Origin of the sequence: Micromonospora sp. DT4 (assembly GCF_049841675.1) — a bacterium.
Lineage (GTDB): Bacteria > Actinomycetota > Actinomycetes > Mycobacteriales > Micromonosporaceae > Micromonospora.
Genome location: NZ_JBNCKT010000007.1, coordinates 1 through 101104, shown reverse-complemented (window position 1 = coordinate 101104; position 101104 = coordinate 1). Strand labels below are relative to the sequence as shown.

General features: G+C 72.4%; 94 protein-coding genes and 1 pseudogene. 56 read left to right on the top strand and 39 right to left on the bottom strand.

The annotated features are described in order from the left end of the window. The 3 genes from ACLQ24_RS04840 to ACLQ24_RS04830 all read left to right on the top strand — a co-directional run. Nucleotides 1-221 (top strand): transposase (locus ACLQ24_RS04840; protein ID WP_425889178.1); only part of this gene is annotated, 221 nt, incomplete at its 5' end. 190 nt (nucleotides 222-411) lie between these two features. Then, nucleotides 412-1233, top strand: a complete 822-nt coding sequence (locus tag ACLQ24_RS04835; protein WP_425889177.1) for a helix-turn-helix domain-containing protein — start codon at nucleotides 412-414, stop codon at nucleotides 1231-1233. Between the two features lie 9 nt (nucleotides 1234-1242). Then, the gene (locus ACLQ24_RS04830) at nucleotides 1243-1440 is read left to right on the top strand and encodes a DUF397 domain-containing protein (protein WP_393221417.1); all 198 of its coding nucleotides are present in this window, start codon (nucleotides 1243-1245) and stop codon (nucleotides 1438-1440) included. A gap of 220 nt (nucleotides 1441-1660) precedes the next feature. Here the strand turns inward: ACLQ24_RS04830 and ACLQ24_RS04825 are convergent, their stop codons facing one another. From ACLQ24_RS04825 to ACLQ24_RS04785, 9 genes and pseudogenes are all read right to left on the bottom strand, one after another. Beyond that, complete coding sequence (locus ACLQ24_RS04825; RefSeq protein WP_425889176.1) at nucleotides 1661-2851, bottom strand: acyl-CoA dehydrogenase family protein; 1191 nt, start codon at nucleotides 2849-2851, stop codon at nucleotides 1661-1663. Further along, a complete protein-coding gene (locus tag ACLQ24_RS04820) occupies nucleotides 2848-4845 on the bottom strand; it encodes a biotin carboxylase N-terminal domain-containing protein (protein ID WP_425889175.1) in 1998 nt (665 codons plus the stop codon). The genes ACLQ24_RS04825 and ACLQ24_RS04820 overlap by 4 nt, the downstream gene beginning before the upstream one ends. Before the next feature lie 186 nt (nucleotides 4846-5031). Then, complete coding sequence (locus tag ACLQ24_RS04815) at nucleotides 5032-6633, bottom strand: acyl-CoA carboxylase subunit beta (protein ID WP_425889174.1); 1602 nt, start codon at nucleotides 6631-6633, stop codon at nucleotides 5032-5034. A 156-nt stretch (nucleotides 6634-6789) separates the two neighbouring features. Beyond that, nucleotides 6790-7326 (bottom strand): annotated as a pseudogene (locus tag ACLQ24_RS04810) (acyl-CoA dehydrogenase family protein); the annotation flags it as partial. Beyond that, nucleotides 7323-9065 (bottom strand): acyclic terpene utilization AtuA family protein, encoded by a 1743-nt coding sequence (locus ACLQ24_RS04805; protein WP_425889173.1) that lies wholly within the window; start codon nucleotides 9063-9065, stop codon nucleotides 7323-7325. The gene ACLQ24_RS04805 and the pseudogene ACLQ24_RS04810, both read right to left, overlap by 4 nt. Continuing rightward, nucleotides 8984-9781 (bottom strand): TIGR03084 family metal-binding protein, encoded by a 798-nt coding sequence (locus ACLQ24_RS04800; protein WP_425889172.1) that lies wholly within the window; start codon nucleotides 9779-9781, stop codon nucleotides 8984-8986. The genes ACLQ24_RS04805 and ACLQ24_RS04800 overlap by 82 nt, the downstream gene beginning before the upstream one ends. Before the next feature lie 37 nt (nucleotides 9782-9818). Beyond that, a complete protein-coding gene (locus ACLQ24_RS04795) occupies nucleotides 9819-10364 on the bottom strand; it encodes a TetR/AcrR family transcriptional regulator (RefSeq protein ID WP_425889182.1) in 546 nt (181 codons plus the stop codon). Between the two features lie 807 nt (nucleotides 10365-11171). Beyond that, on the bottom strand, nucleotides 11172-11915 hold the full coding sequence (locus ACLQ24_RS04790) for a metallophosphoesterase family protein (protein ID WP_425889171.1): 744 nt from the start codon (nucleotides 11913-11915) through the stop codon (nucleotides 11172-11174). A 108-nt stretch (nucleotides 11916-12023) separates the two neighbouring features. Next, on the bottom strand, nucleotides 12024-12701 hold the full coding sequence (locus ACLQ24_RS04785; protein WP_007466162.1) for a Crp/Fnr family transcriptional regulator: 678 nt from the start codon (nucleotides 12699-12701) through the stop codon (nucleotides 12024-12026). A gap of 143 nt (nucleotides 12702-12844) precedes the next feature. On the opposite strand from ACLQ24_RS04785, the gene ACLQ24_RS04780 reads away from it, so the two are divergent. From ACLQ24_RS04780 to ACLQ24_RS04755, 6 genes are all read left to right on the top strand, one after another. Next, nucleotides 12845-13507, top strand: coding sequence for an adenosylcobinamide amidohydrolase (locus ACLQ24_RS04780; RefSeq protein WP_425889170.1), 663 nt, complete (start codon nucleotides 12845-12847; stop codon nucleotides 13505-13507). 64 nt (nucleotides 13508-13571) lie between these two features. Beyond that, nucleotides 13572-14741, top strand: a complete 1170-nt coding sequence (locus ACLQ24_RS04775; protein ID WP_425889169.1) for a CapA family protein — start codon at nucleotides 13572-13574, stop codon at nucleotides 14739-14741. 41 nt (nucleotides 14742-14782) lie between these two features. Continuing rightward, the gene (gene nth / locus ACLQ24_RS04770) at nucleotides 14783-15571 is read left to right on the top strand and encodes an endonuclease III (protein WP_425889168.1); all 789 of its coding nucleotides are present in this window, start codon (nucleotides 14783-14785) and stop codon (nucleotides 15569-15571) included. Continuing rightward, nucleotides 15568-16233, top strand: a complete 666-nt coding sequence (locus ACLQ24_RS04765) for a TlpA family protein disulfide reductase (protein WP_425889167.1) — start codon at nucleotides 15568-15570, stop codon at nucleotides 16231-16233. Before nth ends, ACLQ24_RS04765 begins: the two co-directional genes overlap by 4 nt. Next, nucleotides 16230-16922 carry an NUDIX hydrolase gene (locus ACLQ24_RS04760; protein ID WP_425889166.1) on the top strand — a complete coding sequence of 231 codons (693 nt, stop codon included), beginning with the start codon at nucleotides 16230-16232 and terminating at the stop codon, nucleotides 16920-16922. Before ACLQ24_RS04765 ends, ACLQ24_RS04760 begins: the two co-directional genes overlap by 4 nt. A 63-nt stretch (nucleotides 16923-16985) precedes the next feature. Beyond that, nucleotides 16986-18164, top strand: coding sequence for a MarP family serine protease (locus ACLQ24_RS04755; RefSeq protein WP_425889165.1), 1179 nt, complete (start codon nucleotides 16986-16988; stop codon nucleotides 18162-18164). A 14-nt stretch (nucleotides 18165-18178) separates the two neighbouring features. Here the strand turns inward: ACLQ24_RS04755 and ACLQ24_RS04750 are convergent, their stop codons facing one another. The 4 genes from ACLQ24_RS04750 to eccCa form a co-directional block, all read right to left on the bottom strand. Then, nucleotides 18179-18874, bottom strand: a complete 696-nt coding sequence (locus ACLQ24_RS04750) for a phosphatase PAP2 family protein (protein ID WP_425889164.1) — start codon at nucleotides 18872-18874, stop codon at nucleotides 18179-18181. Nucleotides 18875-18911: 37 nt separating this feature from the next. Continuing rightward, nucleotides 18912-19703 carry a phosphatase PAP2 family protein gene (locus tag ACLQ24_RS04745; protein ID WP_425889163.1) on the bottom strand — a complete coding sequence of 264 codons (792 nt, stop codon included), beginning with the start codon at nucleotides 19701-19703 and terminating at the stop codon, nucleotides 18912-18914. 51 nt (nucleotides 19704-19754) lie between these two features. Then, entirely contained in the window at nucleotides 19755-21086 is a 1332-nt protein-coding gene (gene mycP, locus ACLQ24_RS04740) for a type VII secretion-associated serine protease mycosin (protein WP_425889162.1), read from the bottom strand. A 74-nt stretch (nucleotides 21087-21160) separates the two neighbouring features. Further along, a complete protein-coding gene (gene eccCa, locus ACLQ24_RS04735; protein WP_425889161.1) occupies nucleotides 21161-25135 on the bottom strand; it encodes a type VII secretion protein EccCa in 3975 nt (1324 codons plus the stop codon). 101 nt (nucleotides 25136-25236) lie between these two features. Between eccCa and eccD the strand changes: the two genes are divergently transcribed. Then, nucleotides 25237-26652: a type VII secretion integral membrane protein EccD gene (eccD, locus tag ACLQ24_RS04730; RefSeq protein WP_425889160.1), complete on the top strand. Its 1416-nt coding sequence runs from the start codon at nucleotides 25237-25239 to the stop codon at nucleotides 26650-26652. A 31-nt stretch (nucleotides 26653-26683) separates the two neighbouring features. Here eccD and ACLQ24_RS04725 read toward each other — a convergent pair whose 3' ends face one another. After that, nucleotides 26684-27190, bottom strand: a complete 507-nt coding sequence (locus ACLQ24_RS04725) for an inorganic diphosphatase (RefSeq protein ID WP_355052506.1) — start codon at nucleotides 27188-27190, stop codon at nucleotides 26684-26686. 490 nt (nucleotides 27191-27680) lie between these two features. Here ACLQ24_RS04725 and dacB point away from each other — a divergent pair, with 490 nt between their 5' ends. From dacB to tilS, 3 genes are all read left to right on the top strand, one after another. Further along, a complete protein-coding gene (gene dacB, locus ACLQ24_RS04720; protein ID WP_425889159.1) occupies nucleotides 27681-29192 on the top strand; it encodes a D-alanyl-D-alanine carboxypeptidase/D-alanyl-D-alanine endopeptidase in 1512 nt (503 codons plus the stop codon). A 103-nt stretch (nucleotides 29193-29295) separates the two neighbouring features. Further along, nucleotides 29296-30366, top strand: coding sequence for a zinc-dependent metalloprotease (locus ACLQ24_RS04715; protein WP_425889158.1), 1071 nt, complete (start codon nucleotides 29296-29298; stop codon nucleotides 30364-30366). A gap of 10 nt (nucleotides 30367-30376) precedes the next feature. After that, nucleotides 30377-31369, top strand: coding sequence for a tRNA lysidine(34) synthetase TilS (tilS, locus tag ACLQ24_RS04710; protein WP_425889157.1), 993 nt, complete (start codon nucleotides 30377-30379; stop codon nucleotides 31367-31369). Here the strand turns inward: tilS and ACLQ24_RS04705 are convergent. Then, on the bottom strand, nucleotides 31356-32336 hold the full coding sequence (locus ACLQ24_RS04705; protein WP_425889156.1) for a GlxA family transcriptional regulator: 981 nt from the start codon (nucleotides 32334-32336) through the stop codon (nucleotides 31356-31358). The two genes, tilS and ACLQ24_RS04705, sit on opposite strands and share 14 nt — an antisense overlap. A 138-nt stretch (nucleotides 32337-32474) precedes the next feature. Here ACLQ24_RS04705 and ACLQ24_RS04700 point away from each other — a divergent pair, with 138 nt between their 5' ends. From ACLQ24_RS04700 to folE, 4 genes are all read left to right on the top strand, one after another. Continuing rightward, complete coding sequence (locus ACLQ24_RS04700; protein ID WP_425889183.1) at nucleotides 32475-32624, top strand: hypothetical protein; 150 nt, start codon at nucleotides 32475-32477, stop codon at nucleotides 32622-32624. Nucleotides 32625-32724: 100 nt separating this feature from the next. Further along, complete coding sequence (hpt, locus tag ACLQ24_RS04695) at nucleotides 32725-33300, top strand: hypoxanthine phosphoribosyltransferase (RefSeq protein ID WP_421473568.1); 576 nt, start codon at nucleotides 32725-32727, stop codon at nucleotides 33298-33300. Nucleotides 33301-33890: 590 nt separating this feature from the next. Further along, nucleotides 33891-35912: an ATP-dependent zinc metalloprotease FtsH gene (ftsH, locus tag ACLQ24_RS04690; protein ID WP_425889155.1), complete on the top strand. Its 2022-nt coding sequence runs from the start codon at nucleotides 33891-33893 to the stop codon at nucleotides 35910-35912. A gap of 35 nt (nucleotides 35913-35947) precedes the next feature. After that, entirely contained in the window at nucleotides 35948-36613 is a 666-nt protein-coding gene (gene folE, locus ACLQ24_RS04685) for a GTP cyclohydrolase I FolE (RefSeq protein WP_425889181.1), read from the top strand. Between the two features lie 45 nt (nucleotides 36614-36658). Here folE and ACLQ24_RS04680 read toward each other — a convergent pair whose 3' ends face one another. Beyond that, on the bottom strand, nucleotides 36659-37378 hold the full coding sequence (locus ACLQ24_RS04680) for a hypothetical protein (RefSeq protein WP_425889180.1): 720 nt from the start codon (nucleotides 37376-37378) through the stop codon (nucleotides 36659-36661). Between the two features lie 217 nt (nucleotides 37379-37595). Then, nucleotides 37596-40211, bottom strand: coding sequence for an FtsK/SpoIIIE domain-containing protein (locus ACLQ24_RS04675; protein WP_425889154.1), 2616 nt, complete (start codon nucleotides 40209-40211; stop codon nucleotides 37596-37598). Between the two features lie 194 nt (nucleotides 40212-40405). Here ACLQ24_RS04675 and ACLQ24_RS04670 point away from each other — a divergent pair, with 194 nt between their 5' ends. Further along, a complete protein-coding gene (locus ACLQ24_RS04670) occupies nucleotides 40406-40963 on the top strand; it encodes a hypothetical protein (protein WP_425889153.1) in 558 nt (185 codons plus the stop codon). Nucleotides 40964-40966: 3 nt separating this feature from the next. On the opposite strand, the gene ACLQ24_RS04665 is transcribed toward ACLQ24_RS04670, so the two are convergent. From ACLQ24_RS04665 to ACLQ24_RS04635, 7 genes are read right to left on the bottom strand one after another with little or no spacing between them, the layout of a single operon-like run. Further along, the gene (locus ACLQ24_RS04665) at nucleotides 40967-41566 is read right to left on the bottom strand and encodes a hypothetical protein (protein ID WP_425889152.1); all 600 of its coding nucleotides are present in this window, start codon (nucleotides 41564-41566) and stop codon (nucleotides 40967-40969) included. Between the two features lie 13 nt (nucleotides 41567-41579). Further along, entirely contained in the window at nucleotides 41580-42755 is a 1176-nt protein-coding gene (locus tag ACLQ24_RS04660) for a M23 family metallopeptidase (protein ID WP_425889151.1), read from the bottom strand. Continuing rightward, nucleotides 42752-43309 (bottom strand): hypothetical protein, encoded by a 558-nt coding sequence (locus ACLQ24_RS04655; RefSeq protein ID WP_425889150.1) that lies wholly within the window; start codon nucleotides 43307-43309, stop codon nucleotides 42752-42754. Before ACLQ24_RS04655 ends, ACLQ24_RS04660 begins: the two co-directional genes overlap by 4 nt. Further along, entirely contained in the window at nucleotides 43306-45258 is a 1953-nt protein-coding gene (locus tag ACLQ24_RS04650; protein ID WP_425889149.1) for an MFS transporter, read from the bottom strand. Before ACLQ24_RS04650 ends, ACLQ24_RS04655 begins: the two co-directional genes overlap by 4 nt. A gap of 1 nt (nucleotide 45259) precedes the next feature. Continuing rightward, nucleotides 45260-48658, bottom strand: a complete 3399-nt coding sequence (locus ACLQ24_RS04645) for an ATP-binding protein (protein ID WP_425889148.1) — start codon at nucleotides 48656-48658, stop codon at nucleotides 45260-45262. 49 nt (nucleotides 48659-48707) lie between these two features. Then, nucleotides 48708-49070, bottom strand: coding sequence for a hypothetical protein (locus tag ACLQ24_RS04640; RefSeq protein WP_355238541.1), 363 nt, complete (start codon nucleotides 49068-49070; stop codon nucleotides 48708-48710). 13 nt (nucleotides 49071-49083) lie between these two features. Then, entirely contained in the window at nucleotides 49084-49398 is a 315-nt protein-coding gene (locus ACLQ24_RS04635) for a hypothetical protein (protein ID WP_030327982.1), read from the bottom strand. Between the two features lie 345 nt (nucleotides 49399-49743). Between ACLQ24_RS04635 and folP the strand changes: the two genes are divergently transcribed. The 7 genes from folP to ACLQ24_RS04600 all read left to right on the top strand — a co-directional run bounded on the left by folP (nucleotide 49744) and on the right by ACLQ24_RS04600 (nucleotide 54331). Continuing rightward, nucleotides 49744-50643, top strand: a complete 900-nt coding sequence (folP, locus tag ACLQ24_RS04630; protein WP_425889147.1) for a dihydropteroate synthase — start codon at nucleotides 49744-49746, stop codon at nucleotides 50641-50643. After that, nucleotides 50640-51005, top strand: a complete 366-nt coding sequence (gene folB, locus ACLQ24_RS04625) for a dihydroneopterin aldolase (protein WP_425889146.1) — start codon at nucleotides 50640-50642, stop codon at nucleotides 51003-51005. The genes folP and folB overlap by 4 nt, the downstream gene beginning before the upstream one ends. Then, entirely contained in the window at nucleotides 51002-51529 is a 528-nt protein-coding gene (gene folK / locus ACLQ24_RS04620; protein ID WP_425889145.1) for a 2-amino-4-hydroxy-6-hydroxymethyldihydropteridine diphosphokinase, read from the top strand. The genes folB and folK overlap by 4 nt, the downstream gene beginning before the upstream one ends. Nucleotides 51530-51548: 19 nt before the next feature. Beyond that, nucleotides 51549-52079, top strand: coding sequence for a DUF3180 domain-containing protein (locus ACLQ24_RS04615; RefSeq protein WP_425889144.1), 531 nt, complete (start codon nucleotides 51549-51551; stop codon nucleotides 52077-52079). 119 nt (nucleotides 52080-52198) lie between these two features. Further along, nucleotides 52199-53413, top strand: a complete 1215-nt coding sequence (locus ACLQ24_RS04610) for an ABC transporter permease (protein WP_425889143.1) — start codon at nucleotides 52199-52201, stop codon at nucleotides 53411-53413. A 52-nt stretch (nucleotides 53414-53465) separates the two neighbouring features. Next, the gene (locus ACLQ24_RS04605; protein WP_425889142.1) at nucleotides 53466-53774 is read left to right on the top strand and encodes a hypothetical protein; all 309 of its coding nucleotides are present in this window, start codon (nucleotides 53466-53468) and stop codon (nucleotides 53772-53774) included. A gap of 56 nt (nucleotides 53775-53830) precedes the next feature. Beyond that, entirely contained in the window at nucleotides 53831-54331 is a 501-nt protein-coding gene (locus ACLQ24_RS04600) for a hypothetical protein (protein WP_425889141.1), read from the top strand. A gap of 124 nt (nucleotides 54332-54455) precedes the next feature. Here the strand turns inward: ACLQ24_RS04600 and ACLQ24_RS04595 are convergent, their stop codons facing one another. Continuing rightward, nucleotides 54456-55451 (bottom strand): ABC transporter ATP-binding protein, encoded by a 996-nt coding sequence (locus tag ACLQ24_RS04595; RefSeq protein ID WP_425889140.1) that lies wholly within the window; start codon nucleotides 55449-55451, stop codon nucleotides 54456-54458. Between the two features lie 2 nt (nucleotides 55452-55453). On the opposite strand from ACLQ24_RS04595, the gene ACLQ24_RS04590 reads away from it, so the two are divergent. The 4 genes from ACLQ24_RS04590 to ACLQ24_RS04575 all read left to right on the top strand — a co-directional run bounded on the left by ACLQ24_RS04590 (nucleotide 55454) and on the right by ACLQ24_RS04575 (nucleotide 60089). Further along, nucleotides 55454-56140 (top strand): ABC transporter permease, encoded by a 687-nt coding sequence (locus ACLQ24_RS04590; protein ID WP_425889139.1) that lies wholly within the window; start codon nucleotides 55454-55456, stop codon nucleotides 56138-56140. Then, a complete protein-coding gene (locus ACLQ24_RS04585; protein WP_425889138.1) occupies nucleotides 56137-56874 on the top strand; it encodes an ABC transporter permease in 738 nt (245 codons plus the stop codon). Before ACLQ24_RS04590 ends, ACLQ24_RS04585 begins: the two co-directional genes overlap by 4 nt. Nucleotides 56875-57095: 221 nt before the next feature. After that, nucleotides 57096-58100: a glycine betaine ABC transporter substrate-binding protein gene (locus tag ACLQ24_RS04580; RefSeq protein ID WP_425889137.1), complete on the top strand. Its 1005-nt coding sequence runs from the start codon at nucleotides 57096-57098 to the stop codon at nucleotides 58098-58100. 111 nt (nucleotides 58101-58211) lie between these two features. Next, complete coding sequence (locus ACLQ24_RS04575; protein WP_425889136.1) at nucleotides 58212-60089, top strand: hypothetical protein; 1878 nt, start codon at nucleotides 58212-58214, stop codon at nucleotides 60087-60089. Between the two features lie 18 nt (nucleotides 60090-60107). Here the strand turns inward: ACLQ24_RS04575 and ACLQ24_RS04570 are convergent, their stop codons facing one another. Further along, complete coding sequence (locus ACLQ24_RS04570) at nucleotides 60108-61295, bottom strand: NADH-quinone oxidoreductase subunit D (RefSeq protein WP_355238502.1); 1188 nt, start codon at nucleotides 61293-61295, stop codon at nucleotides 60108-60110. Continuing rightward, nucleotides 61292-62479, bottom strand: a complete 1188-nt coding sequence (locus ACLQ24_RS04565) for an SAM-dependent methyltransferase (protein WP_425889135.1) — start codon at nucleotides 62477-62479, stop codon at nucleotides 61292-61294. Before ACLQ24_RS04565 ends, ACLQ24_RS04570 begins: the two co-directional genes overlap by 4 nt. Before the next feature lie 157 nt (nucleotides 62480-62636). Between ACLQ24_RS04565 and ACLQ24_RS04560 the strand changes: the two genes are divergently transcribed. From ACLQ24_RS04560 to ACLQ24_RS04530, 7 genes are all read left to right on the top strand, one after another. Next, nucleotides 62637-63611: a Rossmann-like and DUF2520 domain-containing protein gene (locus tag ACLQ24_RS04560; RefSeq protein ID WP_425889134.1), complete on the top strand. Its 975-nt coding sequence runs from the start codon at nucleotides 62637-62639 to the stop codon at nucleotides 63609-63611. Beyond that, on the top strand, nucleotides 63608-64456 hold the full coding sequence (panC, locus tag ACLQ24_RS04555; protein ID WP_425889133.1) for a pantoate--beta-alanine ligase: 849 nt from the start codon (nucleotides 63608-63610) through the stop codon (nucleotides 64454-64456). Before ACLQ24_RS04560 ends, panC begins: the two co-directional genes overlap by 4 nt. Nucleotides 64457-64499: 43 nt before the next feature. Then, nucleotides 64500-64928, top strand: coding sequence for an aspartate 1-decarboxylase (gene panD, locus ACLQ24_RS04550; RefSeq protein ID WP_425889132.1), 429 nt, complete (start codon nucleotides 64500-64502; stop codon nucleotides 64926-64928). A 96-nt stretch (nucleotides 64929-65024) separates the two neighbouring features. Further along, nucleotides 65025-65921, top strand: coding sequence for a septum formation family protein (locus tag ACLQ24_RS04545; RefSeq protein ID WP_425889131.1), 897 nt, complete (start codon nucleotides 65025-65027; stop codon nucleotides 65919-65921). 85 nt (nucleotides 65922-66006) lie between these two features. Further along, complete coding sequence (locus ACLQ24_RS04540) at nucleotides 66007-67701, top strand: L-aspartate oxidase (protein ID WP_425889130.1); 1695 nt, start codon at nucleotides 66007-66009, stop codon at nucleotides 67699-67701. Next, on the top strand, nucleotides 67701-68597 hold the full coding sequence (gene nadC / locus ACLQ24_RS04535) for a carboxylating nicotinate-nucleotide diphosphorylase (protein WP_425889129.1): 897 nt from the start codon (nucleotides 67701-67703) through the stop codon (nucleotides 68595-68597). Before ACLQ24_RS04540 ends, nadC begins: the two co-directional genes overlap by 1 nt. Nucleotides 68598-68614: 17 nt before the next feature. Further along, the gene (locus tag ACLQ24_RS04530; protein ID WP_421473539.1) at nucleotides 68615-69373 is read left to right on the top strand and encodes a type III pantothenate kinase; all 759 of its coding nucleotides are present in this window, start codon (nucleotides 68615-68617) and stop codon (nucleotides 69371-69373) included. A 35-nt stretch (nucleotides 69374-69408) separates the two neighbouring features. On the opposite strand, the gene ACLQ24_RS04525 is transcribed toward ACLQ24_RS04530, so the two are convergent. Next, the gene (locus tag ACLQ24_RS04525) at nucleotides 69409-69552 is read right to left on the bottom strand and encodes a hypothetical protein (RefSeq protein WP_425889128.1); all 144 of its coding nucleotides are present in this window, start codon (nucleotides 69550-69552) and stop codon (nucleotides 69409-69411) included. An 89-nt stretch (nucleotides 69553-69641) separates the two neighbouring features. Between ACLQ24_RS04525 and lysS the strand changes: the two genes are divergently transcribed. The 3 genes from lysS (at nucleotide 69642) to ACLQ24_RS04510 (ending at nucleotide 74633) form a co-directional block, all read left to right on the top strand. Beyond that, nucleotides 69642-71150, top strand: a complete 1509-nt coding sequence (gene lysS / locus ACLQ24_RS04520) for a lysine--tRNA ligase (protein WP_425889127.1) — start codon at nucleotides 69642-69644, stop codon at nucleotides 71148-71150. Between the two features lie 112 nt (nucleotides 71151-71262). Next, a complete protein-coding gene (locus ACLQ24_RS04515) occupies nucleotides 71263-71607 on the top strand; it encodes a histone-like nucleoid-structuring protein Lsr2 (protein WP_425889126.1) in 345 nt (114 codons plus the stop codon). A 482-nt stretch (nucleotides 71608-72089) separates the two neighbouring features. Next, nucleotides 72090-74633, top strand: coding sequence for an ATP-dependent Clp protease ATP-binding subunit (locus tag ACLQ24_RS04510; protein ID WP_425889125.1), 2544 nt, complete (start codon nucleotides 72090-72092; stop codon nucleotides 74631-74633). A gap of 335 nt (nucleotides 74634-74968) precedes the next feature. Here ACLQ24_RS04510 and ACLQ24_RS04505 read toward each other — a convergent pair whose 3' ends face one another. After that, nucleotides 74969-75880, bottom strand: a complete 912-nt coding sequence (locus tag ACLQ24_RS04505) for an A/G-specific adenine glycosylase (protein WP_425889124.1) — start codon at nucleotides 75878-75880, stop codon at nucleotides 74969-74971. Between the two features lie 96 nt (nucleotides 75881-75976). Between ACLQ24_RS04505 and ACLQ24_RS04500 the strand changes: the two genes are divergently transcribed. From ACLQ24_RS04500 to ACLQ24_RS04490, 3 genes are all read left to right on the top strand, one after another. Next, a complete protein-coding gene (locus ACLQ24_RS04500) occupies nucleotides 75977-76489 on the top strand; it encodes a glycine cleavage system protein R (protein WP_355238458.1) in 513 nt (170 codons plus the stop codon). After that, nucleotides 76486-77058, top strand: coding sequence for a peptide deformylase (locus ACLQ24_RS04495; RefSeq protein WP_425889123.1), 573 nt, complete (start codon nucleotides 76486-76488; stop codon nucleotides 77056-77058). Before ACLQ24_RS04500 ends, ACLQ24_RS04495 begins: the two co-directional genes overlap by 4 nt. A gap of 117 nt (nucleotides 77059-77175) precedes the next feature. Then, complete coding sequence (locus ACLQ24_RS04490; protein WP_425889122.1) at nucleotides 77176-77928, top strand: hypothetical protein; 753 nt, start codon at nucleotides 77176-77178, stop codon at nucleotides 77926-77928. A gap of 6 nt (nucleotides 77929-77934) precedes the next feature. Here the strand turns inward: ACLQ24_RS04490 and disA are convergent, their stop codons facing one another. The 4 genes from disA to ACLQ24_RS04470 form a co-directional block, all read right to left on the bottom strand. Next, nucleotides 77935-79116, bottom strand: coding sequence for a DNA integrity scanning diadenylate cyclase DisA (gene disA / locus ACLQ24_RS04485; protein WP_425889121.1), 1182 nt, complete (start codon nucleotides 79114-79116; stop codon nucleotides 77935-77937). A gap of 131 nt (nucleotides 79117-79247) precedes the next feature. Beyond that, on the bottom strand, nucleotides 79248-80705 hold the full coding sequence (gene radA, locus ACLQ24_RS04480) for a DNA repair protein RadA (protein WP_425889120.1): 1458 nt from the start codon (nucleotides 80703-80705) through the stop codon (nucleotides 79248-79250). 86 nt (nucleotides 80706-80791) lie between these two features. Next, the gene (locus ACLQ24_RS04475; RefSeq protein WP_425889119.1) at nucleotides 80792-81568 is read right to left on the bottom strand and encodes a hypothetical protein; all 777 of its coding nucleotides are present in this window, start codon (nucleotides 81566-81568) and stop codon (nucleotides 80792-80794) included. A gap of 139 nt (nucleotides 81569-81707) precedes the next feature. After that, nucleotides 81708-82547 carry a UbiA family prenyltransferase gene (locus ACLQ24_RS04470; protein ID WP_425889118.1) on the bottom strand — a complete coding sequence of 280 codons (840 nt, stop codon included), beginning with the start codon at nucleotides 82545-82547 and terminating at the stop codon, nucleotides 81708-81710. 46 nt (nucleotides 82548-82593) lie between these two features. Between ACLQ24_RS04470 and ACLQ24_RS04465 the strand changes: the two genes are divergently transcribed. The 4 genes from ACLQ24_RS04465 (at nucleotide 82594) to ACLQ24_RS04450 (ending at nucleotide 86392) form a co-directional block, all read left to right on the top strand. Further along, on the top strand, nucleotides 82594-83367 hold the full coding sequence (locus ACLQ24_RS04465) for a methyltransferase domain-containing protein (RefSeq protein ID WP_425889117.1): 774 nt from the start codon (nucleotides 82594-82596) through the stop codon (nucleotides 83365-83367). 42 nt (nucleotides 83368-83409) lie between these two features. Next, entirely contained in the window at nucleotides 83410-84576 is a 1167-nt protein-coding gene (locus ACLQ24_RS04460; RefSeq protein WP_425889116.1) for an acyl-CoA dehydrogenase family protein, read from the top strand. An 85-nt stretch (nucleotides 84577-84661) separates the two neighbouring features. Beyond that, entirely contained in the window at nucleotides 84662-85720 is a 1059-nt protein-coding gene (locus tag ACLQ24_RS04455; RefSeq protein WP_425889115.1) for a type III polyketide synthase, read from the top strand. 33 nt (nucleotides 85721-85753) lie between these two features. Beyond that, entirely contained in the window at nucleotides 85754-86392 is a 639-nt protein-coding gene (locus ACLQ24_RS04450) for a hypothetical protein (RefSeq protein ID WP_425889114.1), read from the top strand. A gap of 4 nt (nucleotides 86393-86396) precedes the next feature. Here ACLQ24_RS04450 and ACLQ24_RS04445 read toward each other — a convergent pair whose 3' ends face one another. Continuing rightward, nucleotides 86397-87074: a hypothetical protein gene (locus tag ACLQ24_RS04445; RefSeq protein WP_425889113.1), complete on the bottom strand. Its 678-nt coding sequence runs from the start codon at nucleotides 87072-87074 to the stop codon at nucleotides 86397-86399. A 329-nt stretch (nucleotides 87075-87403) separates the two neighbouring features. On the opposite strand from ACLQ24_RS04445, the gene ACLQ24_RS04440 reads away from it, so the two are divergent. The 4 genes from ACLQ24_RS04440 to ACLQ24_RS04425 all read left to right on the top strand — a co-directional run bounded on the left by ACLQ24_RS04440 (nucleotide 87404) and on the right by ACLQ24_RS04425 (nucleotide 90944). After that, a complete protein-coding gene (locus ACLQ24_RS04440; RefSeq protein ID WP_007073334.1) occupies nucleotides 87404-87889 on the top strand; it encodes a CarD family transcriptional regulator in 486 nt (161 codons plus the stop codon). 56 nt (nucleotides 87890-87945) lie between these two features. Next, entirely contained in the window at nucleotides 87946-88641 is a 696-nt protein-coding gene (gene ispD, locus ACLQ24_RS04435; protein WP_425889112.1) for a 2-C-methyl-D-erythritol 4-phosphate cytidylyltransferase, read from the top strand. 778 nt (nucleotides 88642-89419) lie between these two features. Then, nucleotides 89420-89905, top strand: coding sequence for a 2-C-methyl-D-erythritol 2,4-cyclodiphosphate synthase (gene ispF / locus ACLQ24_RS04430; RefSeq protein WP_425889179.1), 486 nt, complete (start codon nucleotides 89420-89422; stop codon nucleotides 89903-89905). A 10-nt stretch (nucleotides 89906-89915) separates the two neighbouring features. Next, on the top strand, nucleotides 89916-90944 hold the full coding sequence (locus ACLQ24_RS04425; RefSeq protein WP_425889111.1) for a tetratricopeptide repeat protein: 1029 nt from the start codon (nucleotides 89916-89918) through the stop codon (nucleotides 90942-90944). Here the strand turns inward: ACLQ24_RS04425 and ACLQ24_RS04420 are convergent. Further along, nucleotides 90941-92107 carry a homogentisate 1,2-dioxygenase gene (locus ACLQ24_RS04420; protein ID WP_425889110.1) on the bottom strand — a complete coding sequence of 389 codons (1167 nt, stop codon included), beginning with the start codon at nucleotides 92105-92107 and terminating at the stop codon, nucleotides 90941-90943. The two genes, ACLQ24_RS04425 and ACLQ24_RS04420, sit on opposite strands and share 4 nt — an antisense overlap. Nucleotides 92108-92201: 94 nt before the next feature. Here ACLQ24_RS04420 and ACLQ24_RS04415 point away from each other — a divergent pair, with 94 nt between their 5' ends. From ACLQ24_RS04415 to ACLQ24_RS04390, 6 genes are all read left to right on the top strand, one after another. Next, complete coding sequence (locus tag ACLQ24_RS04415) at nucleotides 92202-93071, top strand: hypothetical protein (protein WP_425889109.1); 870 nt, start codon at nucleotides 92202-92204, stop codon at nucleotides 93069-93071. Then, a complete protein-coding gene (gene fahA, locus ACLQ24_RS04410; RefSeq protein WP_425889108.1) occupies nucleotides 93068-94264 on the top strand; it encodes a fumarylacetoacetase in 1197 nt (398 codons plus the stop codon). Before ACLQ24_RS04415 ends, fahA begins: the two co-directional genes overlap by 4 nt. A 232-nt stretch (nucleotides 94265-94496) precedes the next feature. Next, the gene (locus tag ACLQ24_RS04405) at nucleotides 94497-94706 is read left to right on the top strand and encodes a DUF397 domain-containing protein (protein WP_425889107.1); all 210 of its coding nucleotides are present in this window, start codon (nucleotides 94497-94499) and stop codon (nucleotides 94704-94706) included. A gap of 134 nt (nucleotides 94707-94840) precedes the next feature. After that, on the top strand, nucleotides 94841-95323 hold the full coding sequence (locus ACLQ24_RS04400) for an SRPBCC family protein (protein WP_425889106.1): 483 nt from the start codon (nucleotides 94841-94843) through the stop codon (nucleotides 95321-95323). An 87-nt stretch (nucleotides 95324-95410) separates the two neighbouring features. Next, a complete protein-coding gene (locus ACLQ24_RS04395; protein WP_425889105.1) occupies nucleotides 95411-96667 on the top strand; it encodes a PQQ-binding-like beta-propeller repeat protein in 1257 nt (418 codons plus the stop codon). A 90-nt stretch (nucleotides 96668-96757) separates the two neighbouring features. Beyond that, nucleotides 96758-97111 carry an LPXTG cell wall anchor domain-containing protein gene (locus ACLQ24_RS04390; RefSeq protein WP_425889104.1) on the top strand — a complete coding sequence of 118 codons (354 nt, stop codon included), beginning with the start codon at nucleotides 96758-96760 and terminating at the stop codon, nucleotides 97109-97111. 67 nt (nucleotides 97112-97178) lie between these two features. Here ACLQ24_RS04390 and ACLQ24_RS04385 read toward each other — a convergent pair whose 3' ends face one another. From ACLQ24_RS04385 to ACLQ24_RS04370, 4 genes are all read right to left on the bottom strand, one after another. Continuing rightward, nucleotides 97179-98102, bottom strand: coding sequence for a hypothetical protein (locus ACLQ24_RS04385; RefSeq protein ID WP_425889103.1), 924 nt, complete (start codon nucleotides 98100-98102; stop codon nucleotides 97179-97181). Nucleotides 98103-98229: 127 nt separating this feature from the next. After that, on the bottom strand, nucleotides 98230-98784 hold the full coding sequence (locus ACLQ24_RS04380) for a hypothetical protein (protein ID WP_425889102.1): 555 nt from the start codon (nucleotides 98782-98784) through the stop codon (nucleotides 98230-98232). Nucleotides 98785-98918: 134 nt separating this feature from the next. Beyond that, nucleotides 98919-100022, bottom strand: a complete 1104-nt coding sequence (gene hisC, locus ACLQ24_RS04375; protein ID WP_425889101.1) for a histidinol-phosphate transaminase — start codon at nucleotides 100020-100022, stop codon at nucleotides 98919-98921. Further along, complete coding sequence (locus tag ACLQ24_RS04370) at nucleotides 100019-100993, bottom strand: RDD family protein (RefSeq protein WP_425889100.1); 975 nt, start codon at nucleotides 100991-100993, stop codon at nucleotides 100019-100021. The genes hisC and ACLQ24_RS04370 overlap by 4 nt, the downstream gene beginning before the upstream one ends. Nucleotides 100994-101104 lie beyond the last annotated feature (111 nt).

Below are 101104 nucleotides of genomic sequence, written 5' to 3'. Positions count from 1 at the left end.
TTGACAGCATTGAGATGCACCTACTGCCCGGCTACGCACCCGAGCTGAACCCGGTCGAACTGCTCAATGGCGACGTAAAACGCCATGTGGCACAGGCGAACCCGGGCAACGTCGCCGAGCTGACCGCCGCCGCCACCGCACATCTCCGACGTCGACAGAACCAGCCACACCTCGTGAAATCCTTGTTCCGCAAGCCCGAAGTCCGCTACGCCGCCTCCTGACCATCAACTATTTGCCTTACGGGTCAATAAGTACTCCCTGTACGTCACATGCCGACCCATCCGCACTCCCACAAGATCAGAATGGTTCTCTAATTTGCAAGTCCAAATTAATCGTACGGATGGAGTCACGTTTTGAGAACACACCGTGAGGGTCTACGTCACGCGACGTCAGGTCGGCCATACTCGGGCGATGGTCAATCCGACGATTCAGCGGCGGCGGCTCGGCAACGAGCTGCGCAGGGCGCGCGAGGCAGCGGGCAAGACGCAAGATGAAGCCGCCGAGGTGATCGACTCTTCATCGAGCAAGATCAGCCGGTTGGAACTGGGTCAGTCCGGCATCCGCCTTACCGACCTCAAGCTGTTGCTCGACTTCTACGGGGTGGCCGGCGACGAAGCCGAGCCCTTGCGTGACCTCGCGCGAGGAGGTCGGCAGCGTGGGCGGTGGAGCGGCTACCGCAACGTCGTCCCGGACTGGTTCCGGCAGTACCTCGACCTTGAAGCCGATGCGGCAGAGATCCGGTGGTACCAGCCCGAAGTCATCCCCGGCATTCTTCAGGTCGAGTCCTACATCCGAGCGATGATCGACGGTGACGACGTAGATCGACAGATCGCAGTGCGGCTTGAACGACAGACGGTCATCGATCGCGAGGATGGGCCGGAGTTGAGCCTGATCCTGAGCGAGTCGGCGCTACGGCGAAACCTCGGTGACCGGGCGACCATGCGAGAGCAGTTGCTGCACATCGCAGAGGTCAGCCGCCGCAAGAACGTGACGGTGCAGGTGTTCCCACTCAACGCTGCGACCTACGTAGCCTCGTCATACAACTTCATCGTTCTGCGGTTCGGGGAGGCGTCGGACGTTATCTACGTCGAAACCTTCACCGACGCCGACTATCTTGACAGTCCCGAAGCCGTCCGGGCATACACTCGGTTATGGGATCGCCTCCAGGCGGCAGCCCTCGGGCCGGTAGAGTCCCGCAAGCTCATCCTGCGGATCGCAGACGAGATCAAATAGAGGTTGACCATGATGACCCCGGACCTCACTAACGCGGCGTGGCGGAAGTCCACACGGAGCGACAGCAATGGTGGCGCGTGCGTCGAGGTGGCAGGCAACCTGCCCGGCGTGGTCGGGGTCCGTGACAGCAAAGACCAGCGGGGACCGGTGCTGTCGTTCAACCCGTCCGCCTGGTCGTCGTTCGTCCAGGGGCTCAAGCGTCGGTGACTGGCCGAACGCCCCCCGTCCGCGTGGATGGGAGGCGCTGGCTAAGGGGCGCTTCTTGGGCCGTAGCCACCCATGGGCACGCAAATGCCTGCGACGGCACAACACCATTGCGGAGTTCGTGCGGGGATGTTCGCAGTTTGAGTGATCGATCTGAGGCATTTCCACCTCCGACGCCCGTTGTCGTGCCACACGACACCTCGGCCGCGCTCAGCCGTCGCCCTCAATAGGACTTCTCCTGGCCGAGGACGTGCTGGGCGACGAAGTTGAGGATCATCTCCCGGCTGACCGGGGCGATCCGGCCGGCCCGTACCGCGCCGAGCAGCGTCGCCACCCCGTACTCGGTGGTCATGCCGGCCCCGCCGAGGGCCTGCACGGCAGTGTCCACGGCGAGCGCGGCGGCCTCCCCGGCCGCGTACTTGGCCATGTTGCCGGCCACTCCGGCCTCCAGGTCACGGCCGGCGTCGTACAGCGTGGCCGCCTTCTGGATCATCAGTCGGGCCAGCTCCACCTGCACGGCCGCGTGCGCCAGCGGATGCGACACCCCCTGGTGGGAGCCGATGCTCCGGCCACCCCAGACCTTGCGGGTGGCGGCGTACTCGCTGGCACGCTCGATGGCGTACCGGCCGGTGCCGGCGCCCATCGCGGCCACCGTGATCCGCTCGGGGTTGAGCCCGCTGAAGAGCGCCGGCAGACCGGCGTCCAGCGACTCGCCGAGCAGCGCGTCGGCGGGCACCCGCACGTCGTCCAGGTAGAGAAGGAACTGGTTCTCCGGGGAGACGATCTCCATGTCCAGTTTGGAACGGGTCAGTCCGGCAGCGTCGGTCGGTACGACGAACAGGGCGGGCTTGAGCTTCTGCGGAGCGGCGTCCGCTGAGCCGGCCGGGCCGTCCGCGACGGCGACGCGGGCCACCACGAGCACGTGACCGGCCTCGTCGACTCCAGAGATGTAGCACTTGCGGCCGTTGAGCACCCAGTCGTCGCCGTCGCGGCGAGCAACCGTGCCGAGGCGGTGGAAGTTGGAGCCGGCCTCCGGCTCGGTGATCGCGAAGACGATCTTCTGGGAGCCGTCGGCGAGACCGGGCAGGTGCCGTTTGCGCTGCTCCTCGGTGCCGTGCCGGGCGATCACCGTGGCCGCGATGGCGGGGGAGACCACCAGCAGCAGCAGCGGACACCCGGCCGCGGCCAGCTCCTCGCAGACGATGGCCAGCTCGGTGATGCCGCCGCCCCCGCCGCCGTACTCGGTGGGGATGTTGACCCCCAGATAGCCGAGCCGGCCCGCCTCGGTCCACAGCTCAATGGTGTGCTCACCGGCCTTCGCCTTCTCGACGAAGTAGCCGTGGCCGTACCGGCGGCCGAGCGCCCGCACGGCGTCGCGCAACTGGTCCTGCTCGGGGGTGAGGTCGAAGGTCATCGGTGGTCCTCCTCGATAACGGCCAGCACGATGCCCGTCTGCACCTGACCGCCGGCCGGCACCGGCAGTTCGGCGACCACGCCGTCGACGGGGGCGAGCACGGGATGTTCCAGCTTCATCGCTTCCAGCGTGAGCAGTGGATCGCCGGCTGCGACCCGCTGGCCGACCTGGACGTGCACCCGGGTCACCGCGCCGGGTAGCGGCGCGAGCAGTGACCCGGCCGCCAGCTCCGCCGTCGGGAGCGGGAAACGCGGCAGCTCGGTCAGGCTCGCCGCCCCGTCCGGGCCGTCCACGAAGACCTGCGACCCCACCCGGTGTACGCGCAGAACCCGTCGAACCCCACCGACGTCGAGCACCACCCGGCTACCGGTGGCCTCGACCAGCTCCACGGTGGACGCCCCGGTGTCGCGGTCGTCGGTGTCGCGTTCCACCGACCACTCGGCGAGCCGGCCGGCGCGGTCCAGGCGGTAGCGGACCTCGATCTCGCCGTCCGGGCCGCTGAAGCGGGTGACCTGCCCGACGGCCGGCACGTTACGCCAGCCGGAGGGGAGCCCGGCGAGGACCGGAGCGTCCGCCCGCCGCCGCGCGGCAGCGGCCAGCGCGGCGGCGAGCGCGGTGACCGGGAATTGATCGGCGGGGAGCAGCGGGGCGAAGACCTCCGGGTGCCGGTCCAGGAACCCGGTGTCGATCTCGCCGGCCGCGAACTCGGGGCTGCGCAGCACCCGGACCAGTAGATCGCGGTTGGTCGCCACCCCGTGCAGCTCGGCCCGCGCCAGCGCGCCCGCCAAGGCGCGGACCGCCTCGCCGCGGGTGGGCGCCCAGGCGATCACCTTCGCCAACATGGAGTCGTAGTGGACGCCGACCGTCGAACCGTCCACGACCCCCGAATCGAGTCGCAGGCCCGCCCGCTGGATCCAGCGGAACTCGCCGTCAACCCCGGGCACATGGAAGCGATGCAGCGTGCCGGTGGCGGGACGCCAACCCTGCGCCGGCTCCTCGGCACAGAGCCGCACCTCGATCGCGTAGCCGCGGGTGGTGGGGTCGTGGTGCTGCGCGGGCAGTGGCTCGCCCTCGGCCACCAGCAACTGCATGCCGACCAGGTCCAGCCCACCCGGCGTGACCAGCTCGGTGACGGGGTGCTCCACCTGGAGCCGGGTGTTCATCTCCAGGAAGTAGATCGCCCCGTCGGGCGTCAGCAGGAACTCGACAGTGCCCGCGCCCACGTAGTCGACAGCTCGCCCGGCGGCCAGGGCCGCCTCGTGCAGGCGTTCCCGCACCTCGGCCGTCACGAGACCGGGCGCCTCCTCGATGATCTTCTGGTGGCGGCGCTGGATCGAACACTCCCGGACGCCGAGGACGTGCACGGTCCCGTGGGTGTCGCCGAATATCTGCACCTCGACGTGCCGGCCGCGCTCGACGTACCGCTCGATGAAGACCGTGCCGTCGCCGAACGCCGCGGCCGCCTCGTGGCGTGCGGAGGCGACCGCCTCGGCAAGCGCGGCAGCGTCCCGGACTATCCGCATGCCCCGGCCACCGCCACCGGCGGACGCCTTCACCAACACCGGGAAGTCGACGACCTCGTCGGCGTCGGTCCAGCTCGGCAGCATCGGCACGCCCGCCTCGGCGAGCAGTGCCTTCGCCGCCAGCTTGTCACCCATCGCGGCGATGACCTTGGCCGGTGGCCCGACCCAGGTCAGGCCCGCGTCGGTCACCGCCGCCGCGAACTCGGCGTTCTCGGCGAGGAACCCGTAGCCCGGGTGGACGGCATCCGCGCCGCTGCGCCGGGCCGCGTCCAGGATCAGATCCACCCGCAGGTACGTCTCGGCGGGGGTGTCCCCCGGTAGCCGCACCGCCTGGTCGGCCTCGGCGACGAAGGGCGCGTCGGCGTCCGTGTCCGAGTGCACGGCGACGGTCTGTACGCCCATCGCCCGGCAGGTGGCGAAGACCCGACGGGCGATCTCGCCCCGGTTGGCCACGAGCAATCTGTTGATCATCGGCGCTGAGCCTGCCTTTCGTTCGCGACTGCGGGACTCCGCTTCGCTGCGTTCCTCGCGCTCGCGGTGCCTGCCTTTCGTTCGCGACTGCGGGACTCCGCTTCGCTGCGTTCCTCGCGCTCGCGGTGCCTGCCTTTCGTTCGCGACTGCGGGACTCCGCTTCGCTGCGTTCCTCGCGCTCGCGGGTCAATGCCGGAAGACGCCGAAACCGTCGGCGCCCCGCACCGGTCCGTTGTGGATCGCCGAGAGGCAGAGCCCGAGAACGGTACGCGTGTCCCGGGGGTCGATCACCCCGTCGTCGTAGAGCCGACCGGAGAGGAACAGCGCCCCGGACTGCGACTCGATCTGCTGCTCGACCATCATCCGCATCGCCGCGTCGGAGTCCTCGTCGTAGTCCCGGCCCCGGGCCGCGGCGGCCTGCCGGGCAACGATCGACAGCACACCCGCGAGCTGCGCCGGGCCCATCACCGCCGACTTCGCGTTCGGCCAGGTGAACAGGAACCTCGGCTCGTACGCCCGGCCGCACATGCCGTAGTTGCCGGCCCCGTACGAGGCCCCCAGGTTCACCGTCAGATGCGGCACCGTCGAGTTCGACACCGCATTGATCATCAGGGCGCCGTGCTTGATGATGCCGCGCTGTTCGTACTCGGTGCCGACCATGTAGCCGGTGGTGTTCTGCAGGAAGATCAGCGGGGTGTCGGAGGCGTTCGCGAGCTGGATGAACTGGGCCGCCTTCCGCGCCTCCGCGCTGAACAGCACCCCCTGGGCGTTCGCCAGCACCCCCACCGGATATCCGTGCAGCTCGCCCCAGCCGGTGACCAGCGAGCCCCCGTACGCCGGCTTGAACTCGTCGAAATCGCTGCCGTCGAGGATCCGGGCCAGCACCTCGCGCGGGTCGAACGGCACCTTCAGATCGGAGCTGACGATGCCGAGCAGCTCCTCCGGGTCGTACTTCGGCGGCGACGGCACCACCGTGCGGGGCGGCGGGCCGTGCTTGCGCCAGTTCAGGCGGCGTACGCACTGTCGGGCCAGCCGGATGCCGTCCCGCTCGTCGACGGCCAGGTAGTCGGCCAGCCCCGACGTGCCGGCGTGCATCGCCGCGCCGCCCAGCGACTCGTCGTCGGTGACCTCGCCGGTCGCCATCCTCACCAGCGGCGGCCCGGCTAGGTAGACCTGCGACCGGTCCCGAATCATGATCACGTGGTCGGACATCCCCGGCACGTACGCGCCACCGGCCGTCGCGTTGCCGAACACCACGCTGACGGTGGGGATGCCCGCCGCCGAGAGACGGGTCAGGTCACGGAACACCCGACCGCCGGGAATGAAGATCTCCGCCTGGCTCGGCAGGTCAGCCCCGGCCGACTCGACCAGGTTGACCATCGGCAGCCGGTTGGCCAGGGCGATTTCCCCGGCCCGCCGGGTCTTGGCGAGCGACCACGGGTTGACCGCGCCGCCGCGTACCGTCGGGTCGTTGGCGACGATCAGGCACTCCACGCCCTCGACCACCCCGATCCCGGTGACCACGCTGGCCCCGACCGGGAAGTCCGTGCCGTAGGCGGCGACCGGCGACAGTTCGAGGAACGGGCTGTCCGCGTCCACCAGTAGCTCGATCCGTTCCCGGGGGAGCAGCTTGCCGCGCGCGTGGTGCCGGGACACGTACTTCTCGCCGCCGCCCGCCCGGGCCTGGTCCAACGCGGCGTCCAACTCGGCCAGCCGCTCCAGCAACGCCGCCCGGTTCGCCGCGTACGCCGGTGCGAACGGGTCGATCGCGCTGTCCAGAATCGTCACGGTGCCTCCTTCGTTCGCGACTGCGGGGCTCGCAAACCCGGCTCACTCCTCGCGCTCACGGTGCCTCCTTCGTTCGCGACTGCGGGGCTCGCAAACCCGGCTCACTCCTCGCGCTCACAGGCCCATGCCTTTCGCGATGATCTCGTTCATGATCTCGGTGGTGATGTACGTCTTCGACCCGTTCACCACGTAGTGGTCGCCGTCGCGACGGGCGGTCGTGCGGATGCCTGCGACGTCCGAACCCCCGTCCGGCTCGGTGATCGCCAGCGCGCCGATCATGGTGCCGGCCAGGGTGGGCCGGACGTACCGCTCGATGAGGCTGTCGCCGGCGGGCAGCGGTGTGCCGCCGAGCCGGCCGCCCAGCGACCCGCCGGTGCGGGCACCGGCCGCAGCGACCATGTGCGGCAGCGCGATGCCGTGCGTGAATAGGGCCGCGACCAGGCCGGACGACCCGCCGGCGCGGATCGGCTCCTCCGTCACGATGATCGAGTCGAGCAGGTCACCACCGCTGCCGCCGACCGACTCGGGAAAGTCGATGCCGAGCAGGCCGAGCCTCGCGGCGGTGGCGTGCAGCGCGCGGGGGACCTCTCCGGCATGTTCCCAGTCGTCCAGGTGCGGTAGCACCTCGCGGGTCACGAACGCCCGGGTCAACTCGCGCAACTGTCGCCGTCCGGGACTGTCCACGATGCTCATGGCGAGACTCCTGCCGGCAGGTCGACGATCCGGGCGCGTAGCAGCTCGCCCAGCGCCTTGGCCTGCGGATCGAACCGGGTGGACGCGGCGACCCCCGCCCCGAGCAGGGCCTCGATCACGAAGTTCACCGCGCGCAGGTTCGGCAGCTCGTAGCGCCGGACCGCCAGCGCCGCCGTCTCCGGCAGCAGCTCGGCCAGCCGCTCGACGGTCAACCAGGCGCGCAGCCACGCGTACCCGGCATCGGAGCGCGCCCAGACGCCGAGGTTGGCGTCCCCGCCCTTGTCGCCGGAGCGCGCGCCGACCAGCTCACCGAGCGCTCCGCGTCGGGTCGGCCCGACGGCCGCCGCGTCGCCACCCGGGTCCGTCGCGTCCGTCGCGACGGGGGCCGTCCTGCCCGGCGGCGCGATCGGCACCCGCTCGCCGCCGGGCAGGACGGCGACGTGCTCTACCTCGCCCTGCGGCACTGTGTCGGCCGTGAAGACGCCGTAGGGTGTCGCGTCGCCGGGCAGGGTGGTCAGCGTGCAACCCGGGTACGAGGCCAGCGCCAGCTCCACCGCAGCGGCCGAGAAGGCCCGCCCGGCCCGCGTCTTGTCACTGTCGCGCAGGTGTACGTGCAGCAGGGCGCCGGCCGCCTCGGTGTCGGCGGCGTCCGGGTGATCGGTGCGGGCGAGCGTGAACTCCAGCCCGTCGGTGCCCACCGCCTCCGCGATCTGCCCGCGCGCCAGGGTCGCCTTCGCCTCGATGTCCAGGCCGCAGAGGACGAACGTCATCGCGTTCCGGAAGCCTCCGAGGTTGTTGACGCCCACCTTGAGCGTGGGCGGCGGCGGGGTGCCCCGCACACCGGTGACCCGCACCCGGTCCGGCCCGTCGTGGTGCAGCGTCACCGTGTCCAGCCGGGTGACCACGTCCGGCCCCAGGTACGCCGGCCCGCCGATCTCGTAGAGCAGCTGGGCGGTGACGGTCTCCACGGTGACCGCGCCGCCGGTGCCCGGATGCTTGGTGACCACCGACGAGCCGTCGGAGTGCACCTCGGCGATCGGGAAGCCGGGGCGGTGACCGCCGTCGGGCAGTTCGGTGAAGAAGCTGAAGTTGCCGCCGGTGACCTGCGCGCCGCACTCCAGGAGGTGCCCGGCGACTGTCGCCCCGGCCAGCTCGTCGAGGTCGTCGCGACCCCACCCGTACCGGGCGATCGCCGGGCCGACCACCAACGACGCGTCGGTGACGCGGCCGGTGACCACCACGTTCGCACCGGCGTCGAGGCAGGCCGCGATCCCGAACGCGCCCAGATACGCGTTCGCGGTGAGCGCGTCGGGCCGCTGGAGCGCGTCACCCTCGACGTACCCCACCTGGGCCGACAGGCCCAGACGACCGGCGAGCGCCTCGATGGCGGCGGCCAGGCCGGCGGGGTTCAACCCGCCGGCGTTGGTCACGATCCGCACCCCCCGGTCGAGGGCCGTGCCCAGGCACGTCTCCAGTTGACGCAGGAACGTCTTCGCGTAGCCCAGGTCGGGGTCGCGCAGCCGGTCCCGACCGAGGATCAGCATGGTCAGCTCGGCCAGGTAGTCGCCGGTCAGCACGTCCAGCTCGCCGCCGTCGAGCATCTCCCGCCAGGCGGTGAACCGGTCGCCGTAGAAGCCGGAGGCGTTGCCGACGCGGATCACGCCGCGCCCCCGCCGCGGCCGGCCGGCTCGCGGCCGTCGCCCGGCGGCCCGGCGAAGGCCTGTGCCACGTCGAGCCATTCGTCGGCGACCGGGCCGGTGGCCAGCAGGGCGAGGTCCGCCCGATGTCGACGTTGGGTGACCAGGAGACAGAAGTCCCGGGCCGGGCCGCTCAGCCGGTCGGCGGCGTCCGCCGGACCCCAGGTCCAGGTGTCGCCGCCGGGCGCGGCCAACTCGACCCGGACCGGCGTCGTCGGTGCCTCCCGGCCGTGGGCGGCGAAACCGTGCCCGAGGGTACGCACACCGAGGTGCGCCACGTGCCGGAGGCGGGCACTGGCGGGGCGGGCCACTCCGAGGGTGTCGGCCACGTCCTCGCCGTGCGCCCAGGTCTCCATGATCCGGGCGGTCGCCATCGAGGCGGCCGACATCCGGGTGCCGTACCAGGGCAGCTTCTCGCCGGTCGGGACCGCGACGAGCGCGTCGGTGAACGCGGTCCGGCCGGCCCGCCAGCGGGCGAGCAGGTCGACGGGCGGGGCGAGGAACGCCTCGGCACCGGCGTCGACCATGCGGGTCGGGTCCGGCGCGGACGTCACCGTGGCGTAGAACGCCTCCGGATCGGTCGCGGCCAGCAGCGCCACGTGGTCGGTCCAGGCGAGGTGGGCGATCTGGTGCGCGATGGTCCAGCCCGCGGCCGGGGTGGGGCGGGCCCAGTCGGCCACGGACAGCGGCGCCACCAGCGCGTCCAGGTCCGCGGATTCGTCGGCCAGATCCGTGAGCAGGTCACTGAGGTCGACCATGGTGCCTCCGGTCGGTGCGGGTCGGTGCGGCCGGGGGTCAGGGCGCGAGCAGGGTGGCGAGCTGACGTTTCCAGGTGACGAGCAGGGCGGTACGGCGGGTCGAGTCGTCGCTGAGCAGGTTGGCCACCCCGAGGCCGCGCATCAGGTCGAGGGTGGCCTGCACCGCCTCGCGGACGCCGGGGCGGCGCTCGTCGACACCGAGCAGGGCGACGGTGAGCCGGTGCATCTCCCGGCCGACGGTCGCCTCCAACGGCACCAGGGCGTCGCGAAGCTCCCGGTCGGTGCGAGCGGCCACCCACAGCTCGAGCGCGGCCACGAAGAGCGGCCCGGTGAACGCCGCCCCGAGCAGGTCGATCACCCGATCCAGCCGCTGCGGGCCGGCCGGCAACGCCTCGGCCTCAATGCGCAGCTCGTCCGCCCGACGTTCCGCCAGGTGCTCGACGGCGGCCGTGACCAGCGCGGCCTTCGTGGGGTAGTGATGTAGCTGGGCCCCCCGCGAGACGCCGGCCCGGGCGGCCACGACGGTGGTCGTGGTGCCGGACCAGCCGTGCTCGATCAGGCAGTCGATGGTCGCCTCCAGCAGGCGGGCCTGGGTGGCGCGGCTGCGCTCCTGCTGGGGAACACGCGTCGCGCCAGCCGACGTTGATGCGGCCGACGTTGATGCGGCGGACGTTGATGCGGCGGACGTTGATGCGGCGGACACGGCAACAGCCTGCGGCCTCCGAAACAAACAGTCAAGACTGACTTTTTATGGCTGAGTCGGCGACCGTGCTCCGGTCGAGCTGACCTCGACTGCCCTCCCCGGGCCCTGTCGAGCTGCCCCATGAATGGGGCGGCGGCGATGCGTCATCTACACCTCCCGGGCCCAGTCGAGCTGCCCCACAGGTGGGGCGGCAGCGATGTGCCATCTGCCCCTTCCGGGCCCTGTCGAGCTGCCCCATGAATGGGGCGGCGGCGATGCGTCATCTACACCTCCCGGGCCCAGTCGAGCTGCCCCACAGGTGGGGCGGCAGCGATGTGCCATCTGCCCCTTCCGGGCCCTGTCGAGTTGCCCCACGAATGGGGCGGCAGCGACACCTGGTCTGCCCCAAATCTGGGGCAGCTCGACAGGCAGCGGGGGAGGTCCACCGGCCTCAGCTGATTCGCCCGGATCCGCGGCTACGTGCGGCGTCGCCCGGATCATGGCCGAATCGTCAACGGCCTGGCCGGCGGCGGAAGCTACACGCGGCGTCGCCCGGATCATGGGCTAAGTTCTGGGCCCCGGAGCCGCGGCTAAGTTCGGGTCCCTCGGATCCGCGGTTATGTGCGGGGTCGAGGGGATGTGCGGGGTCGAGGGGACGTGCGGCTACCTGCGGGATCGAGGGGATGTGCGGCGTCGGGTCGCTGTGGGTCAGCGGCCGTCGCGCGGGCCGAAGACGGCGAGGGCGTCGGCGTCGCTGTGCTGGGAGCGCAGGTACTCGTCGACCCAGGCGGCAGCGTCGGGGAAGGTCGACTCCGCCGCCACCCGTGCGCAGGCCGCGTCCACGTCGAAGGCGGTGCGGCGCAGCTGGACGCCCGGACCGAGCAGCGCCCACCACGCGCCCGCACCCCCGTACGGCATGCCGACGCTGCCCGGGTTGACCACCAGGCGTCGATCGACCAGCCGGGTGAACGGCATGTGGGTGTGGCCGCAGACCACCGTCCCGACCTCGGCGGGCAGGCCCGCGAACACCTCCGCCCAGCGGGACATCCGGGAGTCGACGAGCACGACCTCCTCGTCGTCGCGGGGCGTCGCGTGGCAGAACAGTGTCGGGCCGAGGCCGTCGATCTCCAACGTCACGGTCACCGGCAACGCGGCGAGCCGGGCCACCTGATCGTCGCGGAGCTGCCCGGCCGCCCAGTTGGACACCTCGAAGGCAGCGGGCCGGCCGGCCCGTGCGTCGACCAGCTCACGTTCGCAGTTGCCGCCCACCCAGCGGACCCGGTCACCCAGGTCGGCGAGCACGTCCAGCACCTCGACCGGCTGCGGACCGGACGCGATGTCGCCGGTCAACACGATGAGGTCGGCGGCGGCGACGTCCGGATCGGCCAGCACGGCCTCCAGCGCGGGGAGTACGCCGTGGATGTCGGAGAGCACCGCGACTCTGTTCACCATGGTCCCACCCTCACCGCTTCGGCAGCCCCGAGCCAGCATTTCTGCGCCAGGCAGACGAAACGTCCCCGCCTGCCGTCGGTGACGGCAGGCGGGGACGGGACGTACTGCTCAGACGCGGGCGCGACGGGCGAGGCGCTCCGGGTCCAGGATGATGATGCTCTTGCCGTCCAGCCGCAGCCAGCCGCGCGAGGCGAAGTCGGCCAGCGCCTTGTTGACCGTCTCCCTGGAGGCGCCGACGAGCTGGGCGATCTCCTCCTGGGTGAGGTCGTGGGTCACGCGCAGCACGCCGCCGTCGCGGGTGCCGAAACGGCCGGCCATCTGGAGCAGGTTCTTCGCGACCCGGCCCGGCACGTCCGTGAAGATCAGGTCGGCGAGCGAGTCGTTGGTCCGACGCAGCCGCCGGGCCAGCACCCGGAGTAGCTGCTCGGCGATCTCCGGGCGGTTGTTGAGCCACGGCCGCAGCGCCTGCTTGCGCAGCCGCACCAGCCGGGTGTCGGTCACCGCGGTGGCGGTCGCCGTACGCGGACCCGGGTCGAAGAGCGACAGCTCACCGACCATGTCCGACGGCCCCATCACCGCGATCAGGTTCTGCCGCCCGTCCGCCGCCCGGCGGCCGACCTTGATCTTCCCGGACAGCAGGATATAGAGGCTGTCACCGGGCTCGCCCTCATTGAAGACGATTTCGCCCTTGCGGACCTCGATCGTCTCCATCTCCTTGGCGAGCGCCTCGGCAGCTTCCGGGTCCACACCCTGGAAGATCCCGCTGCGGGCCAGTACCTCATCCATCGCGCACCTCCGGTTGCGCGTGCCGTCCGTCGGCCGGGGCCGCCGTCCGCTGATCCCCTCGCGCGCCGCCAAGTCTAGGCGCACGTGAGCACGAATCAGAGGTCGCCCCTGGAATCTTGATGGGTGGGCGTAACCTGCCCGACGTGCTGAGGGACCCGATTCTGACCAGCCGCATCGAGGGCGGCCGGCCCGTGCCGCTGCTCGTCTGGCGTGCCGACGGCCCTCTGCGGGCGGTCAGCAGCGGCCCGCTCGGTGGCGGCGTCGGCGTCCGGCAGTGGGTGCTGAACGCGACAGTGCCCATGTCGTACGACCGGGACGACCCCGCCGCCCACCTGGCCGCGCTCGCCGCGGACCTGGCCCTGGACGGGCCCGGGGTGGGTCTGCTGACCGGCGTCGACGTGACCGAGGTGGTGGCCCGGACGGACACCGGGGTGCGGGCCTGGGCGACCGTCGGGCTCGGCACGCCGATGCCCGCCGCCGCACCGGCCGCAGGCGCGCTCACGCAGCGGGTGGGCACGGTCAACATCGTGGTGTACGTGCCGGCCCGGCTCGCCGACTCGGCGCTCGTCAACGCCGTCGCCACCGCCACCGAGGCGAAGACCCAGGCGATCGGCGAACTGGGGTTGCCGGGCACGGGCACCCCCACCGACGCGGTCACCGTGCTCTGCCCGGTGGACGGGCCGGACGCCGCGTACGGCGGGCCGCGCTCGACGTGGGGCGCCCCGCTGGCCCGAGCCGTCCACGCCGCCGTGCGGTCGGGCGGCGAGCGGCCGGTCGTGCCCTGGTCAGACCGGCTGACCGGCTGACCGGCTGAACTTCCGACCGATCGGCCCTCGTCGGCGCGTTTCGAGGTCGGTATGGTCGCGGGCGATGTACGCTACCGCCCCCCTCGCGCCCCGCCGCGTCGCCATCGGCCTCGCGGCGCTGCTGGCCGCCCTTCTTGCCGCAGGCTGTGCCGACAGTGGGCAGGCACCGGTGTGGCAGCCCGGCGCCGGTGGTGGTGGCACGGGCGCGCCGCTGAGCACGGCCGGTCCGAAGGCCAGCGGCGATGCGTCGACCTCCGGCGGGGGCGGCGCCATCTCGCTCTCCGCGACCGGCGACATCATCATGGGCAACGCGCCGAGCCGGCTGCCCGCCGCCGGGGGCAAGGGCTTCTTCGACTCCGTCACCGGGGCACTCAAGGCCGACCTGGTCATGGGCAACCTGGAGGAGCCGCTGACGGTGGACACCGGCACCGGCAAGTGCGGGGCAAACTCCACCCGCTGCTTCCAGTTCCGGGCCCCGCCGGAGTACGCCGCGCACCTGCGCGACGCCGGCTTCCGGGTGCTCAACCAGGCCAACAACCACGGCTACGACTACGGGCCGAAGGGCTACGAGAACACGCATAAGGCGCTGGAGAAGTACGACCTGGAGCACACCGGCGCACCGGATGAGATCACCGTGGTCGACGTCAAGGGCGTCAAGGTCGCCGTGGCCGGCTTCTCGTCGTACTTCTGGTCCAACAGCCTGGTCGACATCGCCGAGGCGAAGACGGTCGTCGCCAAGGCCGCCACCATGGCGGACCTGGTCGTGGTGCAGGTGCACATGGGCGGCGAGGGAGCGGACAAGACCCGGGTGAAGCCGGGCACCGAGCTGTTCCTCGGCGAGAACCGGGGCGATCCAGTCAGGTTCTCGCACGCGATGATCGACGCGGGCGCGGACCTGATCGTCGGGCACGGGCCGCACGTGCTGCGGGGCATGGAGTTCTACCGGGGGCGGCTGATCGCGTACAGCCTCGGCAACTTCGCCGGCGGCGGCAACTCGTTGAGCAACGCCGGTCGGCTGGGCTGGGGCGGTGTGCTGAAGGTGTCGCTCAAGCCCGACGGCAGCTGGGGTGGCGGTTCGTTCACCTCGACGTACATGAACTCGGCCGGCGAGCCGACGATGGACCCGGACGACCGGGGCCTGGGTCTGGTCACCGAGCTGAGCCGTATCGACTTCCCCCAGGGCGGGGCCCGGTTCGACGGGCAGGGCAGGATCACTGCGCCGACCGGCGGTTGACCCGAGAAGGGACGTCCGGGGTGCGACGTAGGCTGACCGTCGTGACCAGTAGCCCTCCCGGTGCCAGCGAGACCGACCTCGGGCGCAAACGCCGCGCCCGCAAGATCGGCCGGGTACTGGCCGAGACGCACCCCGACGCGCACTGTGAGCTGGACCACTCCAACGCGTTGGAGCTGTCCGTCGCCACCATCCTGTCCGCCCAGTGCACCGACAAGAAGGTCAACGAGGTCACCCCGAAGCTCTTCGCCCGCTACCCGAGCGCCACCGCGTACGCCAGCGCCGACCGGGGCGAGATGGAGGAGCTGATCCGGCCCACCGGTTTCTACCGGAACAAGACCGACTCACTGCTCAAGCTCGGGCAGGCCCTCGTCGACCGGTACGACGGCCAGGTCCCCGGCCGGCTCGCCGACCTGGTGACGCTTCCCGGGATCGGTCGCAAGACCGCCAACGTCATCCTCGGCAACGCCTTCGACGTCCCCGGCATCACCGTCGACACGCACTTCCAACGGCTGGTCCACCGGTGGCGGCTGACCGCCGAGACCGATCCGGTCAAGATCGAGCACGCGATCGGCGCGCTGTACCCCAAGCGCGACTGGACCATGCTGTCGCACCGGATCATCTTCCACGGGCGGCGGGTCTGCCACGCCCGTAAACCGGCCTGCGGTGCGTGCACGCTCGCGAAGCTCTGCCCCTCGTACGGCACCGGCCCCACCGAGCCGCCCGCCGCTGCCAAGCTGCTCAAGGGCCCCCGGGCGCGTGACCTGGCCGTGGCGGCCGGGATCGATGCGGAGCTGGTGCCGGCCCAGGCGGTCGCCGCGGAGGTGCCGTGAACCGCCTGCTCGCGGATGCCGTCAACCGGCTGCTCGCCCTGCTCGCCCTGCCGTTGGCGCTGTTCGTCGGCGGCTGCACCGACGGCCCGGCCGACGATCCCGCGCCGAGGCCGGCCGCCGCCGAGCGACCGGCGCCCTTCCGGGACTGCGCCGCGTTGGGCGCGCCCCCCACGTCGCCCAGCCCCGGCGCTGCGTCCGCTTCGCCCGGCGCCGGCGTGACCGGGGCGGCTGCGGGTGGCCAGGAGCTGCCGGCGCTGACCCTGGCCTGCTTCACCGGCGGTGCGCCGGTCGCGCTGCGTGACGTGGCCGGGCCGGCCGTCATCAACGTGTGGGCCTCCTGGTGCGGGCCGTGCCGCAAGGAGCTGCCCGCGTTCCAACGGCTGAGCGAGCGGACCGCCGGCCAGCTCCAGGTGGTCGGGGTGAACACCCGCGACAGTCGGAGCGGCGCCCAGTCCATCGGCGAGGACTTCGGCGTACGGTTCCCGGTCCTGGTCGACCAGGGGGACGCGCTGCAACGGGAACTGAGGCGCAACGCCTTCCCGCTGACCCTCTTCGTCGACGCGCGGGGCCGCATCCGGCACATCGACTCCACCGGCGCTCTCGACGACGTTCAGCTCGCCACGCTGGTCCGCCAGCACCTGGGCGTGGCGGTGCCGGCGTGACCCGTCGACCTCCGGACTGGATCGACCCCCTGCTGAGCCGGCTGGGCACTGCCCGCGTCGAGGACTTCACCCGCCTGACCACCCCGGCCGAGGGCGGGCGGGAGAGCGCCGTGCTGGTGCTGCTCGGTGAGCAGCCCGACACCGGGCCCGACGTACTGATCCTGCAACGGGCCGCCACCCTGCGAAACCACGCCGGTCAGCCGGCCTTCCCCGGTGGCGCGGCCGACCCGGAGGACGCCGACGCCCGCGCCACCGCGCTCCGCGAGGCGAACGAGGAGGTCGACCTCGACCCGGCCAGCGTGACCGTGCTGGCCGAGCTGCCGAAACTGTGGATTCCGGTCAGCGACTTCGTGGTCACCCCGGTGCTGGCCTGGTGGCACGACCCGCATCCGGTGCACGCCCGGGAGCCCGCCGAGGTGGCGCACGTGGCACGACTGCCGATCCGCGAGCTGGTGGACCCGGCGAACCGGCTCCGGGTCCGCCACCCCAGCGGTTGGGTGGGTCCGGCGTTCTCGTCGCGCGGCATGCTCGTCTGGGGCTTCACCGCCGGAGTGTTGGCGGCCCTGCTCGAGATGGGCGGCTGGGCCCGCCCGTGGTCGCCCGGCCGGCTGGTCGACCTGCCGCCCACGGGCGCCACTCCCGCGCCCTCGGCGGGCACCGACGAGGTCGACGAGACCGCTCTGCGCTGACCACGCGGTCACCTTCCGCAAGCGGCGGTCATCCGGTGGGCGCGGTGCCCGTACGCTGGACCCGTGTCCGTCGTGGATCTCGTTCTCCTGCTGCTCATGCTCGTGTTCGCGATCAGCGGATACCGCCAGGGTTTCGTCATCGGCATCACATCGCTGTCCGGCTTCTTCCTGGGTCTCCTGCTCGGCCTGCAACTCGGGCCGCTGTTCGCCCGGCAGTTCGTCGATGCCGGCACCCGGGTGCTCATCTCACTGGTGGCCATCTTCGGGTTGGGGGTGATCGGGCAGGCGCTCGCCGGCTGGCTCGGCTCGCACCTGCGCAAGACGATCACCAGCGATGTGGGCCGGCGGGTCGACGACATCGGTGGCGCGTTCGTCTCACTGTTCGCGGTGCTCCTGCTGGCCTGGCTGGTCGCCGTACCGCTCGGGTCGTCGTCGGTGCCGTGGCTCGCCGCCTCGGTGCGCAACAGCGCGCTGATCAGCGTGGTGAACGGGGTCCTGCCGGAGGAGGCGCACCGGCTCTCCACAGCCTTGGAGGACACCGTCGACACCGACGGTTTCCCGGACGTCTTCGGCGGCCTCGCGCCCACCCGGGCCCGGCAGGTCGAGCCGCCCGACCCGGCGCTGGCGGGTTCCCAGGTGGTGGTCAACGGTCAGCGTTCGGTGGTCAAGGTGCTCGGCTCCGCGCCCAGTTGTTCGCGCCGCATCGAGGGCTCCGGCTTCGTGTACGCCGACGACCGGGTCATGACCAACGCCCACGTGGTCGCCGGTACGCGCTCGGTTGCGGTGGAGCTGGCAGGGGAGCGGTACGACGGTCAGGTGGTGGTGTACGACCCCAACCGGGACCTGGCAGTGCTGCTGGTCCCGGGGCTCCCCGGCCCGTCGCTGCGGTTCGCCGCCGGCAACGCGGGCAGCGGCTCGGACGCCATCGTGCTCGGCTTCCCGCTCGACGGCCCGTACAACGCGCAGTCCGCCCGGGTTCGTGACGTCGACCGGATCAAGGGGCCGGACATCTACTCCTCCGGTGATGTCACCCGGGAGATCTACACGATCCGGGCGCTGGTACGCAGCGGCAACTCCGGTGGCCCGCTGCTCTCCGCCAACGGCCTCGTGCTCGGCGTCATCTTCGCGGCGGCGGCCGACGATCCCAACACCGGCTTCGCGGTGACCGCGGCCGAGGCCCGTCCGGTGGCGTTGGCCGGCGCGGAGCGCAACCGGGCCGTCGCCACCGGCGAGTGCACCTGACCGTCGGCGGTGGATCAGGTCCGGGCCGGAGCGGCGACCGGCAGCTTCGCGCGTCCCCAGCGCAGTCCCCGGTCCAGGACCGCCCGGGCCATGATCGCGACGCAGGTGCCACCGTTGAGGAAGGATGCCGCCACGTCGCTCGGGTGGTGCATCCCCCGGTACATGCGGGTCAGCGCCACACCCACCGGCACCATCACCAGCAGCGTCCACCAGGCGACCTTCGCGCCGGTGCTGCGCGCCCGCAGGGCCATCAGCACCGCGATACCGACGTAGAGGGCGACCGCCGCCGAGGTGTGCCCGGACGGGAAGCTCGACGTGGGCGGTGAGACATCCATGTGCTCCACCGCCGGCCGCTGCCGGTCGATCACCATCGTGGTCAGCAGGAACACCAGCGCCTGGGCGGTCACGGCCGCGCACAGGAACAGGGGCTCCCGCCAGCGCTTCAGCCAGAGTCGCAGCGCCAGCGCCACCAGTACGGTGACCACGACGATCATCTGAGTACTGGCGAGCGTGCTGAACACCAGCGAGACGTCGTTCCAGCCGCCGGTGCGGTCACCGGCGAACTCCCGGTTGACCGCGTCCTCGACGGTGAACGGCCAGGTCCGGGCGAACACCCGGGTGACCAGGACCCCGAGCAGCACCATGACGCCGAACAGGAGGGACACCGGCAGCAGCACCCGCCGGACGATCTGGACCACGGTGTCGGACATGAGCCGGCCAATACCCGGTCGGCGTCGTCGTCACGCCTCAGGTCGCGTCGGGCTGCCGCTCGACCTCGGGCGCGACACCGTCACGGGTCGGTCGGACCGGCCGGAGGCCCGTGTGCGCCCGCCAACTGGTGAACGCGGCTGTGGTCGCCGCGACCACCGCCACGCCGAGCAGCCAACCGCCGAGTACGTCGCTGGCGAAGTGCACGCCGAGCGCGACCCTGCTCAGCCCGGTCACCAGGGCGATCAGCAGCGCGGCGACCCAGAGCGTGACCCGCGCGGCCCAGCGCCGGACGTACGGCAGGAACACCAGCAGCAGCACGCCGGCGGCCAGGGTGGCGTTCAGCGCATGCCCGGACGGGAACGAGTAGCCGGCGGCCCGCGCCACCGGGTCGAGCAGTTCCGGCCGGTGCCGGCCCACGAGCAACTTGAGCAGCGGACCCATCAACCCGCCGACCACCATCGTGGTGGTCGTCCAGAGAGCCAGTCGGCGGGCCCGTCGGCGCAGCAGCCAGATCACCACCAGCAGCACGGCGACACGCAGCGGCATCGGCGCGAACACCTCGCTCCACACCCGCATCAGTGTGACCCAGGCCGGGTGGTCCACGGCGTGGCCGTGCAGGGCGTCGGTAATCGCCGTGTCCAGCCGGTACAGCGGCGCCCACGCCCCGAGCACCAGCAGCGCGAGCAGGGCGAACGGCACCAGCACCAGGAACGCCGCCGTCGCCGCCAGGGTCAGCCGTAGGCCCAACGAGTGGTCCGGGTCGAGGCGACGCCGACGCCAGGACGGGTGCCGGCTGGTGTCGAGGATACGTTCGGCGGGCGTGCTCATGCGGTCGGTTCTACCCCACCCGCGGGGCAATCAGGCCTGTCGTCTGGGCGTTCAGCGAGCCCGCTGACGGAACCGGCGCACCATCAGCGCCGCGCCGGTGACCAGAGCGGCGAAGAGCACAGCGCCTGCCCACAGTCGCTCAGGGGCGGAATCGGCCGGTACGCCCGCCGCTCGGGCCGTCCACCCCGTCTGCTGTCGGGGATCGGTGAAGCCGAGCGGGTCACTGCCGGCGCCGCTCACCGGGTCGTCGTCGCCCGAGCCGGGGGCCGTCCCGAAGCCGACCACGCCCGGCGAGGTCAGATCGTCCAGCGGGTTGGCGGTGACGGGGGCCACATCCGCCGTCAGCGCGGCCACCGGGTCGACCACCCCGTACCCGAAGCGGTCGTCCCGGCCGGTCGGGCCGATGTCCCGGGCGGTGGCCAGGAGCCGGTTGACCACTTGGCCCGCGGGCATGTCCGGGTAGCGGGACCGGACCAGCGCGGCCGTGGCGGCCACCAGCGGCGCGGCGAAGCTGGTGCCCTGCACCCGCCAGTACGCGTCGCTCGGACGGGCGCCGACCAGGCCGGTGGCGGGGGCGGTGAGCACCGTCGCCTGACCGGTGATCGACCCGGACCACAGGTTGTCGCTGCTGCGCTCCAACCCGGCCACCGCGATCACGCCCGGCTCGCGAGCCGGGTACCAGACCCTGGAGTCGGGCGACGTGGCCAGGTTGCCGGTGCAGGCGACCACCACCACGTCGCGGGCGAACGCGTAGTCCAGAGCCGCGGCCAGGGCCGGGCTGTCGCCGCTGCCGCCCAACGACAGGTTGATCACCCGGGCGCCGTGGTCGACCGCCCACCGGACACCCTTCGCGACGATCAGCGCGTCGTCGTACTTGTTGCGCTCGTCCAGCACGCGCACCGGAAGGATCCGGGAGTCCGGCGCCAGGCCGACCACGCCCCGCTTGTCGTCGTTGCGCCCGGCGATCAGGCCGGCGACCGTGGTGCCGTGGCCCACCGGATCTGGACCGGCGCCGCCGGCCGGCCCGACCAGGTCGAGGCCGGGAAGCACCTGACCGGCCAGGTCGGGATGGTTGGCGTCCACACCGGAGTCGACGACGGCGACGGTCACGCCACGGCCGGTCGAGGTGCGCCAGGCCGAGTCGGCACGCAACTCGTCGAGCTGCCACTGCTCGTCACGGACCTGGTCGGTGTGGGAGACGCTGTCACCGGGTGCGAACGCGGCCGACGCGCCGGCGAGCTGGCCGCCGCTGCTCGGCGCGGTGACGGGTGCGGCGCTCGGAACCGCGACAGCGACCAGCGCCGCCGCACCGAGCAGCGCCCGGCCGGCCCGTCGGGCCACTGCCGGACCGCTGTGCCGAACCCCAGTCACATCCTCTGCCATTCATCCCGACGGAACCATGACGATCGGAGATTACCGGTTTCCCCACCCGTCACGGGAGGAACCGCGAAGACAGGTCACGGTGGCGGCAGATGTGCGAGCTGCACGAGGCGTACGCCCTCCCGTCGGGTGACCAGCCGACCACGACCCGGCGGCAGCGGTCCGGGCCGCACCGGCCCGACGAGCGCGCCCTCCTCGGGGCTGCCCGCCATCATCAGTCCGGCCGTGGAGAGTTCCCGTAGCCGCTGCACGATGGGCTCGTACTGGGCTCGGCCCGCGCCCCCGGAACGGCGGGCCAGCACCAGGTGCAGGCCGACGTCGCGGGCGTGCGGCAGATGCTCCTCCAGCGCCCGCAACGGGTTCGCCGGCCCGGCGGCCACCAGGTCGTAGTCGTCGACCAGCACGAACAGCTCCGGCCCCGACCACCACGAACGGTCGCGCAACTGCTGCGGAGTGACCTCCGGCCCGGGAGCCCGACGCTCCAGGTACCCGGCGGCCGACTCGACCAGGTCGGCGGCGTGCGCGGCGGCGGTGCCGTAACCGATGAGGTGCGGCGTCTCGATGGCGCCGAGCAGGCTGCGCCGGTAGTCGACGAGGATCACCCGGGCCTCCTCCGGCGTGAACCGGGTGGTGATCGAGGCGGCCAGTGCCCGCAGGAACGACGACTTGCCGCACTCGGCGTCCCCGAAGACCACGAAGTGCGGCTCGCCGGCGAAATCGAGCTGCACCGGACGCAGGTCGGCCTCCGCGACTCCGATCGGCAGCCGCAGCCCGTCCGTCGCGGTGAGATCCAGATCGGCGTACGGCAGCACCGGTGGGAGGAGTCGGACCCGGGGCGCCACCGGGCCGGCCCAGCCGTCGGCGACCCGCCCGACCAGCTCGGCGGTGCCACCGCTCGGGCCGGCGAGCCGTGGGAGCGCGGTGAGGAAGTGCAGGCTCTGGGCCGTCACGCCCCGGCCGGGGTGCTCCGGCACGTTCGCCGCGGCCCGCCGGGCCACCAGGGAGTCGGACGGGTCGCCGAGGCGCAGCTCCAGCCGGGAGCCGAACAGGTCCCGGATCGCCGGGCGGAAATCGAGCCAACGCAGCGCCGTGGCGACCACGTGCAACCCGTACGACAGGCCGCGGGTGGCCAGGTCGGTGACCAGGGGTTCCAGGTCGTCGTACTCGTTGCGCAGGGTGCTCCACCCGTCGACCACCAGGAAGACGTCGCCGAACGGGTCGGCGTCCGGCTGGTCGGTCGTCGCCGTCGCGGCCCGCCGCTGCCGGTACGTGGCCATCGACTCCACGCCCAGCTCGGCGAAGCGGCGCTCCCGCTCGGCCAGCAGGGTCGTGATCTCGCCGACGGTGCGGCGTACGGCGGTCGGGTCGGCCCGGCCGGTCACCCCGCCCACGTGCGGCAGGTCGCGCAGCGCCGCGAGACCGCCACCGCCGAAGTCGAGACAGTAGACCTGCGCCTCGGCCGGGGTGTGGGTGAGCGCCAACGCGCAGATCAGCGTCCGCAGCGCGGTGGACTTGCCGCTCTGCGGCGCGCCGACCACCGCCACGTGCCCGGCCGCGCCATCCAGGGCCAGCCAGAGCAGGTCCCGGCGCTGTTCCAACGGCCGGTCCACCACGGCCACCGGTACACCCAGCGCTCCGTGCAGCTCGGGGTTGCCCACGGTGAGCCCGCGCGCCGGGTCCACCTCGACCGGGCCGACCAACTCGTCCAGGGCCGGCGGGTCACCGAGCGGCGCGAGCCACACCTGGTGCGCGGGCGGCCCCTGCCCGACGAGCCGGTCGACCAACAGGTCCAGCAGGGTCTCCCGGCTGCTCTCGTCCTCGGCCACCATGGGCAGGGCCGGGGTCGCCGGCTCGGGCAGCGGCACGGCATGGGTGGTGAACGTGAGCAGGCGGGCACCCTCGTCGGCCGTGGCGCCGGACGTGGCGGCCCGGCGGCGTACGGCGCCGGAGACGTACGCCGCCCTGAACCGGGCCAGCGGGTCGGTGCCGGCGCGTAGGTAGCCGTGGCCCGGCGAGCGGGGCAGCTCGTGCGCGTCCGGCACACCGAGCACCGTGCGGGATTCCAGCGCGGAGAAGGTGCGCAACCCGATCCGGTACGACAGGTGTGTGTCCAGCCCGCGCAACCGGCCCTCCTCCAGGCGCTGACTGGCGAGCAGCAGGTGCACGCCGAGCGACCGACCCAGCCGGCCGATCTGCACGAACAGGTCGATGAAGTCGGGCTTGGCGGAGAGCAGTTCGGAGAACTCGTCGCAGATCAGCAGCAGCGACGGCAGTGGGGCGAGCGGGCTGCCGGCCGTGCGGGTCCGCTCGTAGTCGCGCACGCTGGCGAAGTTGCCGGCGCGGCGCAGCAGCTCCTGCCGTCGGATCAGCTCCCCGTTGATCGCGTCCACCATCCGGTCGACCAGGGGCAGCGCGTCGGCCAGGTTGGTGATCACGGCCGCGGTATGTGGCAGTCGGTCGAACGGTGCGAAGGTGGCACCGCCCTTGAAGTCGACCAGGACGAAGTTGAGCTGCTCGGAGCTGTGCGTCGCGGCCAGCCCCAGCACCAGCGTACGGAGCAGTTCGGACTTGCCCGAGCCGGTGGCCCCGATGAGCAGACCGTGCGGGCCCATCCCGTCCTGGGCGGACTCCTTCAGGTCCAGCTCGATGGCGCCGCCGTCGACGCCCACCCCGATCGGCACCCGCAGCCGGTCCCGGGCCGAGCGCGGCGCCCAGCCCTGCTCGGCGGTGAAGCTCTCCGGGTCGCCGAGGCCGAGCAGCTCCGGCAGGCCCAGCTCGACGTCGAGCGGGGCGTCCGGACCGCGGGCGGTGCCGGCCAGCCGCAGCGGCGCCAACCGCCGGGCGACCGCCTCCGCGTCGGCGAGGTCGAGGTGGTCGGCTCGGCCCACCTCCGCGTGCCCCTCGACCGACCACGAGTGCAGCCGCTCGCCGCGCAGCTCCAGCAGCAGCACGTACCGGTCGAGCAGGCGGGGTGGCGGTGTGTCCAGATCCAGCACGGTGACCGCGTCGATGCCGCCGTCGCCGGTCAGGTCGGTCGCGCCGGTCAGGTCGCCGCCGTCGAGGACCACCACCACGTGCGGACCGTCGGTGGCCGGCCCGGCCGGGCTGAACCGGGAGCGGCTGCCCAACACGTCCCCGAGCAGCCGTTCCAGCTCCGGGGCCGACGAGGTCACCAGCCGCACCGGCCCGAGCGCGTCAGTGCGAGAGGGATGGTGCGCGTGTGGGAGCCACTTCACCCACTCCCAGGCGGCCCGACGCTCGGGGGCGGCGCAGACCGCGATCAGCAGCTCGTCGGGGGCGTGGAACACGGCCAGCTGGGTCAGCGCGGCCCGGACCAGGGCCTGCGCCGCCGGGTCACCGGTGGACGGTCCGCCGGTGGACGGCCCGCCGGTGGCGGTCCGCACGTGCACGCGGGCGAAGCTGCGCAGGGACAGGGCCACCGGCAGTTCCGGCACCACGGAGTACGCGTCCAGGAAGCGGCGCAGCGCGCCGGCGGTCATCGGCTCCAGCTCCTCCAGCGGGCGGGTGACCGGCGGCACGAGCGGGGTGGCCAGCGTCTGCGGCCCGACGGCGACGCGTACCACCGCGAAGTCCGGGTCGGTGGGGCGGCGTTCCCAGACCCGGCGGCTGTCCACCGTGGACCACAGGCGGGTGGGGTCGGGGTGCCGGTAGTAGAGCCCGGCCCGCTGCTGTCCGGCGGTCTGGCGGACCCGGCGGCGCAGTGTCGCCAGGTGGCGCAGGTACTCCCGGCGGGCCGCCATCATCTCGGACTTCTTCGGGGTGCCCGAGGCGCTGCCCCACGTGGTGACCAGCATCGCGAGCGACGAGAGCCCGAACATCCCGCCCACCACGTACGAGTACGCGCCGCCGCCCCGGCCGAACATCATCGCCATCGCCACCGTGCCGCCGAGCATGGGCAGGACCATCAGCATCTGCTGCCACCGCCCACCGGCCACCGCCGGGATCTCCGGCGGCGCCTCGACGGGCAGCTCGCCGACGGGGACCTCCGGCGCTGGCCGACGCGGTGGGCGCTTGATGACGACGGTGGACACTCGGCCTCCTGACTGCGCTCGGTAACCCGAGTCTGGCTCATGGTAGGTAAAGTCCTGTCGTCCCCGCAGCCTCCGATACCATTCGATATGGAGACCAGTCGATGACAACCGGGCTGGCCCGCGTCACCATCAGCGCGCCCCAACGGCGGGTGGACGTCGCCCTGCCGGAGCAGGTGCCCCTGGCCGAGCTGCTGCCCGACGTGCTGCGGCACGCCGGTGAGGGGCTGGCCGACGACGGCGAGCGGCACGGCGGCTGGGTGTTGCGCCGCACCGACGGGGCACCGCTGGCGACCGCGCAGGCGCTGCTGCCGCAGGGGGTCCGCGACGGTGAGGTGCTGCACCTGGTGCCGGCCCGCGCCCACTGGCCCGAGTTGGAGTACGACGACGTCGTGGAGGCCATCGCCGACGGGGCCCGTCGACGCGGAGGTGCCTGGTCGCCCGACGCCACCCGGCTCGCCGGTCTGGCCGGTGCCGGCGTGCCCCTCGCCGTCGGGCTGCTCGCCCTGCTCGCCAGTGGCCCGACCTCGGGTAGCGGCTGGGTCGCCGCGGCCGCCGTGGCGCTGCTGCTCACCGTGGGCGGCACGGTCGCCTCCCGCGCCAACGGCGACGGCGCGGCCGGAGCGACGCTCGGCGGGTACGCCCTGCCGTACGCCTTCGTGGCCGGCGCTGTCGCGGTCGGCTCGGGTGACCCGGTCGGCCCGCTCGGGCCGGTGCGCTGGGTCGGCGCGCCCGAACTGCTGGCCGGCTCGGTGGCGCTGCTACTCGTGGCGCTGACCGGTCTGCTCGGAGTGGCGAGCCGACTGCGGGTCTTCGTGGCCGGTGTCACGGTCGGCCTGCTCGGTGCCGGCGCGGCGCTCGGAGCACTGCTGCTGACCCCCGCAGGCACGGCGGCGGTGGTGCTCAGCGCGCTGGTCTTCGCCATCGGGGCGGTCCCGCTGCTGGCCATCCGGCTGGGCAAGCTGCCGCTGCCGCCGATCACCCTGCCCGCCACCGCCACCGCCACCGCGTCCGCCGCCGAGCCGGAACGGCCCGGGGACCTACCGGACCGGGGCCGGGTGCACGCGGCCGTCACCCGCACCGAGGAGATGCTCACCGGGATGCTGCTCGGGCACGCCGTGCTGACGGTCGGCGCCGCGGTCGTACTCGGGGTTGCCGGTGGGACGGCCGGGCCGGCGCTGGTGGCGGTGGTCTCGTCCGTGCTGCTGCTGCGGTCGCGGCTGTTCGTGGCGCTGCGGCACCGGGTGCCGACGGTGCTGGCCGGGCTGGCCGGCTACGCGGTGCTCGGCGCGGTGCTGGTCGAGCGGGCCGACGACATCGGCCGCCTGGCGCTGGTCCTCGGTGGGGCGGCGCTGGGCCTGGTGACGGTGGCCGCCGGCACCGGGTACGCCCGGCGACCGGTCTCGCCGTACCTCGGACGGGTCGCGGACCTCACCGACACGGCCCTGGTGGTCGCCGTGGTGCCGGTCGCCTGCGCAGTGCTCGACCTCTACGACAGAGCCCGGGGGCTGCTCGGGTGAGCGGCTCCCGGGCCCGGCCGGTGGTCGTACGTCAGTGGGTGGACTCGCCGCGCGCCTCGGCGTCCCGCGCACGCTGGTAGGAGGCGCGGATCTCGGCCTCGGCCTCGGTGCGGCCGACCCAGGTCGCGCCCTCGACCGACTTGCCGGGCTCCAGGTCCTTGTACACCTCGAAGAAGTGCTGGATCTCCAGGCGGTCGAACTCGCCCAGGTGGTGGATGTCGCGCAGGTGCTCCTGGCGGGGGTCCTCGTAAGGCACGCAGAGGACCTTGTCGTCGCCGCCCTTCTCGTCGGTCATGCGGAACATGCCGATGGTCCGGCAGCGGATGAGGCAGCCCGGGAAGGTGGGTTCGGGGACCAGGACCAGCGCGTCCAGCGGGTCGCCGTCCTCGCCCAGCGTGTCCTCGATGAACCCGTAGTCGGCCGGGTACTGGGTGGACGTGAACAGGGTGCGGTCCAGCCGGATGCGGCCGGTCTTGTGGTCCACCTCGTACTTGTTTCGGTGACCCTTGGGGATCTCAACCGTCACGTCGAAATCCATCTGCACGCTCCCTCGTCTGCCCACGCTGGCTAACGGAACCACTGGCGCCCTCCGGACAGGTGAATGCCCACCCGCCGACTCCGGCCGCCGCATAGTCTTCGGACCGAAGTAGTGTCACCCAAGCCGATTTTCGCTGGGGGAGGAGGGGGTCGTGGGGAGGGAAGATTCACACTACCGCCCGGACGGGGGCGCCGCGCGTGGTACCGGACGATCCGGTGCCGGTGGGGCGAGCGGGCGGGTCCCGGTGCCCGACGCGCACTTTCCGCGGCCGCCGGAGGAGTCGGTTCCCGAGCGGCCCCCGCCGCTGCCGTGGCGTCCGTCCGGGTCGACGCCGGCCGGACCGAACAACGGTCGGTTCCCGGTCCTCGGCGCGGATCACCCCACGAGCGGCGCGCGCCCGACGAGGCCCGCACCTGTCCGGCCGGCCCCGACCAACCCGGCCCGGGGCCGGGTGTCCGGTGACGGGCCGACTGTCCGCATCCCGACCGGCGTGCCACCGCTGGGTCCGCCGATCTCCGCGCTGCCGGCGCCGGCCGGCGCCGAACCGCCGGCCGGCGCCGAACCGCCGGTAGCGCCGCGCCGTCGAGGGCGGCTGGTGACCGTGCTGGCCGTGGTGGTGCTGCTGGCGCTGGCCGGCGTGGGTGTCGTGGTGACCCGGCCCGGCCCTGTCGCGGGCTGGCTGGGCGAGGACGCCGCCTCCGGCCCGGCCGGCGCCGCCTCCGCCCCCGAACCCGACCCGTCGGACGTGTTGGGCGGACCCGACCCGAACGCTCCGCTGCCCGCTCCCGACGAGGTACGGGCCGCGCTCGACCCGCTGGTCGGCGTGCCCGCCCTGGGCGACCGGGTGAACGTCTCGGTGGCCGACGTGACCACCGGTCAGACGCTGTACGCCAAGGGGGCGGACGACGGCACGGTGCCCGCCTCGGTGACCAAGCTGGCGACCGCGGTGACCGTGCTGGCCGCCCGCGGCCCCGGATTCCGCATCCCGACCCGGGCGGTGGCCGGCGCCAAGCCCGGCGAGGTGGTGATCGTCGGCGGCGGTGACCCCACGCTCGCAGTGGACAAGAAGGGCTACTACCCCGGCGCGGCACGCCTGGACGACCTGGCCGCGCAGGTGCGTACCGCCCTCGGCGGCACCGCCCCGACCAGCGTCACCGTCGACGGCACCCTGTACTCCGGTCCGCGGTACGGCCCCGGCTGGGACGACGACATCCCCACCGGCGGGTACGGCGGCGCGGTGACCGCGCTGATGACCGACGGCGCACGCACGGACCCGGGCGCCGAGCCTGGAGGCGCCGAGCGGGTCGCCGAGCCCGACCTGGCCGCCGGCAAGTCGTTCGCCCGGCTGCTCGGCGTACCGACCAGCGCCGTCAAGCGGGGTACGGCCCCGGCCCTGGCCACCGCCGCCGCTGGCACCCCGCCGGCCGGTACGGAGTTGGGCGTGGTGCAGTCGCCGCCGCTGATCCGGCTGGTCGACATCATGATCAGCGAGAGCGACAACCTGCTGGCCGAGGCGCTGGCCCGCCAGGTGGCGCTGGCACGCAGCCAGAAGGCGTCGTTCGACGGCGCCGCCGCCGCGATGGACGCCGAGGTGGCGGCGCTGGGTCTGCCCGCCGAGGAGATCACCCTCTCCGACGGCAGCGGGCTGTCGCGCCGCAACCGGATCAGCCCGTCCCTGCTCACCGACCTGATCCGGCTGGCCGCGAGCTCGGACCATCCGGAGCTGGCCGGCGTCTTCGGCGGCCTGCCGGTGGGCGGCTGGTCCGGCACGTTGGGCGAGCGGTACCGGGGCGCCCCCGGGACCGCCGCCGGCGCCGGCGCCGTACGCGCGAAGACCGGCACACTGAGCGGGGTGCACGCCATCGCCGGCCTGGTCACCACGGCCGACGGTCGACTGCTCACCTTCGCGGTGCTCACCGACAAGGTGCCCGGTGGGACGGACACCACCCAGCCGGCGCTGGACCGCATCGCCGCCGCGCTCGCCGGCTGCGGCTGCCGCTGACCACCGTCGAGGCGGGGTCTGGGGTCGACGCGCGGGCGGCGATCGGCGTCGATCGCCGACGCGAGCCCGGGCCGGGGTGTCGCGACGCGGGTACGGTGGGCTCATGGCGCAGTTCGTGGACTGGGATCTGGCCGCCGCCACCGCAGGGGCGTTGAGCAAGTCGGGCCCCCGGGTGTCGTACGCCGAGGCCACCGACGTGGTCGGCGACCTGCGTCGGCTGACCGACGAGGCGGCCGGGCACGTGGCCGACTACACCGGGCTGCGGGCGCAGGTGGCGCACCCGCCGGTGCGGGTCGTCGACCGTCGCGACTGGGCGGCCGCCAACATCGCCGGGCTGCGTGAGGTGATCACTCCGCTGGTCAGCCGGCTGTCCGGCGACAAGCAGCCCGGCGCGCTCACCGAGGCGATCGGGTCGCGGCTGACCGGGGTGCAGGCCGGCACGGTCCTGGCCTACCTGTCCGGCCGGGTGCTCGGCCAGTACGAGGTCTTCTCCGCCGACCCGGGGCAACTGCTGCTGGTGGCGCCGAACATCGTCGAGGTGGAGCGCAAGCTCAACGCCGACTCCCGGGACTTCCGGCTGTGGGTCTGCCTGCACGAGGTCACCCACCGCACCCAGTTCACCGCCGTGCCCTGGATGCGGGCCTACTTCCTCGGTGAGGTGCAGGCGTTCGTCGACGCGTCCTCCAACGGCGGCGAACATCTCGTCGAGCGGCTGCGGCGCGGTGTCGCGACGCTGTCCGAGGCGGTCCGCGACCCGGAGAGCCGCACGAGCGTCCTGGACATCGTGCAGACCCCGGCGCAGCGGGCCGTCCTCGACCGGCTGACCGCGCTGATGACCTTGCTGGAGGGGCACGCCGAGTTCGTGATGGACGGCATCGGCCCGCAGGTGATTCCGAGCGTGGAGCGCATCCGGGCGTCGTTCAACCGCCGGCGCGAGGCGGGCAACCCGTTGGAGAAGGCGATCCGCCGGCTGCTCGGGGTGGACGTCAAGATGCGCCAGTACGCCGAGGGCCGCAAGTTCGTCCACGGCGTGGTCGAGCGGGTCGGCATGGAGGGCTTCAACTCGATCTTCAACTCTCCGCTCTCCCTGCCCCGGCTGTCGGAGTTGGGCGACCCGGACGCCTGGGTGGCACGCGTGCACGGCCCGGCCGGCACCGTTCCGTCCGCCGGCTGACCGTCCGCCGGTGGCCGTGCTCGCCCCGCCGGTGGCCGCGATCCGCGTGGCGGTCCGTCGCGCGCTGACGCACCTGCCGTCCGGCGGTCCGGTGCTGGTGGCCTGCTCCGGAGGGGCCGATTCGCTGGCCCTGGCGGCGGCGACCGTGTTCGTGGCTCCTCGGCTGGGTCGACCCGCCGGGCTGGTGACCGTGGACCACGGCCTGCAGGACGGTTCGGCGCGGCGCGCGGAGGCGGTGGCCGTCTGGGCCCGGGAGGCCGGATTCGCCCCCGTGCTGGCGGTACGGGTGGAGGTGGCCGGGCGTCCGGGTGGGCCGGAGGCGGCGGCCAGGGAGGCCCGCTACGAGGCGTTGGCCGAGGCGGCCCGGCGGCACGAGGCGGTCGCGGTGCTCACCGGGCACACGCGCGATGACCAGGCGGAGACGGTGCTGCTCGCGCTCGCCCGGGGGGCCGGCCCACGTGGGCTGGCCGGGATGCCGAGCCGGCGGGAGCTGGCCGGGGTGCCGCTGCTGCGGCCGTTGCTGGGGATCGGTCGGGAGCAGACCCGCGCCGCCTGTGCCGTCCTCGGGCTCAGCCCGTGGCAGGACCCGCACAACACCGACCCGTCGTACGCCCGCTCCCGGGTGCGGGCCGACGTGCTGCCGGCGTTGGTGCGTGCGCTCGGGCCGGGTGTGGTGGACAACCTGGCGCGTACCGCCCGGCTGGTGGCGGCGGACAACGCCGCCCTCGACGAGATCGCGGCGACGGCGCTCGTGGCGGCGCGGCACCCCGCCGGTGGCCTCGCGGTGGCGGAGCTGGCCGGCCTGGCCGTCGCCGTTCGCGGCCGGGTGCTGCACGCCTGGGCGCGGGAGTTGGGCGCGGTGGCGGGAGCCCTGTCGCACCGGCACGTCGCCGCGCTGGATGCCCTGGTCACCGACTGGCACGGTCAGGGTCCGACCGACTTGCCCGGCGGTGTCCGCGTCCTGCGTCGGGGTGACCGACTGGCGGCCCTCAGCCCGGGCTGAGAGCCGCCGCGCCGTCCGCCCGGTCCCGGAAGGTGGTCCGGTAGCTGTGCGGGGTGGCGCCGACCCGGCGGCTGAAGTGGTGGCGCAGGGCTGCGGCGTCACCGAAGCCGGCCTGGTCGGCGACGGCCTCCACACTCAACGGGGTCTCCTCCAGCAGGCGTCGGGCGAGCAGCACCCGCTGGTTGGTGAGCCAGTCGTGCGGCGTGGTGCCGGTCTCGGCCCGGAACCGCCGGGCGAACGTCCGTGGGGCCATGCCGGCGCGGGCGGCCAACTCCTCCACCGTGATCGTCCGGTCCAGGTGCCCCATCAGCCACTCCAGCACCGGTTCGAGGGTGGGTGCCTCGGGCGCCTTCGGGATCGGCGCCTCGATGTACTGGGACTGGCCGCCGTCGCGGTGCGGCGGGACCACCATCCGCCGGGCCAGCCGGGTCGCGGTGGCCGAGCCGTGCTCCTGGCGTACCAGGTGCAGGCAGGCGTCGATGCCGGCCGCCGTGCCGGCGCTGGTGAGCAGCCGACCGTCCTGGACGTACAGCGAGTTGCAGCGCACCCGGGCGCGGGGGTGCCGGCGTTGCAGCTCGTCCGTGTACCGCCAGTGGGTGGTGCACTCCCGGTCGTCGAGCAGCCCGGCCTCACCGAGCAGGAAGGCCCCCGAGCAGACGCTGATCAGGTGTGCCCCGCGCGCGTCGGCGCGGCGCAGCGCGTCGAGCGCCGGCTCGGGAATGACGGTGCCCCGACCGTGTGCGGGGACGGCCACCAGGTCGGCCTCCTCGAGCGGGGCGAGGTCGGCGTTCGGGGTGAGGTGGAAGCCGGCGGAGGTGCGTACGGCAGCGCCGTCGGGGCTGCACACGTCGAAGCGGTACGCGGGAAAGCCGTCGTCCGTCCGGTCGGTGCCGAAGACCTCCGCGAGCACACCGAGCTCGAAGGGAGCGACCTGGTCCAGGGCGAGGACGGCGACGGATCGGAGCATGTGACGAGGGTAACCCGAAAGGTGGCAGTAAATCGATGCCCAGTGGCATCTCTGCCACTGTCCGGGCGGTGCGAGGCGGCGCAGACTGGTCTCAGTCCGGTGCGCACCGGCGGCGAAAACGACAGCAACCATGCGAAAGTGAGCGCCGCCATGGAGTTCCTGCTCTTCCTCCTGTTCCTCGTCCTGCTCGTCGCCACCTCGGCGGCCGGCCTCACCGTGGACAGCCACGACTCGGCCGACTGGAAGCCCAGCGAGGACGGCCGCCGCTGGCGGTCCCGTACCAGCTGATGCCTTTGATGCCCTTTGCGCCGAAAATCCCGGGCGGGACCGCGCCAAAAGGTGCGGCCCCGCCGACGGAGGCCATCGGACGTACGGCAGGCTAGGAGTCATGGCTGACGGCTCCTGGTACGACGCCGACATCGACCACGTGATCATCTCCGAGGCGCAGATCCGCGAGAAGACGGCGGAACTGGCCAAGCAGGTCTCCGCCGACTACGCCCACGTGGGCGACGGACTGCTGCTGGTCTGCGTGCTCAAGGGCGCGGTGATGTTCATGGCGGACTTCGCCCGGGCGTTGGGCCGCAACGGGCCCCCTGCCGAACTCGACTTCATGGCCATCTCCTCGTACGGCCAGGGCACCACCTCCTCCGGGGTGGTGCGCATCCTCAAGGACCTCGACCGGGACATCGCCGGTCGGCACGTCGTGGTCGTCGAGGACATCGTCGACTCCGGGCTGACGCTCTCCTGGCTGCTGCGCTACCTCGAGTCGCGCTCGGCGGCGAGCGTCGAGGTGGTCGCGCTCTTCCGTAAGCCCGAGGCGGTCAAGGTCCCGGTGCCGGTGAAGTATGTCGGCTTCGACATCCCCACCGAGTTCGTGGTCGGGTACGGCCTCGACTTCGGCGAGCGCTACCGGGAACTGCCCTACGTCGGGGTGCTCAAGCCCGAGGTCTACGCCCGCTCCTGAGCCCGCCCGCCGGCCCGCCACCGAGGCCGAGCCGGAGGATCGTCATCCCGGGAGGTCGCGCCGCGCGCCGGCGGGTTGCCGCGGCCGTCCGGCGCCGGGCCTGAGGGCGACTCGCATCGGTACTCGTCAAGCCGACGTTCAGCGGGCTCTCAGCTGTTGCGGCTAACGTGGAGCCCGGTGGCGTGGAGATACCTCCGCGCTCGACCCCTCGACCGCGTGACCGGGCGTTCGGGTGGCCGGGCCGGACTCCCCGCCACGCCGGTTCCTCCCCGGACCCGCCGTACGCTCGGTGAAGGGCTGGTGGGCCTACCCAACGTGCGTGCCGCCGCTACTCACGGCGCGCCGACTGCGGGGCTCGCGAGCTCGCTCCTCGCGTACACGCGGATTTGATGGTGCACGACTGCGGGGCTCGCAAGCTCACTCCTCGCGTACACGGTGTACCGTCGAATGACCGCGGCGCGGCAGTTTCGGCGCCTCGGGGTCGAGGCCGGCCCGCACGGCGGCTCCGGCCGCCGCACAACGCGGCGACACCATCAGACGGTCAGGACGTCGATCAGGAGGATGCGGGCGCTCCGGCGCTCGACAACAGTATGGAACGTACGCGTTTCTTCCGCCGACCGGTGGTCTGGATCATCCTGGTCATCCTCGGCGCCGTTGTGCTCAGTCAGCTGTTCACCGCTGGTCCCAGCTACCACCGCGTGGACACTTCCGTTGCGCTCGACCAGCTCCACACCGCGCAGATCAACAAGGTCGTCTTCCAGGACAAGGAGCAGACGCTCCAGCTGGACCTGAAGAACAAGACCAAGTTCGGTGAGACCACCACCGACCGGATCGAGGCCCAGTTCCCGTACCAGGTGGGCGACGAGGTCTGGAACGAGGTGCTGGCGGCGAAGGCGGCCAACCGGGTCACCGGCCCGGCCGACGCCAAGGTCTCCTCGGACAGCATCTGGGTGAGCCTGCTGGTCAACCTGCTGCCGATCGGGCTGCTCGTGCTCCTGCTGCTGTTCTTCATGTCGCAGATGCAGGGCGGCGGCTCCCGGGTGCTCAACTTCGGCAAGTCCAAGGCGAAGATGATCACCAAGGACACCCCGAAGACGACCTTCGCGGACGTCGCGGGTGCCGACGAGGCCGTCGAGGAGCTGCACGAGATCAAGGACTTCCTGCAGAACCCCGCGAAGTACCAGGCGCTCGGCGCCAAGATCCCGAAGGGCGTGCTGCTGTTCGGTCCGCCCGGAACGGGTAAGACGCTGCTGGCCCGCGCGGTCGCCGGCGAGGCCGGGGTGCCCTTCTACTCCATCTCCGGCTCCGACTTCGTGGAGATGTTCGTCGGTGTCGGCGCGAGCCGGGTCCGCGACCTGTTCGAGCAGGCCAAGGCGAACGCCCCGGCGATCGTCTTCGTCGACGAGATCGACGCCGTCGGTCGCCACCGCGGCGCCGGCATGGGTGGCGGTCACGACGAGCGCGAGCAGACCCTCAACCAGCTGCTCGTCGAGATGGACGGCTTCGACACCAAGGGCGGTGTCATCCTGATCGCCGCCACCAACCGGCCGGACATTCTCGACCCGGCGCTGCTGCGCCCGGGCCGGTTCGACCGGCAGATCCCGGTGGACGCCCCCGACATGGAGGGCCGCAAGGCGATCCTGCGGGTGCACGCCAAGGGCAAGCCGTTCACCCCCGACGTCGACCTCGACTCGGTGGCACGGCGTACGCCGGGCTTCAGCGGCGCCGACCTGGCCAACGTGATCAACGAGTCGGCCCTGCTCACCGCCCGCAAGTCCCAGCGCGCCATCTCCAACGATTCACTCGAAGAGTCGATCGACCGGGTGATCGCCGGTCCGCAGCGACGGACCCGCGTCATGAGCGACCAGGAGAAGAAGATCACCGCGTACCACGAGGGTGGGCACGCGCTGGTCGCCTGGGCGCTGCCGCACGCCGCGCCGGTGCACAAGGTGACGATCCTGTCCCGTGGCCGCTCGCTGGGCCACACCCTGGTGCTCCCGACCGAGGACAAGTACACCCAGACCCGCGCCGAAATGATCGACACCCTGGCGTACGCGCTGGGCGGCCGGGCCGCCGAGGAGCTGGTCTTCCACGAGCCGACCACCGGCGCCGGCAACGACATCGAGAAGGCCACCCAGTTGGCCCGCGCGATGATCACCCAGTACGGCATGAGCTCCAAGCTCGGCGCGATCAAGTACGGCACCAGCGGGGACGAGCCGTTCCTCGGCCGCAACATGGGCCACGAGCGGGACTACTCGGACTCGGTGGCCGCCGAGATCGACGGCGAGATGCGGGCTCTGGTCGAGCTGGCGCACGACGAGGCCTGGGAGATCCTGGTGGAGTACCGGGACGTCCTGGACAACATCGTGCTCGAGCTGATGGAGAAGGAGACCCTCTCCACGGCCGACATGGCGCGGATCTGCTCCCGGGTGGTCAAGCGCCCGCCGCTCGCCCCGTACAACGGTTTCGGCAAGCGCCAGCCGTCCACTCAGCCGCCCGTGCTCACCCCTGCGGAGAAGGACAAGCTCAAGGCGCAGGCCCAGGCCGACGGCGCGCAGGCGTCCGTCGGCGGCGGGTCGCCGTCCAGCAACAACTCGGACGGTACGCACTGAGCAACGACCCGACGGCCAGCTCCCCTCACCGGGAGCTGGCCGTTTCCGCGACCGAACCCGACGGCGACGACGAGCTGGACTACGTCGCGGCGAGGCTGATCAGCGGTAAGCTGACCGGCCGTCCCGTCGAGGACGCGGTCGACCTCGGCCGGATCGAGAAGGCCGTCCGCGAGATCCTGATCGCGGTCGGCGAGGACCCGGACCGGGACGGCCTCCAGCAGACGCCGGCCCGGGTCGCCCGCGCGTACGCCGAACTCTTCGCCGGTCTGCGCGTCGACCCGGCGCAGGTGCTCAGCACCACCTTCGAGGCCAACCACGAAGAGCTGGTGATCGTCCGCGACATCGACGTGATGAGCCTCTGCGAGCACCACCTGCTGCCGTTCCGGGGCAGCGCGCACATCGGCTACATCCCCGGCCCGGACGGGCGGATCACCGGCCTGTCCAAGCTGGCCCGCCTCGTCGAGGTCTTCGCCCGCCGACCTCAGGTGCAGGAGCGGCTCACCTCCCAGGTCGCCGACCTGCTGATGAGCAAGCTGGCTCCGCGCGGCGTCGTGGTCGTGCTGGAATGCGAGCACATGTGCATGGCGATGCGGGGCATCCAGAAGTCCGGCGCCAAGACCATCACCTCGGCGGTGCGTGGCGTCCTGCAGACGGACTCGAAGTCGCGGGCCGAGGCGATGGCCCTGATCCTTCCCCGTTGACTCTTCCGGCCGCCCCTCGGGACGGCCGGGCCCGTCACCGGCGGGTCAGGCCAGCAGGGCCAGCAGCAGACCGGCCGTGACCAGCACCGCCGGCACCAGGCAGACCAGCACACCGAAGCGCACCGTGCGGTCCACCGGTGTCTCGACGTCGGCACGGAACACCCGGCCGACACCCACCCAGCCGACGACGAACGCGACCGCCGGCATCGGCAGCCCGCCGACCAGGGCCGTCACGCTGGCCGGTCCGGTCCCTGTCGTCGCGTACACGATGACCTGGATCAGCGGCACCAGCAGTGCCAACGGCCCGTACACCAGGAGGTTGCGCGCCCGCGCGGGCCAGGAGGCAGGCCGGAGGCCGCGACGCGCGGTCAACGCCGCGTCCGCCGCCTCGGCCCGACCCCGCGCGGTCCGCAGCGCCGCCAGCACGGCGGCCGGGCCGCCGGCCATCGACCGGGCAGCCTCCGTCAGCTCCGGCGGCGACGGCACCAGCGAGATCGCCGGTACGCCCCGCTCCCGCAACCGCTCCTGCTGAGTCGCCAGCCCGGCGCGCACCACCGTCAGCTCCTCCCGGGCGGCTTCCGCCGAGCGGGCCTGCTCACCGGCGGCGGTGGCCGCGCCGCGACGGACCGCGTCGAGTTGGCGTGCCGCCGCCAGGTACTCGGCCCAGGCGTCCGCAGGCGCCGCGACATCGCCGTCCGGACCAGCGGTCCGCTGCGGCCCTGGGCCGGTCACCGTCGCGTTCACCTCGCCACCTCCCGTACGCATCGTCACCCCACCCCGCATGGCCGGCTCACCCCGCATGGCCGGCTCACCGCGCATGCCGGCTCACCGCGCATGCCGGCTCACCGCGCATGCCGGCTCACCGCGCATGGCCGGCTCACCGCGCATGGCCGGCTCACCGCGCATGGCCGGCTCACCGCGCATGGCCGGCTCACCGCGCATGCCAGCTCACCCCGCGTGGCCGGCTCACCGCGCATGCCGCTCACCCCGCCTCGTCCGCGAACGGCACCAGGACCGTGCCCTGCTCGTCCGGACCGTCCCACAGCGCAGCGCGGTCCGGGTGGGCCCGCCACTGGATCGGCCGGCCGAACACGGCGGCGAGCTGCGCCGCCGGCACGTCCAGCACCACGACGGCGGCCAGCTTGTCGACGTCGCCGTCCGGCTCCAGCAGCGCCGCGAACGGCGGCACCGCCCGCCACCAGCCCAGCAGGTGCCGGCCCGCCGGCGGACCGTCCCGCAGCAGCGCGCGCAGCCGATCCGCCGGCAGCTCCCGGGGCCCGGGCCGATCCAAACCGAAGATCACCAGGTACGTCGGCAGTTCCCCGTCGGCGTCGGCGGTGCTGCCGGCGTTCGTGTCGATGTCGGTTTCGCTGTGGGTGTCGGCGTCCGCGAACAGCGTCGGCAGGTCCACCAGGCACGCCGGATGGCGGGCGGCCAGCTCGGCCGTCAACGCCTCCGCCAGCGGGCGTGCCCCCTGGTCCGGCGCAGCCACGAGGAAGCGGGCGGTGCCCGGCGCGTGATGGGCGGCGGTGCTGCGGGCGGCCGTCGCCAGCAGACCACCCGCCGCCGCGCCCGAGCCCAGCACCGCGAGGTTACGTCCGGGTGCCGGCCCCATCGGAACGGCTACCGTCGTACGGGCCACGTCCACCGCACGGCCGAGCAGAGCCGCCGGCCCGCCTGTCTGCCCCGCCAGGGCCGCCCGGTGACGCGGGTCGTTGGCCAGCAGCGGGCGGGCGTACCCGGCGAACACCACCGGCGGCGTCGCATCGGACGGCCGAGCGGCCCACAGCTCGTGCCGTAGCCGCTCGACCACCTCCGGGTCGTCCAACGGGTCCGGGTAGCGGATCAACCGCTCGTGACCACGGATCGCGCCCCGCGGGCCGCCGAGCCCTCCGGCGGTGTTCACCACCGCGCTGCCCACCGGCAGTCCGGCGGCGGAGTCGTTGGTCGGTTCCAACACCGGGCCGCCGCCCGGCAACGCCACCCGCACCGGGAACTTCCCGAGCACCGAATCCCGGTGTCGGCCGTCCGCGCGCGCACTCAGCCCCAGCTCACCCGCGCCGGCCAGCACCAGGTGCACGCCGTACGCCCGACCGGACCGGGCCAGCGCGTCGACCTGCGCGGCCAGCTCGGCGGCCAGCCGATCCCGCTCGGCGAAGAGCAGCGGCACATTGTCGACCACGCAGACGATGCGCGGCAGCGGACGGTGCTGGCGCAGCTCGGCGAATCGCTGCCCACCGGCCCGCCCCGCCGCCTCCGCGCGGCGCTGCACCTCGGCTGTCAACTGGTCGAACAGGTCCCGGACGTACTCCCGGTCGGCGGCCATGGCAGCGGCCCGCACCTGCGGAACCCAGGAGCGGTCACGCTCGGTCTGCAGAAACTCCACGAACGACTCACCGTCGCCCAGGTCCACCAGGTAGAGCGCCAGATCGTCCGGGCCGTACCGGGCGGCGAGGCCCAGCAGGGCGGTGGTCAGGAACGCCGTACGGCCCGCCCCGGACCGGCCACTCACCAGCCAGTGCGGGGTCAGCTCGGTGAAGCCCAGCGGCACCGGCCGACCGCCCGCGTCACCCACCGTGGTGGTGAGGCTGTCCGCGGAATCCGCCATCCAGAGGCCGTCGCCCGTCTCCGGCAGCAGATCCGCCAACGCCAACCGGGAGCCCGCCTCCACCTGGGCGGCGAGCCGCCGACAAACCGCTTCGACGAGATCTGCCGGAGGGTCCGTCTCCACGAAGATCGGCGAGTTCAACCCACCCGGCGGCTCAGCCCCAGGGGTCGCGAACGATGCCCCCGGCGGGTCGCCGAGCAGCGCGTACGCGTTGCGCAGCACCAACGAGGTGGCCAGCGGCAAGGGTGCCCGGGATGCGTACGGGCCGGGCGGCGGCCAGCCGGCCACCACCAGGTGCAGCCCCGCCGCCGGCCCCTGCTCGGCCAGCGCCTCGATCCGCGCCAGGTCGGTCGGACCGGTCGACTCCGGCAACGCGGCCACCACCAGCAGGAGCGTTCGGTCATGACGACGTCGTCTGCTCGCACCCGGAGTCACCCACTGCTCCGCCTCGGTCAACACCGCGCGCAGACCCGCCACGTCCACCGCCGGTGGGGGCAGCAGCCCGGCATCGGCCAGCGCGCCGAACGGCGTGAGCACGGCACCCGTGGCGTCCACCGCCCGTACCAGCAGCGCACCAGCGGGCGTCGCGCCCAGCAGGCGCAACAGCACGGCACGCAACAGCCCCGCCACCCGTGGCTCCCGCCCATCGGCGTCAACGCTCAGATGGCCGGCACCGACCAGCGGCACCAGAGCGGGGAAACGGGCGTCATCCAACGGTGCCGCCGTACCGACCCGTACGAAGGGTGGCGGGCCGTCACCCGCGGGAGAGTTCACGCTGAGCGAGTCCAGAGTGGCACCCGACCAGCTCGGGGCCAGCCGCGCGGCAACCACCCGCAGCCGGTCGGCCAACTCATACTGGCGGCGCTGATCCGCAGGGGCCGGCCGGATCTCGTCGAGGATCCCGGCGGCCGCGGTCACGGCAGCGGCAGCCCGGCGGTGCAGCGCCGCGGCGCGGTTCGTGCGTGCCTTCGGACCGGCCACCGTGTCCACCCCCTCACCCGAGGTCGGCAACCCCTCCCCGAGCAGTGACGGTATCCCAGCCAGAGTCCCTCCTCCGGGAGGTAGCACGGCGGTGCGCCGGTGTTGTCGCGGATCTCACCGGTGGGGAGGGGTCCGTCACGATCCGCTGGATCTGGGGCATTGGCTCCGGGCGGTTCAGCCGTTAACGTCAGGAGGTGGAATCAGTGCAGCCCCCCGCCGGTTCCCAGGTCTCCCGCGTACCGGCCCAACGGACTCCATCCGAGCAGCTGCCGCCGGCCCCGCCAGCGCCGGCACCACAGCCACGACGCCGCCGGCTGCGAACTGTGCTCACCGTGGTCGGCGGGGTTCTCGCCCTGCTCCTGCTCGGCGGGGTGGCGACGGGTTTCGTGCTGTACAACCGCGCTGCCGCACCGGACCGCAGCACCCCCGACGTGGTCGTCGACAACTACCTACGTGCGTTCCTCGTAGACCGCAACGACGCCCGAGCCAACCTGTACACCTGCGAAGGTGCAACGCAACTGGACTCAGTTCGCTCGCTGCGCAGCGACCTCGTCGCACGTGAGCAGGAACTAAACGTCACCATCTTGGTCAGTTGGGGCAGCCTCGACGTTGAGGGCCACGGTAAAGCCGCCTCCGTCGTAACGACAATTCGACGCAGCGCCACGGTGGACGGAACTCAACAGAGCTTGACAGACACCTGGCAATTCGACGTCAAAGACCAGGAAGGTTGGCGGGTATGCGGCGGGGTAAAGGTTGGCTGACGGTTACTCAATCCAGAGCAAGTGGACGGGTACCTCCAGAGTGGTGGGTGACTGGCCGCGCCAGGCCCAGCGGTACCACTCCACCTCGGGCGTGATCCGTACGCAGATGTCGCCCTCTGCTCCGGAGTAGGTCTCGGTCACCGCTCGCATGTCCCGGTGTTCGCGTCCGTCCTCGACGTGCACCACGCGGCGTCCGGTGACCGCGTCCGCTTCGAACACGGGTGTGGGGGAACGGTGGGACGGGCCGTCCAGCGAGACCAACCGGATACCGGTGTCCCGGGTGCCCTCCGATGCGGGCCGTTCACCGACCGTCTCCACCCAGACCCGCTCGACCGGCACCAGCGGTGCGAACACCTCGACCTGGTCGGCCTCGGCCCGGTACCACTCGTGCTCGGGGATGACCGGCACGTAGGTCCGGGCACCCTGCACGACCCGGTCGTCCGCCCGCAGGTCTCCCCGCCAGCCCAGCCCTGGCAGACCCACGAGCACCCGCTGCCCACGCAACTCCACGCGATCGGTGGCGGGCACGATGGTCAGGGGACGGGGTGGCCGCGGTGCCCAGTCGGGCTGGTCGGCGAACGGGTCCGGCAGCGGTCCGGTCATGCCAGTGACGGCCTCACTCCGCGGCGCGCAGCGGGGCGCCCCGCTCGCGCATGAAGGGGATCGGGTCGGTCGCACCCCGGCTGGACCGGTCGCTGCGCAGGTGCACCTCGAAGTGCAGGTGCGGACCTGACGAATTGCCGCTGCTGCCGACCTGCCCGATCACCTGTCCGGCCGAGACGATCTGGTCCGGCGACACCCGGGGCTGGACCACCATGTGGCAGTACCGCGTGATGTAACCGCCGGCGTGCAGGATGTCGACGAACCAGCCGCACCCGCCCTTGCCCGGATAACCGTCCACGTCGCAGCTCCGGCGTCCTTTGTTGTCCGGGTCGCAGCGGGCGACCAGCACTCGGCCAGCAGCCGCAGCACGGATCTCGGTGCCCTTTGCCGCCCCGATGTCGACGCCGTTGTGGCTGGGCCGATCGGCGGTCCGGAAGCCGGAGCCGACGTCGCCGGAGATCGGCGCCGTCCAGCCGGAGGCGGCGATCTGGCCGCGCTCGGCGGCGTCGCACACCGCCTTGCCGTTGATCTGGACGGTGCGTGCCGCACCACCGGCCAATGCGTCCACGATCTTGCTGGCCAGCTCCTCGTGCTTGGCGTAGGCGTCTGGATAGGCGCTGACCTGGACCTGCTGCGCCACGACCGTCAGCGGCCGGTGCTGCCAGCTGTGTACCTTCACGAGCTTCTCGTAGAACTTCCGGGCTGTGTACGCGGGCGTCATCCGTTCGGCGATCGAGCCCCACCCCGGACGCTGTTGGAACAGGCCCAGCGAGTCGTGGTCGGCGCCGACGCCCTCGTGCGGCAGAGACAGCGACTCGGGCACGTCGCTGTTCGCCAGGTTGCGCAGTGCGGACTCCTGCATCGCGGTGGCCAGAGCGATCACCCAGCCGCGTGAGGGCACTCCCAGGTCCTGACCGACCTTGATGATGATCGCGGCGTTGCGAACCTGCGCGTCGCCGTACTCGGTGAACCGGGGCAGTTCGCCGGTGATGTCGACGGGACGTACTGGTCCACAGCCCCAGCCGGCGAGGGTGTCCCCATTCTCCGCGTCGCCGCCGAGGCCACTGAGAAAGAACGCAGCGGTCCCGCCGGTGCAACAGAGCAGAAGCAGTACGCTGGTGAGCACCGAAGCGATTACGCCGGCTCGGATCGGCCGACGAAGTGCGCGGCCCGCTCGGCCGGCGGTCACTGTCGTTCCCAGTCGACCACGTCGACCAGCCAACTCGTGTCCGCCATCACCAGCTCCAACCGGAGCCGCCCCGTGTCGAGCGGTAGCAGCACCTCGACGAAGGTCTCGGTGCGCGACCGCACCGTCGGTGGGCCGGTCACCTCCTCGGCCGGCACCCCGCCGGGCTCGGCGCCGGCCAACTTCTCGATCAGGGCCGGCGTCGACATCGGCCGCAAACCGGCCTGCCACTGCTCGGCTGTCATGCCGGGCCGGCCGAGCCAGGCCGAGGCGAATCGGTCCGCGATCTGCTCTGGCGTGCGGGCACCGGACGGAGTGACCGGCGACGGTGGGGTCTCGATGGCCGTCAGACCGTCGTCACCGGCCGTTGGGTCGACGGTGGTGATCGGCTGGTTGGGGCGGTTGCTCAACCCGTCCGCCGAGTCGGTCGGGCCGGACGCCAGGCGGGCCGCCCCGATCACCCCGAGGACGAGTACCGCGATCACCGCGGCCACCCCCAGCCGGGATCGCAGCGCCCGGGTGAAGAGGAACTCCAGGGCACGTCGCATCGCTGTCACCGAGCCTCGGAGCGCACCCGCGGTCCGGTGTGGTCCGGCGCACGTTCGGTGGAGCCCGGCCGGTAGACCACGAACGACGGATTCTCCGCCGGCACGTCCGGTTCGGTCCACGTCGCCGCCTGGCGGCGACGAGGCCGCGGCGGCACGGGACGATCTCGGCCGCCGGTCTCCCCGATCGGTGCATCGTCCGCGCGTTCCTGACCATCTGGTCGACCGTCGTCGGTGCGTCGGCTCCCCGCCGGGGTGTGCGTCGGCGTCGGGGCCGGGTCTTCCCGGCGTGCCTCCGGGCGTAGTCGGGTCTGCTCGGCGTCCGGCGACCGGCGGCGTCCGCCCACCGGTTCTATCGTGCCTCCGGGCTCGACGACGTCGAGTCGCGCCGCGACCCGCATGTCACGGAAGAACCGGCGGTGCCAGGAGCCGGCCGAGCTGACCGCCTCGCTGCTGTCCTTACCGCCGAGCTGGGTGATTCGCCGGTACGGCCGCAGCAGCAGCCAACCGACCACTCCGCACAACCACACCAGCACCACCTGGAGCCATCCGGGGAGCGTGGGCGTATTCATGATCAGATCGACCGCGAACAGGTAGATGGCGGCTCCGGTGCCGAAGATGGCGATGTTGAAGATCGCGGCGACGACGGCGTTCGCCAGCCGTCGCAGGCCGGCACTGGCCGGTCGGAGCAGTCCGACCGTGCCCAGGATGGGTGCCGCGATCACCGCCCATCTGAAGATGAGGAAGCCCAGCAGGACCAGGAGTGACGCCGTCAGGTCGAACATGGCGAACAGCACCGAGGCCAGCACGGCGATGAACCCCGCCCCGACCCGGTCCATGTCCCGGACACCCTGGAGGTACTCGTACGCCTCCGGGTCCTCGGTCTGGATCTGCTGGGCCACCCGCGCCCACTGCTGCTGCTTCGCCTTGATCGTCGCCTCCCGGGTAGCCGGGTTGGCGCGCAGCTTCTCAACCTCGTCCCACGACAGCGCCTTGGCGTCGTACAGCGCCGGCCCGTACTTGCGAGCCGTCTCGCTGTCAGCCGAACCGAGGACGCCTCGGACCCAGTTCCGGTAGAGCATGGTCTCGGTGGCGGTGTCGCTCGCGCGAACGGCCGGCGTTCGCAGGTCCTTGCAGCGGTCCGGATCAAGGCATCGCCCTGGTGCGGGTTCCTTCGCTTGCGGGCCCACCGCGTCGTGGACCACACCGAGGCTGGTGACCAGCGCGCCATCCGCGATGTTCGCCGACTTTACCGGCCATGCGGCCAGCGCCGTGACCGCGACCATCACGAGGAGAGCCCAGCCCGCAGTGGTCATCGCGTTGCTCATGTCCGACTGGCGGGACCGCCAGAGCAGGTAGAGCCCTACCACGCACAGCGTGACGATCCCGAAGACGCTGAACACCTTCTCGTAGACAGCCTTGGTCGCCTTCTCGACCAGCGGGTCGGCCCAGCCCCACATCGAGCCAGGGTCCCAGGCGCGCTCTCTGAGCGCGTTCGAGGCACCGATGATCGCCGTGGCCGCCATGAACTCACCGTTCGCCACGGTGGTGGTGAACTTGTAGTCCGGGTGCAGCACACTCGATGCGCAGCCGCCGCCGATGTCGTAGGTGTTGTAGCTGTAACCCGCGTATCCATAGAGGCTGTATCGGCCGGCTATCCCGTTCGTCGCCTCAGCCGGTGGCGCCGCAGCGAACCAGCCGGCGAGGCCCGAGTCGGGCGTGCCAGGGGTCGGCGCGTTGCGACACTTGACCTCGTCCTCGCTGACCTCCTGGAGCTTGCCTACACAGGCCCGGAAATCGGCCTGCCACTCCGCGGTGGTGCAGAGGTCGGCTCGCGCCTGGGTGACCGGCGGGGCGGCTGCGGCCGCTTCCGCGCCGAGCAGCGGCCAGCTGAGGGTGGCCCCGGCCAGTACGCCGAGCGCGAGCAGGAACGACGCGATCCGAACCCGGGCCCCAGCCATGTCACGCCTCCAGATCGGGCAGGGAAATGCTCGGTAGGACTCCGGCCGCCGCGGCGATCGCGGCGGGCGTCGTGTCGAGGTGGTCCAGCAGGCCGTCGACGTACGAGACGTCGATCCGGACCTTCTGCACCCGGCCGTCGACGTCACGCATCACGAACTCCCGGAAGCCGAGGCGGGAGGCCGAGTTGCTGTCTGCGGCGGAGAGCGAGGCAAGGGTGGCCTCGTACCCGTCGTTGACCGGCACCCGCAGCAGGCGTAGCGCCTCGGAGGCGATCTCGGCGTCTTCGGCGATCCGGCCGACGAAGACGGTGGAGACCAGGTTCTGCACGTCGAGGCCGAGGATGTCGCGGGGGTTCTGCGAGGCGACCAGCGCGGCGAGGTTCCACTTCCGGGAGTCCCGGGCGAGCCGGACCAGGAACGACCGCCCGGACCGCCAGCCCTCCATGAAGTGCGCCTCGTCGAGGCCGACGAGCTTGCGGGACGACATCGACCCGCCGTAGCAGCGGCGGACGGCGAGCCGGTGCGCGGTGTGCAGCATCGGCAGGGCGAGGGCCTCCTCGGCCGACCAGTACTCGCGTTCGATCTTGAGGTCGGGCAGCCGGAGCCCCGCCATGGTGATCACGGTGAGCGCCGCGTCGGCGCCGAGCAGCCCCTCGGGTGGCCGACCGAAGAACAGCATGGCCAGCGGCATCTCGGCGGTGTCCAGGAGAAGGTTCGCCAACTCTTTGCCGGCGTCGTCGTCGAGCCGCCCGAGGCAGCTCACCACGTCGTCCAGGGTGGACGTCTCCTCGGCGGGGACCTGCCGAACGGCGTGCCGGAACAGGGTGGCGGTCGACGCCTCCCGGGCCACCTGCGGCGGCACGAGCATCATGCAGATGTCCTGGACCAGCATCCGCCGCTCGGCTCGCGCGTTGGAGACCGCGATCTCGAACTCGCGGTCGCCGGCGGCGCCGGTGGCGAACTCGCTGCGCAGGGGCGTGGGGATGAGCGAGTAGGGCGCCAGGGTGCCGTGCTCGGACCCGGTCAGGTTCAACACCCGGGAGTACGGCCGCAGTTCGGGCATGGCGCAGAGCCGGGCCAGCGGCCCGGACGGGTCGAGGAGGGTCACCTGCACACCCCGCCGTGCGGCGAGGTAGCCCAGCGCGCCGAGCAGGGTCGACTTGCCACCACCCGGCTCGGCCACGAACACCGCGAGCCCGGAGCGTTCGCGTACCTCCATGGGGAAGTGCAGGTCGAGGAAGACCGGGCGGCGGCAGGTGCCGGCGGTACGTCCGATCAGGTCGCCTCGTCGGTCACCGACGGTGGACGCGGCCTGGGGGAGCGCGGCGGCGAGTAGCGGTACCGGCATCCGGCGGACGTAGCCGGTGTTGGCGATGGGCTCGCCGGGGATGAACTCGCGGGCCAGCCAGTCCTGGTTCTTCGGGTGCTGCAGGGAGATGCGCAGCTCCCGGGAGTAGAGCTGGATGAGCCGGCGGGCCCGCTCCAGGCACTCCTCCCTGGTCCGGCCGCCGACCGCGATGCGGTGCCAGCCGTGGGCGCGGGCCGAGTCGACGGGCAGTCCGGTGGTCATCTCGTCGCCGATCACCAGCGCTCGCTTGGCGAGGCGTTCGAGCTCCGGGGGTGCGTCGATGCCGTGCTCGGCGTAGTCGAGCTGCTGGGAGCGGATCATCCGCAGTCGATGTTCGAGATTGCGGAACGAGTCGCCGGAACCGAGGATGTCGACCCGGGTGGAGATCTCCATTGGCCAGGGCAGTCGCTCGTGGAAGTGCAGCCATGGTTCGTGCCGCTCCGGAATCTCCAGCGGCTCCATCCGGCCGACGGCGAGCACGGCCACGTGCCGTTCCTCGCCGGTCATCCGGTTGACCAGCTTGACCGTCGAGCCGTACGGGGTGCGGTAGCGCTCGACCTGTTCGGTCAGGGCGAGCAGGTCACCGCGTTCCCATTGCCCGTCGGTCACCGGCGAGAGTCGGCCCGGGGGTGCCATGCACAGCGCCACCGAGCGGTAGAGCAGCCACTCCAGCTCCTGGGCAGTCACCCGTCGGCCGCGCATGCCGAACGCGCCGAGCACCTCGTCGAACTGCTCCACGGTGCGACCCAGCTTGCGACGCTCGCCCTCGGCGGTGCCCCGGCCGAAGGTGCGGAGCAACCGTTCGGTCATGGAGTCGCCGAGGGAACGTCGGGCGAAGGTGACGCCCAGGTAGGTCTGCCCCTCGGCGTGATTGACGGCCATCAGGTGGCGCTGGGCCGCGACCAGGTGGTCCGCCCAGCCGGTGGTGCCGGGGACGTCGGGCAGCGGCGCGGAGGTGTGCGCGTCGATGGTGCGCGCCCACTCGTCGGCGGGGAACGGCCGGGTGGTCCGGCGCAGGTGCAGTCGGAAGCCGGCGAGGCCCGCGTACTGCTCGGAGATCGCCGACAGCAGCGCCTCGCGTTCGGCGTCCGGGCGGAAGGCCCAGCGCACCTCGGGTAGCCAGTACCAGGCGGTGACCGTGTTCGGGGTGAAGGTCAGGTGACCGGCGATCTCGGTGATGGCCAGCTCGACCGACGGGTCCCGGTCACCGAACTTGATCTTCGGGGCACGGACCCGGACCGGCTTGATCGGCCGGTCCTGCTGGTTCGCGGCCCGTTGGCGAGGTGGGGCGACTTCCTTCCCGCCCCCCTTGAATCGCTCCGACCCGTTGCGGCGCGGCGCGCGCTCCAGCGCCGGCCGGTCGCTCGGGGCGGCGGCGGGCCGTTCCGCCGGTGCGGTCGGCCAATCTGTCGGTGCGGTAGGACGCTGCGCCGATGCCGTCGGTGGGACGACGGGTGCGCTGCGGGACGTCCGGGGTGCAGAGCCGTTGGCCGTCGACGCTGACGCGCCTGCGGCGGTCGGCTCGGGGTCGTCCGAGGGGTGCAGCATCGGGCGTCGGTCGCCTGCCTGATGCGGCACCCGGGATTCGCTGGCCGGGTAGGCGTCCGCCCGTCGTGGCTCGACTGCCTGTCGGTCGCTGGCGGATTGGTCGTCGGGCGTCCACGGTGGCTCCAACTCGGGAGCCGGCCGGGCCGGTGTCGGGGCGCCCGCAGGCGGCTGCTGCGGGATCGCCGGCTGGTGCCGGCTGGCGGGAGCCGCCGTCACGGCCCGGGGGCCACCGGGCCGCGCACCACCGAACAGGTCCAGAAAGGGCGAGTCGATGTCGGCGTTCTCGCCGGCCGAGACCGCGTTGGGCTCGGCGGGAGGCGTCCGGCGGGTGACCGGTCGGGGTGCCTGGAAGACGCCGACGGCGCCGTGGCCGGGCGAGGTCACCAGCGCGGGGTCGAGCGCGACCTCATTCTCGGAGTCGGGGTAGTCAAACGACTGCGCACGGTGACCGGCCGGCACGGCCGGGCGGCCGGCCGGGGAACCCGGCGTGGAAGAGCGACTCATGCGACCGCCTCACCCGCGTGGTGCAAGAGACCGATCGGCGTACGCCCGGTCATGCCAGCTCCTCCCGAATCCTGATCCGGCTGCCGACCAGACGCGGGTCGCGCTGCTCGACCGCCGGCTCCCGGGTACGTCGCCAGTCGGTCAGCGCGGTGCGGATGACCACCCGCGCCGGCCGGTCGGGGTCGACGTGCCGGAAGATGAACGACGTGGTCACGATGGCGAGCGCGATCTCCCAGGCTGGGAAGAGGTCGACCGTCAACGTGAACAGCCAGTGGATGAACATGTAGAGGGGGACGAGCAGCATGAAGAGCCCGTACTGGGCGTAGGGCAGGTGGACCGGAAGGGTGTAGCCGGGCGGCCCGAGGTAGACCAGGCGGGCCCGGTAGATGTCGTCGTCGGTGCGCAGCCGCATTTGGTGACCGCGCCTATTCGAAGATCAGGTCGATCAGGTAATCGCCGACGAAGAAGAGTGTTGCCGCGCCGGCGATGAAGGCCAGCCCGACGATGGCGATCGCGGAGCTCGTCAGGACCTTGGAAATCTCGCCCCGGCTGGCGCGACCGATGAAGATGACGCCGAGGACCGCGAGCAGGATCGGCGCGATCTTGCTGGCGAAGAAGGTGACGACGCTGTTGGTGTCGATCCCCTTCGGGGCCGGCTCGGCGAGCGGAGCCGACGCCAGGGTGGAGAGCGCGTGGGCGACGCCGGACGACGCCGTCTCCATGAGCTCGAAGGCGATCACTGGAACCTCCCCATAGCGCGGCCGGCGGTGCCGCGGCGGTGCAGTAGGCAAGCCTGGCGGGAAATCTGCTGACAGGGCGCAGCGATCTCGACCCTGCGTTCGTTACTCACCACGGAGGGTGGCGAGCTTTGGGCGGTTTTTCCCCGCTTCGGCCCTCCCTCCAAGCTTCGCCATCTCAATGCTGGCCAATTCCAAAGCGTACGGGCCGCCCCGGATTGCGACAAGCCGCGAAGGGGCTGCTCGTTGCTGCCCGGATGACCGATCGTACACCTGTTCTAACTGGCACGTCAGGGGTGGTCGACCCGGGTCGCCGAAGGCCGTCGTCACGACCGGTACCGTCTAGTCGTGACCGATCTGGTACGGGCCCCGGGCCCGGTGGTGATGGGCGTCCTCAACGTCACGCCGGACTCCTTCTCCGACGGCGGACGGTACGCCGACCTCGACGCGGCCGTCGGACACGGCGTCCGTCTGCGTGAGGCCGGTGCGCACCTGGTCGACATCGGCGGCGAGTCGACCCGTCCGGGCGCCGACCGGGTCGATGCGGCGACCGAGGCCGAGCGCGTGCTGCCGGTCATCCGCGAGCTGAGCGCCGCCGGGGTGCCGGTCAGCATCGACACCAGCCGCGCGCGGGTGGCCGAGGCGGCTCTGGGCGCCGGCGCGGCAGTGGTCAACGACGTCTCCGGCGGACTGGCCGACCCCGACATGGCCCGCGTCGTACGGGACGCCGGCTGTCCCTGGGTCCTGATGCACTGGCGTGGACACTCCCGGCAGATGCGCGACCTGGCCAGCTACACCGACGTGGTGACCGACGTACGCGAGGAGCTCGGGCAACGGGTCGACGCGGCGCTGGCCGCCGGGGTGGCCGCGGACCGCATCGTCATCGACCCCGGCCTCGGTTTCGCCAAGACGGCCGCCCACAACTGGGAACTCAGCGCTCGCCTACCGGACCTGCTGGACCTCGGATACCCGCTGCTCTTCGGGGCCAGCCGCAAGTCCTACCTCGGCCGCCTGCTCGCCGCCGCGGACGGCACACCGCGACCCACCGCCGAGCGGGAGGCCGCCACCGTGGCCACGAGCGTGCTGGCCGTCGCCGCGGGCGCCTGGGGCGTACGCGTACACGACGTGCGGGCCACCGTGGACGCGCTCGCCGTCTGGGTCGCCACCGGCAGCCCACGGCTCGCGCCCGCGCACTCCAAGGACGCGCACTCCAAGGAGTGGACCGACCGGCGAGAGGGAGACCGATGAGCGACCGCATCCAGCTGACCGGCCTGCGGGCGCGCGGCCGGCACGGGGTGTACGACTTCGAGCGGGCGCAGGGGCAGGACTTCGTGGTCGACGCCGTCCTGGAGTTGGACCTCGGCCCGGCCGCCGCCAGCGACGACGTCACCGCCACGGTCCACTACGGCGAGCTGGCCGAACGGCTGGTGGCGGTGGTGACGGGCGAGCCGGTCAACTTGATCGAGACCCTGGCCGACCGGCTGCTCGCGGTCTGCCTGGCCGACGAGCGGGTCGTCAGGGCGACGGTCACCGTGCACAAGCCGGAGGCCCCGGTGCCGCACACGTTCACCGACGTGGCCGTCACGATGACCCGGACGCGTACCCGATGACCCGGGCCGTGCTGTCGCTCGGCAGCAACCTCGGCGACCGCTTGGAGCATCTCCGCACGGCCGTCGCGACGCTCGGCGACGCCGTGCTGGTGGTCTCCGGGGTGTACGAGACTCCACCGTGGGGAGATGCCGACCAGCCCGCGTACCTCAACGCGGTGGTGCTCGCCCAGGACGGGAGCGCGACTCCGCGCGACTGGCTGGAGCGGGCCCGCGACGCGGAGCGCGCGGCCGGTCGGGTCCGTGACCCGCAGCGGCGGTTCGGGCCGCGCACCCTCGACGTGGACGTGATCGCGGTCTGGGGCGACGACGACGAGCCGGTGCTCAGCGACGAGGAGGAGCTGACCCTGCCGCATCCGCGGGCGCACCTGCGCGCGTTCGTGCTGCGACCGTGGATCGACATCCAACCGTACGGGCGGTTGCCCGGGCACGGTTGGCTGACCGACCTGCTCACCACCGGTCCGGCTGCCGACGACGCGCTGGAACTGCGTCCCCGGCCGGAACTGGCGTTAGAGTCGACGGCATGACCCAGTGGAGCCGGCCGGCATGACCCAGGCGAAGTCCCCACCGCCGGGCCCGGACGGGCCGCGGATGGGTGCCACCCGGATCTCGACGCTGGTCGTGGCCGCTCTGGGTGCGGCGGCGGTGGCCTGGCTGCTGATCAGCACGTTCTACTACAGCGGCATTCCCCATCTGCCGTGGTTGCCGGTGGTGACGCTGGCCGCGCTCGCGGTGCTGGAGGCGTACGCGGCCGTCAACACGCGCGGCCGCATCGGCCGTAAGCCCGGTCGGGATCCGGTCAACCCGTTGCTGGTTGCCCGGTTCGTGGTGCTGGCCAAGGCGTCCGCGCTGGCAGGGTCCATCTTCGCCGGTTTCTACGCCGGGCTCAGCGGGTGGCTCTTCGTGGAGACCACCCGTGCCGCCACCGAGGACCGCCCGGCCGCCGGGGCCGGGTTGCTGGCGTCGTTGGTGCTGGTGGGTGCCGCGCTCTGGCTGGAGCGTTCCTGCCGGGTGCCGGAGCGCCCGGACGACGAGCACGAGCAGGACCAGCGGGAGAGCCGCCCGGGCCAGCGCTGAGCAGGGGGTTACATCCGGCTCCGGGCGCGGGTACGGTGCCTCCGATCGGAGAGCAACGGCCGCCCCCGATCTGTGCGTGTGCCGGCACGGGAGCGGCCGGCCACTGGGGAGGCGGTGCCATGGGGTACGAGGACACGGGCCGGGACCGGTCGGTCGACCCTTCGTCTGGGGTTCCTGCCGCCGTCCTGGAGAACGTCTTCGACGATCCCACCCACGGTGAGCCCGGCCGGGACCGGGTCGGCGTACACGTGATCTGGGAACTCCTGCTGCTGGCCGGTCTGGCGGCTCTGGGTTGGCTGCTCTGGCGGGCCGATCCGGACGCGCTGCGGGGGGCCGACCTGCGCACGTTGCTGGTCGACGCCGTCGGCCTCGGCCTGCTCGCCCTCGCCGCCGGGCTGAGCCTGCGCACCGCCGCCCCCCACCTGGCCGTCGGGCCGGTGGCGGTCGCCGCCGCGCTGCACTACGCGGAGCAGGGCGACCGGGGGCTGGCCGCGTCCGTGGGGTCGGCCGTCGTGGTGGCCGCGCTGGGTGGTCTCGTGCTGGCACTGGCCGTGGTGGCGCTGCAGGTACCCGCCTGGGCGGCGAGCCTGGCCGCCGCCGCCGGGGTGGTGGTGTACATCGAGCGCCGGTCGGCGCCGGTGCTGGTGCAGGGTGACTACGACCCGGGGCGTACCGCCGGCTTTCTCTTCGCCGGGTTCGCCGCCGTCGCGGTGCTCGGCGGTCTGTTCGGCGCGATCCGGGCGATCCGCCGGCTGGTGGGGCGGTACCGGCCGGTCGCCGATCCGGCCCGTCGCCGGGGCACGCTGGCCGCCGTGATCACCGCGCTGGCGTTGGTCGGCTCCACCGTGCTGGCGGCGCTCGGCGGGGTCCTGCTCGCCGCCAACGGTCCCGGCGTTGTCACACCCACCTCCGGACTGGACTGGACCGTGCTGGCCGTCGGTGTGTCCCTGCTCGGGGGCACCAGCGCGTACGGCCGGCGGGGTGGGGTGTTCGGCACCGTGCTGGCGGTCGGCCTGGTCACCGTCTTCGAGGCGTACGCGCCGGAGCGCGACTGGTCGGTGAGCCGCTGGGCGGTGGGCGGGGTGGCGCTCGGCGTCGGGCTGCTGGTGACCCGGCTGGTCGAGACGCTCGGGCGCCCCCGGCCGGGTGGCGTGGAGAAGCCCGAGCCGGTCCGCGACGGCACGATCAGCTCGGGGTGGAGCGTGCCCCGGCCCCAGCCGACCGACAACTGGCCTCCGACGCTGCCGACGCCGCCCGCGCCGGAACCGGCCGACCCGTGGCGTGACCCCCGCTGGGAGGACGGCCCGCGGCGCTGGGACGCCGGCGAGCGGTGAGCCGTGTCCCGTCCGTTGAGCCGGCGCTGACCTCGACCGTTAGGCTCGCCGCATGACCGACACACCAGCCGCCACCCCCGGCGGAACCTCGTTCGAGGCACTCGACGCGCTGTCCACGGAGGAGCTGCGGGAGCGGGCGTTCGCCCGGGCTCGGAAGCGCCACGACGTGGGGTTCTACTGGTCGGTGCTCCGGCACCTGCCGAACGCGGACGAGGCCACGGTGCTGGACGGCGCGCCGAACTCCATCGGCCCGACCATCGATGAGGCGAACGCGTTGTGGCGGGAGCTGACCGGGCACGGCTACGAGGAGTCGGCGCCGCTGCTGCGGGCCGCCTTCATCGACTACCTGCTGAAGCACTGAGCCGCCCGGGGCAGCCCAGGTCCGTCCGGTCGGCCGGCACGGGACCTGGGCGGATCATGGGACTCGTTCGTACGGGACCGGTCAGCCGCTACGGGACGGCCGCCGGCACCGGCGCGCTCGCCGTACTGCTGCTGGTCGGCATCTGTGGCAGCCCGGCGTACACCGGTTGGGCCGCCGCGACGCTGACCGACCCGGACTCGGCGGGCGGCTTCTACCTGCGCCTGCTCGCCTGGCCGGCCTGGCGACTGGACGCGGACGGGCAGGCCGGCGGCCTGTTCGCCGCCGACCTGCGGGCCGTCGCGCTGGTGCTCCTCGCGGTGGCGCTGCTCTATCTGCTGCCCGCCGCGCAGGTGGCCCGGGTGCCCGGCTCGGTCAGTCAGTTCTTCTCCGGCTGGGCCGCGTACGTGCTGGCCGGCGGGCTCGCCGCCGTGGTGGCGGCGCTGTTCGGCCCGGACCCGTCGCTGCTGAAGGCCCTGTCCGCTGCGAGCAGTGGCGCCGGCTACGGCTTCCTCACCGGTTGGATCATCGGCACCGCGAGCCTCGGCGGACGCGCCTAGCCATCCAGCCCGAGCAGGGCCCCGCCTAGCGGCCCAGGCCTAGCGGCCCAGGCCTAGCGGCCCAGGCCTAGCGGCCCAGGCCTAGCGGCCCAGGCCTAGCGGCCCAGGCCGCGCAGGGCCCCGCCTAGCGGCCCAGGCCGAGCAGGCGCTGGCGGCTGAGGGCGCCCACCGGGCGGCCGTCGTCGGTCACCAGGAGCCGGTCCTGTCCCGAGGTGAGCAGTGCCGCCAGAGCGTCGTACGCCGTGCCGTCCAATGTCACGCTGGGCAGGTCGGTGGGGGCGTCGGCGGGCACGGGCTCCAGGGACTCCCGGTCGAGCGGGGTGACCGCCAACCGGCGGATGCCCCGGTCGGCGCCGACGAACTCACGGACGAACGCGGTGGCGGGCGCGCCGAGCAGCGCGGCCGGCGTGTCGTACTGCTCGAGATGCCCGCCCTGTGACAGCACCGCGATCCGGTCACCGAGCCGAACGGCCTCGTCGAGGTCGTGGGTGACCAGGACGATCGTCTTGCGGACCTCGGCCTGCAGGCGGAGGAACTCCTCCTGTAGGCGGGCGCGGACGATCGGGTCCACGGCCGAGAACGGCTCGTCCATCAGCAGCACCACCGGGTCGGCGGCGAGCGCACGCGCGACACCGACGCGCTGCCGCTGACCGCCCGACAGCTCGTGCGGATAGCGCCGGCCGAACTGGGCCGGGTCCAGGCCGACCAGGTCGAGCAACTCGTCGACCCGGGCGCGGGTCCGGTCCCGGGACCAGCGGAGCAGGCCCGGGACGGTGGCCACGTTCGCCCGGACCGTCTGGTGTGGGAAGAGGCCGACGTTCTGGATCACGTAGCCGATCCGGCGGCGTAGCCGCACCGGGTCGGTGTCCGTGACGTCGTCGTCGCCGAGCATGACCCGTCCGGCCGTGGGCTCGATCAGGCGGTTGATCATCCGGAGCACTGTCGACTTGCCGCAGCCGGACGGGCCGATCAGCACCACCAGCTCGCCGGCCCGGACGTCCAGGCTCAGGTCCCGTACGGCCTCGGTGCCATTCGGGTAGCGCTTCTGGATGCCCTGCAGGGAGATCGACGCCGCACGAGGGGATCCGGCCGCGCCGGAGGCCTCCGGGGTAACGTCCACATATGTCCTTCCGCCTGAGCTACCGGGCCGACCCGGGTAACCCCTGGTTCTCCTGGCAGTACGTGCGGGACAACTCTGACACGATCCTCGCTGCCATGCGTGAACACGCTTCCCTCACCGGGCGCGCGGTGCTGATCGCGGTGCTGATCGCCCTGCCGTTGTCCGTGCTCGCGTACTGGGTCCGCCCGTTGGCCGGCCCGATCCTCGGTGTCACCGGCGTGTTCTACACCATTCCGTCGCTGGCGTTGTTCGCGTTCATCGCGCCGTACCTGGGCACCGGCGCCACCACCGTACTGGTCGGGCTGGTCCTGTACGCGCTGCTGCTGATCGTCCGCAACGTGGTGGCGGGGCTCAACCAGGTGCCGCCGGAGGTCGGCGAGGCCGCCGAGGGCATGGGCTACGGCCGGTGGCGGCGGCTGTTTCGGATCGACCTTCCGCTCGCCACCCCCGGCATCCTGACCGGGCTGCGGCTGGCCACCGTGTCGACGGTCGCGCTGGTCACCGTCGGGGTGCTGGTGGGCCACGGCGGCCTCGGGCAACTGATCTTCGCGGGCTTCCAGAACAACCTCTACAAGGCCGAGATCATGACCGGGACGGTGCTCTGCGTGGCGCTGGCCGTGCTGCTGGACCTGCTGCTGGTGCTCGTCGGCCGGCTGGTCACCCCCTGGGCCGCCCGGGCCGTCCGGTGAGCGCCGCCGCGAACCCTGCGCAGCAGGGGGTGCTCTGGCTCAACGACCCGCTGAACTGGACCAACCCCGGGGGCATCCTGGACCGCCTCGGTGAGCACCTGACGATCTCCGCCCTGGCGGTGGCGCTCGGCTGCCTGGTGGCCTGGCCGGTCGGGCTCTGGCTCGGGCACGTCGGTCGGGGTGGCGGCCTGGTGGTGCTCGTGTCCAACGCCACCCTCGCCATCCCCACCCTGGCGCTGCTGACCATCCTGCCGTTGACGTTCCTCGGCTTCGGGCGTACGCCGGTGGTGGTGGCGCTCGCCGTCTTCGCCGTACCGCCGCTGCTGGCCAACGCCTACACCGGCGTACGCCAGGTCGACCCGGAGGCGCGCGACGCGGCCCGTGGGATGGGCCTGTCCGGCGGGCAGTTGCTGCGGCGGGTGGAGTTGCCGTTGGCGGTGCCCTACCTGGCCGCCGGATTCCGGACGGCGGCCGTGCAGGTCATCGCCACGGCCGCGCTGGCCTCGTTCGTCAACGGCGGCGGGCTTGGCGAGATCATCCGCACCGGGTTCGGTCTGAGCATCGCCGCCGGTGGTGGGCAGATCGTGGCCGGCGGTGTGCTGGTGGCCGGGCTGGCGCTGCTGGCCGAACTGCTGCTCGGGATCGTCGAACACATGGTCACCCCCCGGCCACTGCGACGGGTCCGGCAGCGCGCGGGCCGTCCGCGACCCGCGGACGCCACCGGCCGGGCCTGACGCGGCGTCGGGCCGTGGCCCGTCCGGGTGAGCGGACGCCGAAGCGGGGACCAGCGGTGGACCGGTCGGTGACGATGCGGTGACGAAGCCCATCCCAGGTTGTCGGTCGGTCGCGGACCATGTTGGGTGGAGAGTCGCGGGCGACCGACATCCAGGATCGTCCGTCGGACACGCGGCCGGCCCGGGACGGGTCGCGCCGGGACACGGAAGGCGGGCGGCGCATGCGCGCACGTACACGTCTCGCGATCGGCGCCATCGGCGTCGTGGCCGGGGCAGCACTTCTCACCGGGTGTGGTGACGCCGGCTCGTCCGGCACCGACGCCCCCCAGACCAGCGCCTCCGGCGCGGGGTGCGCACCGGTCGCCGGCAAGCAGCTCATTGCTCTGACCGACGACAAGAAGCTCCAGAACTCCGACAACGTCATCCCGGCGGTCAACAGCAAGGTGGCCAACCCACAGCTGATCGCCGCGCTCGACAAGGTCTCCGCGGCACTCGACACGCCGAAGCTGGTCCAGCTCAACAAGGCCGTCGACGCCGACCGCAAGACCCCCAAGGTAGCCGCCGAGGAGTTCGCCAGCGCCAACAACCTCACCGCGGGCATCGCCAAGGGCCCCGGTGGCGACATCGTGGTCGGCGCCGGCAACTTCAGCGAGAGCCAGACCCTGGGCGAGCTGTACCGCATCGCGCTCACCGCGGCCGGTTACCAGGTCAAGGTGCAGGAGATCGGCAACCGGGAGCTGTACGAGCCGGCGCTGGAGAAGGGCGAGATCCAGGTCGTCCCGGAGTACGCGTCGACGATGGCGGAGTTCCTCAACACCAAGGCCAACGGCCAGAACCCCCCGCCGGTCTCCTCGCCCGACATCAACAAGACGGTGACCGCGCTGAAGGCCGAGGGCGACAAGGTGGGCATCACCTTCGGCACCCCGGCTGCCGCGCAGGACCAGAACGCCTTCGCGGTGACCCAGGAGTTCGCCGACAAGTACGGCGTGCGGACCCTCTCCGAGCTGGCCGCGAAGTGCTCCGGAAGTGCGACGGTGCTCGGCGGTCCGCCGGAGTGCCAGCAGCGGCCGTTCTGCAAGCCGGGCCTGGAGAAGACCTACGGTCTCTCGGTGGGTTCGTTCTCCTCCCTGGACCAGGGCGGGCCGCTGACCAAGAACGGTCTGCGTGCGGGCAAGATCAGCGTCGGCCTGGTCTTCTCCTCGGACGGTGCCTTCGCCACGAGCTGAGGCTCCCCGCCGGAGTGTCACGGACGCCCCTTCCCCCGTGCGGGGTGGGGGCGTCCGCGCGTCCGGGGACCCCGTTCCCTCCGGTGCGGATCGTCGGTAGGCTGCACTTCCATGCCAGCCCCGGTCACCCCCGACGCCCGGCGTCAATCGCTGCTGCTGACCGTGCTCTTCTGGGGCGGCGTCGCGCTGGCCCCCGTCGCGGCGCTGATCCTCCTGGTGGCTGACGGTAACGGTCCGCTGCGTCTCGCGGCGGTGCTCGCCATCGTGGCGGTGGTGCTGATCGGCCTCTCCATCGCGTTGCGCCCCGACGGTGACGGCGCCTCGGCGCGGGCCGACGAGCTGTTGGACGAGATCGAGGAACTGCGCCGGGAGCTGCGCGCCGAGATCGTGGCCGCCGCGCAGCGTGGCAACCAGGCGTTGGATCAGGCGCAGCGCGCCCAGGAGGGACTCGCCGCGGTCCGTCGCCGCCTCGACGCCACCGGCGCGGCCCTCGCCGGCGGTGCCCCGGCGGCCGAACCGGCGGCTGCCAGCCGTGCCCGCGTGTCGGCCGTCGACCCGGTGGACGAGACCCCGCCCGCCCGCAGCCGGGTCCCGGTTCCCGGCGACGCCCTGGCCGCCCGGGTCCGGGTGCCCTCTGCGGAAGAGGCCGCCGGCCGGGTGCGGGGCCCGGGTCCGGACGAGGCGGCTGGTCGGGTTCGGGTGCCGGCCCCGGACGAGGCCGCCGGTCGGTGGGGTCGCGACGAGCGCGCCGACGAGGAACCGGCGTACCGTCACCGCGCCGCCGCCGACGCGCCCCCCGAGCCAACCGCCGGCGGTGTGTACGGCGGCGAGCGACCCGCGGCCGGGCCCGCCGCCGCTCCCCGCCCCCGCGAGCACGACCGTCCGCGTGAGCACGACCGCCCCCGCGAGCACGACCGTCCGCGTGAGCACGACCGCCCCCGCGAGCACGACCGTTCGGAGCCGGCGCACCGGCCTGTCGGCGTGGTCCGGCACACCGAGACCGTGCACGTCACCACCCGGCACACAGTCGTCGACGGCGGACCGGCCGAGCCGGGCGGACGCTACGGCGGCGGGTACGCCGGCCAGTGGACCCCGCCGGCCCAGGAGTGGACCCGGGGCGGCGGCGCGGAGGGACGTGCCCGGCCAGCCGACCGCTCGTGGGGCGAGCCGCAGAACCCCCGGTCCACGTACGCCGACGACCGTGCCCGCCCAGCAGACGACCGTGCCCGCACCGCCGACGACCGGGAGCGGCCCGCCGACGACCGGTCCTGGGGTCAGCAGCCCGCCGCCCGGGGTGAGTCCGGTTGGAGGAGCGCACGGGACGGCTCGGGCGTCGACCGGAACGGGCCCGACCGCGGCGACGAGGAGCCGGGCTGGAGGGCTCGCCGCGACGAGCCGGAGTGGACCGACCAGCGCGACGTCTACGCCCAGACCGACGAGCCCGCCTGGGGCGGCCGATCGCAGCACGACGACCGTGGCTGGTCGGAGCAGGTTGAGCCCGACCACGCCGGTGCGCCGCAGCCCGGTCCCGACCTGCGCGCGGACGACACCGGCGAGTACTGGTCGCAGCTGCGAACCGGCGACCGGTGGGCGGCTGTCCGGGACGACGAGAACGGCCGTGAGCTGCATGTCGGGGAACGCCGGGCCGAGGTGCACGCCGACGCCACGGGCACCGAGTACCGGATGGCGGACCGCTGGGCGTCCGTCCGCCACGAAGAGGCACGCCACGAAGAGGCACGCCACGAAGAGGCACGCCACGAAGAGGCACGCCACGAGGACCCGCGTCGCCACGAGGAGCGCCGGCCGGCGTTGCCGGTCGGCGGGGTGCCCGTGCCGGACGAGTGGCGTCCGCCGCGCCAGCGCGGCCGCGAGCAGGAACCCGCCCCCGAGCGGGGTGGCCGCCGTCGGGTCGAGGAACGGTACGGCTACCCGCCGCAGGACGACGCGCCCCGCGCCGGCGGCGCCCCGGTCACCGACCGCTGGCGCTGACCGGCGGGCCGACCCCGGTCACTTGTCGATGTCGCCGACCACGAAGAACATCGAGCCGAGGATGGCGATCAGGTCCGGCACGAGGCAGCCGGGCAGCAGGGTGGCCAGCGCCTGCACGTTGGCGTACGACGCGGTGCGCAGCTTCAACCGCCAGGGCGTCTTCTCGCCCCGCGACACCAGGTAGTAACCGTTGATGCCGAGCGGGTTCTCCGTCCAGGCGTACGTGTGCCCCTCCGGCGCCTTGAGCACCTTCGGCAGGCGGGTGTTGATCGGCCCGGTGAGCCGGTCCACCCGGTCGAGGCACTGCTCGGCGAGGTCCAGCGAGACGTACACCTGGTCGAGCAGCACCTCGAAGCGGGCATGGCAGTCCCCGGCGGTCTTGGTCACCACCGGAACGTCCAGCTCGTCGTACGCCAGGTAGGGGTCGTCGCGGCGCAGGTCCAGGTCGAGGCCGGAGGCGCGGGCCACCGGCCCGGACGCGCCAAACGCGGCGGCGTCGGCGGCGGACAGCACGCCCACGCCCACCGTGCGGGCGAGGAAGATCTCGTTACGCCGGATCAGGTGGTCGAGGTCGGGCAGCCGTCGACGGACCTCGCCGATCGCCGCGCGCGCCCGCCCCGTCCAGCCGTACGGGACTTCCTCCTTGAGGCCGCCCACCCGGTTGAACATGTAGTGGATCCGGCCTCCGGAGACCTCCTCCATCACCGCCTGGATGGTCTCCCGTTCCCGGAAGGCGTAGAAGACCGGCGTGATCGCGCCGATCTCCAGCGGGTACGAGCCGAGGAACATCAGGTGGTTGAGCACCCGGTTCAGCTCGGCGAGGGCCATCCGCAGCCAGGTGGCCCGCTCCGGCACCTCCATGCCCATCAGGCGTTCCACCGCGAGCACCACACCCAGCTCGTTCGAGAACGCCGACAGCCAGTCGTGCCGGTTGGCCAGCACGATGATCTGCCGGTAGTCGCGTACCTCGAAGAGCTTCTCCGCGCCCCGGTGCATGTAGCCGACGATCGGTTCGCAGGCGATGACCCGCTCACCGTCGAGGACCAGCTTCAGGCGCAGGACGCCGTGCGTCGAGGGGTGCTGCGGGCCGATGTTGAGCACCATGTCGGTGCCGAGCTGCTGACCGCCGGTGCCGGCGACCAGCCCGGCCCCGGTGCCGACGGTCAGTTCGCGGAGGTCCCCGGCGTCGGTGCTCATGCCCGTCATCGTGCCACGGCCGGCGGTAGCGGGATGCCGACCGGTTGGCGCAGCCACCAGTGCCCCCCGAGCCCGGCCGGGTCGGTCAGCTCGGCCACCGCCGACGCGGCGGCCAGCGCCCGCACGTAGCCGGCCGGGTCGGTGCCGGCCAGGCTGAGCGGCGGTCGCCCACCGTCGGCCCCGAGCGCTCGCAGTGCCTCGGACTGCAAGCTCAGGGAGTACGCGCACCGGGCGACCGCCGCGCCGGCGGAGGCGACCGAGTCCATGGCGACGTGCGCGGTGACATCGCTCGACCCGTCCGGCACCGGAGACACCTGCCGCCCACCCCGGTAACCGGTCAACGTGCCGTCCACCGGTCTGCTGTCGCGCAGGTGTCCGTAGTCGACCGCCACCGCCAACCCTCGCTCGATTTTCCGGACCGCGTCGGCCCATGCTTCGTCCCGTGGTCTGCCGATCTCTGCTCGGTGGGCGCTGTGCGGGGTTTCGGGGCAGCCCGGCCGGCTCCGGGCGGTCAGGCTTGATCCCTCCGCCGGCCGGGCTGCGCCGAAACCCGACCCGCTTGCGCTCGTCGCATCCGACCAGGTCGACCCCAAACCCGGGTTACTGGCCGAGCTGGCCGGGTTCGTGGGACCGGGCCACCAGGTGGTCAGCCAGTCAAGGTCAGCAGCGTCGACCGGCTCACCGAGCGTCTCCACACCGCTCTCGGGTTCGACCAGTACATACCGCCAGCCATCGGTGGTCTTCACCGCCACGTCCAATGGCACGTTGTCCAACCACTCGGTCGCCAGCAGCACACCTGTGATCTCACCGGGGATCTCGGTGGTCCAGCGGATCTCCTTGGGCAGGTTCTCCGGCCGGTCGGCGTACTCGACTGCGGTGAAGCGGACTCGTTCCGCGAGCGACGAGCGGGCGGTGACCGCTGCAGCGTCGTCGGGCGACCGACGGACGGCGACCGCAACTGCCAAGGACGTCAGCAGCTCCCCCCGCCCAGCACCGACGTCGACCACGTCCAGCCGTGGTGGATGGCCGAGAGCGGAGTCCACCTCCACGACAAGGCGCAGCAGCGCGGTGGCGAAGGCGGGGGAGACGTGCACGCTGGTCCGGAAGTGGTCGGCCGGCCCGGCGCTGGCCACGAAGAAGCCGTCCGGCCCGTAGAGGGCCTGGCTCATCGCGTCCCGCCACGGGACCGGCATCAGCTCGTTCGGGATGCAGGAGGCGTCACCGTGCCGACCCTACGGCCACCTGTGCCGGGGGGTGGTGAAGGTTTTCACACATGCTTGTCCCGGTTCGGCGAGCCGGGCGCATACTTGCGATCGACCGGTACCCCTTCTCGAGGACTGGATCGTCGTCATGAGCGCACCGTTGCGCCCGCGCCCGGCCGCCCCACGCGGGCCTGCCGGGTCGTGGGATCGCGCCGACACCGGCGCCCGCGCCACCTCCCGCCCGCTCACCGTCGGCGTCGTCGGCGCAGGCCGCGTCGGGGCCGTCCTGGGAGCGGCGCTCGCCGCCGCCGGGCACCACGTGGTCGCTGTCGCCGGTGACTCCGGGGCCAGCCGCGCCCGTCTCGCTCTGCTGCTGCCCGACGTGCCCCGTCGCCCGGTCACCTCCGTCGCCCGCGCCGCCGCCGACCTGCTGCTGATCGCCGTGCCGGACGACGCGCTGGCCGAGGTGGTCACCGATCTCGCCCAGCGTGGCGCCCTGCGCCCGGGTCAGGTGGTCGCGCACACCTCCGGCGCGCACGGCCTGGCCGTGTTGACGCCGGCCGCCGCGCTCGATGCCCGGCCGCTGGCGCTGCATCCCGCCATGACCTTCACCGGTACGCCGGACGACCTGGCCCGCCTCGACGGCATCTCGTACGGGGTGACGGCCCCGGCCGAGCTGCGCGCGCTGGCCGCCCGGCTCGTCACCGACCTCGGCGGCGTGCCCGAGTGGGTGGCCGAGGCGGACCGCCCGCTGTACCACGCCGCGCTCGCCCACGGCGCGAACCACCTGGTGACCCTGGTGAACGAGGCAACCGACCGGCTGCGGGACGCCGGGGTGGCCCGCCCGGAGAAGGTGCTCGCCCCTCTGCTGCGGGCCGCTCTGGAGAACGCGCTGCGCCTCGGCGACGACGCCCTGACCGGGCCGGTCTCCCGGGGCGACGCGGGCACGGTCGAGCGGCACCTGGCCCGGCTGGCCGCCACCGCGCCGGAGTCGGTCCCCGCCTACCTGGCGCTGGCCCGGCGTACCGCCGATCGGGCGATCGCCGCCGGCCGGCTGCGACCGGTGGACGCGCAGTCGCTGCTCGGCGTGCTCGCCGGGACGGATCGGGAGGTGGCGGCGTGACGCGTGTGGTGCACACCCGTGCCGAGCTGGCCGAGGCCCGGGCCGCGTGGACGGGCACCGTCGGCGTGGTGATGACCATGGGGGCCCTGCACGCCGGGCACGAGACGCTGCTGCGCGCGGCCCGGGCGCAGGCCGGCCACGTGCTGGTGACGATCTTTGTGAATCCGCTGCAGTTCGGGCCGAACGAGGACTTCGACCGCTATCCGCGCACGCTCGACGCGGACCTGGAGGTGTGCCGGCGGGCCGGCGCCGACCTCGTCTTCGCTCCCTCGGTGACCGACATGTATCCGGACGGTCAGCCTCGGGTACGTCTCGACCCGGGTCCGCTGGGCGGGGAGCTGGAGGGCGCGAGCCGCCCAGGCTTCTTCCACGGCGTCCTCACCGTGGTCCTGAAGCTGCTCCAACTCACCCGCCCTGACCTGGCGTTCTTCGGCGAGAAGGACTACCAGCAGCTCACCCTGGTGCGGCGGATGGCCCGGGACCTGGACGTTCCGGTCGAGGTGATCGGCGTACCGACCGTCCGGGAGCCGGACGGGTTGGCGCTGTCCAGTCGCAACCGCTACCTGAGCGAGCCCGAGCGGGCGGCGGCGCTGAGCCTGTCGGCCGCGCTGCGGGCGGGGGCCCGTGCGGCCGACGACGGCCTGGACGCCGGCGAGGTGCTGTCCGCCGCGCACGCCGCGTTCAGCGCCGGTACGCCCGGTGCCCAGCTCGACTACCTGGTACTGACCGATCCCGAACTGGAGCCGGGGCCGGTGTCCGGGACGGCCCGGCTGGTGATCGCCGCCTGGGTGGGCGCCACCCGGCTCATCGACAACGCGGCGATCCACCTCGCCCCCCGCCCCTGACCTCGGTCGTACTCCACCACCACCTTTGCGAAAGGCCAGTCCGATGCTGCGGACCATGCTCAAGTCGAAGATCCACCGTGCCACGGTGACCCAGGCCGACCTGCACTACGTCGGTTCGGTGACGGTGGACGAGGATCTGCTCGACGCCGCCGACCTGCTTCCCGGCGAGCAGGTCGCGATCGTGGACATCACCAACGGCGCCCGGTTGGAGACGTACGTCATCCCGGGTGAGCGGGGCAGCGGCGTGATCGGCATCAACGGTGCCGCCGCGCACCTCGTACACCCCGGTGACCTGGTCATCCTGATCTCGTACGGACAGATGGACGACGCCGAGGCCCGGTCGTACCGGCCACGGGTGGTGCACGTGGACGCCGACAACCGGATGGTCGAGCTGGGCATCGACCCCTCCACGGCGGCGCCGGGCACGGCCGGTGACCCGGTGCCCAATCCGCTCGCGCTGTCCGGAGTCTGATCTCGCGCGACGCGATTCCGGTCTGTCACCGGAAGGTCATTTCCGGTTACCCTGGGCACGCTGGCGGAAGCCGGTAGGTGGCTGGGGGAGGCCGCGATGCGCCGTGCCATGACGACCCTGTTCGCCACTGCCGTCACGGCAGTGTTGCTGGTGGGCTGTGCCGGGTCCGGTGGTCTCGACGGTGACCTGACCGACGACTGGGCGGCGCTGGCGGCGGCCACGGCCTTCACGCCGGCCGCCGGGGTGTGCCAGGCCGCCGACTTCACCGAGGTGGTCACGCTGGCCGCCTACCAGCCGATCGACTGCGCCGGCCCGCACCTGGTGGAGACCGTGCACGTGGGGGCGTTCCCGCCCGAGCGGCCCGCCGCGCCGGCCAACGGCTCGGTGGAGCTGCGCGGCGCGTTCGCCGAGTGCGACACCAGGACCTCCGCGTACGTGGGCGACGACTGGCGGGCCGGGCGACTGCGCCTGTCGGTGGCGCTGCCCTCCGGGCCGGGCTGGGCGGCCGGCTCCCGCTGGTACCGGTGCGACCTGACCGAACTGACCACGGTCGAGGCTGCGGCCACGGTGGTGGTCCGGTCGGGGAGTCTGCGGAACGCGTTGAAGGGGGCCTCCGGGCTGCGGTTGGGCTGCCAGCAGACCCGCTCCGGGGCGGGACGCGGTGTGCAGACGCTGGTTCCGGTGGAGTGCGGTGGTCGGCACGATGCCGAGTTCGTGGGGGTGTGGCGAGCGCCGGACAGGCCGTACCCGGCCAAGGACGCCGACTGGGCGCCGCTCTACACCGGCTGCCGCAGCGTCCTCGGCCGCTACGTGGGTGTGCCCGACGACTCCGACCTGCGGTTCCGCAGTGGTGTGGTGGTGCGTCCGCCGGGTGCGGGGCGTTGGCGGGTCGGTGACCGTGGGGTTCGCTGTTACCTGTGGTTGAGTGACCGTACGGTCACGGCGTCGTTGAAGGGCGCGGGCTCGGCGGGTCTGCCGGTGCGAACGAAGTGAGCCGGTCCGCGCCGGACGAGGTAGCCCAAACCACTCGTTGAGCCCCCGCCTCTCCCGACGAGGATCCTTCGGGTTGACTGGTGGGATGGACCTTCCGACCGTCGACCTGCCGGCCCTGCCCAGACTGCTGGCTGCGCCCGAGCCCGGCTGGGTGGAGACCACCGACGTGATCGTGGTGGGGTCCGGGGTGGCGGGGCTGACCGCCGCGCTGCACCTGCGGGAGGCGGGCCTGCACGTCACGGTCGTCACCAAGGTCAACATCGATGACGGCTCGACCCGGTGGGCGCAGGGCGGCATCGCCGCGGTGCTCGACCCGGCGGACACCCCGGCGGCGCACGCCCGGGACACCGAGATCGCCGGCGTGCGGCTCTGCGACCCGGCGGCCGTTCGGGTCCTCGTCGAGGAGGGGCCTACGCGGCTGCGGGAGCTGATGCGGATCGGCGCCGAGTTCGACCGCCATCCGGACGGCTCGCTGATGCTGACCCGCGAGGGCGGCCACCGGGCGGACCGGATCGTGCACGCCGGCGGCGACGCGACGGGCGCCGAGGTGCAGCGGGCGCTGCACGCTGCGGTGCAACGCGACCCGTGGATCCGGTTGGTCGAGCACGCCCTCGTGCTGGACCTGCTGCGCGCACCCGGCGACGGCCCGGACGGGCTCGGCCCGGCCTGCGGGATCACGCTGCACGTGCTCGGTGAGGGCAGCGAGGACGGCGTGGGCGCGTTGCTGGCCCGGGCGGTGGTGCTGGCCACCGGCGGAATGGGGCAGATCTTCGCGGCCACCACCAACCCGGCGGTCTCCACCGGCGACGGCGTGGCGTTGGCGATGCGGGCCGGCGCGGCGGTGACCGACGTCGAGTTCGTCCAGTTCCACCCGACCGCGCTGATCACCCCCTCCCGTGCCGGGGTGCCCGGCGTCGGGCACGCGCAGCAGCCGCTCGTCTCTGAGGCGCTGCGCGGCGAGGGGGCGTACCTGGTGGACGCCGACGGCAAGCGGTTCATGGTGGGCCAGCACGAGTTGGCCGAGCTGGCCCCCCGGGACGTGGTGGCCAAGGGCATCCACCGGGTGCTGCTGGCCAGCGGCGCGGACCACGTCTTCCTCGACGCCCGGCACCTGGGCGGCGATTTCCTGGCCGGACGGTTTCCGACCATCGTGGCGTCCTGCCTGGCGATCGGCGTGGACCCGGCCACCGATCTGATCCCGGTCGCGCCGGCGGCCCACTACGCCTCCGGTGGGGTCCGCACCGACCTGCGCGGCCGCACGTCGATCCCCGGCCTGTACGCCTGCGGCGAGGTCGCCTGCACGGGCGTGCACGGCGCGAACCGGCTGGCCAGCAACTCACTGCTGGAAGGGCTGGTGTTCTCCCGGCGCATCGCCGACGACATCGCGGCCGGCCTGCCCGAGCAGGCCCAACCGGCGGACGTCGGCGCCTGGCGCGGTGGCGCGGGCTGGGTCGTGCCGGCCGAGGCGACGTCGACGTTGCAGTGGGCGATGACCCGCGGCGCCGGGGTGCTGCGCTCGGCGGCGACGCTGGCCGGGACGGCCGGGACGCTGACCGAGCTGGGTGCCGCCCGGGGTCGACCCCGGACCGCCGACTGGGAGGCGACGAACCTGCTCACGGTGGCGGCGACGCTCGTCGCGGCGGCGTACGCGCGGGACGAGACGCGGGGTTGCCACTGGCGGGAGGACTTCCCGACGGCGGACGAGCGGTGGCGGGGCCACCTCGTCGGTTCGGTCGGGGCGCAGGGCCGGGTGACGCAGCAGTGGGAGGGGAGCAACTGATGACGGAGTCGACGCGGGCGGCGCTGCGAGCAGCCGGACTGGACCCGGAACAGGTACGACGGGTGGTCGAAACCGCGCTGGTCGAGGATCTGGGGCCGGATTTCCTGGACGTCACCAGCGTGGCGACCATCCCGGCCGAGCAGACCGACACCGCGGATTTGATTGCCCGGGCGGACGGCGTGGTGGCCGGGCTGGCGGTGGCCGCCGCCGTGTTCGAGCTGGTGGGCGAGTTGACGGACTTCGGTCGTACCGTGGAGGTGTCCGTGTCGGCCCGCGACGGCGAGCGGGTGGCCCGCGGCGACGTGCTGGCGACGGTGACCGGGCCTACCCGGCTGCTGCTCACGGCCGAGCGGACGGCGCTGAACCTGCTCTGCCGGATGTCCGGGGTGGCCACCCACACCCGGGCCTGGGCGGACGCCCTGGCCGGCACGAAGGCCATGGTGCTGGACACCCGCAAGACGACGCCGGGCCTGCGGGCGTTGGAGAAGTACGCGGTCCGGGCCGGCGGTGGTACCAACAAGCGGATGGGCCTCTACGACGTGGCCATGATCAAGGACAACCACAAGCTGGCGGCCGGGGGCATCACGGCGGCGTACCGGCGGGTTCGGGAGTCGTTCCCGGAGGTGCCGGTGCAGGTCGAGGTGACCACCGTCGCCGAGGCCGTGGAGGCCGTGGAGGCCGGGGCCGACTTCCTGCTCTGCGACAACATGACCACCCAGGTGCTGGCCGAGGCGGTGGCCGCGGTGGGCGACCGGGCGGAGCTGGAGGCGACCGGCGGGCTGACCCTGGAGGTGGCGGCCCGGTACGCGGCCACCGGCGTCGACTTCCTGTCGGTGGGCGCGTTGACCCACTCGTCGCCGATCCTGGACATCGCGCTGGACCTGCGCACCGACTAGTTGTCTAGGCTTCGAGCGTGCTGCTCTGCATCGACATCGGAAACACCAACACCGTGCTGGCGACCTTCGAGGGCGACAAACTGGTGCACTCCTGGCGGATCAAGACCGATGCCCGTTCGACGGCGGACGAGCTGGGCCTGATGTTCCGGGGTCTGCTCGCCGGGGACAACGTCGAGATCACCGGTGTAGCGGCCTGCTCCACGGTGCCGGCCGCGCTGCGCTCGCTGCGGACCATGCTCGGCCGCTACTACGCCGACCTGCCGAGCGTCATCGTCGAGCCGGGCGTGCGCACCGGGGTGCAGTTGGCGATCGACAACCCGAAGGAGGTGGGCGCCGACCGGGTGGTGAACACCCTGGCCGCGTACACGCTCTACGGTGGGCCGTCGATCGTCGTGGACTTCGGCACCACCACCAACTTCGACGTGATCAGCGGTCGCGGCGAATTCCTCGGCGGCGCGTTCGCACCGGGCATCGAGATCTCGTTCGACGCGCTCGCGGCCCGGGCCGCCCAGCTGCGCAAGGTCGAGGCCACCAAGCCCCGCTCGGTGATCGGCAAGAACACAGTGGAGTGCCTCCAGTCCGGCCTGTACTTCGGCTTCGCGGGGCAGGTGGACCGGATCGTCGAGCGGATGACCGAGGAGTTGGGCGAGGTGCGGGCGGTGATCGCCACCGGCGGCCTCGCCTCCCTGGTGATGAACGAATGCCGCAGCATCACCCACCACGAGCCGATGATCACGCTGATCGGCCTGCGGATGGTCTACGAGCGCAACCTCTGACCCGGCCGCCGCCGGGGCCGGCCTCCGTGCGGGCCTCAGCGTCGCCGGGCCCGCAGGACGATCGGCCGGTACGGCAGGTCGACGGTCTCCCGCCCGATCAGCTCGGGATAGCGGGGCCGGAACCGGTCGTAATCGCCCGCTGCGACGCCGAAGGAGAGCGCCTGAGTGTGATCGACCATGACGGGCAGGTCATCCGGTAACAGCCTCCGGAGCGCTTGAGTACGCTCGGGCCTGACCCCCTGTATCTCCCGTGACGAGGAAGCGTGCCGTGAGCGAGCAGAACGCCGTGCCAGTGGACCCCGCCGACGACCTTCCCGAGCAGATGAAGGTCCGCCGGGAGAAGCGGAACCGGATGCTCGCCGACGGCGTCGAGCCCTATCCGGTCGGGTTCCCCCGGACCAGCACGCTGGCCGAGATCCGTACCCGCTACGCCGAGCTGCCCACCGACACCGCCACCGGCGACGAGGTCTCGGTCACCGGCCGGGTGATCTTCGTACGCAACACGGGGAAGCTCTGCTTCGCGACCCTGCGCGACGGCGACGGCACCGAGTTGCAGGCCATGCTCTCCCTCGACCGGGTCGGCCCGGAGCGGCTGGAGGCCTGGAAGCGCCTGGTCGACCTGGGTGACCACGTCGGCGTGACCGGTGAGGTGATCACCAGCCGTCGGGGCGAGTTGTCCGTGCTGGCGCAGCGGTGGGAGATGACCGCCAAGGCGCTGCGACCGCTACCGGTGGCGTACAAGCCGCTCTCCGAGGAGGCACGGGTCCGGCAGCGCTACGTCGACCTGATCGTCCGGCCGCAGGCCCGGCAGATGGTTCGTACCCGTGCGGCGGCGGTACGCAGTCTGCGCGACTCACTGCACGGCCAGGGGTTCATCGAGGTGGAAACTCCGATGCTGCAGCTCCTGCACGGTGGTGCGGCAGCCCGACCGTTCGTGACCCACAGTAATGCGCTGAGCACTGATCTGTATCTGCGAATCGCTCCGGAACTGTTTCTGAAGCGTGCCGTCGTCGGTGGTGTGGACCGCGTCTTCGAGATCAACCGCAACTTCCGTAATGAGGGTGTCGACTCTTCGCACTCGCCGGAGTTCGCGATGCTGGAGACCTACCAGGCGTACGGCGACTACGACACGATGGCCGACTTGACCCGCAATCTCGTGCAACAGGCCGCGATCGCGGTCAGCGGCTCGACGGTGGTGACCCACGCTGACGGGCAGGGGTTCGACCTGGGCGGCGAGTGGCGATCGGTGACCCTGTTCGGGGTCCTTTCCGAGGCACTCGGCGAGGAAGTCACGGTCCGCACCGAACGTTCCCGGCTGGTCGAGTACGCGGACAAGGTGGGATTGGCCGTGGACCCGAAGTGGGGTCCCGGCAAGCTCGCCGAGGAACTGTTCGAGGAACTGGTCGTCCCCGGCCTGCAGGCGCCGACCTTCGTGCGCGACTACCCGGAGGAGACCAGTCCGCTCACCCGGGCACACCGCAGCGAGCCGGGACTGGCCGAGAAGTGGGACCTGTACGTACTCGGCTTCGAGCTGGGCACCGCGTACTCCGAGCTGGTCGACCCCGTGGTGCAGCGGGAACGCCTGGTGGCCCAGGCGCAGCTCGCCGCCCGCGGTGATGACGAGGCGATGCGTCTCGACGAGGACTTTCTCCGGGCCATGGAGTACGGAATGCCTCCGGCCGGGGGTATGGGAATGGGAATCGACCGCCTGTTGATGGCCCTGACCGGCCTCGGAATTCGGGAAACGATCCTCTTCCCGTTGGTCCGCCCGGAGTAGTCGTCCGCCGACTCCCAGCGACTCGTAACGGCATCCTATTGACGGAGTGAGCAGCACGCGGGTTATTGTGCTCTCCTTAGCAGGAGTGCCCTGCTCGAAAGGAATGTGGGACGTGGCCAAGCAGATCATTCACAAGCTGGTCGATGACCTGGACGGCGGGGACGCGGATGAAACCGTCAAGTTCGCGCTCGACGGCGTTCAGTACGAGATCGACCTGTCCGGCGCCAACGCCGCGAAATTGCGCGACGTATTCGCGCCGTACGTCGGGGCCGGCACCAAGGTGGGTCGCGGTGGCGTCGTGATCGGTGGGCGGGCCGCCCGCGGTCGTGGTGGCGCCACCGCCGACCGGGAGCAGAACAAGGCGATCCGGGACTGGGCCAAGAAGGCCGGCAAGGACATCTCGGACCGGGGTCGTATTCCGCAGGAGATCGTCGACGAGTACCACGCCAAGCGCTGATCCGTTCTGCTGACCGGTGGCAGCCGCCACCGCAGGGCGACACCGACGCCGGGCCGGAGCATCCTCCGGGCCGGCGTCGCCGTCTTTTCACCCCGGGCGGGCCGCATCCGGCGGCCGGGGTGGCGGGCGGGAATGTCGTGCGGCCCGGGCGACGTTGTCCACAGGCAGTGGAGAAGTTGTCCACAACCTGTGGATGATCGTCCCAGACCCCCGCTCGGCCTCTCCGGAGGCAGGGAAAGGCTTCCGCGTGGACCACCGGATTTCGCTCTGCGCGTAGCTACAGGGGTACCGGAACACCTCCTGAGCGCGCACGGTTGTGCAAAACGACGTGGAATCGACCCCGACCAGAGAGACACGACCTCAGCTGAGTCGGTCAGCGACGATAGAGTAGGGAGGCACGGACGCCCGTCCTGGACGTTCGTGCACCGGCCCCGCCAAGATCTAGACCATCAAGGCGCACGGCACGTGAGGAGCACGAGGGCATGTTCGAGCGGTTCACCGACCGAGCGCGACGGGTTGTCGTCCTGGCCCAAGAAGAGGCCCGGATGCTCAACCACAACTACATCGGTACGGAGCACATCCTGCTGGGCCTCATCCACGAGGGTGAGGGAGTCGCCGCCAAGGCTCTGGAGAGCCTGGGCATCTCCCTGGAGGGTGTGCGCCAGCAGGTCGAGGAGATCATCGGCCAGGGTCAGCAGGCGCCGAGCGGGCACATCCCGTTCACGCCGCGGGCCAAGAAGGTGCTGGAGCTGTCGCTGCGCGAGGCGCTACAGCTCGGCCACAACTACATCGGCACGGAGCACATCCTGCTCGGGCTGATCCGCGAGGGTGAGGGCGTCGCTGCCCAGGTGCTGGTCAAGCTCGGCGCCGACCTCAACCGGGTCCGCCAGCAGGTGATCCAGCTCCTCTCCGGCTACCAGGGCAAGGAGCCCGCCGCGGCAGGAGCCGCGCCGGGTGAGGCCGCGCCGTCGACCAGCCTCGTGCTGGACCAGTTCGGCCGCAACCTGACCCAGGCCGCCCGCGAGGGCAAGCTCGACCCGGTCATCGGGCGCGAGAAGGAAATCGAGCGGGTCATGCAGGTGCTCTCCCGCCGTACCAAGAACAACCCGGTCCTGATCGGTGAGCCCGGCGTCGGTAAGACCGCCGTGGTGGAGGGGCTTTCCCAGAAGATCATCAAGGGCGAGGTGCCCGAGACTCTGAAGGACAAGCAGCTCTACACGCTCGATCTCGGTGCGCTGGTCGCGGGTTCCCGCTACCGCGGTGACTTCGAGGAGCGCCTCAAGAAGGTGCTCAAGGAGATCCGCACCCGCGGCGACATCATCCTGTTCATCGACGAGATTCACACCCTGGTGGGTGCGGGTGCCGCCGAGGGCGCGATCGACGCCGCGAGTATCCTCAAGCCGATGCTGGCCCGTGGTGAGCTGCAGACCATCGGTGCCACCACGCTCGACGAGTACCGCAAGCACCTGGAGAAGGACGCCGCTCTCGAGCGCCGGTTCCAGCCGATCCAGGTGGGTGAGCCGTCGCTGGCGCACACCATCGAGATCCTCAAGGGCCTGCGTGACCGTTACGAGGCGCACCACCGGGTCTCGATCACCGACGCCGCTCTCGTGGCTGCCGCGACCCTGGCCGACCGGTACATCTCCGACCGCTTCCTGCCGGACAAGGCGATCGACCTGATCGACGAGGCCGGCGCCCGGATGCGGATCCGTCGGATGACCGCGCCGCCAGACCTGCGTGACTTCGACGAGCGCATCGCCCAGGTGCGTCGCGACAAGGAGTCCGCGATCGACGCGCAGGACTTCGAGCGCGCCGCCCAGCTTCGCGACAAGGAGAAGCAGCTCCTCGGTCAGAAGGCGCAGCGGGAGAAGGAGTGGAAGGCCGGTGACCTGGACGTCGTCAGCGAGGTCGACGACGAGCAGATCGCCGAGGTGCTCGGCAACTGGACCGGCATCCCGGTCTACAAGCTGACCGAGGAGGAGACCTCGCGCCTGCTGCGCATGGAGGACGAGCTGCACAAGCGCGTCATCGGCCAGGAGGACGCGGTCAAGGCGGTCTCGAAGGCGATCCGGCGTACCCGGGCCGGCCTGAAGGACCCGAAGCGCCCCTCGGGCTCGTTCATCTTCGCCGGCCCGTCCGGTGTCGGTAAGACCGAGCTGTCGAAGGCGCTCGCCGAGTTCCTCTTCGGCAGCGAGGACGCCCTCATCCAGCTGGACATGTCCGAGTTCCACGACCGTTACACGGTCTCCCGGCTCGTGGGTGCCCCTCCCGGCTACGTCGGCTACGACGAGGGCGGGCAGCTGACCGAGAAGGTGCGCCGTCGGCCGTTCTCGGTGGTCCTCTTCGACGAGATCGAGAAGGCCCACCCGGACGTGTTCAACACGCTCCTGCAGATCCTCGAAGACGGTCGGCTCACCGACGGTCAGGGCCGGATCGTGGACTTCAAGAACACGGTCATCATCCTGACCACCAACCTGGGCACCCGTGACGTCGCCAAGGCGGTGTCGCTGGGCTTCCAGGCCTCTGAGGACTCCGAGTCCAACTACGACCGGATGAAGCAGAAGGTCAACGACGAGCTCAAGCAGCACTTCCGGCCTGAGTTCCTCAACCGGATCGACGACACCATCGTCTTCCACCAGCTGCGCCAGACCGAGATCCTCTCGATCGTGGACATCATGATCCAGCGGATCGAGGGCCAGCTGCGCAACAAGGACATGGGTCTGGAGCTGACCGACAACGCCAAGAAGTACCTGGCTGCGAAGGGCTTCGACCCGGTGCTCGGTGCCCGTCCGCTTCGTCGCACGATCCAGCGCGACATCGAGGACAACCTCTCCGAGCGGATCCTGTTCAACGAGCTGACCCCCGGTCAGATCGTCGTGGTGGACTGCGAGGGCGACCCGAACGACATCGACAAGTCCAAGCTCGTCTTCCACGGCGCGGACAAGCCGGTCGAGGTTCCGGACGCCGTTCCGGCCGACCTCGGTGGCACCGCCGCCGGCACCGCGGCACCGGGCGCCGACGAGTAGCACGACCAGCAGCACAAGGGGCGGGGCTCCGGCGGCGCAAGCCACGGGGGCCCCGCCCCTTTCTGCGCGCCCGCGACGTCGTATCCGCCGACGCCCCACCCGCAACTTCGGGGAAACTGCTGCTTCCCGACGGCCGGAGGCAGCACTATCCCTGATGTTGCGCGGCGGGCCGGCCGAGAGCACCGGCATGATCGCGCAGCATCCTGGATGTAGTGGTATCCGGCGCGGCTGACACCACTACATCCGGGATCGAGCGTGATCTAGCTTCGGGGCGCGGGGCGCGGGGCGCGGGGCGCGGGGCGCGGGGCGCGGGGCGTCGGGGCGCAGGCACGGAGTCAGGTGGTTAGGTCCGCGGTGGGGTTGGACGGGCCGTCGCCGGCCAGCCGGAACGAGTCGGTGCCGACCGGTTCCACCAGCCCGTCCTGCACGAGGCCCGCCAGTGCCCGTGCGCGCTGCACGGCATCGGTCCAGACCTGGTCGAGGCGCTGGTGCGGGACCGGCCCGGTGGTCTCCCGGAGCACACCGAGCAGCAGTCCGCGTACCTGCCGGTCGGTGCCCGCGTACCGCTGGGGGCGGCGGGTCGGGCCGGTCGGTGGTTCCTGCCCGGAGGCCCGCCAGGCGCAGACCGACTCGACCGGGCAGGCCGTGCAGCGCGGTGAGCGGGCAGTGCAGAGCACCGCTCCCAGCTCCATGAAGGCGGCGCTGGCGAGGGCGGCCGCGGCGGACTCCGGCGGCAGCAACTCCTCGGTGGCGACCAGGTCGGCGGGACGGGTGGCCGGTCCGGCGTCCGGCTCACCGGCCACGGCTCGACAGACCACCCGGCGTACGTTCGTGTCGACCACCGGGTGCCGTTGCCCGAACGCGAACGCGGCCACCGCGCGCGCCGTGTACGTGCCCACACCGGGCAGCGCCAGCAACTGTTCCAGCCGGTCGGGCACCTGGCCGCCGTGTCGGTCCACGATGGCCACCGCGCATTCCCGCAGACGGACCGCGCGGCGGGGATAGCCGAGGCGTCCCCACATGCGGATCGCCTCGGCCGGGGTGTCCGCCGCCAGCGCGGCGGGGTCGGGCCAGCGGGTCAGCCAGGCGTGCCAGGCCGGCACCACCCGGACCACCGGCGTCTGCTGGAGCATGACCTCGCTGACCAGGATGGCCCAGGGGCTCACGCCGGGTTTCCGCCACGGCAGGTCACGGGCGTGCTGCTGGAACCATCGGCTGACCAGGGCGGCGAAATCGGGTTGAGTCATGGCGTCGTCGATGATGTCACGCGGTCCGGTCCCGCTGGTTGGGCGGCTCGGGCGGGGTGTCGCGGTGGCGGTGGGCGGATCGGGGAGAATGCGCGGATGAACGAGCTCGCGATCACCGTCATCGGTCGGGACCGGCCGGGCATCGTGGCCGACGTCGCCGAGGTGCTGGCCCGGCTGGGCGCGAACCTCACCGACAGCACGATGACCCGACTGCGGGGGCACTTCGCGATGACCCTCATCTGCACGGGGCCGGCCGCCGCCGAGGTGGAGGCGGCGCTGGTGCCGCTGGCGGCCGAGGGGCAGCTACTGGCGACCGTACGCGCGGTCACGCCCGACGGTGCGGTGGCGCCGGCCGGCGAGCCGTACGTGCTGGCGGTGCACGGGTCGGACCGGATGGGCATCGTGGCGGCGATGACCCGCGTGCTCGTGGACGCCGGCGGCAACGTCACCGACCTGAGCACCCGGCTGGCGGGTTCGCTCTACGTGGTGTTGGCCGAGGTCGAGTTGCCGGCGGGGGTCGTCGAGGCGCTGACCGAACGGCTGCACCGGACGGCCGCCGAGGTGGGGGTCGAGGTCACCCTCCGGCCGGCAGATCCGGACCTGCTGTGAGCGACGGGCAGGGTGGGCCGTACGACGGTCTGGGGGGTTGGACGCCGGAGTCGCTTGCTGTGGCGGGCGAGGTGCGGGCGGTCGTGTCGGCCCCGCACCCGGTGCTGAGCCGGGCCGGAGGCGACGTCGACCCGACCGCCGAGGAGACCGTCCGGTTGGCCGCCGACCTGGTCGCCACGATGCGGGTCTCGCCGGGCTGCGTGGGCCTGGCGGCGCCGCAGGTCGGCGTGGGCGCCCGGGTCTTCGCCGTCGACGTGACAGGCCATCCGAAGGCGGTCACCGTGCACGGCACCTTCGTGCTCTGCAACGCCCGGGTGGTCGAGGCGACCCGATGGAAGCCGGGCCGGGAGGGGTGCATGTCCGTGCCGGACCTGACCGGGGACGTGAAGCGGGCCAGTCGACTGGTGGTGGAGGGCGACCTGCCGGGTACGGGCGCGCTCGTCCGGTTGGTGACGGACGGCTTCGAGGCGCGGGCGTTGCAGCACGAGATCGACCACTGCGAGGGGCAGCTCTTCCTGGATCGGGTGGCCGGTGCGCACGCCGTCTACCAGCGCAAGGTCTACCTCTGACCGGGTGGGCGGACGCTGGTTCGTTCGTCCTCAATGGAGCTTTGTCGCGCCGTCCCGGTGGCGCTCCGGCGCGTCGTGACCCACGCGTGGGTGCGGCGCGACTACGGTGGGGGCATCATGCGTCTGACGGTCGGCCCCCTGCCACCCGCCGTGTACTGGCGGCGTCGCGCCGTCGTACTCGGAGCGGGGCTTCTCTTCCTGATTGTCCTGCTCTACTCCTGCACCGGCCCGGGTCGCTCCGGCGGGCAGACGGGGGCGGGGGCGACGTCGACTCCGACGTCGAGCCCGGGGCCGAGTGGGTCAATGCTGACCCCGCAGACCGGGGCGCCGCCGGCATCCGGCTCCGCGGAGCCGAATGCCACGGACCGGTCCGCCGATCCGAATGCCTCGAATGCGAATGGCACGGGTCCGAGTCCCGAGGTCACCAGCAACGACCCGCCACCGAGCTCGGCCGCCGGGTCGGTCGACGACGGCACCTGCACCGACGCGGAGATCAGCGTGACGTCGGTGGCGCGGCCCAGTTCGGTACAGCGTGGCGCGGTGGTGGACCTGCAACTGAAGATCAAGAACACCTCGGACCGTACGTGCAGCCGCAACGTCGGCGCCGACCTCCAGGAGATCTTCATCAAGGCCGGCGCCGAGAAGGTGTGGTCCTCCGACACCTGCGGCAAGGTCCAGGGCTCGGACGTGCAGTCGTTCACGCCCGGATTCGAGCGCTCCTACCAGCTGGGCTGGAACGGGCGGGACACCACGCGCTGCGATGGCGCGGGGCTGGCCGCCGGCCCGTTCGCGCCGGCCGGCACGTACCAGGTGTTCGCACGGGTCGGCACCAAGTACAGCGCACCCGCGAAGATCACCATCACCGGCTGAGCCGGATCAGACGTACCGCTCCAGGATGGAAGCCTCCGCGAGCCGGGACAGGCCCTCGCGGACGCCCCGGGCGCGGGCGTCGCCCACTCCCTCGACGGCCTGGAGGTCCTCGACGGTCGCGCCCAGCAGGCGCTGGAGGCTGCCGAAGTGCAGCACGAGACGGTCGACCACGGCCACCGGCAGGCGCGGCACCTTGGCCAGCAGCCGGAAGCCACGCGGGCTGACGGCGGCGTCCAGCGCGTCCGACGCGGCCGGATAGCCGATCGCCTTGGCGACCGACACCAGGTCGATCAGCTCGGTGGCACCGAGCAGATCAAGCTCGACCAGCGCCTCGTCCAGCGTGCGCGACTTGCGGCCGACGGGCAGGTAGTCCCGGATGACCAGCGTGCGGTCGGCGTCGACGCCGGCCATCAGCTCGTCGAGTTGAAGGGCGAGCAGTCGACCGTCGGTGCCCAGCTCGACGACGTAACCGGCGATTTCGTCGGCGATCCGCCGGACCATCTCCAGCCGCTGCACCACCGCCACCGCGTCCCGCACGGTGACCAGGTCTTCGATCTCGAGCGCGGAGAGTGTGCCGGAGACCTCGTCCAGCCGGAGCTTGTACCGCTCGAGGGTGGCCAGCGCCTGGTTGGCACGGGAGAGGATCGCCGCCGAGTCGTCGAGGACGTGCCGCTGACCGTTGACGTAGAGGCTGATGATCCGCATTGACTGGCTGACCGAGATCACCGGGTAGCCGGTCTGCCGGGCGACCCGCTCGGCGCTGCGGTGCCGGGTGCCCGACTCCTCCGTCGGAATGGACGGGTCGGGCATCAGGTGCACGGCGGCCCGGACGATGCGGGTGCCGTCGCTGGACAGCACCACGGCGCCGTCCATCTTGCACAGCTCCCGGACCCGGGTCGCGGAGAACTCGACGTCCAGCGGGAAGCCGCCGGTGCAGAGACCCTCGACGACCTTGTCGTAGCCGAGCACGATGAGCGCGCCGGTGCGACCCCGCAGGATGCGCTCCAACCCGTCGCGCAACGCGGTGCCGGGCGCCATCAGGGCGAGGTTCGCCCGCAGCGGATCGCCGGCGCCCCCGGCAGCGGTGGTCACGCTCACGCTGATCGGGCGGGCCGGCGAGCCCACGGCGCCGGTGCGGGCCTGGGGCGGCGCTCCGGCAGGCTTGGTGGTATCGCGGTCGATCGGCACGGGCACAGTCTACGGACTGCCGTGCGGTGGGTGCTGTCGTGGTTACTGTGATGTGTCACGATGCCGCCCTTCGAACCGTTCCCACTTGCGCCGATGCTGTCCGGTATCGCCGTTGGCGTCGGCACGCTGAGTCACTCGGCGGACGCGCGGGCCGCGTGGTGCAGGGCCGAACGGACATCAGTGACCTCGGTCACCCGCATCTGCTCGGGACCGGCGCCGGTGCTGGTCGGGCCGCAACCGGACGGAACGAGCGCCACCTTGAAACCCAGGCGGGCGGCCTCGGCCAGTCGGCGTGGCACCGCCCCGACCCGGCGGACCTCGCCGGTCAGCCCCACCTCGCCGATCGCCACGAGGTGCGGCGCGATCGCCAGGTTGAGCCCACCGGAGGCGACCGCCAGCGCGACGGCCAGATCGGCGGCCGGCTCCACCACCCGGATGCCGCCCACGGTGGCCGCGAACACCTCCCGGTCGTGCAGGGTCAACCGTTCGGTGCGCCGTTGCAGGACCGCGAGCACCATGGCCAGGCGGGCCGAGTCGAGGCCCGAGACCGTACGGCGGGGGGAGCCGGCCACCGTCGCGCCGATCAAGGCCTGCACCTCGGTGACCAGAGCCCGCCGTCCCTCCATCGCCACGGTCACGCAGGTGCCGGGCACCGGTTCCGAGTAGCGGGTGAGGAACAGCCCGGACGGGTCGGCCAGGCTACTGATGCCGCCCTCGTGCATCTCGAAGCAGCCGACCTCGTCGGCCGCCCCGAACCGGTTCTTGACGCCGCGCACGAGCCGCAGCGAGGAGTGCTTGTCGCCCTCGAAGTGCAGCACCACGTCGACCAGGTGCTCCAGCACGCGGGGCCCGGCCACCTGGCCGTCCTTGGTGACGTGCCCGACCAGCACGGTGGCGATGCCCCGCTCCTTGGCGACCGACACCAGTGCGGCGGTGACCGCGCGTACCTGGGTCACGCCGCCGGGCACACCCTCGGTGCCGGTGGTCGAGATGGTCTGCACCGAGTCGAGAACCAGCAGGCCCGGCTTGACGGCGTCGAGGTGCCCGAGCACCGACGCCAGGTCGCTCTCGGCCGCCAGGTAGAGCTGGTCGTGCAGGGTGCCCATCCGCTCGGCGCGCAGCCGGACCTGACTCACCGACTCCTCCCCGCTGACCACCAGGGAAGGGCTGCCGGCACCCACCGCCCACTGCTGCGCCACGTCCAGCAGGAGGGTCGACTTGCCCACGCCGGGCTCGCCGGCGAGCAGCACGACCGCGCCAGGCACCAGGCCACCGCCGAGCACGCGGTCCAGCTCGCTCACGCCGGTCGGTCGGGCACGGGCCGGAGCGGCGCTGATGGTGGCGATCGGCCGCGCCGGCTCGGCCGGCAGCCGTGAACTGACCACCCGACCGGAGACGGTCGGCCCGGTCACCGTCGATTCCACCACCGAGCCCCACTCGCCGCACTCCGGGCAGCGACCCACCCACTTGGGCGGCTGGTGCCCACAGGCGTCGCACTCGTACGCCGGGCGCGGCTCGCGGGTGGCGGACCGGGCACGGGGGGCACCGGCCGTGCCGCCACGGCCAGAGGTCGATCGGGAGGTGGTCACATCAGGACGCTAGCCCTCCCGTACGACGAAAACACCCCGGCGTGGTGGTTCCCACGCCGGGGTGTTTCGGTACTGAAGGATCGGGGTCAGTCGTGGGTGGTGCCGCCCTCGTCGCCCTCGTAGCCGCCCTCGCGCTCGATGATCGGCGAGGCGGGGGCCGCCGGGGTGAGCGGCACCGCGATCGGCGCCGGACCGGTGACCGTGTTGCCGTTGCCGAAGTCGAAGGTCACGACGACGCTCTGGCCGGAGCGCAGCGCCTCGGTCAGACCGACCAACCGCAGCTGCGAGGTGGCCTCCGAGTTGAGCTGGAGGTAGCTCAGCGGGGCCAGTTCGATGCGGGCGGGCTGCCCCGGCGCGGCAGCGCTCGCCGAACCCGACGCCCGCGCCGACTCCGGGGCGGACGGCGTCGCCGACGACGAACCGGTCTCCGACGGGGTCGCCGACGGGCTGGCCGAGCCGGACTCGCGGGTCGACGGGGTGGCCGAGCCCGACGGGCTGGCGGAGGCCGACTCCGGGGCGGACGGCGTCGGGCTCGCCGACCCACCCGAGATCAGCACCTCGCGGGCGCTCTGGGTGGTGACGGTGACCGTCACGGTGCTCTTCGAGTCGTTGTAGATCACGGCGTTGAGCGGGGCGTCCTGGCCGGCCCGGTAACCCTCGGTGCCGGGGTAGGTGACCAGCAGACCACGCACCGAGTAGGCGCCGTTGGGGGTCGTGAGGTTGACGCCCTGGACCGACGGCTCCTTCAAAGCCGTCTCGGCGACCTGACCGGCGCCGCATCCGGACGCGAGCAGGCTGGTAGCCGCCGCCATCCCGGCCAGCAGCAGGGCCGCCCGCCGGGATCCCCTGATCGAGCGCGTCACGTCGGTCCTCCTCGTTGCGATCCCCACCCGGCCGCACGCCGGGCACGGTGGCCATACCCGCGCAGACCGCGCTCCAGGGTAGTTGGAGCTGATCGAGGCCCGCACGGGGACCCGGCAATGCCACCTCCCCGGGTGCCCGTCACACCACCCGACCGCTCGCCACCAGCAGAACGACGTCGATGAGAGCCACCAGCATCACCGCCCGGAAGGCAGCCACCGGCCGCCGGCCCGCCCGGGCCACCGAGCGTTCGGCGTACCAGCTCAGAGGTGGCACGACCGCGGCCGTGGCGACCGCCGCGAGCCCGAGGGCCGACGGCGGCCCGGGCGGCCCCAGGACCAGGACGGCGGTCGCGGCGAGGAGCAGCCCCGCTGCGGCCGCCCGGCTACCCGCCGCGCCGAAGCGGTGCGGCAGGCCGCGTACACCGGTCCGGGCATCGTCGGCGAGGTCGGGCAGCACGTTGGCGAAGTGCGCGCCGGCCCCGAGGCAGGCCGCCGCCGTCAGGAGCCAGACCGGTGGAGTCGGCTCGCCGGGGAGCGCCAGCACCACGAAGCCGGGCAGCGCGCCGAAGGACACGGCGTACGGCAGGACCGAGAAGGCGGTGGCCTTGAGCGGCCAGTCGTAGAGCAGCGCGGAGACCAGGGCGACCGTGAGCCAGAGCGCCGCCCGGGGGTTCGTGGTCAGCGCCAGCAGCGGGCACGCCAGCGCGGCGGCCGCGGCGGCCCAGGCCGTGACGCGCCGGCCCACCGCGCCAGCGGCGACCGGCTTGTCGGTACGCCCCACAGTGGCGTCCCGCTCGGCGTCCAACGCGTCGTTGGTCCAGCCGACCGCGAGCTGGCTGGCGAGTACGGCCAGCACCACCGAGACGATTCCTACCGGCCGGTGCCCCACTCCCCAGGCCAGCAGACCAGACACTGTGGTCACCGCGGCGGCCGGTTCTGGATGGCTCGCTCTGACCAGCCCTAACACCCTCGACGACATAAGGGAAGTCTGGTCGTTACCGAGCAGTCGTGCCACGCTCGGTGCCATGCGAGACGTGGCCGCTGCCGCGGCGTCCACCGCTGAGCGGGTGCTGCCGCGCAACGACCCGCGCCAGTACGACGACCTGGCCGGCGAGTGGTGGCGACCGGATGGCGCGTTCGCGATGCTGCACTGGCTGGCCGAGGCCCGCGCGGCGCTCGTGCCGCCGGCGAGGAGTCCGGACGCGGTCCTGGTCGATCTGGGCTGCGGCGCCGGTCTGCTCGCGCCGCACCTCGCCGGCAAGGGGTACCGGCACATCGGGGTGGACCTGACCCGTTCGGCGCTCCTCCAGGCCGCCGAGCACGGCGTACGCGTGGTCCAGGGCGACGCCACGGCGGTGCCGCTGCCCGACGGGTGCGCCGACGTGGTCTCCGCCGGTGAGCTGCTGGAACATGTGCCGGACTGGCCGCGCGCGGTGGCCGAGGCGTGCCGCCTGCTGCGCCCGGGCGGGCTGCTGGTGCTGGACACGCTGAACGACACGGCGCTGGCCCGGCTGGTCGCGGTGCGGATCGCCGAACGGCTGCCCACGGTGCCCCGCGGCATCCACGATCCACGGTTGTTCGTGGACGCACGGGCGCTGGTGGCCGAGTGCGCCCGGCACGGTGTCGAGCTGCGCCTGCGCGGGATCCGACCGCAGGTCGGGGGGATGCTCGCCTGGTTGGTGCGGCGCGCCCGCGCCGCGCGGACGCCGGGTGTGCCGTCGACGGGCCGTGTGCCACGCATCGTGCCGACCCGGTCCACCGCCGTGCTGTACCAGGGCCAGGGGGTCCGCAGAGGATAGTCGGCCCGTGGCGGGGGTATGGGACGCCGAGGAAGGAGCGATATGACGGTGCACGCGCTTGAGGCGGCCCGCCGTTTGACGCCGCGGTTCGCCGCGCGAGCGGCGGAGCACGACCGGGACGGCTCCTTTCCGGTCGAGGACTTCCGTGACCTGCGGGAGGCCGGCCTCTTCGGGTTGATGGTCCCCCGCGCGCTGGGTGGTCAGGGCGCGAGCTTCGCGGAGTACACCGCGGTGGCCACCGAGCTGGCCCGGGGCAACGGCGCGACGGCGCTGGTGTTCAACATGCACGCCTCGGTGACCGGCGCGCTGGGCGCGGTCACCGAGGAGCTGGCCGAGGCCCTCGGTGTGCCGGACGAGGCGCTTGTCGCCCGGGACCGGTTGCTCACCGCGGTGGCCCAGGGCTCCTGGTACGGCGTGGCGATGAGCGAGCGCGGCACCGGTGCCCGGCTCTCGCAGTTGAGCACGGTCTACGAGCAGACCGACGGCGGTTGGCACCTCAAGGGCAGCAAGACCTTCTGCTCCGGGGCCGGACACGCCGACGGCTACCTGGTGGCCGCGTGCAGCTCCACCGACCAGTCCGTGGTGTCGCAGTTCCTGGTGCCGGCCGGTGGCGGTCTGACCGTCGAGCCGACCTGGGACGCCCTCGGCATGCGCGCCACTTCGTCGCACGACCTGCACCTGGACGTCACCGTGCCGGGTGACCGGCTGCTCGGCGGGGTCGAGGGGTTGGCGCTCGTGGTCGCCCAGCTGATGCCGCACTGGTTGGTGGCCAGCTACGCGGCCGTCTACGTGGGCGTGGCCCGGGCGGCCATCGATGCGGCGGCCGAGCACCTCAACGCCCGCAACCTGACCGGCCTGCCGGCGGTGCGCTCGCGGCTGGGCCGGGCGGACGCGGCGACGGCCGCGGCCGAGCTGGCGGTGGCCGAGGCTGCCCGCCGGGTGGACGACGCGCCGGGTGACGCGGAGACCAACCGTTGGGTGTGGCGGGCGAAGCTGCTGGCCGGGACCACGGCCGCCGAGGTGGCGGCGTCGATGCTGGAGGCGGCGGGTACGTCGGCGACCCGGCGTGGTCATCCGTTGGAGCGGCTCTACCGGGATGCCCGGTGCGGTTCACTGCACCCGGCCACCTCGGACGTCTGCGCCGACTGGCTGGGCATCGCCGCGCTGGGCGGGGACCCGGACCGCGACGGATCGGCACCGCGTTGGTGAGCCGGTGTCGCGGGACACGCACGGGGAAGGAGCCGGCCGCGGTGGCCGGTGGGACGGCCAGGGGGAGGACAGCGTCTGACGAGAGGTGGGGATCGTGTCCGTACCAGTGATCGCGGGGCTCGGGACAGCGCAGCCGCCGTCCGCTTCGCAGGACGAGTTGTGGGAGGGCTTCTTCGCCAAGCACTTCTCCGGCAGCACCCGGGCGTTGGCCGAGCGGATCTTCACGAACTCGGGGGTGACCCGACGTCAGGCCGCGGTCAACCCGCTGCTCGAGGATGTCTCGGACTGGCCGACCGAGCGCCGGATGCGTCGCTACCAGGTGGAGGCGCTGCCGCTGGGCAAGGAGGCGGTGGGGCGGGCGCTGACCGCCGCCGGTCTGGACGCCAGCGACATCGGGATGTTCATCGTCTGTTCCTGCACCGGGTACGCCACCCCGGGGCTGGACATCCTGCTCGCCCGCGACCTGGGCATGGCAGCGGACACCCAGCGCATGTTCGTCGGCCACATGGGTTGCTACGCGGCGCTTCCCGGGTTGGGCGCGGCGAGTGACTTCGTGACCGCCCGGGGCCGGCCCGCGTTGCTGCTCTGCGCGGAGCTGACCAGTCTGCACATCCAGCCGTCCACGGCCCGGGTGGACACCCAGCAGATCATCTCGCACGCACTCTTCTCGGACGCCGCCGTCGCCGCCGTGGTGGTGCCCGGCGGCCGGGGGTACGCGTTGCGCGAGGTCGCGTCGGTCACCGACACCTCGACCGCCGACCACATGACCTGGGACGTCACCGACGCGGGATTCCGGATGGGGCTGTCGTCGAAGGTCCCTCAGGTTCTCTCCCGGCACGTTCGCGGTCTGGTCGACGACCTGCTGGCCCGGTACGGCGGCACCAGCTCCGACGTGGACGGCTGGGCCGTGCACCCGGGCGGGCCGCGGATCCTCAACGTGGTTGAGCGGGAATTGGCCCTGCCGCCGCAGGCGTTGGCCGCGTCCCGCGCGACCCTCGACGAGCACGGCAACTGCTCCTCGCCGACGGTTCTGTTGATCCTGGACCGGTTGAGTCGTTCGACTCCGCCGCCCCGACGGGTCGTCATGCTGGCGTTCGGCCCGGGCCTCACCCTGTACGCCGTCCTGCTCGATCGACAGGAGTGATCGTCCGCGACCCTCGACCGGTACGCTCCTCGCATGGATGCGGGGGCGGATGACCGGTTGCGTTCGGCGGTGCTGGTCGGTGTGGCCCTGGCCGCGCTCGCGGTGGGGGGCTGGTGGTGGCGTGCGGCCGCTCCCGCCCCGGCGGCCGGGCCAGTGAGCCCGCCGGTGGTCGCGCCCAGCGTCAGCACCGAGTTGGAACGTTCCCTGGCCCGTCTCGCGCCCGAGGAACGGGTGACGGTGCGGGTTGATCCGCAGACGGGTGAGGCCGTCCGGGTGCGCAGCGACCCGCGGGTCGTGATCGACCCGGAGACGGGTGCGATCGCCGACATCGAGGACGGCGTGGGGGTTCTCGTCCCCGGGAGCGACCTGCCCCTGTTCCGCGAGACGATCTGGAGGGAGCAGCGGGAGCTGGCACCGGGCGAGGAGCGGACCCGGCAGGCGTCCGACGACGGCGCTCGCTATCTGCTCCAGTACCGCTGCACCCGGCCGGGCACGCTGGCGGTGACGAGCACCGGGGCGGCGATCGCCGGTCCACCGCGCATCGACTGCGACGGCACGCTCGCCTCTGCCGAGGTGCTGCCGGGAGGTGGGCTCTTCCGGGTGTCGCTGTCGGCCGTCGGCGACTGGCCCATCGACGTCCAGGCGCAGCTCGTCGCGCTGCCCCCGTCGTAGGCGCTCAGCGGGCCAGGGCGGTCAGATCGTCCTGGTACGCGTCGACGGGCCCGACGCCGGGCAGTACGCGCGTCACCACGCCGCTGTGATCGACCAGCAGCGCGTTGGCGGCGCCGGGGCCCAGGAACGAGCGCAGTCCGCCGGCGGGGTCGGCCAGCGCGCGGACGCCGTCGAGCGGCGGTGCGGTGGCGACGGCCCGGCCTTCGGTCACGGTGACCACCGTGACGCCGGCGGGCGCCGCCGCCACGGCCTCGGTGACGACGTCCGGGCAGCCGCAGTCGTCCACGAGGATGATCATGGCGGGGAGCAGGCCGCGCAGCGGCACGGGCGCCTGCCTGGCGTCGACCAGGTCCAGCGCGGGCAGCGCCTGGCCGGTGAGGGACACGGGTGGCGTGGAGGGAGCCGGGGTGGGTCGGTCGGTGCCCCGGCCGGCGCGCGGCCAGGTGACGGCGAGCAGGCCGGTCAGAGTGGTGAGCACCGCCACCAGCAGGACGAGCAGCGGCAGGGCGAGCGCCCGGCGTCCGGCGTACCGGCCGGTGGCCCGGCGCAGCTCACGGCGCACCTGGGCGGCTTCGCTGGCAAGGGCTGAGGCGTCGTCGGGAACGACGATGCGGCCCCACTCGGGCGGTAGGTCGGGCAGGCCGTCGGGTGGCCCGTGGCCCTCTGCGTCCGGCTTGCCCATCGGACCCCCCAGGAAGCGTCTCGAGAGCGGAGTGTGGCTCGGACTCCAGGGTCCCGCACGGGGGGCGCCTCCCGCTACATCTGGGCGCGGTCCCGCACGCCGGGATACCATGGGAGGAGCGCATAGCCCTTGATCTAGACGTTCTGCTCACCCGCATCGGGAAGTCATCCGATCGTCACGGAGCGTGTTCGAACCATCGGTTTGACCGCCTGTCAAGCTGAAGCAAGACCTCTCACAGGGCCCCTGAGCTGCGCCAACGGTCAGGACATCGGTGAGACATCGTTGCCTGAGCGTGTTACCCTAGACACAGCGAAAGGGGTTTCGAACCTATGGTTTTCAGTGTCGGCGAGACCGTTGTTTACCCCCACCACGGGGCCGCACTCATCGAGGCAATCGAGACTCGGGTCATCAAGGGCGAGCCCAAGCAATACCTCGTCCTGAGGGTCGCGCAGGGTGACCTGACGGTCCGGGTGCCGGCTGAGAACGCCGAGATCGTGGGCGTTCGCGAGGTGGTCGGCGAAGAGGGCCTCGGTAAGGTCTTCGACGTTCTCCGGGCTCCGCACACCGAGGAGCCGACCAACTGGTCGCGGCGTTACAAGGCCAACCTGGAAAAGCTGGCCTCCGGCAACCCGCTGAAGGTCGCCGAGGTCGTGCGTGACCTGTGGCGCCGGGAGCGGGAGCGGGGCCTCTCCGCAGGCGAGAAGCGGATGCTGGCCAAGGCCCGCGACATTCTCGTCGGCGAGGTCGCGCTGGCTGAGAAGAGCACCAAGGACGAGGCGGAGACGCTGCTCGACAAGGTCCTCACCGAGGCCTAGTCCGCACAGCATCGTCGTACCCACTTCGTAGCGAAGAAACCACCGAGGACCGCGACGTGACCGCGCAGCTCAACCCGCGCGGTGACGTCGCGGTCCTCGTGCCTGCGGCGGGTGCCGGCGTACGGCTCGGTCCCGGCCGACCCAAGGCGTTGCGCCTGCTCGCCGGCGAACCGCTGCTGGTGCACGCGGTGCGCCGGCTCGCCGCCGCCGCATCGGTCCACACGATCGTGGTGGCCGCACCCGCGGCCGAGGTGGCGGGTGTCCGCGAGCTGCTGGCCCCGGTGGCACCGGTGACCGTGGTGGCCGGTGGCGCCGAACGGCAGGCCTCGGTCGCCGCCGCGCTCGCCGCCGTGCCGGCCGGCCCGACGATCGTCCTGGTACACGACGCCGCTCGCGCGCTGACCCCACCCGAGCTGGTCGAATCGGTCGCCGCCGCAGTCCGGAACGGCCAGGCCGCGGTGATTCCGGTCCTGCCGGTCGTCGACACGATCAAGGAAGTCGGTGCCGGCGAGGTGGTGCTGGGCACCGTCGACCGATCCGCCCTGCGTGCGGTGCAGACCCCGCAGGGCTTCCGCCGGTCGGTGCTGACCGCCGCGCACGCCGCCGCAGGTGATCCACTCACGGACGACGCCGGCCTGGTCGAGAAGCAGGGCATTGCGGTGACCTGTGTGCCCGGCTCGGAGTATGCGCTGAAGATCACCCGCCCGTTCGACCTGACTCTGGCAGAGCATCTGCTCGCCGCCGGCGGCTGACGCGTCGTGGCTCAGATATCACTCGTCGTGGTGGTCCGTCGGAGTCTGTCGCGGACGACGTAACGCTGGCCCTGGGTGAAGGCGCTCCCTCTGTCCCTCGCTAGGTGGGGAACCGGCTTTCGTAGGGTGAGGTGGCCTTCCGCCCCCGGGCTCAGTCAAACCGAAGACCTGATAACGCCCGTCGGTCCAGCAGGTTTACCCAGAACCCGAAGCTCAGGCCGGCGATGACCTGATCGCGCTTCTCCTTGCTGCTGTTCTCGCTGCGCAACCGGTTGCGGACCTGCTAGACGCTCTGGTCGATGCTGTCCTGGACGGCCTTGTTGGCGCTGATCGGCAACAGGAACCAGGGAATCCCCGCTCGGCCTCGTCGAAATGCCTCTGCATCGCTATATCGATGGCATTTCGGACGACGACTTCGACGTAATGGAACGCCTCGAAGGACGCGGCGGACAACGCGACATTCCACTCGTAGAGCTCGCATGCCTTGCTGTGATCACCGCCGGCCGCATCGGAGGTGGGAGCCGAAGCGGCCGGGGGAGACCCACTGGGGCATGGTCTGCGGGAAGGGGTGCTGCGCCATTGTCAAATGATAGGGAGAATTGTGCCCGCGAGCGGTGGCTACACGACGTGTCCCCAAAAGATTAGAACCCCAGGCGCGTGCAATAGGCAGAGGCAACCTGGGGCGTTCGCGCCCAAGATGCCCCCGGTGTGATCGGATGTCAAGACCACTCGAGCGCGGAGTGGGGCGCAAGCTGTTCGTGGTGACGCGTAACCTCGGATCATGATCGTTCCTCGGGTGGCCATCGGCACCGATGTGCACGCGTTCGAGCCCGGACGGCCCTGCTGGGTGGCCGGCCTGCTCTGGCCCGACCAGGACGGTCTGGCCGGGCACTCGGACGCCGACGTCGTCGCCCACGCCGCCTGCAACGCGCTGCTCTCCGCCGCCGGTCTCGGCGACCTCGGCTCCGCTTTCGGGGTGGGCCAGCCGGAGTGGGCCGGGGCGTCCGGAGTGGCGCTGCTGACCGAGACGGCCCGCCGGGTGCGGGCTGCCGGCCTGGAGATCGGCAACGTGTCCGTGCAGGTCATCGGCAACCGGCCCAAGATCGGTCGCCGTCGGGAAGAGGCCCAGCGGGTGCTTACCGAGGCCGTCGGCGCACCCGTGACCGTCTCCGCCGCGACCACCGACGGGCTCGGTTTCGCCGGCCGTGCGGAAGGTCTGGCAGGCGTCGCGGTGGCCCTGGTGTACGACGCGCCGGCCGCCTAGGCTCGCCGCGATGTCCACCGACCCCGCCCCGGACCGGTTCGCCGCCGACGGCTACCTCGAACGCGCTCAGCTCCTCGCCGAGCTGGGCCGCCACGACGAGGCGGCCGGCGAGTTGACCGAGGGGCTCGCGCTGAAGCCCGCTGACCCGCAAGCCCTCACCATGCTGGCCCGGGTGCATCTCGCCGCCGACCGGCCGGTCGACGCGCTCGGCGCCGCCGACTCGGCCGTGGCCGCCGCACCGGATGCTCTGCCGGCGCTCGCCGTGCGGGCCATGGCGCTGGCCGACCTGGGGCGGTACGCCGACTCGGCGGCCGTCGCCGACCGGCTGCTGGCGCTCGGGCCGACCGACGCGTACGCCCAGCGCAGCGCTGCGGCGATCCTGGCCGACGCGCGCAACGGCCAGCCGGCGCTGAACGCGGCCTGGCGCGGGGTGGAGCTGGCCCCCCAGGAGCCGCAGGCGCATCTGGTGCTCAGCCTGGTCGCGGCTCGGCTGGAGCTGTTCGACCTGACCGAGCGGGCCTACCGGGAGGCGCTGCGGCTCGACCCCCGTCTCACCGAGGCCCGGCACGACGTCGGCGTCCTGCGCCTGGAGCAGCGCCGCTGGTCGGCGGCTCTGGAGGAGGTGGCGGAGACGGTGACTCTCGGCCCGAGTCGGATCGACTCTCCCCGCACCCTCGCGTACGGCCTGCACCGCCTGGTGCTCTACGGCGCGGGCTGGTCACTGGTCGCCGCGGTGGTGGTCGCGTTCGCGGCGTCGACGAGCGACGGGTTCTCCCGGGTTCTGGCGGTGCTCGCCGCGCTGACCGGCGGTGTCGTGGTGTGGCAGCTCGCGGCTCGGCTACCGGGGTTCACCCGGACCGTCCTGCCCGCCATGCTGCACGCCGACCGGACGATGGCCCTGGCGATCTACGCGGTGGCCGCCGCGCCGCTGCTGCTGCTCGTGTACGCGGTGGTCGGTTCGCCGTGGCCGCTGGTGCTGGCGATCGTCGCCACCGCGATAGCCGAGTTCGCCATCTTCAGCAGAACAGTCTTCCGCTAGCCGCGACGTGCCCACGTCCAGGCGTACCCCTCGTCCTCGCAGGCGCGTGCCGCGTCGCAGAGGTCGAGGGGGCGGAAGGTGTCGACCATGACGGCCAGCTCGTCGAAGTAGTCCGCGCCGATGGAGCGCTCGGCGGCGCCCGGCTGGGGGCCGTGGGTGAACCCGGACGGGTGCAGCGAGATCGAGCCCTGCTCGATGCCGGAGCCGCGCCGGGCCTCGTAGTTGCCGCCGGTGTAGAAGAGCATCTCGTCGGAGTCGACGTTGTGGTGGTTGTACGGCACCGGGATCGACTGCGGGTGGTAGTCGACCTTGCGTGGCACGAAGGAGCAGATGACGAAGTTGGGGCCCTGGAAGGTCTGGTGCACCGGCGGGGGCTGGTGGATGCGGCCGGTGATCGGCTCGAAGTCGTGGATGGAGAACGCCCACGGGTAGAGGTGCCCGTCCCAGCCCACCACGTCGAAGGGGTGGCTGGCGTACACGTGGCGGGTCCAGCCACGGCGATGCCGGACCAGGACCTCGACCTCCTCGCCGTCGACGAGCAGAGGCGTGTCCGGGCCGCGCACGTCGCGTTCGCAGTACGGCGAGTGCTCCAGGAACTGCCCGCGTACGGAGAGGTAGCGCTTGGGCGGGCCGATGTGTCCGGATGCCTCGACGGTCAGCAGTCGGACGGGCGCGTCGCCGGTGGGGACCAGCCGGTGGATGGTCGAGGTGGGAATGACGACGTAGTCGCCGGCGACCGCGTCCAGGGCCCCGAACGGCGACTCGACCCGCATCGTGCCCGCCTCGACGTACAGGCAGTGGTCGCCGGTGGCGTCGCGGAACAGCGGCGACGGGCGGTCGGCGAGCACGTACCCGATGCGGACGTCGTCGTTGGCGAGCAGGTGCTGCCGGCCGAGGATCGGGTCGGCGTCACCGGCGTCGAGCTTGTGGGTGCGCAGGTGGCGGGGCTTGAGCGGCAGGTTCGGCGTCCGGGTTGACGCGGGCGGGGTGAACTCGTCGGCGGCGAGGATCGCGGTGGGCGCGTGCCGGTGGTAGAGCAGGGACGAGTCGGAGGAGAAGCCCTCCTGACCCATCAGTTCCTCGGCGTAGAGGCTGCCGTCGGGCTGGCGGAACTGGGTGTGGCGCTTACGCGGCACCTCGCCGACGCTGCGGTAGTACGGCATCTCGCCTCCCGATATATCTCGTTCACCGGGCGAAGGCGTCCGATAATCGGACGCTGTTGTCCGTTCCTCGTAGCGTCCCGTAGATTCTTGTTCCGTGTCAACGCAGGTGCCCGCGCTCCTTCATGCCCTGGTGGACGACGCCGCCGTCTTCCCTCCGGGCAGCGCTGCGCTGCGCGACGCCCTGAGTGCCCACCGCCAGCACCGCGCCGCCTGGTACGCCGAGCTGGTCGGCCCGCTGCTCGTCCCCGCCTCGGTCGTCGCATCCGGCGAGCTGATCGGTCTCGCCGACCCGGGTAAGGGTCTGGTGATCGGGCTGATCGGCGACACCGGGATCGGTCGTCTGCCCTTCGCGCTCTCGTTCCTCGCCCCGGACGGCGTGACCGCACGGCAGGTCGAGGTGGCGGTCGCCAAGCGGGGCGAGGACCCGATGCCCGGCATCGTCGAGCTGCTGGGGCTGACCGAGGCCATGCCGGGCGTCGAGGCCGTCTACGCCGAGCTGCCGCTGACCTTCGGGCTGACGGGCGCCCTGGACGCGCTCGCCGCCGCCCGGGCCGACGGCGTACCGATCGCCGCCAAGTTCCGCACCGGTGGCCTCGCCGCCGAGCTGTTCCCTACCCCGGCCGAGCTGGCGGCGGTGATCTGCGCCTGCCGCGACCGCGCCCTGCCGTTCAAGCTCACCGCCGGGTTGCACCAAGCCGTGCGGCACCTCGACCCGGAGACCGGGTTCACCCACCACGGCTATGCCAACGTGCTGGCCGCGACGCTCGCCGCCGCCGACGGGGAGAGCGTGCGGCTGGTCGCCGAGCTGCTGGCCGCGCTCGATCCGCGTCCACTGCTGGAACGCGTCGACGGACGGCTGGACGCGGCGCGCCCACTCTGGGTCGGCTTCGGCTCGTGCAGCATCCTGGAACCACTGACCGATCTGATCCGGCTGGGGCTGGTGAACGGGGGCTACGACGCATGACCTGGGTGAGCGGCGTCGACGGTTCGCCGTACGGCGTGACGAACCTGCCGTACGGGGTGTTCTCCCCGCGCGGGGAGGAGCCGCGGATTGGCGTACGCATCTCCTCGTGGGTGTTCGATCTGGCCGGGGCGGAGGCTGCGGAGCTGGTGCTCGCCGCCGACACGCTGTGCCGGCCCACCCTCAACGACTTCATGACGCTCGGGCGTCCCCACTGGACGGCTGTCCGTCAGCGGATCGTGGAGCTGCTGACGGACGCGACGCACCGGCCGGCGGTCGAGCCGCTGCTGGTACCCCTGGACGAGGTGGAGTTGCTGCTCCCGTTCGAGGTGGCCGACTACGTCGACTTCTACTCCTCGGAGCACCACGCGGCGAACGTCGGGCAGATCTTCCGCCCGGGTCAGCCGCCGCTGCTGCCCAATTGGAAGCACCTGCCGATCGGCTACCACGGGCGGGCCGGCACCGTCGTCGTCTCCGGCACCCCGGTGGTCCGGCCCACCGGGCAGCGGGCGTCCGCGGAGGGTCCGGTGACCGGCCCGTCGGTACGCCTCGACATCGAGGCCGAGGTCGGCTTCGTGGTCGGTGTGCCCAGCACGCTCGGCGACCGGGTATCGGTGGACGACTTCGCCGACCACGTCTTCGGGGTGGTGCTGGTCAACGACTGGTCGGCCCGCGACATCCAGGCCTGGGAGTACCAGCCGCTCGGCCCGTTCCTCGGCAAGTCCTTCGCCACCTCGGTCTCGGCCTGGGTGACGCCGCTGGAAGCGTTGGCCGACGCCTTCGTGCCGGCGCCGGACCAGGACCCGCCGGTCGTCGACTACCTGCGCGACGTGCCGCACCTCGGGCTCGACCTCCGGCTGGCGGTCGAGTGGAACGGCGAACGGGTCAGCGAACCGCCGTTCGCCGGCATGTACTGGACGCCGGCCCAGCAGTTGGCGCACCTCACCGTCAACGGCGCGTCCCTGCGCACGGGCGACCTGTACGCCTCCGGCACCGTCTCCGGCCCGGACCGTTCCCAGGTCGGCTCGTTCCTGGAACTGACGTGGGGCGGGGCCGAGCCCGCCAAGGTCGGCACCGACAGCCGTACCTTCCTCGCCGACGGCGACACCGTCACCATCACCGCCACCGCGCCCGGTCCGGACGGCACCACTATCGCTCTCGGCGAGGTGACCGGAACGATCAGGCCAGCCCGCTGAGCTGCTTGCGCTCTGGCACCTGAGCTGCTGCCCGTCGGGCCGTCTCGTCGCGTCGGCCGTCTCGTCGCGTCGGGCCGTCTCATCGACGAGACTCGTTATCGCACCGTCTGTGCGATAACCAAGTGTGGTTACCCCGTTGATCACGCGGATCACGTCGCCCCGCCACTCCCACAGGTCGGAACTTCTCCGGCCCGGGTGGTGGGGCGTCCCGACGCACACGGAGGTAACGACGATGCACGATCTCACCGGAGCGCTCTGGCGCACCAGCAGCCGATCCAACGACCAAGGGCTCTGCGTGGAGGTGGCGGACAACCTGATCGACGTGATCGGCCTGGTCGCGGTCCGCGATTCCAAGGACCAGAGCGGCCCCACACTGGCTGTCAGCCCGCCGGGATGGACAGCGTTCGTCGGCGCGATCAGGTCCGGTCGCTTCGAGCGCTGAGCGGTGTCGCACCGGTGAAACGGTGCGACATGGCCGCCGAAAAGGGAAGACGTGGCCCCCGGGTGGTGGAATTTCCGTCCGGGGGCCTCGTCCTGCCCGCACCGCGCGTACCGTCGACGGCACGGGAGGGTGGCATGTCGACGGTCGCGGTTACCGGTTTCATCGAGGCGCATGCTGTCGATGTCTGGTGCCTGCTGACCGACCTGTCCGCCCGGGTCACCCGGCTGGCCGGGGCCGACCCCGTCGAGGTGCTGACCCCGGGTCCGTTCGGGCCGGGCACCGCCTGGCGTGAGGAGCGCGTCCAGCCGGGCGGCGGCACGATCACCGAGGAGTTCCTGGTGGTGGAGGCGTTCGCGCCGCAGCGGCTGGTGCTCTGCTCCTCCGGCGCTGGTGCGGACTACCGGATCACGTGGAGCCTGCGGCCGGTCCGCCGTCACCGTCGCCCGCGCACGGCGGTCACCGTCACCCAGGAGGCGGTGCCCACCGACCCGTACGGGCGGGTGGTGGCACTGCTGCTCGGTGGCCTCGCCGCCCGCGCGGTCGAGGTGGCACTCCGGCGTGACCTCGCCGACCTGGCCGTCGCGGCCGGCGCTCTCGGCTCGCTCGAAGCGGCCTGACCTCCCGCCCCGCCAGGAGCTTGACCCGCACGACCTGGCCGGGCTCCGACCCGCCGCGCTGGGTAGGGTGCCGGGCGGAGGTGCGGCATGGGGTTCCCGAGGGGCCGGCGACGGCTCGTGCTGGCGGTGGCGGTGCTGCTCGCCGTGGCGGCCGTTGCGGTCGTCGTCCACCGGGTGCTCGCGCCGGCCGAGGTGAGTACGCCGGCGCGCGGCGACTACCCGGCGACGCCCCAACCCGCGCCCGGTGTGGTCGGTCGGCTGCCGGTCGCCCCGTTGATCGTGGACGGGAGGCTGCGGGTGTACGCCGCCCACCGTCAGGTCTATGCCGACCGGCCTGTCGACGGGCGGCACCGGACCACGCCCTACTGGTCGTACCGGCGCTGGCCGGCGGGGCTGACCGGGGTGGTGGCGAGCGGCAGCACCGTGGTCAGCCGCTGGTCGGACGGCCGGTTGGTCGCGCTCGACGCGTCCACCGGCCGGGTGCAATGGAGAGCCGACGGCCCGGTGCCGGTGCGGAGCACGGCGGTGGTCCGGCGTACCGGCGCCGCCACGGTCTGGAACCCGAGCGGCCTCTTCCTCACCGACCTACCGGACGGCCGGACCGTGTTGACGGTCACCGGGGACACGCAGGCGAGCGGGGTGGAGCTGTCCAGCGGCCGGGAGTTGTGGCGGACCGACCTGCCCGGCGACTGCCGCAGCGACATCGGCACCACGGCGACCGGGCAGTTGATCGGCCTGGACGCCTGCGCCGGGTCGGCCATGATCGAGTTCCGGGACGCCGCGACGGGTCTGGTGGGCGGGCGCTGGCGACCGCCGGGCGGTCCGGATGACCTGGTCGTGACCCCGCTCGGATGTCGTACCGGCCGGTCGGGCTGCCTGGCCCTGCGCACGGCCGGCCCGGGCGACGCCGGTGGCCGAGGTTGGGTGTTGGGCAGTGGTGAGCCGCTGGCCGCGCCCGCGTTGGACCCGGCGGGTGTCGCGGTGGTCGGCGAGCAGGCCGTCGGCGTCGTCGACGGGGTGGCGGTGGGCCGATCGGTGCGTTCGGGTGCCGAACTGTGGCGCCACACCGGCCTGGGCCCGGCGCGGGTGCTCACCACCCAGCCCGGCCGGGTGCATCTACTGACCGAGGCGAACGACCTGGTGACACTCGACCCGGTGAGCGGCCGTCTGCTCTCCCGCTCCACGCTCAACGTCGGCTCGGACGGTACGGGCTGGACGCCGGGGGCGATGTGGGCCGATGCGGGCTACGTCGCGGTGGAACGGCTGCGCGAGCCGGTCGACCCGAACGGCGGCGACCAGCGCTACTACCTGACCTCGGAGGCGGTGATCCTGGCCGCCACCTGATCGGGTCACCGGGCCATGAAACTTTCCCCCGTATCTGACCAGAAAAGGTACTTTTCTCACGGTTCGGATTCCGGTGAGAGGGGTCGGCGCATGGGCAGCAGGGCAGCCAGGTGGTGGGTCGGCGGCATGCTCGCCGCCACCGCGAGCCTCGTGATCACGGTGCCGCCGGCGCTCGTGTCGGACGAGACGTCGGCGAACGCGTTCGCGGCGGTGTGGGTCGCGCCGTCGGACGACACGAACGTCACCTTCGAGGTGGTGCCGGCGGCGCCGACCGTCACTCCGCCCACGCCCACGCCGACCCGGCACCCGCACACCCCGTCGCCCAGCCACGGTGGAGAGTTGCCGGTCACCGGCTCGGGTGGGTCGGTTCTGCTCCTCGTCGCTCTGGGCCTGACTCTGCTGGCCGTTGGTTGGCTGACCGCACGCCGCCGCCGATCCAGCTGACACGCATGTCGGCGGCCGGCCCGTGCTCACGCACCCCGCCGCCGTGTCGGCCGGGCCTCGACGGGCTTCAGCGTCCGGCCGGGACCCGCTCGCGGGGCGCGGCGGCAGGGGAGCGGCGGGACCGACGGGACCGGCGCATGAGCACCGCGAGGCCGGTAGCAAGCAACAGTGCCGCGACGGTCGCCCCCAGCGTCCAGGGGGACAGCATGCGGGAGGCGACGCTGCCCTTGCGGCCGGCCTGGCCCGGATCGGGGAACCGGATCTGTGCGGTCAGGTTCCGCTTCACCAGCCCGCTCTCCAGATTCACCTCGGCCTTCCAGGGACCGTTTGGCAACTCGGCGGGGAATGTGGCGATGACCTGCCCGGAGCCACCCGGTGGCAGCGTGACGCCCTTCCCGATCGGGAAGGGCCCGGCCCGGCTGCCAGCCGGACCGTCGCTCAGCGAAATCTCGCCGGTCAGGTCGACGGCACGGCCACCGGTGTTGGTGACCTGCACGGTCGCTGATGGCTTTCCCCCGGGGTCGCGGGCCGGGCGTACTTCGCCGATCGTGAAGTCCGAGGCCGGTTCGCCGCCCGGGCCGACGTCGAGGTACATCCGGACGCCGACCCGGTGGATTTGTTTGACCTCGCCGCTTGCCCGGGGAGGGGAGGTGGTGGACGCCCAGATCACCCCGTACCGCTCAGCCTTTGAGGCAGCCGGCGGCACGGCGATGGTCACCCGGATGCGGGCCTCGCTCCACGGCTCCAACTCCACGCTGCTGCGGTCGATGGTGGTCCACGACGTCAACTCGTTCGCCGTACGGCCCTCGCCGAACACGAACGTCGAATCTCTCAGGGTCGCCGCAGCCGGGTACACCTCGACGCGGCGTGGCTCTGCCGTCCGGTTGACGATCAGTAGTTGCCGCTTGATGGTGGTGCCCGGCGGTAGGTGGTCGACGATGTAGCGCAGCGCCCGGGGGTCGGCGCGACGGTCGGCTGGGGCCTCCAGCAACCGGATGCCGATCCTGCCCTCGTCCGATTCCGTGGCCGGCTCGGCCGCGCCGGCCCGAGTCGACAGACCCGGGCCGGCGAGGCAGAGCAGGGCGAGCGCGACCGCGATGGCCGACCGCCCCCGGCGGTCACGCCACCGAATGCGTCACCGTGCCGGTGTAGACGCCCGCGATGCTGTCCAGCGGAACGTTGACTACGAGGGTGGGGTTCCAGGAGGCGGTGTTCCCGCCGGTGCCGCCGGAGTGGGTGAACGCGGTGAGCGGGGTGACGCTGTCCAGTGGCGCCGCGTCGCCGGCGGTGACCTGCCCCGGCGTGAAGGTGCCGTTGCCGGTGGTGGCGGTCGTCGGACCGGACCAGTAGTCGATCTCGGACGGCAGGACCGTCTCGGGCGGAGAGCCGCCGCCGGTCTGGAAGACAGTCGCGGTCACCGTGGCCTCCCAGGAGGCGTCGGCCTCGCCCCGGGAGTCGGTGACGGTCACCGTGCCGAGTTGACCGGTAATGGTGCCACCAGGCGCGCCGGTGCCCAGGTCGGCGGTGGCCGGCGCGTCGATGTCGAGGGTGCCGGCGAGCACCTCGAAGGTGGTGGTCGTGGTGTCGGTGGGTGCTGCGGCGGCGGGTGCCGCGAGGAAGCCGACCGCCGCCACGGCGGCTGCTCCGGCGAGACAGATCTTGGCAGTACGCACTGTTCGTTACCCCGTTTTCTCGAAGTGAGCCGGCGCGGGTCCGCGCCGCACCGGCTACTTCGAAAGATAGGGTAAATAACACGCAAAAACGGACAAACACACCTTATGTCACTGGTTAGTCATACGGCGTCCGCTCAGGTCAGCGTCGCCTCCGCGGCGGACAGGAGCGCGTCGTTCTCGGCCGGGGTGCCGATGGTGATCCGAACGCCGTCTCCCGCGAACGGCCGGACGATCACCCCACGGGCCTCGCACGCCTTTCCGAACGCCACGGCCCGGTCGCCCAGCGGCAGCCAGACGAAGTTCGCCTGGCTGGTCGGCACGTCGGGCACGAACTTGCGCAGCGCCTCGGTGACCCGGTCCCGCTCGGCGACGACCAGCGCGCACCGACGCTCCATCTCGTCGGCCTGGGTCAGTGCCGCGAGCGCGCCGGCCTGGGCTGCCGTGCTGGTGGAGAAGGGCGTGACCACCTTGCGGACCGCCGCCGCCACCGCGGGCTGCGCGACCAGCCAGCCGATCCGCAGCCCGGCGAGGCCCCACGCCTTGGACAGGGTGCGCAGCACCGCGACGTTCGGCCGAGCGAGGTAGTCCAGGCCGTCGGGCACCTCGGGGTCGGTGACGAACTCCCGGTACGCCTCGTCGATGACCACCAGCACGTCGTCCGGCACGGCGTCGAGGAACCGGTCCAGCTCCGCGCGGCGTACGGCCGTGCCGGTGGGGTTGTTCGGATTGCAGACCAGGATCATCCGGGTCCGGTCGGTCACGGCTGCCGCCATGGCCGCCAGGTCGTGCCCGTGCCCGGCGTCGTTGGCGACGCGCACGCTGGTCGCGCCGCTGGTCGCCGCGATGATCGGGTACGCCTCGAACGACCGCCACGCGTAGAGCACCTCGTCGCCGGGCAGGCAGGTGGCCCGTACCAGGTGCTCGGCGAGCGCCACCGACCCGCAGCCGGTGGCGATCCGGTCGGGGTCCACGCCGTAGCGCTGTGCCAACGCGTCGCGCAGCGCGACGACGCCCATGTCGGGGTACCGGTGCGAGGCGGTGACCGCCTCGGTGACCGCCTCGACCACACCCGGCAGCGGCCCGTACGGCACCTCGTTGCTGGCGAGCTTGATGGCCTCCGGCAGACCCAGCTCGCGGGCCAGGTCGGCGGGGCTGCGCCCGGGCACGTAGCTGGGCAGCGCGTCCAGGTCGGCGCGGGTCAGTCGCACCGCCGGCTGGTGACGTCTGGAGTCGGTCATGGGGTGTCTCCCGAGGGCTGAGGGTGATCGTCGGTGGCGGGGGGACCGGTGGTGGCGGGGACCTCGACGACCACCGTCTGCGCGCGCCTGTCGTGCAGCGCCCGCCGCAGCGGGTGGTCGACGAGGGGGGACAGGGAGTCGACCAGTTGCAGCAGCAGGCCGAGCCCGAAGCAGTACCAGAGCAGGGTGGGCATACCCAGCGTCGTCCACCGGCGCAGCGCCCGGCCGAAGCCCAACGGCTGGTCGGCGGCGATGGGGACCGCGCGAATCCGCATGACCCGCTTACCGATGGTCTGTCCGTTGGCCGCCATGGCGGGCACCTCGTACGCCAGCCAGAGCGCGGTGGCGATCAGCAGGATCACGATCTGGAGGAGCCCGGCCTGCTCGCTGATCGGCGGCATCCCCTCGCTGGAGGTGTTGCCCTCCGACGCGCGCCGAAACGCCTCCCGCCAGTACGGCGCCAGTTCGTCCAGCCACCGCCAGACGAACCAGCCGTTGACCAGCACGTTCAGCGCGAGGACCAGAGCGATGTCGATCAGCCGGGCTACGAGTCGCCGCCCGTAACCGGCCAGCCTGAGCCCGTGCGGGCGGGGCTCGGGTGGTCGGCCGGCCCAGCCGGGGGCCCAGCCGGGGGCCCAGCCGGGCGGGGTGCCCTGTGGGCCCCAGCCGGGCGGACCGCCCTGTGGGCCCCAGCCGGGCGGACCGCCCTGCGGGCCCGGGCCGGCCTGCGGGCCGTGTCCCGGGTGCGCTGGCTGGCCAGGGTGCGGCGGCCAGCCCTGCGCGGTCTCCGCCGACGGGGAGCCGGCCGGGGCGGCCGGGGCGACCGGCACGGGCGGCGGCTCGGGCGGTGGCGGGCCGTCAGGCGGGGTCGCGTCGACGGGGATGGGCGCGCCGAGCCAACCCTCGCCGTCCCAGTAACGACGGGTCTCGGGGTCGGCGGGATCGACGTACCAGCCGGGATCCACACTCACGCCGACGCTCCGCTGCCGTACCTGCTGGTTCGCTCGCTCATTGGTGCACCCTTGTCTCACTCGGGCCGATCGGGGTTCGAGTGCACCGGTGACTGTCGGGCCATCGCCCAG

Coding starts and splice junctions, on each gene's coding strand:
- ACLQ24_RS04835 (WP_425889177.1), top strand. CDS start 412: ATGGTCAATCCGACGATTCAGCGGCGGCGGCTCGGCAACGAGCTGCGC.
- ftsH (WP_425889155.1), top strand. CDS start 33,891: ATGGAACGTACGCGTTTCTTCCGCCGACCGGTGGTCTGGATCATCCTG.
- ACLQ24_RS04715 (WP_425889158.1), top strand. CDS start 29,296: ATGGCGCAGTTCGTGGACTGGGATCTGGCCGCCGCCACCGCAGGGGCG.
- ACLQ24_RS04560 (WP_425889134.1), top strand. CDS start 62,637: ATGAGCGCACCGTTGCGCCCGCGCCCGGCCGCCCCACGCGGGCCTGCC.
- ACLQ24_RS04600 (WP_425889141.1), top strand. CDS start 53,831: ATGGGACTCGTTCGTACGGGACCGGTCAGCCGCTACGGGACGGCCGCC.
- ACLQ24_RS04575 (WP_425889136.1), top strand. CDS start 58,212: ATGCCAGCCCCGGTCACCCCCGACGCCCGGCGTCAATCGCTGCTGCTG.
- ACLQ24_RS04400 (WP_425889106.1), top strand. CDS start 94,841: ATGTCGACGGTCGCGGTTACCGGTTTCATCGAGGCGCATGCTGTCGAT.
- ACLQ24_RS04615 (WP_425889144.1), top strand. CDS start 51,549: ATGACCCAGGCGAAGTCCCCACCGCCGGGCCCGGACGGGCCGCGGATG.
- ACLQ24_RS04580 (WP_425889137.1), top strand. CDS start 57,096: ATGCGCGCACGTACACGTCTCGCGATCGGCGCCATCGGCGTCGTGGCC.
- ACLQ24_RS04745 (WP_425889163.1), bottom strand. CDS start 19,703: ATGAGCACGCCCGCCGAACGTATCCTCGACACCAGCCGGCACCCGTCC.
- ACLQ24_RS04645 (WP_425889148.1), bottom strand. CDS start 48,658: ATGAGTCGCTCTTCCACGCCGGGTTCCCCGGCCGGCCGCCCGGCCGTG.
- ACLQ24_RS04680 (WP_425889180.1), bottom strand. CDS start 37,378: ATGCGTACGGGAGGTGGCGAGGTGAACGCGACGGTGACCGGCCCAGGG.
- ACLQ24_RS04450 (WP_425889114.1), top strand. CDS start 85,754: ATGGATGCGGGGGCGGATGACCGGTTGCGTTCGGCGGTGCTGGTCGGT.
- ACLQ24_RS04425 (WP_425889111.1), top strand. CDS start 89,916: ATGTCCACCGACCCCGCCCCGGACCGGTTCGCCGCCGACGGCTACCTC.
- ACLQ24_RS04465 (WP_425889117.1), top strand. CDS start 82,594: ATGCGAGACGTGGCCGCTGCCGCGGCGTCCACCGCTGAGCGGGTGCTG.
- ACLQ24_RS04800 (WP_425889172.1), bottom strand. CDS start 9,781: ATGGTCGACCTCAGTGACCTGCTCACGGATCTGGCCGACGAATCCGCG.
- folB (WP_425889146.1), top strand. CDS start 50,640: ATGAGCGACCGCATCCAGCTGACCGGCCTGCGGGCGCGCGGCCGGCAC.
- mycP (WP_425889162.1), bottom strand. CDS start 21,086: ATGGCAGAGGATGTGACTGGGGTTCGGCACAGCGGTCCGGCAGTGGCC.
- ACLQ24_RS04610 (WP_425889143.1), top strand. CDS start 52,199: ATGGGGTACGAGGACACGGGCCGGGACCGGTCGGTCGACCCTTCGTCT.
- ACLQ24_RS04505 (WP_425889124.1), bottom strand. CDS start 75,880: ATGACTCAACCCGATTTCGCCGCCCTGGTCAGCCGATGGTTCCAGCAG.
- ACLQ24_RS04725 (WP_355052506.1), bottom strand. CDS start 27,190: ATGGATTTCGACGTGACGGTTGAGATCCCCAAGGGTCACCGAAACAAG.
- folK (WP_425889145.1), top strand. CDS start 51,002: ATGACCCGGGCCGTGCTGTCGCTCGGCAGCAACCTCGGCGACCGCTTG.
- nadC (WP_425889129.1), top strand. CDS start 67,701: ATGACGGAGTCGACGCGGGCGGCGCTGCGAGCAGCCGGACTGGACCCG.
- ACLQ24_RS04805 (WP_425889173.1), bottom strand. CDS start 9,065: ATGGCTCGACGTGGCACAGGCCTTCGCCGGGCCGCCGGGCGACGGCCG.
- ACLQ24_RS04390 (WP_425889104.1), top strand. CDS start 96,758: ATGGGCAGCAGGGCAGCCAGGTGGTGGGTCGGCGGCATGCTCGCCGCC.
- ACLQ24_RS04825 (WP_425889176.1), bottom strand. CDS start 2,851: ATGACCTTCGACCTCACCCCCGAGCAGGACCAGTTGCGCGACGCCGTG.
- ACLQ24_RS04395 (WP_425889105.1), top strand. CDS start 95,411: ATGGGGTTCCCGAGGGGCCGGCGACGGCTCGTGCTGGCGGTGGCGGTG.
- panD (WP_425889132.1), top strand. CDS start 64,500: ATGCTGCGGACCATGCTCAAGTCGAAGATCCACCGTGCCACGGTGACC.
- ACLQ24_RS04545 (WP_425889131.1), top strand. CDS start 65,025: ATGCGCCGTGCCATGACGACCCTGTTCGCCACTGCCGTCACGGCAGTG.
- ACLQ24_RS04440 (WP_007073334.1), top strand. CDS start 87,404: ATGGTTTTCAGTGTCGGCGAGACCGTTGTTTACCCCCACCACGGGGCC.
- ACLQ24_RS04775 (WP_425889169.1), top strand. CDS start 13,572: ATGTACGCTACCGCCCCCCTCGCGCCCCGCCGCGTCGCCATCGGCCTC.
- ACLQ24_RS04565 (WP_425889135.1), bottom strand. CDS start 62,479: ATGCCGGTCCCGTGGCGGGACGCGATGAGCCAGGCCCTCTACGGGCCG.
- fahA (WP_425889108.1), top strand. CDS start 93,068: ATGACCTGGGTGAGCGGCGTCGACGGTTCGCCGTACGGCGTGACGAAC.
- eccD (WP_425889160.1), top strand. CDS start 25,237: ATGACAACCGGGCTGGCCCGCGTCACCATCAGCGCGCCCCAACGGCGG.
- ACLQ24_RS04785 (WP_007466162.1), bottom strand. CDS start 12,701: ATGGATGAGGTACTGGCCCGCAGCGGGATCTTCCAGGGTGTGGACCCG.
- ACLQ24_RS04525 (WP_425889128.1), bottom strand. CDS start 69,552: ATGGTCGATCACACTCAGGCGCTCTCCTTCGGCGTCGCAGCGGGCGAT.
- ACLQ24_RS04820 (WP_425889175.1), bottom strand. CDS start 4,845: ATGATCAACAGATTGCTCGTGGCCAACCGGGGCGAGATCGCCCGTCGG.
- ACLQ24_RS04500 (WP_355238458.1), top strand. CDS start 75,977: ATGAACGAGCTCGCGATCACCGTCATCGGTCGGGACCGGCCGGGCATC.
- ACLQ24_RS04650 (WP_425889149.1), bottom strand. CDS start 45,258: ATGGCTGGGGCCCGGGTTCGGATCGCGTCGTTCCTGCTCGCGCTCGGC.
- ACLQ24_RS04510 (WP_425889125.1), top strand. CDS start 72,090: ATGTTCGAGCGGTTCACCGACCGAGCGCGACGGGTTGTCGTCCTGGCC.
- ACLQ24_RS04705 (WP_425889156.1), bottom strand. CDS start 32,336: ATGCTCCGATCCGTCGCCGTCCTCGCCCTGGACCAGGTCGCTCCCTTC.
- ACLQ24_RS04750 (WP_425889164.1), bottom strand. CDS start 18,874: ATGTCCGACACCGTGGTCCAGATCGTCCGGCGGGTGCTGCTGCCGGTG.
- ACLQ24_RS04790 (WP_425889171.1), bottom strand. CDS start 11,915: ATGGTGAACAGAGTCGCGGTGCTCTCCGACATCCACGGCGTACTCCCC.
- hisC (WP_425889101.1), bottom strand. CDS start 100,022: ATGACCGACTCCAGACGTCACCAGCCGGCGGTGCGACTGACCCGCGCC.
- ACLQ24_RS04405 (WP_425889107.1), top strand. CDS start 94,497: ATGCACGATCTCACCGGAGCGCTCTGGCGCACCAGCAGCCGATCCAAC.
- ACLQ24_RS04420 (WP_425889110.1), bottom strand. CDS start 92,107: ATGCCGTACTACCGCAGCGTCGGCGAGGTGCCGCGTAAGCGCCACACC.
- ACLQ24_RS04540 (WP_425889130.1), top strand. CDS start 66,007: ATGGACCTTCCGACCGTCGACCTGCCGGCCCTGCCCAGACTGCTGGCT.
- ACLQ24_RS04640 (WP_355238541.1), bottom strand. CDS start 49,070: ATGCGGCTGCGCACCGACGACGACATCTACCGGGCCCGCCTGGTCTAC.
- ACLQ24_RS04570 (WP_355238502.1), bottom strand. CDS start 61,295: ATGACGGGCATGAGCACCGACGCCGGGGACCTCCGCGAACTGACCGTC.
- hpt (WP_421473568.1), top strand. CDS start 32,725: ATGGCTGACGGCTCCTGGTACGACGCCGACATCGACCACGTGATCATC.
- ACLQ24_RS04490 (WP_425889122.1), top strand. CDS start 77,176: ATGCGTCTGACGGTCGGCCCCCTGCCACCCGCCGTGTACTGGCGGCGT.
- ACLQ24_RS04590 (WP_425889139.1), top strand. CDS start 55,454: ATGTCCTTCCGCCTGAGCTACCGGGCCGACCCGGGTAACCCCTGGTTC.
- ACLQ24_RS04460 (WP_425889116.1), top strand. CDS start 83,410: ATGACGGTGCACGCGCTTGAGGCGGCCCGCCGTTTGACGCCGCGGTTC.
- ACLQ24_RS04470 (WP_425889118.1), bottom strand. CDS start 82,547: ATGTCGTCGAGGGTGTTAGGGCTGGTCAGAGCGAGCCATCCAGAACCG.
- ACLQ24_RS04830 (WP_393221417.1), top strand. CDS start 1,243: ATGATGACCCCGGACCTCACTAACGCGGCGTGGCGGAAGTCCACACGG.
- ACLQ24_RS04665 (WP_425889152.1), bottom strand. CDS start 41,566: ATGACCGGACCGCTGCCGGACCCGTTCGCCGACCAGCCCGACTGGGCA.
- ACLQ24_RS04605 (WP_425889142.1), top strand. CDS start 53,466: ATGACCGACACACCAGCCGCCACCCCCGGCGGAACCTCGTTCGAGGCA.
- ACLQ24_RS04445 (WP_425889113.1), bottom strand. CDS start 87,074: ATGGGCAAGCCGGACGCAGAGGGCCACGGGCCACCCGACGGCCTGCCC.